Origin of the sequence: Bacillus cereus (assembly GCF_025917685.1) — a bacterium.
In the GTDB taxonomy this organism is placed as follows: Bacteria; Bacillota; Bacilli; order Bacillales; family Bacillaceae_G; genus Bacillus_A; species Bacillus_A cereus_AT.
On record NZ_CP089518.1, the window covers coordinates 4,378,311 to 4,493,033 of the forward strand.

Sequence of the window (114,723 nt, forward strand, 5' to 3'; positions counted from 1 at the left end):
CAGCAAAGTCATAATTCCATACAGCACTTAATAATTGATCACGCGTCAACACGCGACTTTTATTTTTCGCAAGATAAACAAGTAGTTCAAATTCTTTTGGGGTTAATTCAAGCTTTCTTCCTTGGAAATAAGCCTCATAAAACTCCGGTAAAATTTTAAGGTCTACAATTGTGATACTATCTTCATCCGGCGCTTCTGCAGCTTGTTCTTCATGTTGTAATTTCGTACGGCGCAAAATCGCCTTCACACGCGCAACAACTTCCCTTGGACTAAATGGCTTCGTCATATAATCATCTGCCCCAAGTTCAAGACCTAGCACCTTATCAAATTCATCATCTTTTGCTGTTAACATTAAAATCGGCGTCATAACACGCTGCAATCGTAATTCTTTACAAACTTCCATACCATCCATTTTCGGAAGCATTAAATCTAATATAATTAAATCTGGGCGTTCTGTTGTCGCTTTTTGAAGCGCCATTTCTCCATCCATCGCTGTTATAACTTCAAACCCAGCTTGTTGTAAATTAAATTCAATTAAAGTTAAGATAAACTCCTCATCATCAACTACTAAAATACGATTGTTCATTCTTTTCCTCCAAGTTATAGACTTGAAACCTTCTTCATCCTAGTATTTTCCCCGTTATTCTCATCATACTAGAAAACAAGGTCCCCCTCAATATAATTGTCTATTTGTGGAGTTAGATTACAGTAGAGTTACTCTAGAAAATCGAAATAATTACACTTTCGCTATTCATTTGCTATCCATACCCTGTAAATCATCCTACCTTCTTCACAAATCACCCCTGTACAAACTGTGAAGCCTTGATTTTGTGCTAAAAAAAACGCAAGAGCATACGCTATTTTATAATCCGGTGTTTCATACCCGCCAAATACTCTCCCGTACATTTCATTCGCGATTGAATCGGCCCACACTTCAGCTTCTCTTATCGTTTCAAAAATAATGTCTTCCCTTTCCCATTTCACAGTTACATCACCCCTCTAAACAAAAAGTAGCGCTAGCATATCCTTAATAAGAATATGACCAGCGCTACTTTTATATCATTCTAACTTTCATTTTTTAAAAATTATCTAATGCTTTTTCCATAATAGAAACAGATTTAAAAGGTGGCGTTACTGTTAATGAACCTTTTACAACATGCTCTCCTTGTTCATCATAAGCTGATACGAGCATATCAATTGTATGTTCCTCCTCTGAAACAGCCACAACTTCAAAGTGGATTTGTAACGTTTCATAATGGTGAACATGTTTCACGAACGTAAGGTCCTTCCTAGTAATATGACTACCTGGACCTGGTAAATATTTCGTAACCGCCGTTGTAATCAGCCCTGTTAGCATAATGCTTGGTACAATCGGCTTTTCATACGGAGTTTGGGATGCGTAATCATGCTGAATATATAATGGATTGGCATCATTCGTTAACCCTAAGTACAATAACAAATCTTTATCCTCAATTTTTTCAGTGATAGATAATTTCTCTCCTACTGTAATTTCATCCATTCTACGACCAATTTGAACTTTTTTCTTTAACATGTTACATCCCCCTCCGATTTTTTCACCTTATTATCCTACTAAAAGCGATACCTTATCCGAAATTTACTATGATGAGGGCAATATATAGTATAAGTCTATAGTTCCATTATAGGATACACCAAATGATAGCGTTTTCATATTATTTCAAAAAAACATTTCAATAAATAGTAGAAAAAGATTCGGGACCCCGAATCTTTTTCCGCTTATATTTAATTATTAAACAAGAACTTTCATAACGTTACGTACAGATTCTACAGAGCGATCTAACGCTTCTTTTTCATCTTCAAGAAGTTCTAATTCAATAATTTTTTCAATTCCGTTACCACCTAGAATTACTGGTACCCCTAAGTAAAGGTCACTATAACCATATTCACCTTCAAGGTAAGCAATAGCTGGTAATACACGGCGTTGATCTTTTAAGATTGCTTCTGTCATTTCAACTAAAGACGCAGCTGGTGCGTAATATGCACTACCGTTTCCTAATAAGCCTACAATTTCGCCGCCACCTTTACGTGTACGTTCTACTATTTCCTCTAAACGCTCTTTCGGAATTAATGTTTCTAACGGAATGCCACCTGCATAGGAATAACGTACAAGAGGTACCATATCGTCACCGTGTCCACCAAGAACAAATCCTGTAATGTCTTTCACAGAAAGATTTAATTCTTGTGAAATGAATGTACGGAAACGAGCTGTATCTAATACGCCCGATTGACCGATAACACGCTCTTTCGGGAATCCTGCTTCTTTAAATACAGAATATGTCATTGCATCAACCGGATTTGTTAATACAACAATAATCGCATTTGGTGAATGTTTTGCAATGTCGCGCGTAATACTTTTCATAATTTTAGAGTTTGTTGCTACTAAGTCATCACGGCTCATACCAGGCTTACGCGCAATACCAGCTGTAATAACGACAACGTCAGAATCAGCAGTATCTGCGTAATCAGATGTACCAATAATGTTAGCATCAAAACCTTGTACTGGGCTCGCTTCTAACATATCTAACGCTTTCCCTTTTGTTGGATTTTCCAGCTGTGGAATGTCCACTAATACAACATCTGCAAGTTCTTTTTGTGCTAATAAGAATGCTGTTGTTGCTCCTGTAAATCCTGCACCGATGACTGAAACTTTCTTGCGTTTGATTGTCATAATTTACCCCCCGCTTTAATTATGCGTTTTTGATTATCGCTACATCCATGTTTTTAATAAGTTCATTAGCGAACTCAGAACATTTCACTTCTGTTGCACCTTCCATTAAACGTGCGAAATCATATGTTACTACTTTTGAAGCAATTGTTTTCTCAACTGAATCAGTTACTAAATTCGCAGCTTCGTTCCATCCTAAGTGCTCTAATAATAGTACACCTGAAAGAAGAACTGAAGATGGGTTTACTTTATCTAAACCTGCATATTTTGGAGCTGTACCATGTGTAGCTTCAAAGATAGCATGTCCAGTCACATAGTTAATATTTGCACCAGGTGCAATACCAATTCCACCTACTTGTGCAGCAAGTGCATCAGAGATGTAGTCTCCGTTTAAGTTCATTGTTGCAACAACATCAAACTCACGTGGACGAGTTAAAATTTGTTGTAAGAAGATATCTGCAATAGAATCTTTTACGATGATCTTTCCAGCCACTTCTGCGTCTGCCATCGCTTTATTCGCTGCATCTTTTCCATCTTTTTCAACGATACGATCATATTCAGCCCAAGTAAATACTTTGTCGCCGAATTCTTGTTCAGCTACTTCGTAACCCCAGTTCTTGAAAGCACCTTCTGTAAATTTCATAATGTTTCCTTTATGAACTAATGTAACAGAAGAGCGTTTTTCGTTAATTGCATATTGAATTGCAGCACGAACAAGACGCTTTGTCCCTTCTTCTGAGATTGGTTTAATACCAATGCCAGATGTTTCTGGGAAGCGGATTTTATTAACACCCATTGCTTCTTTTAAGAAAGCAAGAACTTTCTCTGCTTCTGGAGAACCTTGTGCATATTCAATTCCAGCATAAATGTCTTCTGTATTTTCACGGAAAATAACCATATCAGTATCTTCCGGACGTTTTACAGGTGAAGGAACACCTTCAAAGTAACGAACTGGACGTAGACATACATATAAATCTAATTCTTGACGAAGCGCTACGTTTAGAGAACGAATACCACCGCCAACTGGAGTTGTAAGTGGACCTTTAATTGCGATTAAATATTCACGGATTAAATTTAAAGTCTCTTCTGGTAACCACTCGCCTGTTTGGTTGAATGCTTTTTCCCCTGCAAGCACTTCTTTCCAAACGATTTTCTTCTCACCATCATAAGCTTTTTCAACTGCTGCTTCTAGTACGCGAGATGCTGCAGCCCAAATATCAGGACCAATTCCATCTCCTTCGATAAATGGAATAATCGGATTGTTTGGTACATTCATAACACCATTAGTTACAGTAATTTTTTCACCTGTCGTCAATGTGATAACCCCCATGTTTGAAATTTCATATGTATGAAACTGAGGGAATAACCCCTCAGTTCAAACCGTTAGTCAAATTTAAATATTCTAATCATTACATCTTCCCGGAAAAATCAGACTTTTGAAAGCGTATTTTCACTATCAAAATAGTGTTTTTCGCTTATCGTTGTGCAATTGGAACATACACTTGATGTGTTGGTCCATTATAATCAGCACGTGGACGGATTAAACGGTTATTTTCATATTGTTCTAGAATATGAGCTAACCAGCCTGACATACGGCTAATTGCAAAAATAGGTGTAAATAAGTCATGGTCAATTCCTAAACAGTGGTATACAGAAGCTGAATAGAAATCAACATTTGGTGGAAGACCTTTTTCTTTTGTTACAATGTCTTCAATTTTGATAGACATATTATACCATTTGTCTTCGCCTAAAAGCACGCATAATCTCTTAGACATTTCGCGTAAGTGTTTCGCGCGTGGATCACCATGCTCATATACGCGATGACCAAATCCCATAATTTTCACTTTATTTTGAAGAGCATTATGAATATATGCTTCTACATTTTCTTCTTCGCCAATTTCAGTTAACATCTTCATTACATTTTCATTTGCCCCACCGTGAAGAGGACCTTTTAATGCACCGATTGCTGCTGTAATACCAGAATACACATCTGAAAGTGTAGCTACGCAAACACGTGCAGTAAATGTAGAAGCGTTTAACTCATGATCTGCATGAAGTACAAGCGCCTTATCAAAAGCTTCAATTTCAACTTCATTTGGCTCACGATCATTTAACATGTACAAGAAGTTTGCAGCTAATGATAAATCTTTTCTCGGCTCAACAATATCTAAACCTTTACGGATTCTTGCATAAGCAGCAATTAGAGTTCCTACTTGAGCCTGTAATTTAACCGCTTTCAAATAATTGGACTTTCCGTCCATTATTTCAGCGCTCTCATCGTATAATGATAGCATGGAAATCGCAGTTCGTAAAACAGACATCGGATGCGCGATTTTTAAATCTACTTGTTTCAAATATGTTAAAATTTCACCTGGTACTTTATAGTATTCAGATACAGTTTCACTAAATTCCGCTAGTTCTTGTTCGTTAGGAAGCTTGCGGTGCCATAATAAGTACACTACTTCTTCAAATGTAGCATTCTCCGCTAAATCATCAATATTATACCCAACATAAGTTAATGTATCATCAATAATAGAGCTCACAGATGATGTTGTTGCTACTACCCCTTCTAAACCTCGAATAACAGTCATGACATTCTCTCCTTTTCCTGAAAATTCTCCCAACCTTGCTCCTTATATCTATTTGCTCCCCTTATAAATTATGAACGCTCGTTCACTCTTTAGGCAAGCAAAATGCACGTTCATGCAAATTTGTTGCGATGTTCCCCTCTTATTGTCCATTGCTACATGGAAAGCATGAGCGTGAATGTCTCCCCGAATCCTCACGCTCAGAACAACAAGTTAGTGAGGAAAATGAATTCCGAAGAGTTTTATGATAAAAACAACATAAAACAATATCATTATAAAATTGTTTTATGTTGTTTTTATTTTATCTGGTGTATAGTCTCTGCTGTTATGTAACTTTTCAAAGTTTCTAATCCTATTATAAACAATTATCTGACTTTTGTGAACAGAAAGAATTCAAAAATTTTATATTACTATAAAATTTCTTATTTAAACATTTGTATAATACTCATAACTGCATAGGCAATTCCAGCCCCAATTAATGGACCTACAGCGACCCCATTAAATAAAGCTACAGCTATAATTGTCCCAAAAACAAGTGCAGTTGTAATATGAGGATCCGTCGTTAATAATTGCACCCCACCTTTCGCCAATAAAGCAACCGCCACTCCTGAGGCTAAAGCAATCCATGCATAATATGATTTCGCCGCTTCTCCGAGTTGTTTAAACCCTATTTCCCCCGTCGCAATTGGGACGAGCACCGCAATTGTAATAACCGTCACACCAAGGTTAATTCCTTTCGTTTGTAAATAAGGAAAGACTTTATCGCCTAAAAACGTAAACTTCAATAAAAATAAAACTCCAATAGCTACAGTAAGCGATTGATTTTTAGCAATTAATCCTATAATAAGTAGTATGAATAAAAATAACGTTGACTGACTAATCATGATTGCACTTCCTTTCTGAAAATAATGAACTTGTTTCCAAATAAAAATACCTTTAAACCTATCGTTATACATGTCATATCGATGTCTATTTGCCAATGAGAATAAGGCAACAATTTCATTTTTGCATGCATTTTTAACTTACAGAATGAAACTGTAACCAAAAAAATCAAAGCATGTATACATTTTTGAAAACGATTGTCTCTCCTTTCTTTTCTAACAAGAAACAGGTAAAATAAAAAGAAGAGAAAATGAAGTTTTTACCATATAGTAGAAGCATCATCAACAAGCTTTTACAGTCGTTCATGTACTGAAAAAGCAGGGAAAATCCATCATTCCACTATAACATAAAAGTGAAACTTTAATCAGTGAATGCTACTCGTTATAAGTTGAACGAATTAGGCTAATACAAATTGGAATGGGAGGTATACATCTTTGAACCGAAACTTACTATATATGATATTGCGACTCATATTTGTCATTGTAGCAACGGTAGCTGGGTTCTATGTATTACTATACATGTCAGGACTTATCTATCCTTTTATTATCGCTTTTGCATTCGCTTATTTGATTAATCCTGTCGTCAATTTCCTTAATCAAAAACTACAATTCCCTCGTGCATTAGCAGTACTCGTTAGCTTAATTCTCGTATTCGGGGCTATCGTCGGACTTGTTACATACCTTGTAACTGAAGCAATATCCGCCACAACATACTTACTTCAAATTGTTACAGTGAAGTTCCCAGATATCGTTGCATTCGCTCAACAATTTGCACTTAATCATATTATGCCTCTCTACGATGATTTAATCTCTAAATTTAATCATCTCGGAGAACCACAACGATATACTATTACACAAAACATTCAAAACTTAGGCACTGAAGCAACCACACAAATGAAAGAACTTTTAACCGCTATTATAAGCGGATTAACAAATTTCATTAGCGCATTACCAACAACTTTAACTGTTCTTGTATTCATTTTATTAGCAACTTTCTTCATTAGTTACGATTGGCACCATCTTGCTCATAAAGTAAGAAAACTTTTACCTAATCGTGTACACGGATACGGAAAAACTATTTTTGTCGATTTAAGAAAAGCTTTGTTTGGTTTTGTTAAAGCGCAACTTACACTCGTATCTATGACAACTGTCATTGTACTAATCGGCCTTTTAATATTACGCGTGCCATACGCAATTACTATCGCGATTATTACAGGAGTTGTAGATTTGCTCCCATACTTAGGAACTGGAGCCGTCTTCGTTCCTTGGGTTATATACGTATTTTTCACAGGCGACACCGCATTCGCCATCGGTCTTCTCATCTTATACATCGTCGTGATTGTCCAAAGACAAATCATGGAGCCGAAAGTACTTTCATCTAATATTGGACTTGATCCATTAGCGACACTCATCGCTTTATTTGTCGGCTTTAAGCTCTTTGGTTTTTTAGGATTAATCATCGGTCCAGTCACATTAGTACTACTTAACACATTACACAAAGCCCACGTTTTCCATGACTTATGGAAATTCATTAAAGGCTCACCATCAAAATGATATTTTCTAATTCACATACAACAAAAAACTTAACTGTAATCAGTGGGAATTTCCCACTGATTATTCACTGTACTCATTTTTATACTAACTACATTTCAAACGAGAGGATTTCCTAAAAAAGGATAATTCTCTTGTTTTTTTCATGAAAATGCATATTTCATGGTATTTTTACATTTTTATTCTATTTTTTTCATAATTATTACTTACATTTATTACTTTTTATGTAAATGAATAAATATACAAATTAGGGCGAAATGCTCCTTTAATCAGTAGTTTTTTCTCTCATCTAACTTTTTCACACTAATCGAACACTAACAACACAAAAAATATTACCCTGACGTAAAACTTCCAATCCGTAACCCCCTGTATTCTACCTAGCATTAACTACCAGAAGTATAAATAGAAAATATAATAAAAAAATAACACTTAGATCGCTATAATCTAAGTGTTATTTCTGAACAATAATAGTAGCCTTCTTTCTCAATTTCCAATCAATCCACTTCATAACAATCGGCTTCAATAAAGCCCTCGTTACAGAGATAACAAAGATAAAACCTATTATATCCGTCACATATCCAGGAAGCACCAAAAGAATACCTCCTATAAAGACAAAAATACCATCTAGGACGGCATTACCCGGCATCTCTCCTCTATTTAACCTAAATTGAATCTCTCTAACTATTTTAAACCCTTGTCGTTTCGCCAAATACACGCCTACAATACCTGTAAATACAATCATAGCAAACGTAGACCATAAACCTATTACATGACTCGATCCAATTAAGACCGTAATTTCGATCGCCGGTATTAAAATAAACAAGAATAGTAACCACTTCATAGCTCGCACTCCTTCATATTTCATTTCAAAGGTTTAAGTATCTTCCTTTCAACTTACCAAGTCCCTTATAAGCCCCTTACAACGCCCGTATAAGCCTCGCAAAAGATAAGTAACCCTCTTCCAACAAACGTTATAACAAACGTTCCCTGAAGTGATTTCAGGTGTTTAAAGCTATCTCTATCTATCCTTTTTTGTGTAAAAAAAAGAGAAGGACTCCGCTCCTTCTCTCCGTATTACTTCTTATAGCACTTCCGCATGTCCATTATAAACAATTCCGCGTGCTGCATCAACTGTTACTTCTTGGCCATTTTTTAAAGTTGTTGTTACGCCGTTTACACCAACGATAACAGGAATACCGATAGATACACCTACAACAGCCGCATGGCTTGTTAAACCGCCTTCTTCAACAACTAAAGCAGCAGCTTTTTCAATTGCAGGAATCATATCTTTATCAGTGCTTGTTGTAACAAGGATATCACCTTTGTTTACGTTCGCTACAGCTTCAGCAGCTGTTTTTGCTACAACTACTTTACCTTTTGCAGCTTTACGACCAATTCCTTGCCCTTTAGCAACTTCTTCACCAACAACGTGGATCTTCATTAAGTTTGTTGTACCAGTTTCAGCAACTGGTACACCAGCAGTGATTACTACAGTGTCTCCAAGTCCGATTAGACCTGCATCCATACCTGTTTGAATCGCAGTATCTAACATTTCGTCAGTAGACGCTGCACGTTTTCCAGCCATAAACGCTTGCACACCCCAAACAAGTGCAAGACGACGTCCTACTTGCTCATCAGTTGTTACAGCTACGATTGGAGATTTCGGACGGTATTTAGAGATCATTTTCGCAGTATATCCACTTTCTGTTGGAGCTACGATTGCAGCTACATCAAGAGCAAGTGCTGTGTGCGCAACAGATTGACTAATTGCATCTGTAATTGTTGGAGTGAACTCTTTAATACGTTTTTTGAACATATCTTCATATTGTAATGATTTTTCAACACGCACTGCAATGTTAGCCATCATTGTTACAGCTTCTACTGGGTATTGACCCGCAGCAGTTTCACCTGAAAGCATAATTGCATCTGTACCATCGAAGATTGCGTTAGCTACGTCACTTGCTTCCGCACGAGTTGGACGTGGGTTACGTTGCATAGAATCTAACATTTGCGTTGCAGTAATAACTGGTTTGCCTAATACGTTACATTTTTTGATTAGACGTTTTTGCACTAACGGTACTTCTTCTGGTGGAATTTCTACACCCATATCACCACGAGCAACCATTAAACCGTCAGAAACTTCTAAGATTGAATCGATATTGTCGATACCTTCTTGGTTTTCGATTTTTGGTACGATTTGGATGTATTGAGCGTCATGTCCTTCTAATAATTCACGAATTTCTAATACGTCAGATGCTTTACGCACGAAAGATGCTGCGATGAAATCAACTTTTTGTTCGATACCGAAAACGATATCTTTTACGTCTTTTTCAGTGATACCAGGAAGCTTAATGCTTACGTTTGGTACGTTAACACCTTTTTTATTTTTTACAGTTCCGCTGTTTAATACTTTTGTACGGATGTTTCCGTCAGCTTTTTCGATTACTTCTAGTTCGATAAGACCGTCATCGATTAGAATGCGAGAACCTGGGTCTACATCGTCATAAAGACCTGCATAAGATACAGAGAATTTCTCTGCAGTACCTAATACTTGCTCAGTAGAAAGAACTACTTCTGCACCTGTTACAAGCTCAGCTTGTCCGTCTACGAAGTCGTGAGTACGGATTTCTGGACCTTTTGTATCAAGTAAGATACCAACTGTTTTACCAGTTTTCTTTGAAGCTTCACGAATGTTTTTAATACGAGCGCCGTGCTCTTCATGGCTACCATGAGAGAAGTTTAAACGAGCAACGTTCATACCTGCTTCGATTAATTGCTCTAATTTCTCAATACTTTCACTAGCAGGACCTATAGTACATACAATTTTAGTTTTACGCATATTGCACCTCCGAAAATTATGAAACCGTTCCCAAATACAAGGCATTAAGCCGATTAGATGGATAATTCTTTAGATAATTGATACATATCTTTATCGATTGTATGCTTTTGAGCTAACGCTTCGATAATGTCATGATCAACAAGTTTATTGTTTTGGATACCTACACAGCGTCCACCTCTGCCATCAATTAGCAATTCAACTGCGCGCGCGCCAAGGCGACTTGCTAATACACGGTCTTGTGCACTTGGTGATCCACCACGTTGTACGTGACCTAATACCGTTACACGAGTGTCAAAGTTTGTTGCTTCTTCAATGTGTTTACCGATGTCAATTGCACTTCCAACACCTTCAGCTACAACAATAATACTGTGCTTTTTACCACGTTCACTACCGCGTTTCAGACGAGCGATAACATCATCCATGTCATACTTCTCTTCTGGAATTAAGATCGTTTCTGCACCATCAGCTAAACCAGCCCATAATGCGATATCTCCAGCGTGACGTCCCATTACTTCAATAACATATGTACGTTCATGAGATGTAGCTGTGTCACGGATTTTATCAATTGCATCAATAACAGTATTTAAAGCTGTATCGAAACCAATTGTGAAGTCTGTTCCAGGAATATCATTGTCGATTGTACCTGGTACACCAACACATGGGAATCCTTGTTCAGTTAATTTTTTAGCACCTTGGTAAGAGCCATCTCCACCAATAACAACAAGTCCTTCGATACCGTGTTTCTTTAATTGCTCGATACCTTTTAGTCGTACTTCTGGGTCTTTAAACTCAGGACATCTTGCTGTATATAATTTCGTACCACCGCGGTGGATAATATCGCCAACAGAACCAAGTTCTAATTTTTCAATGTGACCAGAAATTAAACCAGCGTATCCATGGTAAATACCATATACTTCAATATCATGGAAAATCGCTTTACGAACAACTGCACGAATGGCAGCATTCATACCAGGTGAATCTCCACCACTTGTTAATACACCAATACGTTTCATTTGTACTCACCTCATAAAGATTATTTGCCTTATAATAAAATAACACGAAAAAATATAAAAACACAATGGAGAAGATGTGTCTTTTCATAATAAAAACGTGCATTCGCGAAGAGGAACGCACGCTTTTCTTATTTTATCCCAATGGAAGCGTTTGAAAACGAAACTTGCCCAATTTTCATATATTTTTCATAACGTTTTTCGATTAATTCATCTTTCGAAATTCCGTTTAATTGTTCAAAAGTTTTTCTAATCATTAAGTCTATATTTTCTGACTGTTTCAAAAGATTACGGTGAGCTCCACCTTTTGCCTCTGGAATAATTTCATCAATTACACCTAGTTCTTTCAAATCTGCTGCCGTAATTTTCATTGCTTCTGCAGCTTCCTTCGCTTTTCCTGCATCTTTCCAAAGAATTGCCGCTGCACCCTCTGGTGTAATAACAGAATAAGTGGAATTTTCTAGCATATGAATGTAATCTCCTACTCCAAGACCTAGCGCACCACCGCTACCACCTTCGCCAATAACGATACAAATAACTGGTACCGTTAAACCTGCCATCTCAAATAGATTGCGGGCAATAGCTTCACTTTGTCCACGTTCTTCAGCTGCTTTACCAGGATAAGCTCCCTTCGTATCGATGAAACAAATAATAGGACGATTAAACTTTTCCGCTTGTTTCATGAGACGCAGTGCTTTTCGATATCCTTCTGGATGAGGCATCCCAAAATTACGACGAATATTTTCTTTCGTATCTTTTCCGCGTTGATGCCCAATTACAGTTACAGGCATCCCCTTATATTTCGCAATGCCGCCGACAATCGCTGCATCATCACCAAATAGGCGATCTCCATGACATTCAAAAAAATCAGTAAATAAGTGCTCAATATAATCGAGCGTTGTCGGTCGTTCTGCATGACGAGCAATTTGAACACGGTCCCATACTTTCATATTGCCGTATATATCTTCCTCTAAATTTTCTAGCTTGTCTTCCAAAATACGAATCTCCTCACTGAAGTCCATCTGGCTGTTTTTCGTATAGTCTTTCAGTTCACGAATCTTATTTCTTAGCTCAACAACTGGTTTCTCAAATTCTAGCTCTGCCATACAGCCATTTCCCCTCCTTGATGAACTTCTAAAATCTTACGGAGCGATTCTCTCATATCATCACGATGCACAACCGCATCTAATTGACCATGTTCTAGTAAAAATTCTGCCGTTTGGAAATCCTCTGGTAGCTTCTCACGCACCGTTTGTTCAATTACACGTCTACCAGCAAATCCGATAAGTGCACCTGGCTCTGCAAGATTATAATCACCAAGTGAAGCGAAACTCGCTGAAACCCCGCCCGTCGTCGGGTGAGTCATAACAGAAATAAATAGTCCTCCTGCATTACTATGCTTTTTCAAAGCTACGCTTGTTTTTGCCATTTGCATTAAACTTAATATCCCCTCTTGCATACGGGCACCACCCGAAGCAGTAAAGATAATAAATGGAACTTGTAAGTCGTATGCCTTTTCAACCGCACGGGCAATTTTTTCTCCTACAACAGAGCCCATGCTCCCCATTCGAAAACGAGAATCCATTACTGCAATAACAACAAGCATGTCATCAATTGTTCCTTCACCAGTTACAACCGCTTCATTCAACTCAGTCTTCTTACGATCGTTTTCTAGTTTCTCTTCATACCCTGGAAACTCAAGTGGATTTAATGAAACCATCTCTTTGTCATACTCACGAAATGAGCCTTCGTCCAATATACTATCAAGGCGTTCCCATGCATTCATCGGATGATGATATCCACAATTCACGCATACTTTTAAATTTTTAAGTAACTCTTTCGTATACATGATTTTTTTACATTTCGGACATTTTGTCATAACGCCATCTGGTACATCTTTCCGTACTTGTTCTGAAGGTATTGCAGCGTACTTTTTCTTTTTCACGAATAAATCTCTTAGCACAATTTGACCCCCTTCGTTGAGAGCTAAGGTTAGCGTAAGAAGAAAATGGGGCTAACACCAAAGTTTGATGTTAGCCTTATCTTCTCAATCTGTCTAATAACCTCTCTCTTTACGTTTAACTTTAACCGCTATGCGGTAGAATGTTTGTCATAACGTGTCATGGTCATTTCGACAAATTTTATACATTACGAGTGAAACTGTATATTCTCTACTAATTCATCGTAAATTTTTAACGCATCATTTTCTTGCTTCTCTTTCAAGACAGCATAAAGCTTTCTATACATTTCGATAGAATCTCCTGAAATTTCACAAGAAAGAGTTGCAACATAATCATTTACGATCATCCAAATGCGATAAAGTAAATAATTATCGAATTGTTCAATAAGTGTTTTAAAGAACGTTTGATGAAGCATTGGAATTGAGCCTTCATTTTCTTCAAGCACTTGGTGTAATTTACTTAGCACTTTAGAAAACGTTTCTTTCGGTAAATTACATACAAGTCGAATCATATCTTTCTCAAGCAATCGTTTTGTTTGTAATAAATCACGAATTGTTTTCTCATCTTGCAGCAAGAACGGAGCAATTAATTGTACAAGACCGTTATCGTAAAAGTTTCGAATAAACGTCCCCTCACCACGTCTTGTTTCAATTAACCCTACAAGTTCTAAAGCACGCAATGCTTCTCTTACAGAGGAACGGCCAACGTTTAAGCGTGAACTTAACTCACGCTCAGACGGCAAACGATCCCCCGCTACTAAACCATCCTCTTCCATTATGGAACGGATTTTTTTTACAATTTCGAGATATACTTTTGTATTTGATGATGTCAATGGAAATTCCTCGCTTATTCTTTACCAATCAGCGCTAATTGTTTTGTTTTCTCAGCGACTTCATTTGGATCTACTTGACGGCGAGCTACTCCTGTCTCCATTGCCGCTTTCGCAACGTAAGCCGCTACTTGAGGCGCTACACGCGCGTCAAATGGCGCCGGAATGATATGGTCCGCATTCAACTCATCTTCTGATACAAGCTCTGCAATAGCTTGTACAGCTGCCATCTTCATTTCTTCATTAATTTGTGTCGCATGTACATCAAGTGCACCGCGGAAAATACCAGGGAACGCTAGTACATTATTTACTTGGTTCGGGAAGTCAGAACGACCTGTTCCAACAACAGCTGCGCCCGCTGCTTTTGCCAATTCTGGCATAATTTCTGGAACCGGATTCGCCATTGCAAAAATAATTGCATCGTCATTCATTGTACGAACCATCTCTTCAGTTAATGCACCCGCTGCAGATACACCAATGAATACGTCCGCACCTTGTAAAACGTCAGCTAAAGAACCTTCAATACGATTCTTATTTGTATATTTTGCAACTTCATCTTTCACCGGATTCATACCTGTAGGGCGACCTTCATAGATTGCCCCTTTACGGTCACACATAATAACGTCACGTACACCATAGCGATATAAAAGTTTAATGATTGCAATACCCGCTGCACCTGCGCCATTTGCGACAACTTTAATGTCAGACATTTTCTTTCCAACTAATTTCAGCGCGTTCACAAGGCCCGCTACTGTTACGATAGCTGTTCCGTGTTGATCATCATGGAAGATAGGAATATTTGTTTCTTTTTTCAAACGTTCTTCAATAACGAAGCAGTTTGGTGCTGCAATATCTTCTAAGTTTACACCGCCAAAAGTTGGCTCCATTAATTTTACAGTTTCAACAATTTTATCTACATCGTTTGTATTTAAGGCAATCGGAAATGCATCTACACCAGCAAAGCTCTTGAATAATACAGCTTTACCTTCCATTACTGGAAGAGATGCTTCAGGTCCAATGTTACCAAGACCAAGTACAGCTGTTCCATCCGTCACAACTGCTACCATATTTCCCTTCATTGTATATTCATATACCTTACTTTTATCGTCATAAATTTCTTTACAAGGCTCTGCAACCCCTGGAGAATATGCAAGACTTAAATCTTTTGCATTTTCTACTTTTACTTTTGATACAGTTTCTAATTTTCCTTGATGCACTTTATGCATGTGAAGTGCTTCTTCACGAAGTGTTGACAAACTATCCACTCTCCTCAAATTATTCTTGCTGATATCAATTTCTCCAAGTGGTCTGACCACGAACACTACTACTATAATAATCGAAGTGTAGGGAAATTGTCCATTATATTTTCACAACGACATTTTCGTCGCCGACAATTTCACGAAGTGCTCCTAGACATTCTTCACTCGGATGAATTGATAAACTTCGAGATAATTGTACCATTTTATGTTCCTTTTCATAATAAATTAGTACTTTCGCAAAACCTGAATAGTCAAACAATATTTTCGTAACTTGATTTACAAGCTTTTTTTCATATTGAGACGGCAATTTCACGTAAACAGATGCTTCTTTCATTTCTTCATAAACATCCATTTCTTCTAGCGGATATACTCCATTCACAATCCATTGCAGTTTATGGTTTCTTTGCTCGATCGTACCATCAACTAAAACAATTGCCCCTTCTTGTAACCTGTCCGAAAAATGTATATACGTTTCTGGAAAAATAACGGCTTCCATTTCATCATTTTGATCACAGAATGTAATAAACGCCATCTTTTGTAACTTTTTCGTACGAATCACTTTCACACTTGTTATATATACGATCGCTCTTTGTACTTTTTTCTTATGTCGCATCGCCTGAGCGAGAGATGGGATTTCTAATTCTTTTCCTAACTTCGCATACTGTGCTGTCGGGTAGCTAGATAAATAAAAACCGAGGGCTTCCTTCTCTTTATTTAACTGTTCAATAAAGGATAGCTCTTCTCCTTTTACATATTTTGATTTCGGAACAGCATCACCTAAATCACGTGCAAGGTTCGCGTACTCTAGCGCTCCTTTAAGACTTTTCCATAAATTCGTTCTCGAAACACCAAAATCGTCAAAACAGCCCGACCAAACAAACGCTTCTAAATTTCGCTCCGTTACAAACTTTGATGGCATACGAAGACAAAATTCAAATAAATCTTCGAACATTTTTTCTTCTCGTTCTTCGAGTAACGCTGTCACTGTAGCCATCCCGATATTTCGAATTGAAAGTAAACTGTAACGTATCGCATTCCCTTCTATTTGGAAGTTATAACCACTTCTCTGAAGAGACGGCGGCAAAACATGAAATCCTTTTCGTTTCGTTTCTCGTATATACTGCACAATCTTATCTTCATTTCCAATTGCACTTGATAATAGTGCTGTCATAAATTCTAGCGTATAATTCGCTTTTAAATAGGCAAGCTGGTATCCGATCATACTGTAAGCTACAGCGTGACTTCGGTTAAAACCGTAGTTCGCAAATCTTACAATCAAATCGTAAATTTGTTCTGAAGCTGTCTCATCGTATCCGTTTTTCAAACACCCTTGCACAAAATGCTTACGTTCTTGATCTAAAATATCACGATTCTTTTTACTCACTGCACGGCGCAGTAAATCCGCTTCTCCAAGCGAAAAGCCGGCTAACTTCGATGCGATTTGCATAATTTGTTCTTGATATACAATTACGCCATATGTTCTTTCTAAAATCGGTTTTAAGTCCGGATGTAAATATTCAATTTTTCTTTTTCCGTGCTTTGATTCAATAAAGGTTGGAATTTGTTCCATCGGTCCTGGTCTATATAACGAGTTAACAGCGACAATATCTTCAAATTCATTCGGTTTTAACCCTCGAAGTACATTTCGCATACCACCTGATTCAAGCTGGAATACACCTGTTGTATCCCCTCTTCCTAACAATTGAAACGTCTTTTCATCTTGAAGAGGTAAGCTTCTTATATCAATGTGTTTCCCCGCTTTTTTCACAATAAACTTTATAATATTTTCAAGTAACGTTAAATTACGTAATCCTAAAAAGTCCATCTTGAGCAACCCAAGCTCCTCTAATGCATCAGCTGGATATTGCGTAACATAAACATCGTTATGTCCTTCTTGAATTGCTACACTTCCCGTTAACGGTTCTTGACTCATAATAACGCCGGCTGCATGAATAGACGTATGACGCGGTAATCCCTCTACACGTTTTGCGATTTCAAACACACGTTCATGCAAAAGATTCCCTTGTATAAACTCACGGAGTGATTGCGATTCCTCATATGCATCTTTTAACGTTATACCAAGCTTTGATGGGATAAGTTTTGAAAATATGTCAATATCTCGCGGCGGGAGCCCCATTACACGAGCGATATCTCTAATTGCGGCTTTCGCTGCAAGAGTTCCGAACGTTACAATTTGAGCAACACGAAGCTGACCATATTTATCTTTCACATATCGAATCATCTCATCACGTCTTATATCCGGAAAATCAATATCAATATCTGGAAGTGTCACACGTTCAGGATTTAAAAACCTTTCAAATAGTAAGTCATATTCAATCGGATCCACATCTGTAATTTCTAATACGTAAGAAACGAGTGAACCAGCTGCCGATCCACGTCCTGGTCCTGTTAAAATATGATTTTCATGCGCATACTTCATAAAATCCCAGACGATGAGGAAATAATCACTAAATCCCATACTAGAAATAACGTTTAATTCATGATTCAAACGCTTTATATGTACTTCTTTCGGCGTACCATAACGTTTCTGCAACCCTTCTTCACAAACGCGGCGTAAATACGTATCATTCGTCTCGTTAGATGGAACAGGGAATTTCGGTAATTGATTTACATGAAACGGTATTTCTACTCGGCAACGTTCTGCAATTTCTACTGTATTGTGAATCGCCTCTTCTACGTGAGAAAATAGTGCTTCCATCTCATCCGATGACTTTAAATAGTATTGGTCTGTTTTCATCCTCGGTCTATCTGGATCAGTCATTTTCGTTCCACTTTCAACAGACAATAAGCACTCATGAACAAGTGCGTCGCTTTGATTGATGTAACGTACATCGTTTGTTGCAACAAGTGGGACATTTATCCTACTCATAAATGCAGGTAATTTCTCTTGTAAAAGCAGTTCATCTTGAATCGCATGATGCTGCAAACTCATATAAAAATTGCCGAACATATTTTGATATGTGCGAGCTACTTCTTCAGCCTGACTTTCTTTGTCTTCTAATAATAATTGTTCAATTTCTCCATCTTTACCTGGTGAAATAGCAATTAATCCTTTCGCATAATGCGCAAGCCACTTTTTAGGAATACCTCCTTTTGACTTCGTCATAATGCTACTAGAAATCTTTAATAAATTTTGATAACCCATTTCATTTTCAGCAAGTAAGACAAGTGGATAAGACTTTTCTTCTTCTTCACTAAAAATAGAAGCTGTTAAGCCGATAATAGGCTGTATACCATTTTTCTTACATGCTTTATAAAACGGAATAACTCCATACATAACATTTTCATCTGTAATGGCCAGCGATGAAAATCCAAGCTCTTTCGCCCGAATGACAAGCTCATCAATTTTACAAGCACTTTTTAATAAACTAAAAACGGTTTGACATTGTAAATGCACAAACTTCACTGTTGTACCCTCTCTTTACCTATTTGACTACTTTTATTATAGGTGATGAGGAAAGCGGAAATCAAAACATACTTCTCATACTTTGTCCATATATATGAAGAAGAAAGGGGAATGACGATGGATGTAAGAGAACATACTTTTTTCTCTCTGCTTATTATTAGTTACTTTATTGCCTTTGGAGTTATACTTGGTGGTTCATTAATTGGCGGATTTGGTGCATTTCTCATTGGAAAACCAGCTCTAACTTATATTAATCAATTTGCCCAAAATTTAAGAATTTGGGCACTCGTTGCAGCGATTGGTGGAACGTTCGATACCTTTTATAGCTTTGAAAGAAGCTTCTTTGGCGGAGATATGAAAGATATCGTAAAACAAATTCTCCTTATTTTTTTTGCAACTGGTGGTATGCAAACTGGTCTTATTATTATTAAATGGCTAACGCAGGAACATGTATGAGAGTACCAAGTGCCAATACAGCCAAAAGATGGTATTTAGTTTTAGCAGGTGCTGCTGTTGGCGGCGTTTTGAGCTGGTTTATTTTTTTGTACATATATGGTGTTTTTCAGCAGGAACAAGCTAGTAAAATAGCAGAACAAAGAGAAATTATAGAAAAACAAGAAGCAAAACTCCACGTCCTTCTCGAAGATCAAGAAAAATTGAATACAGAAAATAAGCGGCTCTTAACAATTCAAGAAATTAAAATAAAAATTATAAATCGAGAAAAATATGATTTAGATAACCTTACACTCGAAAACATGACCACTTCTATCCATAATGATCTCCAGCATCTTTTAACGAAAAACATTCAAAGCATCGCAAAAAATAAAGACCTACTCAAAAAAGTAATCGAAAATAAAACGTACAAACATTACGATCGTATATATCGCTTTAAAGTAGACACAGTTTCTTTTGATACCGTACTGGAAATTAGTATCGTTATAGAGAAAGAAAAATAAACGAAAAGAAGGAGGGCTTCTATGCCTCTCCTTCTTTTCGTTTTAACATATAATCTCTTATCTGCACAGCTCACGTAAATCAGCAAAAAGACGATCCGCTTCTTCCCAAGAAGATGCTTTTGCACCAGAAGCCATCGGATGTCCTCCGCCATTATATTGCATTGCTAATTTATTAATAACCGGTCCTTTTGAACGAAGACGAACACGAATCACATCGCCTTCCTCTAAAAATAGAACCCACGCCTTTAATCCGTCAATATTACCAAGCGCTCCGACAACACCAGATGCTTCAGACGGAAGTACATCAAATTCTTCTAGTACCTCTTTCGTTAATTTAATGTACGCTGCGCCTTCTTCTACCATCGTAAAGTTTTGTAAAATATAACCGTTTAAACGAGCAATCTTTTCTTTCGTCTTATACATCTCATTGTATAAATCTGTGAATTTCACACCCATGTCAACAAGCTCACTTACATAACGAAGTGTTTTCGCTGTTGTATTCGGAAATAAGAAACGACCTGTATCCCCAACAATACCCGCTAAAATAAGACGAGCTGCTTCTTTTGTTATCTGTAATCCTTTATCTTTTCCATAACTGTAAAACTCATAAATCATTTCACTTGTAGAACTTGCTGTCGTATCTACCCACGTAATATCTCCGTACGGATCTTCATTCGGATGATGGTCAATTTTAATTAACATCTTCCCTTTTGCGTAGCGTTGATCGTCAACACGTTCTTGGTTCGCAGTATCACATACGATAACAAGTGCATTTTCATATACACTATCTTCAATATCATCCATTACTCGTAAGTATGCTAGTGACGGTTCATTGTACCCAACCGTATAAATATTTTTCTCTGGAAACGATTCTTGTAAAATTGTACTAAGACCGCCCTGTGAACCTAACGCATCTGGATCCGGACGCACATGACGATGAATAATAATTGTATCAAACTCTTTAATTGCTCCTAAAATTTGCTCATGCATATGTATAATCTCCTTTTTATTCAACTTCTTCACTTTAACGTGCAGTAAAAGCCCAATGGATGTGGCTAATCATTAGCGCGTGGAAACATCCTCACACTAATTAAAGTCTCACTTTATCCTCCATTATAACGGAAAGTATTTCATACATGCGAACAATTGCTTTATAATAAAAGTTAGAAAGTTTAGATATTTCTTTTTTCTCCACTATTATTTTTCATAAAGCGATGGGAGTGTGCATTATGCCAGTATTAGTCTTCTGTATTATCGTCTCATTTATGTTGTACCTCTTCTACAAAACAAAATACTTTCGTACAAACCGCCCAATGGAGAAAGGTTGGCTCTCAGGAAAATCCGCAATGGCACTCGGTTCATTCGTCTTGTTCTTTGGGATAAATCAATTCTTTTTAGAACTTTCAACCGCTCGTACTATCGTTGGTATTTTATTTGTTCTATTTGGTAGTGCAAGTGTATTTAATGGATTTCGCCAATACAAACATTTCTTACCATTAGCAGTTGAAGAAGCCGAAGTCTATGAAGCAACGTAAAAAAAGCATCAATATTGTGATGCTTTTTTACGTCCTCTAACTTTTAAAATCATGTATGCGACAAACGCAGAAGGGATATTGAATGGATTGCCTTGCACATGAAAATGTAATTGCTCTTCTTCAAAAGACATCTGTTTGTATAGTTCTTGCTGAGATAATCCTGTCCGTTTCTTTTTTTCATTTAAACCTTGTAAGTATAAATATTGAATCGGTATCATTACAAGAAAGTAAAATAGTGCGATACCAACAAAAAAGAATAATTCTGATGACATATTGCATACCACCTTCCGAAATCCATTATCTTACAATCTAATTATAGCACAGTATACAATCTAATTGAGTTAATATTCTGTTTTATTATTTTACAATTGTCTCTCCGCATAGCTCTTCTTCAGCATACTGAATATATCGCCGAATAAAATTCCCAGGATTTTTTCTAATTGGTTCAATATCAAGTCTTAATGGTATTTTTCCTGCCATATAAAAAATTCTCAAAGCAGTCCCAAGTCGAATGGCTGCTTCCGAAATATTTTCCCCATATCCCATCATGAAGTTCCCCCATACTTCTTTTAACTGTCCCGAAGCAATTAAATGCAATCTCGGAACACCAATATCAAACTCTTTATACCCAAATCCACATTCATCAAAATCGAGTAAATACCAATCCTCTTTGTCTACAAGAACATTGCCAAAGTGCATATCGCCATGAACAAATTGTTTTTCTCCTAGTTGAGTTGAATTTGTAAGCTCTTGTATTCTTTCTGCAATTCTCAAGCATTTATTTTTATCCGCATAAGATAAAAACGAAGTATTTAATAAACGTTGTAAAGGCTCGTGAATTGTCTTTTTCTCGGTATATACAGGCCTTTCATAACCTCTCCAAGTTTGCGGTATTCTTTTGAGCACTCCATTTGCATTTTCATGAAACTTTCGCATTAATGATCCAAGTTTTTCATAATCTTTATCCTTCGGTTCTAAAATTTCGCTTCCGTTTATAAACCTAAAGACAACAAAATACTGGATACTCCTCTCATCTTTCATAACAGGTGTGATCCAGTCACCATTTTTATTTACAACTACTTCTGGTACTAACATTTGTTTTTGTAACGCTATTACCCAATGTATTTCAGCCTCTATTTGCTCGGCTGTATAACGTCCTTCTCTATACTGTCTAACTACAAATTTATTTTTGTCCGATTCAAATATATATGTTTGATTTTCTCCCCCATGCAACAATGAAACTTTCGTAAAATTATTTAAATTATATTGCTTACATAACTGCTCTTTAATGTAAAAATCCATTCTTCTCCCCCTAGTTCGTATAGTGAAGTATAGTTTCTCCATTCAATGACACTATTTTGATCTCTTCCTCATTGATCCTATCGACTAATAACCAATCCTTTAACCTAAAATAGATTAGCTAAAGACTACAGCATATCCTGCTATTTTTTCACTTCTCTACTAAAACTCTCACCGAGCTTAAGTAATAGCTTCAAAATCCAATAAAACAAAATAAAGTTAAAGAAAAAGCCTAATGGATTAAACGAACATTCCCAACCACCATAATAAACAAACGTTTCAGCTGGTACACCAAAATAAAGGAAATCAGGCTCATTTTCTCCTGATATAGGAATAAAGGAACCAATACTTGCGAGAATCAAACTTACAAAATACAACTTCTTTTTAATACCATTCATTCTTCTATGTGTTAACACATGAACAATTATGATACATACAACAACTAAAAAGAAAATTATCCCTCCCATTCAGCACCTCCTTATCACTACGACATTTCCTCCACTTTCAAATTCCCAAGTATTTCTACTATGAATATGAAATAATACGCAATTTATTTTCTTTTTTAATTCTATCCTTTCAACAAAAAAAGATGGAACAAATCAAAACGATTTGTTCCATCTTTTTATTTATCGATTAACTGCACCATAAGTAATGCTTTTCCAACGACATTACCTTCATGGTGTACTTCTACATCAACCTTACCAAATTTACGGCCAATTTCTAATACTTTCGGATGAACGGATACAACATTATCAATCTGAACCGGCTTTACAAAATAAATTGTTAAATTCTCAACAATTGAATCGCTCTTCTTCTGCGCACGAATGACACGGTTTGTTGCTTCTGTCACAATTGTTGCAAATACACCGTAAGATAATGTTCCGATTGAATTCGTCATTTGTGGTGTCACTGAAAATTGATACAAATGCTCATTTTTTGCTTCTTTCGGCGTCATAAATTGATTCGTTACAATATCATCAATCGTTTCACCAACTTGTGGTTGACGCTGAATCATTTGCAGCGCCTGAAGTACATCTTGACGACTAATGATACCTTGCAATTTATTTCCATCTTCCACAACAGGAAGTAATTCAATACCTTCCCACACCATCATACGCGCTGCAGCTGCGACAGACATCTTTCCATTTACCGTAATAGGATGTTTCGTCATTACTTTATCAATTGGTGTATCTTTCGCAACACCAATCATATCTTTCGAAGTTACGATACCTAACACCTTTTTATTTTCATCCACAATTGGATAACGTCCATGCATCGTCTCTTCATTGTACTCATGCCATTTCTGTACGATGTCACTAGGGTTTAAATATAGTGTTTCTTCAATCGGTGTTAAAATATCTTCAACGAGTACAATTTCTTTCTTAATAAGTTGATCATAAATTGCACGGTTAATTAACGTTGCGACCGTAAATGTATCATAGCTACTCGAAATAATTGGCAACTTCAATTCGTCTGCTAACTTTTTCACATGCTCTTCTGTATCAAATCCACCTGTAATTAATACAGCGGCCCCTGTTTCTAATGCTAATTGATGTGCATTCGTACGGTTCCCGATGATAAGCAAGTTCCCGGCTTCTGTATAGCGCATCATCGCTTCTAATTTCATAGCCCCGATTACGAATTTATTTAATGTTTTATGTAGTCCTTCTCTGCCTCCAAGTACTTGACCATCGACAATATTAACGACTTCTGCATATGTCAGCTTTTCAATATTCTCTTTCTTCTTTTGTTCAATTCGAATTGTTCCGACACGCTCAATCGTACTAACATATCCTTTATTTTCTGCATCTTTAATTGCACGGTAAGCTGTCCCTTCACTTACACTCAAATCTTTGGCAATTTGCCTTACAGAAATTTTATGGCCTACTGGCAGACTATTAATATGTTCTAAAATTTGGTTATGCTTGGTAGCCAAATGGTTTCACCATACTTTCTTTTCCCTAAATTCTTCATGTGTTGTATTTTCAGTATACTATATTTTCAAAACTGTTACACTCTCTCTTTATATACCTGTACTATTTTTTTTATAACAAAATACGCCTTACATTACACCACTTCTACCATTACAACAATGTAATGGTATTGTCATCTCGTTCGATAGTTTGTCCAGCCGCTTCAATATACAATGAAGACAAGAAATGAAACAAAGGAGCGAATACATGATGAAAAAATTATTAGAAGTAGTAGGTGCTGTATTTTTAGCTTTCGTAGACGGGAAAAAAGTTGCAATGGAATTGAATGAAACACATGAACAGCCACTTCCAAAAAGAAAAGAATCATCAAAACAAGTACAACCTTTAAAAGCTGTCCTACACACATAAAAAACCCTTCACTTGTCTTTTCAAATGAAGGGTTTCTTTTCTATAGTGTAATACTTTCTCCAGCTTCTAATACTTTCCCTGTACAATTTTGTAGCTTTTCTACAAATTGATATGGATCTTGTTCAATTACTGGGAACGTATTGTAATGCATCGGTACAACAGTTTTCGCCTGAATCCATTTTGCTGCTAAAACCGCATCTTCTGGTCCCATTGTGAAATTATCGCCAATTGGTAAAAATGCTACATCAATGTTATTCAGTTCCCCAATTAATTTCATATCAGAGAATAGAGCGGTATCTCCTGCATGGTACACAGTTTTCTCTTCTGCTGTAAATAAAATACCCGCTGGCATACCTGTATATGTAATCGTCTTATTTTCTTCATCGATATAACTAGAACCGTGGAATGCTTGTGTAAATTTCACTTTTCCGAAATCAAATTCATGTGAGCCTCCAATATGCATCGGATGTGTATTTACACCTTGCCAACTTAAAAATGTCGCTAGTTCAAATGGTGCTACAACAACTGCATTATTTTTCTTCGCAAGCTCTACTGTATCTCCAACGTGATCACCATGTCCATGAGATAAAAGAATTGCATCTACTTTTACATCTTCAGCCTTTAAATCTGTTTTCGGATTTCCCGTTAAAAATGGATCAATTAAAATAACTTTTCCATTCGTTTCAATCTTTACAACTGAATGCCCGTGATAAGATACTTTCATCATTACATTCCTCCCCTATTCACATTCACACTTTTTATTCTACATGATTTCTTAATTCCCTGTCTTTTCTAACATCTATTTACTTGTCATAACGCTTTCATCCGATGTAAAGTTATATTTGTAATTAAATATCTCGGGGGTGCCAATCGATGAATGCTAGATTAGAAAATTTAATGCAATGGCTAAAAGAAAAAAACGTAGAAGCTGCGTTCTTAACTTCTACACCAAACGTTTTCTACATGACGAACTTCCATTGTGAACCACATGAAAGACTACTTGGTATGTTTGTATTCCAAGAAAAAGAGCCTATTTTAATTTGTCCTAAAATGGAAGAAGGCCAAGCACGTAACGCTGGCTGGGCACATGAGATTATCGGATTTACTGATACTGACAAACCATGGGATATGATTGCAAAAGCAATTAAAGACCGCGGTATCAATGCAAATGCAGTTGCAATTGAAAAAGAACATTTAAACGTAGAGCGTTACGAAGAATTAACAAAATTATTCCCAAATGCAGCTTTCAAATCAGCTGAAGAGAAAGTTCGCGAGCTTCGCTTAATTAAAGACGAAAAAGAACTTTCTATTTTACGCGAAGCAGCTAAAATGGCAGACTATGCTGTTGAAGTTGGGGTAAATGCAATTAAAGAAAACCGCAGCGAACTAGAAGTATTAGCAATTATTGAGCACGAATTAAAAACAAAAGGCATCCATAAAATGTCATTCGATACAATGGTATTAGCAGGTGCTAACTCTGCTCTTCCACATGGTATTCCAGGTGCTAACAAAATGAAGCGCGGCGATTTCGTACTATTTGATTTAGGTGTAATCATTGACGGCTATTGCTCTGACATTACACGTACAGTAGCATTTGGTGATATTTCCGAAGAACAAACTCGCATTTACAACACTGTACTTACTGGCCAACTACAAGCAGTTGAAGCGTGTAAACCAGGCGTTACATTTGGTGCAATCGACAACGCTGCTCGCTCTGTCATCGCAGATGCAGGTTACGGAGACTTCTTCCCTCACCGCCTTGGTCACGGACTTGGAATTAGCGTACACGAATATCCAGATGTAAAAGAAGGCAACGAATCTCCATTAAAAGAAGGTATGGTCTTCACAATCGAGCCAGGTATTTACGTACCAAACGTAGGTGGCGTTCGTATTGAAGATGATATTTATATCACAAAAGACGGATCAGAAATTTTAACGAAATTCCCGAAAGAATTACAATTTGTAAAATAATAAAAAAGGCAGCGTGATTGCTGCCTTTTTCTATTTCTCTACTATTTCAAATTTCTCTATAATCATTTTTGATGGATAGCTTTCAAGTATTTGAGAAGGCCATACTTTTATTTTATCCCCTGTTTTTAATTGATTATATGCGTCTTTATTCTTAAAACTCAAGACTATATCTGATGGATGATCTTTATTCATTTGTTGCTCTATATACTTTTGCAACTCTACTTTTGTTTCAAACATTTTATCACCGACAAAAAATACTGTATCATTTCTTAATATGACATACCCTTCTTTAGATACTTTTTTGACCGCTACTCGCTCTACTGTTTTTGTAGTACACGATGGTAATATGATTAGAAATACACTTAAAAATATATACGTAGAAATTTTCATATTCCTATTCATTTTTAATCCCTCACTCTACGCTATTTCCGCTTTAAAACCATCTTCTCTTCATACTTATCATCCCATTTAATCACAACCTCTATCGGTTCATCTTTAGAGAGAGGCGCACAACTTACACAAGAAGACTTCATTTCAACCTTTGCTCCTTTATGACTTTCTGACGTTTGTGTCATTGTACGAAACGCTTCATTAATAGTAATCTCTAAATTTTTAAATTCCGTATTCCCATCTCCGCCCTTATACTGAAACGTAAACATTCCATCTTCACTGTCATCCTTAATATGACCTTTATATTGCCCCGTCCAACTTTTGCTCTCGCTAGAAAAAGTAACATACGAAATCGAACAACTTCCTAAAAAGAAAATACTAATGAAAAAGAATAATGCTCTCTTCATAATACCCTCCATTCAAAAGCACTTATTTATCCCGCATTAACGGGCAGTGAGACCCCCACCTCAAAATTCGGTGAAAGCAAAGAAGTTAGGCGGGAGATCAACTGTCCGTAAAAGCCCGATTGGTTCAACTAATAATCAGTGGGGATGAACCCCCCCCACTGATTAAAGTTTCACTTTATTGTCTATTTCTGCATTTTATTATACTATTAAAATGCAGAATTTTCTAAAATATGAGGTTTATATGTTACAACAACAGTTAGAAGAAATTCGTAATAATAATTACATAATGGATAACACACTTAACTTTGATTCTTTAAGCTCCAATATGCTCGAGCAAATCGGTGTTACTGATAGCTATTTAAGAGACAAACTTATTTACTCTACTTTTTACCATCTCATCAAAAAGGACTACCTTTCACACACACAATTACAGAAACTATTATTAGAAAGCATTAGTGAAAAATATTTATTTTATAAAATTCATTCAGATGACGATGATGCTGTATTTACTCGTGCATTTACCACATTATTAATTGCGCTCATTATTGATGCTGATACAAATCATAATTTCTTATCACAGGCTGATCTTTTACATGTAAAAGATCGATTAATTATATATATGAACAACGAACATGATTTCCGTGGATATGTGCAAGACCACGGCTGGGCACATAGTATCGCTCATGCTTCCGATACATTTGAGGCGCTTGTTCATAGTCCTAAACTGGAAGCTTTACATTACGAAGAAATATTACAAACTTTATTACACAAAGTTTGTGTCCATTCTATTTACTACAAATATGAAGAAGACGAGCGACTCGTTTATCCGATTGTCTCAATGCTACAAAATGACCTAAAGGAAGAAGTACTCATATTAGCCCTTCAGGATTTAGTAGCTCAATTACCCGTCAAAAAACAAACATTACATATTAAATCGTACGAGTTTCTATACGGAAATATAAAATCTTTCTTACGCAGCTTATTTTTCAGACTACGTACACTTTCTATATGTGAAGAAACCGAATGCGAAATTGAAAAATTGCTACAAGAGCTTCCCAAATATTATTAAAAAAAGAAGGCACTTTAAAAAGTACCTTCTTCTATTTCACTAATATTTATTTGAAATTTCACGATCCAAACTGAGAAAAGGTGGACAAGAAACGCAATCACCATACATGCTCCACTCAAAAAGGTTAATACAGGATGCGAATACACATGCCCTAAACCATAAGATGCTCCTACGAAAAACATTGTTATGTAAATATAAATTGCTCCATGTATTTGCCTCATATAAACCTCCTTTTCCCATATTATAACATAAATTTTCTGATTATTCACATTAATTACTTGTAATCAATATTTCTCAACTGTTACACCTCTAACAGCAGCCTTAACATATGGTGCTCCTTGTAAACTTTGTAAATCTTCTGTTTTGCCTGTTACAACTACACCGTACATTGGTAGGTCTTTTGGTTTGATGTTTTTCATCTCATTATAGTTTGTCCTAAAATATTCTTGATATCCCCCTTTATTTTCACTTAAAGATTTCATAGAACCAATAAACTCTATAGAGTTTATTTTAATATCCTCGCACTCATCTTTCTATCAGCATAACCCCCCCTGAAATCCAAACACCGCTTTTGATTTCTCTATCAATAATGATTCAAACATATCATGGCTCATCTAGCTCTCCTTTCTATATACTCAACGTTTAAGAGCGTAAAATGTATACAGCTTTTCTAAAAATATTTTCATAATAAAAAAGCACATCTTCAATGTGCTCTTCTCAAAAATATTATTCTATTATTTCATCGCTTCCTTCACAACATCTTGAATCATAACAACTTCTGTTTTCATATCAACAGATGGTACTTCCTCATCAATACATTCATACCAAAACGCTAAATGCTTTTTATCAATTTCATGATGAGAATTTTCGACAAGAGCCCCATCTTCTCCTTGCACAGAATACCAATATAAGTACTCTTCTCCATCTCTTATTTCCCGGAAAATTGTCTCTACATACATCTTTTCGTCGTTTAATGTCAAAAGTACTTCTTTCATATTGTCATTAAGAAGCTGCATCCATTCATCTACACGATGACTTTTACCTTGTTTCACTTTAAATCTCGTTAATTCCACATTCATTTTCATTCCCCCGTTCTCTTACGTACAAATAAACTATATTCTACTGGATTATGAAAACTTAATTTACTAGCTAATTTTTGCGAAGGTATATTATCTGCATTACAATCCCAGCACGGTATAATATCATTTTGCATGCAATGTTCAATAAACCTTGTTGCAGCAGCTTGAGCTAATCCTTTCCCTTGATATGCTTCATGTGTTGCAATATCAATTTCAGCAAAACCATTCCCGCTAAATATTGAGACGCATTCGGCTACAATCACCCCATCTTGTTCTATACAAAAACCAAAGCCGTTATTTAAAAACACTTCTTTTGATCCCCAATATTCTTTGTAATAATCCTCTGTAAATTCATTACTTCGTTCTATATCACTTTTATCAATACGTTCAATTTCATATGTATTTTTGTTTAATTCTATTTTTCCATATTCAAAAACTTCTCTTTGAAATTGAAATGTCATTCGTGGGATTTTCCGAAATGCATTACTAAAGCACTCTTCAATCATCATTTCCCACTCTTCACTCGAAGTGAACAGTGTAAATCGTTTCTCTGTTTTTTCAATGGCTGTTTTTATATACGAAAATAGATCTTCGTTATGACTTTGGTCTTGAGTGTCACCAAACAAATAATAAATACCATTAGTGGTGACAATTAGTCCTGCTGTTAACTTCTCATTTATAAAAATCTCACCATCTATGGTCTGATCACAAACTGCATACGCAAAAGTTGTTGTTCGTTGATTCCCTTCTAAAAGTGAACTTACTTTATCGTATTCTTCAATCTGTAACCTTCTCATACGACCTCCACAATTACTGTATCTGCCTCTATATTTTCAAAACAAAGATTTACCGTTCTCTTCAACGCTCTCGTTCTATGAATTGTACATGCTGGAATTAAAATTGAATCATTTGGCTTTAAAACTGCTGTCTCTCTATCTTGAAAATCGATAAGTAATTCCCCCTCTAACACAATGAATAATTCATCCGAATTAGAATGGTAGTGCCAATCATATTCACCAGTAAATACGGCGATTCGTAAGCAATGATTATTTATATTTGAAACGACGAAGTTTTTATGTTGATCTTTAATATCTTTTGTTAATTCTAATAGATTTACTGTTTCCATAGTTCTCCACACCCAATCCCCTCTATCGACTTTTATTTTTCGTTTAATTCCAAATTATCACAAAAAACAACATCATAACAAGCTATATTTCACGTAAAGTTTTGTTTACTTTTTGTAAAGTTTTATTTACTTATTACCTAAAAATGGATATAATAAATGTAACAAATTTACAAAAAGGAGACTTTGTATATTTGATTAAAAATAAAGTGAAACAATTCCGCGTCGTTAGAGACATCACCCAAGAACAATTAGCTTCCTCTGTTGAAATCACTAGACAATCCCTCATCGCTATCGAGAAGAATAAATACAACCCAAGTTTAGAATTAGCATTGAAATTATGTGAGTTTTTCAACTGTAAAGTAGAAGATTTATTTCAATTAGATAAAACTGGGGAGGAAAAAGAATGAAAAATACTTTTAATCAAGAGTTCATTTCGCATCTTACCATTTTATTGTTAGGTTCAACTTTTCTTTATTTCAATAGTAATGATGAAGAAAAAGCTAGCTCTATCCTTCTATTCGCTGGCGTATACATACTCTTAGCCTTGATACTATTAGTAGTGAAACGAATATTCTTTAAGAAAAAAAAGAACGATGCAGAGAAATATCCATTACCTGAGATGGATGAAAGAATCGAGAAGATGAGTTTAAAACTTATGGCACAAATTTTCGGTCTCTCTCATTTAATCGGCTCTGCGATACTATTTATTTTATATCTCACTGACAAAAACTCGATGATACGAGTTGAATATGCCTTGTATTACTTGTTCGGCATTCTTTTCTTTACAATGATGTTCGGATTGAGAATTGTAAAGAAATTAGATAATTAGTTTAAACAAAAAGACCCTTCCTACAAAGGAAAGGTCTTTATTTTATTCCTATTATGATAAAGCAGGAGCTTTTTCAAGAAGCTCTTTTGCATCAGCGTATTGTAAGCCGTGAGCTTCTGCAACTGCTTCGAATGTTACATATCCATCTAATGTGTTAATACCTTTTAATAATGCAACATTGCCTAGGCAAGCATCTTTGTAGCCTTTGTTAGCAATTTGTACTGCATATGGTACTGTTACGTTTGTTAATGCAAGAGTTGATGTACGTGGAACCGCACCTGGCATATTTGCAACTGCATAGTGAACAACGCCATGTTTTTCATAAGTTGGGTTGTCGTGAGTTGTAATACGGTCAGTTGTTTCAAAAATACCACCTTGGTCAATCGCGATATCTACAACGACAGAACCTGGTTCCATTGATTGAATCATTTCTTCTGTTACAAGTTTTGGCGCTTTTGCACCTGGGATTAATACTGCACCGATTACAAGATCAGATTCTTTTACAGCTTCTGCAATGTTATACGGGTTAGACATTAACGTTTTTACTTGGTTTCCGAAAATGTCATCTAACTGACGAAGACGTTCTGCACTTAAGTCGATGATTGTTACATCTGCACCTAAACCTACTGCAATCTTCGCTGCGTTTGTACCAGCTTGACCACCGCCGATAATTGTTACTTTGCCGCGTTTCACCCCTGGAACGCCTGCAAGCAAGATACCTTTACCGCCTTTGTTTTTCTCAAGGAATTGTGCACCAATTTGTGCAGACATACGACCAGCTACTTCACTCATTGGTGCAAGTAATGGTAATGAACGATTGTCTAATTGTACTGTTTCGTATGCGATTGATACCACTTTGTTATCAATTAATGCTTTCGTTAATTCTGGTTCTGGAGCTAAGTGTAAGTATGTGAATAAAATTAAACCTTCACGGAAATAGCCGTATTCACTTGCAACTGGCTCTTTTACCTTCATAACCATATCTTGATTCCATGCTTCTTCAGCAGTTTCAACAAGTTTCGCACCAGCTTGTACGTATTCTTCATCTGTAAAGCCTGATCCTATACCTGCTCCTTTTTGAACAAAAACTTCATGACCATTTTGTACTAAATGTACAGCTCCCGCTGGCGTCATTGCCACACGGTTTTCATTGTTTTTAATTTCTGTTGGAATACCGATACGCATTATTAGTTCCCCCTTGAGTTATGAAATGACCCCTGAATCATTTTTTAAAGCGCTTTCTACGCTCTTATATTCTAACATAATATCTCAATATTTGACAAAAAATAATACAAGTTTTCCGATAGATTTAATCTCACATGAAAGGACAGTATTATCCGTACCTCTCAGTATGAAGGATAAACTGTCCAATTATTCGAAACTTCACTTTATTTAATTCTATCGATGTCTATGAATAACATCAACAGCACCTGTTACTTCAATAATCGTGCCAGTAATCATATCAGAATCGTCCTCACATAAAAACGAAATGGTTCTTGCGATATCTTCACCTGTTCCAGATCTACCAATTGGTGTGTTACTACCTTTCAGATTTCGTGCTTCTTCAATCGTTGCCTCTTTCATTTCACCAATTATATCACCAGGACATACCATATTCGCAGTAATACCGTATTCAGCTTCTTCATATGCGACTGTTTTCGTTAATGAAACAAGCCCTACTTTTGCTGCGGCGAAAGCTGAGCGATAAATCCATCCCGGTGCACTATCTGCCCCTTGAAATCCGTAATTGATAATACGGCCAAAGTTCTGTTTTCTCATGACCGGAACGACAAGTTTTAATAAATGAAATACCGCTGTTAAATTGCCCTGGATCATTTCATTCCATTCGTCTTCTTCGTAATCGACTAATTTTTTCCTTTCAAATACGTAAGGACCAGCATTATTAATTAAGAAGTCAATTTTGCCAAAACGGCTCATCGCTTCCTCTACTATTTTATGTAAATCTTCCTTTTTCGTGACATCAGCTTGCACGAACTGTAGACGTTCTTCCATATTTTTATATGTTTCTTTCATTGTTTCCATAGCACTTGTATCGCTATGATACGTTACTGTTACTGAATACCCTTTAGCCAATAACTTTTCTGTTACTTGCTTTCCTAAACCTTTCGTACCGGCTGTAATGAGCGCATGTCTCACAAAACTGCCTCCTTTTAAATTGCTATACTCCATATGTAACAAGTTCTCGCTCCAATTACAACTAAAATGAATTAAAACAAAGTTTTCAAAATTCTGTAACGTTTCCGACAAGCACATTACCAAAATTTGTTTTATAATAAAGTTGTAAACGGTAATAAAAATGATTGGGAGGAATTTACTATGAATAATACATATACAAATATTTTAATTGCGGTGGACGGTTCTAAAGAAGCAGAAAAAGCCTTTAAAAAAGCAATTCAAGTTGCAAAACGAAACAACGCAACATTAACAATTGCTCATATCGTTGATGTAAAAGCATACTCAGCAGTAGAGGCTTATAGCCGTGCAATTGCTGAACGTGCAAATCTATTTGCAGAAGACTTATTAGAAGACTACAAAAAAACTGCGCTTGAAGCTGGTCTTGAAAAAGTGGAAACTGTATTAGAATTTGGTAATCCTAAATCTAAAATTTCAAAAGAAATCGCTCCAAATCATAAAGTGGATTTAATTATGTGTGGTGCAACTGGTTTAAATGCTGTAGAACGTTTCCTAATTGGTAGCGTCTCTGAACATATTATTCGCTATGCGAAATGCGATGTCCTTGTTGTTCGTGGTGACGAGGAGCAAGGTGATCTTTAATTTATAAATAAAACACCAAGTCCACATGGGCTTGGTGTTTTTCATTTCACAAACTTCACTATAAATACAAAACAAGCCACAACAACAACGGTAACTGCCAACACATAGGGCGGAAGGAACTTCAAAGACCATAGCGCCATCATTATCGTCGCAACCGTTAAGTACGTTTGCTTTGCATCTTCTGTCATTTTTTTACGAAGGAAGAAAACATACAAATAACCGATTGGCGGCGTAATGAAGCAAAGAACATATATAATTTTTGATTTTAAATACCACTTTTGTTCTCCAAGTTTCTTTATGTCTTCTTCTATTCTCTTATGCTCTTGTTCTCTCGCTTCTTCTACAAGCGGATCTTCCTCTTCTCCTCGCTTTTCTTTCATATACGGAAGAAAGTGCATGAAAAAATAGTATGCAAATACGAACGCTCCAAATCCAATATTTAATCTTTCTAATGGAATATGCTCACTTAAAAAAGCAGCAGCAATCACTAAAGATAAACAATACGTCGTTACCCAAAATGAACGTTTTCTCTTTTTTCGTTCCATTTCTTTTTTATCTTGTACATGTTTTCTTTTCGAAAGCCATATCGAAATACAACAATCTACTACAAACAGAATAAAGATAAATATCGCAACGTGTACTGTTTCTACATCCTCAAATGAAAATACGCTTGGGAATGCAAAGTGTAATACAATTAGCGTGTACAAAATTAACCCTACAAAATAAATACGCCTCATTTTCCATTCCTTTCTTATTTCCTAACTTTAGGTTAACATACATTTTTTTGGAAATAGATGGACAAAATATATATGTTTAAAAAAGGAGGATGCTACATGGGTGATTCCGAACGCATTATTTTAGATGTGAATGGGAAAGAAATTGAAATGCTAGATACGATTCGTACTCATTTTAAAGAGAAGCATGGCGTGGAACTAAGTAATGGTGCATTACTTAGAGATTTGATGGATATTGAGTATATTCGAATTACGGAAGATCGGCATAAGTATGATTAATCGATACATTTTAAGCCTAGAACAAATTGCTCTAGGCTTACTTACATCCACACGAAAAATGTTATAATTAGGAAAAAGTGTGGAGGATACAAAAATATGAAATCTGAAAATATCACAAAACATTTTCATACATTACATGCACAAAGGAACAAGTTCCTTCCTCATCTCCATTCACTATCACAAGAACAACTATGGTATAGAAAAGAGGACAAAAAATGGTCTATTGGTGAACACTTTTATCACTTATATTTAATTGCAAGGATGCTCAAGGTAGCGATTAAATTCTCTCTCACTCTTATCCCTTATGCAAAACTAAGAAAAAATGCCCCATTTGCAACTGACATACACGACATTTATGCCGAATATAAAGAAAAGCATGATAAAGGAATGAAAGCACCTTGGATTTTAATCCCCCCCAAAAAAGTCTATCACTCTATGAATGTAACTGAATTAGAAGAATTCCTTGCACGTGAAACAGATGAAATAAAAAAGCTCGTTCAAAATATAGAAGAAAATATTGCAGGACATATCGTATTTTTCGATCCAATTGCTCACTATCCTAATTTAATTCAATCTATTCAACTATTGGCGATACATGAGAAACATCATTTTATGATTATGAAAAATAATTATGAAACGATAGATACTCCGCTAAAGGTCTAAATACAAAAAGGTAAGGTGCTTTCTAAAAAAGCACCTTACCTTCTATGCTATGCATCATTTAATTCCAACAAACTCCACAGTTAATCCTTTCGCCTTCTCCAAAGCTTTCTCAATTTGCTCAAATCCTGTCCCACCAGCACTGTTACGGCGCTTTACAGCTGCATATGGTGAAAGAACTTCATATAAATCTTCCTCAAATAACGAGCTCATTTCTTTATACGTTGCAAGTGGTACATCTACTAAGTAAATTCCTTTTTGTGTGCAGTGTAGCACTAGCTTCCCAACAATTTCATGCGCTTGACGGAATGGTAGTCCTTTGCTTGCTAAGTAGTCAGCAATTTCTGTTGCGTTTGAGAAATCTTGCGTTACAGCTTGCCCCATCTTTTCTTTGTTGACAGTCATCGTTTCTAGCATGCCTGCCATAATATGAAGGCATCCTTCTACTGTTTTTACTGTATCAAACATTCCTTCTTTATCTTCTTGTAAGTCTTTATTGTAAGCGAGCGGTAATCCTTTCATTACTGTAAGTAAACTAAATAAATTACCGTATACTCTGCCTGTTTTACCGCGGATTAATTCCGCCATATCCGGATTTTTCTTTTGCGGCATAATGCTGCTTCCCGTTGCGTATTGATCACTCATTTCAATAAATTGAAACTCTTGGCTACTCCATAAAATAAGTTCTTCGCAAAAGCGTGATAAGTGCATCATAAGCATAGATGAGTTACTTAAAAACTCCAATATGAAATCACGATCGCTTACCGCATCTAAACTATTTTCATATATTCCATTAAATCCAAGAAGCTCCGCACTATATTCTCGGTCAATCGGGAATGTTGTACCAGCTAGTGCTCCTGCTCCTAATGGTGAAATGTTAATACGCTTTAACGAATCTTCATAACGATTCACATCGCGCTCTAACATCCAAAAGTAAGCAAGAATATGATGCGCAAATGAAATCGGCTGCGCACGCTGCAGGTGCGTATAGCCGGGCATAATTGTTTCAATGTTATTTTCCGCTTGATGGACAAGAACGGTTTGCAACTGTTTTGTAGCTTTTATAATATGTTCTACTTTTTCCTTTAAATATAAATGCATATCTGTCGCTACTTGATCGTTACGACTTCGGCCTGTATGAAGTTTTCCTCCTACTTCACCGATTTTTTCAATTAACATCTTTTCGATATTTAAATGAATGTCTTCAGCTTCAACCGAAAAATAGAGCTTATTTTCTTTTGCTTCTTCTAATAAATATTGAAGCCCTATCTTTATTTTCTCTGCCTCTTCTTTCGTAACGATGCCTTGCTTTGCCAGCATCGTTACGTGCGCAATACTCCCTTTTATATCTTGATTAACTAATTGTTGATCAAAGGAAATGGATGCTCCAAACTCTTCAACCCACGCTTCCGCTTCTTCTGTAAAACGTCCGCCCCAAAGTTTGCTCACGCTTCCACCTTCTTTTGATTCACTTGGCTGTATACTTTCGTAGGTAAACCAAATAATGAAATGAATCCAACTGCTGCATCATGATTAAATTCATCCTGGGCAGTATATGTTGCTAGCTTCTCATCGTATAGAGAGTATTCAGATTTACGTCCTTCTACAATCGCATGCCCTTTAAATAATTTCACACGCACCGTACCTGTTACATGCTTTTGCGTTTCCTGTAAAAACGCATGGAGCGCTTGTTTTAAAGGTGAGAACCATAAGCCATTATAAATAAGTTCTGTTATTTTCTGTTCAATCACTGGTTTAAAATGCGCTACTTCTTTTACGTGTGTTAAATCTTCTAACTCTTTATGGGCAGTTATTAACGTCATTGCTGCTGGGCATTCGTATACTTCACGAGATTTAATACCGACAAGACGATTTTCTACGTGATCGATACGTCCAACGCCATGTTTTCCAGCAAGTGCATTTAACGTTTTAATTAATTCTGAAAGTGGATATGCAGTGCCATTTAAAGTCGTTGGTACGCCTGCTTCAAATCCAATTTCTACAAATTCTGGTTTATTCGGTGTATCTTCTAATGCCAATGTCATCTCGTATGCATCTTCTGGCGGCGCTGCCCATGGATCTTCTAAAATTCCACATTCGTTGCTGCGTCCCCATAAGTTTTGATCAATTGAAAATGGGCTATCTAAATTAATTGGAATCGGTACATTGTTTTCTTTTGCATATGCAATTTCTTCTTCACGTGACCATTTCCATTCACGTACAGGCGCAATCACTTCTAAGTAAGGATTTAATGCTTGAATAGAGACCTCAAAACGAACTTGATCATTCCCTTTCCCTGTACATCCATGTGCAACTGCAGTTGCGCCTTCTTGTTCTGCGATTTCTACTAATTTTTTCGCAATAAGCGGACGAGATAGTGCAGAGACAAGAGGATATTTCCCTTCATATAATGTGTGTGCTTGCATCGCCATCAATGCATATTCATTCGCGAATTCTTCTTGAACATCAATCATATATGATTTAATTGCACCCACTGAAAGTGCTTTTTCTTTTACAAACGCTAAGTCTTTACCTTCCCCTAGATCTAAGCAAAGTGCGATAATATCATAGTTTTTCTCTTGTAACCATTTAATTGCAACGGAAGTATCAAGACCTCCGGAATATGCTAACACAACTTTTTTCTTCTCCATTTTGCATCCCCCTAAAGAATAAATATTCATTTTCTTTTATAATAATTCATACTTTAACACCTTTTAAAAAATGTATCAAGGGTCATTTTCAAATTTTTTCAAACAATTTCGTCGAACTTCTTTCTTTTTTTATGTAAAATAGAGGCAGGAAAATGGAGGGGTGTCTATGAAAAAGTATTTTATATACAATGAACATCTAGGAATTGAAGTGCCGAACATACAAGAAGCATGGGAAGACATCTCTGAAAAAACGCAGCATGGTATTTTATTAAAGTGGGAGCAAGTTCGCGGAAAAATACCTGATCGTATAAAAGAGCTTGAACATCACATTAATCAAAAACAACATCGTTTAAATAACGAAGAGAATTTTGAAATTTCCTGTAGGCTTAATTCTGAAATAGCTGATCTTGCTTCAATTATTAATGACCTTTGGCTTTGGTATCGTCTTACTCAAAATGTGTCTGAGGGAAAAGCACACCAATGAAAAAAGCATGCCCCTCATTCGCTTTGGGTCATGCTTTTTTGTCGTAACAAGCTTTGCAATATATTTCTTGGGCTGTTTTTGCTAAACATACATCAAAAGGACCTACTAATAAATTCCTTTCTTTCGGTAACTTCACAAAGGCAACAAGCTCTTCTTCATATTGAATCTTTTTCTCGCAAACAGCACATACTAATTCTTTTCGTTTGAACATATCTTTGAACACTTTCCATCCTCCCTTTTCATCTATTTATATTAATATATTCTCACAACAAGGAATTCTTGTAAAAAATGACACATTACTAATCACCTTGTTCATATACTAATGAAAATATGTATGAATGAAAAGAGGCCCAAATGTATGCGTGCTTTCATTATTATCACTTTAACTTTTTTAAGTGTGATTAGCTGGGATACATTTTTTAAAGATAAAAATGATGAGAACAATACAATTGAATAAAAACTCTTCTTTTCTTACTTATTGGACAAACTTCTAAAAACTGTCCAGTTCTACGAAATAACTTAGGCTTTTCTACAAAAATATTTAAACATAACAATTTTTGTAGATTCCCTTCAGTTATTGTCGGTTTCCATCCGCATACATTTTTTGAAAGTATGATATAATAATATAAATCTTGAAGGAAGGGATTTTGATATCATGATCGCTCGAAGGAGCATGTGGCATCGTATTGACGAATCATACACGTAGCGTATTTTTCAGCTCAGATACTTTAGTCTAGCGAAAAAAATACGAGAGTGGGGAAATTATGATTGCCCGAAGGATAATTTGGCAAAAAAAAGACTCTTCTTACACATAGCGTTTTGTTTAGGACTTAATTGTTACTAGCTAAACAAAACAAAGAAGAGCAGGATTGCTAAATGACGAATCCTACTCCACGTTTTGTTTAGTCGTTTTAAGACTTAAACTAAAACGAAGGTAGGGAGAATTGATGGACGAGAGGATTATTCGTTATTTCTTCAGCGACATATAGCGTAGTTAGTTTTACGTAAACTAACTGAAAGCTACATGTGAGCTCGTAGTTAGTTTACAACACCAAAAGGACTACTAACTACGGAAAGAAGGAATAACGATGAGGAACATCCAAAGTCGACAAATTATTAAAGAAATTTTTATGGTTTTAATCGGTTCATTTATTTTAGCAGCAGCGCTATATCACATTCACTTCCAAAACCACTTAACAGAAGGTGGCTTTGTAGGAATTGCACTATTTATCCAAAATTTTTATGATATTTCACCATCTATTTCAACTGTATTAATGGATATCCCTATTATTTTACTATGTGCTTCATTTTTAGGTAGAAAAATGGTTGGCTATTCATTCTTAGGTTCACTTTCATTCGGAGCATTTTATTCCCTTATGGAAAATTATTCTCCTTTTACGGTAGATTTATCAAATAATTTATTTGTAGCTGCAGTAGTTGGCGGTGCGTTAGCTGGTATTGGACTCGGTTTTATATTGCGATTTGGCGGTGCAACCGGTGGAGACGATATTTTAACAATTGTATTAAGTAAACGAACTCGTTTTACAATTGGGCAAATTTTCTTCGTCTTTGACGCGATTGTTCTTGCGCTTTCATTATATTATTTAAATTGGACAGAAATTGCTTTCACTATTCTTTCGATTGCCGTCCAGGCAAAAACATTGGATTTAATTTACTATCCAAAAACAGAAAAGAAAGCAGCAAAGCAACCAGTATCTATTCCAATGTCCAAAAAGCATGCGACAAACTAAAAAGCGAAAGGCTTCGGCCTCTCGCTTTTTTTTATGATCTTTTTTCTTTTTCCATTATGTGGCGTACTTGATAGAATCGATTTGCAAATTCAGTAACATTCCTTGTTAAACGATAATTCACTGTAGATCCGATTGCCATTCCGATTACCGGAATGCCTTGGAATAATTTACGACGAAGAGCATATATCGAAAACGTCTTCAAAATTTGTTTTAACACAACCTCAGTAGAAGCTGGCTTTAACACTTCTTCGTCTCCTTCATAAAAGAATGAATCTTCTTGCTCGAGTTCTCTCAGCAAATTGTACCATGCATATTGCTGAAGTCTCGCCGGCAATAATGCTGCATGGAATACTTTTAACGCAAGCATCATTTCATACGGCTTGTTCACATCATGCCCAAATGATGTAGCAATAAGTTGTACGGCCTTCACATTTAACGCAATCATAACCGGAAAATCAGCCGTTAATAATAATAAACCACCAGCACCTGTTGCTCCGCCTTGTACGAATGAATATAGGCGATGACGTGCTGTTTGCTGCTCTGCTATGTATGTTAATTGATCAATAGATAACGCCTTCAAATCTTCAAGTTGCTCAATCGATTCATCAAATAATCTCGACGTTCCTAAAATACGATTACGTGCATCTAGCTGTGATTGTGAACTTTGAATAAGCGCATGTAAATGAAAGAGCCATCCATCTGCTTTCGTAAAAAAGTCTTTTCGTTTTTTCTCAGGTAGTTTTGCAATCGTAGTATGCAACCACTTATCAAACACCTTTTGAAAATCGGTCGCTTCCTGCTCTACTAATTGCCCTTCCCACTCTTTTATATTGTCTAAAATGGCTTGTTCTCGCTTCGATCGCATCGCAACAACCACCTCGTTCGATTTTTTTCCATTGTAACATATTTCCGCTTGTTCTTTGCAAATATGCTTGTCTATTCTTTATTCACATACCATTTTTTAATGACATAAAATATTAGCAAAAAGGATGAGATGACTCTCATGAATCTATCCAATATAAAGCAAAATTATAATGCAGTATTCAGCTTAGGACAAAACTGTTGGCCTGCTTGGGCATTATTTCAATTCAAATTATCACCATTTTTTGGTGTTATTGATTTTATGCTAAGTCCTTCATTAGAGAAAGTAAATTTATTATTACAAAATCGCTTTCACCGCTTTTTAGAATTAGAAAATTTGTCTTTCATCTCATTTTGGGATGATGATGCTAAGTTACGACTAAGAGACAACCTTTATGAAATCGACTCCTGTCATGACTTTAAAACAGATGTAAATACACCCACTTCTTGGCCTTCCTATACAGATATTAAATTGAATTATGAGCATCGGATTAATCGTTTTCTAACTACAATTGAAATAGAAGAATCAATATTATTTATTCGAACTGGAGGAACATATGAAGAAGCACTTTCTCTTGAACAAATTTTATCTCAAATGGTCAAACATAAATTCTCCGTCCTTTTACTACTTCCTGCCGATGTACCAACTATTGCCCAAGAAGATTGGGGATTACAAAATATTTGTGTTATAAAATGCCCTATTATGGATATATACCAGTACAATGAGGCATTTTGGAAAGAACTATTAGACGGTATTACCATTAGCTCAACATCTTGAATAAAGTGAAACTTTAATCAACCCTCACCAACCAGGCGTTTACGGGCAGCAGGGCTTCCACCTAACTTCTTTGCTCCAGCCGAATTTTGAGGCGGGAGTTTTACTGCCCACAAATAGCAGGATAAAAAGGTGATTTCCTCCATATTTCAAATTATAATTATCCATATACAAATGAATAAGGAGCGATCACATTCATGTACCCACGTGCAAAATCCTTTGGTATTGTTATACATCACGATCGACTTCTCCTACAAGAATATAATATAGCCAATGAAACATATTACCGACCTCTTGGCGGATCAATTGAACTTGGTGAAAAATCAGCACATACTGTTATTCGTGAATTTAAAGAAGAGCTTCATACAGAAGTAGAAATCACCAATTATTTAGGATGCTTAGAAAACATCTTTCATCTAGATGAGGAAATTGGTCATGAAATCATTCAACTATATTCTTTATGCTTATTAGACACGTCACTATATGAAACGGAAATACTCAATATACAAGATGAACAAACAATGTCATATGCAAAATGGGTTCCCATTACTGCATTCATTCAGAAGGAAAAAGTACTATATCCGGATGGAATTTTGAAATATATCCAAAAGAAAAAAGACGAGATCCTATAGGATCTCGTCTTTCTTTTCAAATAGTATATTAACCAATATTTCCAAGACGTAGTACGTCACGAGCGATCATAACTTCTTCGTCAGTTGGAATTACGATAATTTTTACTGGAGAGTGTGGGAAGCTGATGAATGCTTCTTCACCGAATACATTATTACGTTTTACGTCGAAGTATACGCCCATGTACTCAAGGCCTTCTAATACGCGCTCACGAATAATCGCACTGTTTTCACCTACACCAGCTGTGAAGATGATTGCGTCTACACCTTTCATACGAGCAGTGTAAGAACCGATGTATTTGTGGATACGGCTTACGAATACATCAAGTGCTACTTTCGCACGGTGGTCGCCTTCTTCTTCTTTCGCAATGATGTCACGTAGGTCACTAGAGTAACCAGTAAGACCTAACATACCACTCTTCTTGTTTAATACGCTAACTACTTCTTCTACTGTTTGGCCTGTTTTTTCCATGATGTATGGAATTAACGCAGGGTCAATGTTACCAGAACGTGTACCCATTGTTACACCAGCAAGTGGAGTGAAGCCCATAGAAGTATCGATTGATTTTCCGCCTTCTACTGCTGCGATACTTGCACCGTTACCTAAGTGACAAGAAAGTAGGCTTAAGTTTTCAATTGGACGACCTAATAATTCAGCCGCACGCTCAGTTACGTATTTATGAGAAGTTCCGTGGAAACCGTATTTACGGATACCGAATTTTTCATAGTACTCATATGGTAAGCTGTATAGGAATGCAGATTCCGGCATTGTTTGGTGGAATGCTGTATCGAATACTGCTACTGCTGGTACGTTTGGTAATACTTCTTGGAATGCTTTAATACCAACAAGGTTTGCTGGGTTGTGAAGTGGTGCTAAATCGCTTAATTCTTCGATATCAGCTAATACTTCATCAGTAATTAAAACAGAATCAGCAAATTTTTCGCCGCCGTGTACAACACGGTGACCGATACCGCCAATCTCATCAAGAGATTTTACGATTCCGTTTTCAGTTAACTTCTTAAGAAGCATATTAACTGCTACTGCGTGATCTGGGATGTTTGTAATTTCTTTTTGTTTTTCGCCATCTACAGTAATAGTGAAGATACTATCTTCTAAACCGATACGTTCTACTAAACCTTTTGTTAATACTGTTTCACTTGGCATTTCAAATAATTGGAATTTTAAGGAAGAGCTTCCTGCGTTAATCGCGATGATTTTTGACATCTAGTCTTTCGCCCCTTTTTCTCTTGGTAGTTGTGTGGATCATTCCACAAACCGCTCGATTTTATCTAATTAAATTCACTCAATATGAAAACGTTTCATCATCAGTAAATTTTATACTCACGATTTTAATTTAAACATCGTCCGACATATATTTCAAGTGAAAAAATTGTAACACCAAGAAAAAAAATATATTACAGATTTCAAAAAAATTCAGTTAAATCTTGTATATATTAAAAAATATGACAAATCCTATACATCTGTACTACATTAATCACTACCCCTGTTACATATAACTTACCTTATTTATGTGTTGCAAACCAAGTGTTCAATTGATCCATAATGTTCTCCATAGCCTTCATGTTAGAGAATTTAGGTAATTCCACTAGTAGCGCCTGTTTCGGCATTGTTACACCTTGGCCTTTCTTTTGGAGAACAAATATACTTTTTGCATTTTTCTCGTTTTTAAACATGGAAACAGGTAGTTGTAACAATCCTTGAATAAAGCATGTTTCTTTAATAAATGCATGTAGTTTTGGCGCTTGATCACTTTCAAAAATAAAGTTTGGTACTAAGAAGAATAAGTACCCGCCTTCTTTCGTATGTTTCACACTTTGTTCAATAAATAAGTGATGCGCATATGACATTCCTTCATCTGCTTTTAGCGTATATTCACTTGCACCGATTTCGTTTGGATAGTAACCAATTGGTAAATCTGAAACGACTGCATCAACTGGATCAATATAAAGTGGTGCTAGTCCATCTTGATGGAAGAATTCGATTGCATGCTTTTGTAAATTCGCATTTACTAAAGCAAGTTTGATTAGCACTTCATCCACTTCTACTCCAAATCCACTCATTGCTAGTTCTTCTTTGGCGTTATTAAACACTGTAGTCATTAAGTTACCTGTTCCAATTGCAGGGTCTAAAACAGTAATTTCTTTTTGACCTTGCATAAATTTATGGAATAAGTAGCTCATGAACATTCCAACTGCATCAGGCGTCATTTCATGATTCGCTTGCACGCCTTCTTTCATTCCTTTTAAAATGGCTAGCTGAAATGCTTTACGAATTTCTTCCCCTTTATATGTTTCTTCATTAAACGTACTATATTCACGATTCAACCTTTCAATTGTTGATTCGGATAATTCCTCTTGTAAAATCGCTCCCTCAAACAAGTTATCACCTGTTTCTACAAGCGCCTCTAAATATGTTACATCTAATTCTTTACGTAAAACTACCGTAGAAGAATCAAAAATAGAAAATAATGTTTCTACTGCCTGACTCACGTACATTCCTCCTTCTCTCTTTTACACATAACTTATATCATACCACAAAGTGATTTTTTCCAAAAAGAAAAAGCGACCTCTTGTAAAGAGCTCCCCTTCAAGTTGTTTTATGATGTAACGTCTTTTCTCATATATTAGTACCATTGTGCAGCAATATATGAGAAAAAACGACCTCTTTATAAGAGGTCATTTCCTTCACATTACTTCGCAGATTTAGCTGCTTCTAATGCTGCTTCATAGTTTGGATGGCTTGTACCTTCGCCTACGTATTCTGCGTAAACTACTTTGTCATTGCTATCTACTACGAATACTGCACGAGCAAGTAAACGAAGTTCTTTCATTACTAGGCCGTAAGCTTCACCGAATGAAAGGTCACGGTGATCAGAAAGTGTCGCAACGTTTTCTAAACCGTTAGCTGCACACCAGCGTTTTTGAGCGAATGGTAAATCAGCGCTAATTGTTAATACTTTCGCGTTTTCAATACCTGCTGCATCTTGGTTAAAACGACGAGTTTGTGCATCACATACACCTGTGTCGATTGAAGGTATAACACTAATTAATTTCACTTCACCTTTGTATGTTTCTAAACTTACTGGAGATAAGTCATTTGCTAACACTTGGAAGTTAGGCGCTTGATCGCCAACTTTAACTTCTGTTCCAACTAAAGTCATTGGGTTACCTTTAAAAGTTACATTTGCCACTTAAAAATCCTCCCTTATTTAAACAAAATATGTACAATGTAAATGATAGTTTGTCCCTATCGATAATGCAAATAAAATCGCTTTATTTACAAAAAAATAAAGAAGCTAATCCATTGATTAGCTTCTTTACTCGTTAAATTTGAAATTCCGGATCATCTTCTTTTCGTTTATCCATCATTTCTTTCACTTTATCAACAGCTTGTGGTGCTAATTCAATTATTTTGTCAATGACATGTGTTTGTTTATCTAAATGTAAAACTTTCACACCTTCTCCATTTATAACGAGAAAGGCAACAGGATTAATGGAAACTCCACCACCGCTACCTCCTCCAAATGGATGACGGCCTGAATGCTCTACCTTGCCAAATTCACTTCCACCAGCAGCAAAGCCAAAACTTACTTTCGAAACGGTAAGAATTACACTTCCGTCTGCTGCTTTAATCGGGTCACCAACAATTGTATTTACATCAGTCATTTGTTTTAAATGCTGCATTGCGGTTGTCATTAAACCTTGAATTGGATGGTCCATTCTATATCCCCCCTATGCTTGAACAGATTTATCTGTCATACCAGACTTTTGTTTTCTCATAAACATGAGTAGTTTTACCGCTGTTTTCACAGTACGAAATATACGAAAGGAAGCTGTTAATTCACATCTTGATGCAAATCCTTTCCCTTGAAAAACAGGGGTAATTTCAAATTCTGGTATGTCGACAATATGCATATATTGTCCTACAACTCCAGCAGCCATTCCTTTTGTCCCCCATGCATACCCAGTGACAATTCCAGTACTAGCCGCATCGCCTGCTCCAATTTGTGAATGCCACTTCCAACTATTGATTTTCACTCGTTTGAGAAAATCTTTAACAATAGTATGAACTTCTTGAAGCTTTTTTATCAGTTCTCCAATGCTATCAAGTTGTGCCATAATTTTATTATCTATTCCGCCATCTTTCTCAGCTTTTTCGATTTTCTGCCCCGTTTTTTTCTGTTGTTTTTCAATTCTTTCCAATACATCAAACGTATATCGAATCATCCATATTTTTACTTGAAATAAACATTGCTTTTCCATTTCTGAATATAAAAACGTCACCTTAAGCGATATTTTCGATAATAGTATTAGCAAAATAAAAAGTAGAAGAATTATCATTCCAATTACGAGCCATTTCATTCGTACCATCCTTTCACTCCATACCCATTATCGACAAGTTTATTCATCATTAAACAACCTTTTATAAAATTGAATATAAAAATTTTTCTAAAAATAAAAAGGAATTTTGACATTTTATATCGAAATATACTATTTGAGCATATCATTCAGAACACACTCTGATAGTATGCAGCACTAAGACTAGAAAATTTAACTGCAGTGGAGGGATACATAATGGCAAATCGTCGCAATTTATTTTTCTTTTATGGTGATGACAAAGTAACACTCGTTGAAAAAATGAAACCAATATATCGTATTTTAGAGGAGAAGGGATTTACCATATTAGATCATCCAAAAAATGCAAACGCTATCGTCAGCGTTGGAGATGATGGAACTTTCTTACAAGCCGTTCGTAAAACTGGTTTTAGAGAAGATTGCTTATACGCAGGTATTTCTACGAAAGATGAAATTTCTTTCTACTGCGATTTCCACATCGATCACGTTGATACAGCCCTTCAAGAAATTACAAAAAACGAAATTGAAGTGCGAAAGTATCCAACAATTAAAGTTGATGTAGATCACGGTACATCATTCCATTGTTTAAATGAGTTCTCATTACGCTCTAGCATCATTAAAACATTTGTCGTAGATGTACACGTCGACAATTTACATTTTGAAACATTTAGAGGTGATGGATTAGTTATCTCCACACCAACAGGAAGTACCGCTTACAATAAATCATTACATGGTGCAGTTGTCGATCCACTTATCCCATGTTTCCAAGTAAGCGAACTAGCATCTTTAAATAACAACACATACCGTACACTCGGATCACCGTTTCTTTTAAATCACGAGCGCACGTTAACTTTAACACTTAAACCAGATGGCAATGATTACCCTGTCATCGGAATGGATAACGAAGCACTTAGCATTAAGCAAGTGGAGAAAGCCGTTGTTCGTTTAAGCGATAAACAAATTAAAACTGTTAAATTAAAAAACAACTCTTTCTGGGAAAAAGTACAGAGAACATTTTTATAGTATTAAAATAACCGCAGAATTATGGGATTCCATAATTCTGCGGTTATTTATTTAGCACCTGCAACTTAACGCTGTTTCAAATATATCTATCACAACTCACAATATATCAACGATTTCATCCAAAATATCGATTTACCGACAAAAAGTGACTACATCATCAACCTATCTAAAAAGAGGAAGCATCACCAAAATGTATTTTCGGAACCGCTCCTTCAAACTTTTAGACGTCTTTTCTATAAACAATCTTCCCATCAATGACGGTCATTTCTGCCTGTACTTCTTTTATTTCTTCCGCCTCAATTTCAAAAACATCGCGGTCTAATATCGTAAAGTCTGCTTCATATCCTTTTGTAATTTGTCCTCGCTTTGCTTCTTTTCCAATTGCATACGCACTTCCTGTTGTAAATAAAGAAACAGCCTCATATACCGTTAATCTTTCTTCTGGCATATAGCATACACCATCAATAAAGCTTCTACGTGTAACCGCACTATATATACCTAAAAACGGATTCACTTGTTCAATTGGAGCATCAGATCCCCCGTTACAATGTAATCCTGCGTCCAGCAATGTCTTCCAAGCGTATGCGTAACGAAGACGATGCTTTCCTAGTTTTTCAATGACTAACGGAAAATCTGATGAAACAAAGACCGGTTGAATATCAATAATAGCTGGCAAGTGTTTCATTCTTTCAATCAACTCTTCACGAGCTAGCTGACAATGAATAATACGGTCACGTAACCCTTCTGCTGGTGGATATAATTCAAGCGCATCAATGACATATTCTAGTGATAAGTCACCGATTGTATGAATTGCAACTGGCATATGTAAATCACGTGCTTTCTTCACTAACCCTGCAAGCTCTTCACGTGAGAAAATCGCAACTCCATTCGTTTCCTGCGCATCTTCATACGGCTCACTCAATAAAGCTGTTCTTCCGCCAAAAGAACCGTCAGAAAAAATTTTCATCGCACCAAATTCAATATAGTGCTCATCTTCATATTCTTTTCGCTCATTCGCTACTTCATGATGAACGAGCAAATGTGCTTTAAATGGCATTTCTTTTATAACGTGTGAAAACGCATTGTAAGTTTTTTGAAAGCCGCCATAATAATTTAAATCTTCCGTATGTCCACCAACTAACCCGTATTGCCAGCAGTCTGAAATCGCTGTTTGCAACGCTCTTTGCAAATACGCTCCATCTATTTCAGGTTGGACATGTTTAATTAACTCTTGTCCTTGTTCATATAAAAGCCCTGTTAATTTATTTAATGAGTCCCGGCCAATTTTCCCGCCTTTCGGGTCTTGCACCGCTTCTGTTATTTTCGCTTGTTCCAATATGTATGAATTCACCCATGTCACGTGACGACAAACGCGCTTTAATAAAATCGGATGCTCTTTAGAGATTTCATCTAAATCACGTACATGAACTTGTTTTGTATCTGTAAAATTATTTTCATTCCATCCTTCTCCGATAATCCAAGAGCCTTTTGGCGCTTCTTCTACTCGCTTCTGAACAAGGGTAAGCACTTCGCTATAAGATTTGCAATTTGATAAATCTAGACGAAGTAACCTCTCCCCATGGCCAATAAGGTGCATATGGCTATCAACCAGCCCTGGAATCATCGTTTTCCCTTTTAGGTCATATAACTTCACTTCTGAATATCGGTTTTCTAACTCTTCTTTATTCCCCATATCAACAATGACGCCATTTTCAACGTAAATAGCTTCTACTTTTTCATTCTCTTCTCGCATAGTGTAAATGGTGCCGCCATACCAAATTTCTCCCATATACTCATCCCCTTTTTCCTTTAGTCTACGAAATTAGAGCGTATAAAAAAAGCACCATTTCGATTAAAAATGGTGCTTTTCCAAAAATTATTTTTGTTCAGTAGGATTCGTTGTAATTTGCCATTCAATGCTAAATTTATCTTTTACTTGTCCGTATGCTGGGCTCCAGAAAGTTTCTTGAAGTGGCATAATAACTTCTCCACCTTCTTGTAACTTATCGAATACTTCTTTTGCTTTTTCTGCATTACTAATTTGAATTGCGATTGTTACTTGAGATCCGATCGCATGCCCTTGACCTGGGAATGTATCAGAAATCATAAGTTCCGTATTACCAACTTTTAAAGTAGCATGTGCAACGCGCTCTTTCGCTTCAGCTGGAATCGGGTATTCTGGATTTTCAGGCATATCACCAAAAGTTTGCATTACTTCTACTTTTGCATCTAACGCCTCTTTATAAAACTGTACAGCTTCTTGCCCACTACCATCTAAAACTAAGTACGGATTAATACCTAAAATCATACGGACACCTCTTTTTTCAATTTATAAAAATCGAACTTATGTTCGCTTTTTATAATATCATACATGTAACATTTCATTCAACTATTTACTTCACTATTTTCAAAATTATTTTGAAGGTAGTTCCATCTCTTGTTTTCTAAGTTCAATACGGCGAATTTTTCCAGAAATCGTTTTTGGTAGTTCATCTACAAATTCAATTTTTCGAGGGTATTTATATGGTGCAGTCAGTTCTTTGACGTGTTGTTGGAGCACTGGAATTAATGTTTCTTCGTTCTTTTCTATATTCTCTCTTAATACGATAAATGCCTTCACGACACTTCCACGAATTTCATCTGGACTTGCAACAACCGCACATTCTCTTACGTAAGGATGTTTTACGAGTGCATCTTCTACTTCAAACGGCCCGATTGTATAACCAGAGCTAATAATGATATCATCTCCGCGTCCTTCAAACCAGAAATAGCCGTCTTCATCTTTTTTCGCCTTATCACCGGTAATATAATAATCACCACGGAATTGCATCGCTGTGCGCTCATCATCTTTATAATATTGCTTAAAGAGTGCTGGTGTTTCAATGTGAACTGCAATATCACCAACTTCTCCTACCTGTACCGGAATACCTTCTTCATTTACGATATCAACATGGTTTCCTGGCGTTGGTTTTCCCATTGATCCTGGTCTAATATCCATCCCTTTCATTATCCCAACGAGCAATGTGTTTTCCGTTTGCCCATAACCGTCTCTTACCGTAATATCAAAATGCCTTTGGAACGTTTCAATGACTTCTCTGTTTAACGGCTCACCAGCTGATACAGCGCTATGTAACGCTTCTAAATTATACTCATTTAAGTTTTCTACCTTTGCCATTAATCTATACTCAGTCGGCGTACAACAAAGCACATTCACCTTATTATCGCCTAATAAACTCAAATACGTTTTCGGTTCAAATTTACCATGGTATACAAATCCTGTTGCACCTGAACCGAGAGTCGCTACAAACGGGCTCCAAATCCACTTTTGCCAGCCAGGACTAGCTGTTGCCCATACAACATCATTCTCTTCAATTCCGAGCCAATTTGGGGCACTCGTACGTAAATGAGCGTATGCCCACGCATGCGTATGAACGACACCTTTCGGATTTCCTGTCGTCCCTGACGTGTAAGATAAAAAGACCATATCTTCTTTATCTGTCTTCGCCATTTCTAACATGTCACTTTCTGTTTCTAATGCTGTTTTTAAATTCGTCCAACCATCTACTGAACGCTCGCTCAAGACGAATTTTTGAAGAGATTCCACCGCTTCTACGCCGTCAAATTGTCCAATATACGGTTCGTAACTTACGATAGCCTTTACTTCTCCGTGCCCAATACGATACTCAATATCTTTTTTACGCAACATTTCTGAGCTTGGAATAACGACAAATCCTGCTTTAATCGCAGCAATATACGTCATGTAAGCTTCAATTAAGCGCGGCATCATAATAAGGAGCTTGTCCCCTTTTTGTAAGCCACTTTTTATAAAAGCGTTTCCAATTCTATTCGCACCTTGCATTAATTCAAAATATGTAATCTCTCGTCTATTCCCTTTATCATCTTGCCAAATTAAAGCAAGCTTCTCTTTATCATTCGTATATTTCTCTATTTCCGAAACTAAGTTATAAGACGGCGGCGCCAACAATTCCTCTCTCTTCATAAACATCCTCCTTTATTTCTATGCCTCTCTTATATAATAAAGAATTTTCAGTAAATTTTGAACCCTCTTCTTTTGACAATTTTTTTATATTTATGTCGAACCGTTGAATAATTTTATATCGATTTATCGATAAATAATGACAAAAAAAGAAAGAGCGGGAGAACCCGCTCTTTCTAAGCCATCGTATATGGGATTATTTTTGGTAACCGCCTAATTGTTGCTCAGCTAGTGAAACTAGACGTTTAGTGATTTCGCCACCAACAGAACCGTTAGCGCGAGATGTTGCATCAGCTCCAAGTTGAACACCAAACTCTTGAGCGATTTCGTATTTCATTTGATCTAATGCTGCTTGAGCACCAGACACTGCTAATTTATTTGTGCTTGCCATGTTGTATCACCTCCTTGTGAGTATAGAGTGTGATAAACAACATGACTTCATACACATTTGAATGTGGTAATTTATGGGTTTAGAAAAGTTCTTCGAATTTTTCTTCTTCCGCCACTACTTCTACTGTTTGTAATACCATTTGTTCTGTGTTTGCTACAGCTTCTTCGATTAACGGAGTGAAGTCATATTTCGCTTCAAAACGATTTGCTTTCTCTCGCTTCGGTTTCGTCGCTGGGCTTGCTGGTGTGAATACTGTACAGCAATCTTCATATGGACGGATTGAAATATCGTACGTTCCGATTTCTTCTGCAATTTTAATAATCTCTAATTTATCCATCGTAATAAGCGGACGAATAACAGGATAGTTTGTTACTTCGTTAATCGTATGCATACTATCTAACGTTTGGCTCGCTACTTGTCCAAGACTTTCACCAGTTGTAATCGCAAGTGCGTTACGCTCCTCTGCGATACGCTCTGTAATACGCATCATCATACGACGCATAACCGTCATAGAATAGCTAGATGGAATTTCTTTATTAATCGTTTTTTGCACTTCAGTAAATGGAACAAGGTGAAGTGTTACGCGTTTACAGTATTTCGTTAACTCTTGTGCTAAATCGATTACTTTTTGTTTCGCGCGCTCACTTGTGAAAGGTGGGCTATGGAAGTGAACTGCTTCCACAGATACGCCGCGTTTCATCGTTAAGTAAGTTGCTACCGGGCTATCGATACCACCAGAAAGAAGTACCATTACTTTTCCGCCAACGCCAACTGGTAAACCGCCAGCTCCCATGTGCTCACCACACATAATATAGCTGTAACCACTGCGAATTTCTACACGTACATTCACATCTGGATTATGAACATCTACTGTGATATCCTCTGTATTTTCTAAAATGTGCCCACCGATTTCTGGAAGTAATTCCATCGTCTTCATTGGGAAGCGCTTATCAGAACGGTGCACTGTAATTTTAAATGTTTTCACATCGCCTTTTACTTGTAGGAAAGCTGCTAATGCACCTTTTTTAATATCTTCTAATTCTGATGGTACTTTCATCGCTAAGTTAAACTTATGAATACCAAATACATCTTTCAATCTTTCAGAAATTGCTTCATGGTCTTCGCCATTTAATTGGATGTACATACGATCATGTGTTGCATCGATTTTAATATTTGGGAATTTTTTCAGTTTGAACTTCACGTTATCTTTTAATGTGCTTACAAATTTAGAACGGTTCTTACCTTTTGTCGTCATCTCTCCATAACGAACTAAAATATATTCATATGTCATCATATTTCTTTACCTCATCACTTCATATAATTTTGGCATTGTCTCTTTAACAATACCTTCAAATTGTTTTACTTCTTCCATCGTATTTTCCGGTGCTAGACTAATGCGGATTGCGCTTGCAGCTGCGGCATGCGGTATCCCCATTGACACTAGTACTCGGCTCACTTCATTTGCTTTTGAAGAACAAGCAGACTTCGTTGATACATATACACCATGCTCTTCTAAAGCATGAACGACCACTTCTGGTTTTAAACCAACAAATGATACATTTAAAATGTGCGGTGCCGCATATTCAAGTGACGTATTAATCGTTACATCTTCCATCTCTTTAAAGACACGGACAAGCTCTGCTTGTAAATTTTGCAAATGAACTACCTTTTCTTTCACTTGCTCCATCGTCATACGAAGTGCTTTTACCATCGCTACAATACCAGGTAAGTTTTCTGTTCCTGAACGATACTTAAGCTCTTGTTGACCACCTGATAAGATTGGATCTAACCTTACACCATCACGTACGTAAAGAAGACCTGTCCCCTTTACGCTATGAAATTTATGCCCAGATATTGAACAAAGGTCAATATGAGAAGCGTATAAATCAAGCGGTACTTTTCCTATCCCTTGCACATGGTCCACGTGGAATCTTATTTTCGGATAGTTCGATAATAATGTTCCAATTTCAGCAACAGGCTGAATCGCTCCAGTCTCGTTGTTCACGTGAATAATTGACACAAGAATCGTATCTTCACGAAGCACTCGTTTTACATCCTCTACCGATACAACACCGTGCTCGTTAACCGGTAAATATGTTACATCAAAACCGAGATCTTCTAATTGTTTATATGCCTCAAACACAGACGCGTGTTCAATATTTGTTGTAATGATATGTTTACCGCGCGAACGATTCCTCATCGCTATTCCTTTAATCGCAAGGTTATTCCCTTCCGTTCCACCCGATGTGAAAATAATTTCAGAAGGCTTAACGTGAAGGAGCTGTGCTGCAATCGTTCTCGATTGTGTTAATAGACGCTCTGCCTCTCCTCCAAGCGAATGAATAGAAGAAGGATTTCCAAAATATTTCCCTGCAACCGTTACATACGATTGAAGAGCTTCTGGATATGGCTTTGTCGTCGCACTATTATCAAAATAGATCATCGTTCTTCCCCTTTCAGCGCTGTCACATCGTATAATCATATCATAAATACGTGTAATTACGCTAAAACTACTCAAAGGTTCCGTTATATTTTAAAACGAATAACCTTACTGTATTCCGCTATTCATTATAGCAACATCGCCTCCAAAATTACACAAAAAAACAAACCCTTTATGAAAGGGTTTGTTCATTGTCTACATATTCAGCTATTTTTTGAACAACGCCAGGTTCAAGTTGCTCTAGTACAGAAGCCGCTTGTTCTAAAGCTGCATCGTATTGATATTCACGGAATAATTTCTCCGCATAATCTAAGCTTTCTGCAAGATTCTCATCATGACTGCGGTAACGATTACCGTATTGAATTAATTTTTCAACTAAATATGCTTGTCCAATTAACTCTTCCGTCATTTCAGATACACCATTAACAGTTGTGTACGCCTCTTCTAAACTGCTATTTACAGCATTCATATTTAACGGCTTTATTTCTAATTGATCATATACAGCGTGCATTGCCATTTGTCCTCTTTGTAAATCTTCCATAATGCTCTCTGGAAGACCTGGCAAATTCGACTTTTGCATAAAGCGTTTCGTTTCTAAAATTGTATTTCGCATTTCTTGTAATTTCTCACGCGCTTCAAATTCTTCTTTACGCATCGTCTGCAGCATTTCTTTATATTCTGCATGAAGTACTTTTAAAGTTTCACATTGCTCATAAACCTCTTCTAGTTCCTCACGAATAATAGAGAATGCGATATCTTGTTCAGCAACGCGTATTTGCAACACTTCAAAACGTTTCATTAAAATATGCATTTGCTTTTCAATTACTTTTTGCGACTCAATGTCTTTGTCTTGTAATTGATAACTTTGTTTTACAAGTTGTGTTTCTGTTTTCGTTTCAATTGTTTCAGTGCGAATTTCTTCTAAATCTTCATAAACAGAAAATGTTTTTTGCTCCACATAATGTTTCGCATGCACTTCTTGTTCAAGTTGATCATAAAAACTATCTAAACGAGTTTTTAAGTTCTCTACTTTTTCTGCTGCTTCCGTTATATGAAGCTCCTGTATATCCATTAAACATGTGTGTAGTTGTGTCGTCATATCGCGGACTTCTTTAGGAATTTCCAAATACTCTAATACATAGCCTTGTCTTATCATATCATCATGACCTTGTAATAAGTCTTCCAGCTGAACTGGTAATGTCGCTTGACACTCTACTAATAAATCTGGAATTTGATGAATGATGATTTCTAAACTTGCTAAACCTTCTTCTAAACTAATAACAATTTCTCTCGCTTTTAAATAATCACCATTATCTGTTGCCTCTTCAAAAGTTTTGAACTTCTCTGATTCAACGTCTAACATCTCTTCGATCCTTTGCTCAGCTGCTCCATACATGTGTCGATGAGCAAGAACGCTCTTTTTCATACTACGATATGTATCACGTAACCCTTCAATTTCCGAGCTATTTTTCTCATGGCTTTCTAACAGTTGCTGTAATTCATTTAAAATGTCTGTAATACGATTATCAGCGTCATCTAAACCACTTATGGATTCTTTCATCGCATGCTTTGCTTTGCGGAAGGAGAATTGCGAGGCGAATTTTCGCGCTTGCCCTAAATCTTTTTCAGCTTTTGGAAGAGTTGTTGATACAATTTCATCCCACTCTTCACGCCATTTACCAAACAGTTCTTCTGTTTGACCTGTCATATTTAAATCTTTCACCCGCTTTAGTTCATCTGCCACAGGTTTATCTTTTATTTCTTGTTTCCACTGCTCCAGTGCTTCAATATCTTTATATGAACGATTTCTTATCACAAGCTCTATCATGAGCAGCACTAGAATAGAGCTTACTACAATGATAACGATCGTCAGGATAGAATCCATGCAAAAAAGCCTCCTAGTTATATCTCTTTTTTTGTCCGTTCCGTTTATGAAATGGAAGGCATTATGTATAAAAAGGGAATCCCCCTATATTTAACAACTAACAATGTACTAATCATACCATGTAATGACGTGTTTTTGACCTAGTTTTTTTTAAAATTTCATGTTTCTTTAAATGCACTTGTAATCTTTCTTAACATTCCGCTTTTTTTATTCTTCAGCCTCAAATGAATGCAATAAAGAGCACTCTTTCAGATGAGATACGAAATAGATCTTTCGCATTAGTGGCGGTTCTACAGAAATCGCACGCACGTTACCTTGCATTACCGCTTGCTGTACAGCTGTTTCCGGAAGCAACGTTATACCCAGTCCAGCTCCTACCATCGCAATCATCGGTTCTGCATAAGATGTTTCAACTGCGATTATCGGTTTCGTACCCATACATTGAAACACATTCATAATCATTTTCCTTACATCGCATATTTCTGGGTATACGATTAACTTTTCATTTTGCAACTCTTCCATTCGGATTACCGTTTTCTCTTTATACGGATGATTATTTGAAACGGCACAAACGATTTTTTCTTCCCGTATTTCTTTTATATACGTAGCGCCTTCTATTACTGAATCAATAAACATTGCTTCAATTTTTCGCGCTTTAAATAATTCCATTAATACTTTCGTATGCTCAATTTGCCATTCTATTTCATATGTATCCGCTAATAAGTCTTTACACTTTGATATGTAATGAGCCGCTAAACTCGGCAATATACCTATTGAAATTTTCTGCTTCTCTTGATATCCCTTCATTTCCGTTTTCACTTCACTTATTTGTTCCAAAATCGGTAACATTCTTTCTATAAATAATTCTCCAGCCTTTGTTAATTCTACTCCTTGAGCAGAACGCTTGAGTAGAGTAATCTCTAAATCCGCTTCTAATCTTTGAATTTGTTTACTAAGCGCTGGTTGTGAAATATGTAAAAGTTTACTCGCCTTTGATAAACTTCGCGTTTGCTTTACTTCAATAAACGATCGTACTGCCTCCAAATCCATCATACACACCTCTAACAAAAAGTTATAACTGCCATAAAAAATCGATATTTCCTTCTACAAAGAATTACTCTTTATACTTATTTCATCAACTTACTATAACGAAGTAAAAAGGAGAATGATACTCTTGGCCAAAAAACAAATGCTACTCGGATCCCTTCTATGCTTACTTGCTGTAACAGCTTGGGGATTTATGTTTCCTGTAATGGCAAATGCCTTGCAATTTATCGACCCATTCTTCTTCACAACTATCCGATACGGATCAGCAGCTATCATTTTTCTTATTTTGCTATTAATCACTGAGGGGAAAAATTCTCTCCGCTTAGAAAAACGAACACTTTCGTTATTCTTTTATGGAACAGTCGGTTTCGCTGGGTATGGCTTTCTAATTTTTTATGGTCAACAGCTTGCCGGGCCTTCTGGAGCCATCCATGCCGCGATGATTCAGTCTCTTATGCCACTCATCGCTTTATTATTGCAGTGGATAACAAAAAACAAACGCCCACAAAATTACACATTTCTTTGTATGTTCGTTGCATTACTCGGTGTTATGCTCGTCATTTCAAAAGGAAATATTCATTTATTATTTGGAGCAGCAAGCCACTTATCAACAAATATATTTATGTTATGCGGCGTTACTTGCTGGGTAATTTACACGAACGGCGGTGCTCGTTTTCAATCTTGGTCACCACTCAGGTATACGACGTTAACTTGTTTATTCGGCTCAATTTCACTCATCATTATTGTCACTTTCTTTACTTACACAAACGTCGTTAATGTACCATCATTATCTACAGTTATGAGCGTTCGTTTTGAGCTCTTTTATATGTCGATTATCGCCGGCGTTATAGCTGTATTTTGCTGGAACACAGGAAATCGATATATTTCATCTATTAACGGCATATTATTTATGAATTTAGTTCCTGTACTTGCACTTATCGGCTCTATCTTTCGAGGTTACACAGTCGACAAAATTGAAATTGCCGGCGCCTCATTAACAATTATTGCGCTATTATTCAACAATTTATGCCAAAGAAAACAAGACATAAAAATCCCCACCTCAGTTCGTTAGGTGGGGATTTTTCACATATGAACAGCTCTTGGCCATTCATAGTACATATTCGCTTTATATAATGTTTGTTCCATCCATTGCTCAATTTCTTTCGTGTACATTTCTAGGAAAAATGTCTCGGACGGAAAAGAATGCAACACTTCTGATATATATTGCGGATATAAAAACGGCATATTTATCATGCCTTTTAATTGCGTCATAAACATTGTAAAAGATACCTTTTTAAACTCTTGTTTCATTTGTCCCTGTTTAATGATTTGCTCTATATAATATCTTTCTCTAGAAAAATAAACGGTCATCACTTCACGAATTAATGTCGTATCAAGCGAAAGCTCTCTATAAAAAAAACGTGTCAGTTCTCTATTATCAAATTGATATCGTAAAATCCCGCGCACCATTTGCACCATCACATCTTTAGCCGATAAATATTCTCTCTGTTCAAATGACGTTTCAATTACATGAATATATCCTTCTAAAAAATCAGTAATCAGCTGTTCTAATAACCCTTGCTTTCCAGCAAAATAATATGAAATATTCGCTACATTCACATCCGCTCGCTTTGCAATGTCTCGCACCGATGTCCCGTCATAACCTTTCGTATTAAACAACGATATTGCCGCATCAATTACCTTTTGTTTCGTCTGCTTCATGCGCTCACTTCCCCTCACTGAACAGCTATAGTTTAAATTTCTTGACTTTTAAGACAAATTCCTTTAATTTTCTATCGACAAAGTCATGTGAAATACATCGTATTTTGCTATCATTTTACATATCTCGCTAAAAAGGGAGTTGTTTCCATGTTTACAAAAGAAAGTTATGCAGGATCTCGTGAAGAGCAATATGAGACAGTAATTAAACAACTGGATGCATTATTAACTGGCGAACCAAACGTAGTCGCAAACTTATCAAATGCGTCCGCACTATTAAACCAATTTTTAGATCGCGTTAATTGGGTTGGCTTTTATGTAACAGAAGGAAATCAGCTTGTTCTTGGACCATTCCAAGGAATGCCTGCTTGCGTGCGCATTCCATTTGGACGAGGCGTTTGCGGCGCAGCAGCTGAAACGAAAACAACGCAGCTTGTGGCGGACGTCCATCAATTCCCAGGACATATCGCTTGCGATAGTGCTTCTAATTCAGAAATCGTTGTACCGATTCTAAAAGACGGAAATGTCATCGGTGTACTTGATATTGATAGTCCTGAAAAAAATCGTTTTGACGAAGTAGATCAGCACTATTTAGAAAAGTTTGTGGAAACACTCCTAAAACATATTTAAAAAAGAAAAGAGCGAGTTGTCGATTTAGTACGTTATGTACGAAACCGATAACTCACTCTTTTTTATTGATTAACAGTAGATATTTTCTTTAACGCTTGCTCTAAATCCGAAACGATATCTTCCCATGATTCTAAACCGACAGATAAGCGTATTAAATTATCAAAAATACCCATTTCTTTTCTTAGTTCAGCTGGAATCGCAGCGTGCGTCATCGTTGCTGGATGCTGAATTAATGTTTCTGTATCACCTAAACTTACCGCAATCGTAATAAAGTGAAGGTCATTGATAAACGCTTGCGTCTCTTCTTTTCCGCCTTTTATTGAAAAAGAAATAACACCGCCGCCCCGTTTCATTTGACGGGATGCTAACTCCCCTTCTGGATACCAAACACCTTCTACCGCATCATGATTTTTCAGGAACGATACAATTTTTTCTGCATTATCACAATGGCGATCCATTCTTACCGCTAACGTCTTTAACCCGCGTAATAATAACCACGCATCAAACGGCGCCATAATACCACCGATATCTTTTCGCATCGGACGGATTTTTTCAGCTAGTGCTTTCGTTTTACAAATTGTTACACCAGCTACAACATCACCGTGGCCACCAATATATTTTGTTGCACTATGAACAACAGCGTCACAGCCAAGTTCAAGTGGTCTTTGTAAATAAGGTGAACAAAACGTATTATCAACAATAACAAGTAAACCATTTCGCTTCGCAACCCGAATAACCTGTTTTAAATCAATTAATTTCATTGTTGGATTAATTGGTGTTTCAACGAAAATGAGCTTTGTATTTGGGCGGATTTTATTTTCAATATCAGCCTCTGTTTCCATATCACAAAACGAATGCGTAATCATAAATTTCTCTTCTAACACTTCTAAAAAACCGTAAGTACACCCATATAATCCATTTGAACAAATAATATGATCTCCAGCTTTTAGAAAGCCAATTAAAGTTGCTGAAATAGCCGCCATGCCTGATCCGAAAGCAAGCGCTTCTTCTCCTCCTTCTAACACCGCCATACGTTCTTCAAATAATTTCACAGTTGGATTTCCAAGTCTTGAGTAAATATACGATGGATCCACTCCCGCAAAACTCGCCTCTCCTTGCTGTGCAGTTTCAAATGTAAATGTGGAAGTTTGAAATAAAGGCGGTGTTAAACTCCCTTTATTGTCCTTTGATTCATAACCGTGATGAATTAATACTGTCTCCATATGTTTCTTTTTCATAAAAACATCCCCCTTATGTTTTTATTGCCACATATCCACCAGTAAAAAAACTGATGAACGTTTTTACTATATTTTATGTAAGCGTTTTATTTGTGTTTCTATCTCTTCTTTTATATTGTTTTAAATTCCTTCTTGTTAATTTCCAAAATTTATATGCATAAAACAAAAAGGGAGTCGCTTGACGAAACTCTGGGTAAAAGATATAATAGCGTTTGTGTAAAATAAAAAGGCAGCCTTGTAATGTGAGTTTATCGTTTGTATTTTGTTCCTCTACGGAGGTGTATCTCGTAACTCCCTGCTGCTGGAGCGAAGGTACATGAAAACAAAATGCCCGTAAATATCGATTACGTCTGTTTTTATTTTACGTAAATAAAAACATTTTTAAAGGAGGAGTCAACTATGGCTCGTTATACAGGTCCAGCTTGGAAACTGTCTCGTCGTCTTGGAATCTCTCTAAGCGGCACAGGAAAAGAATTAGAAAAACGCCCTTACGCACCAGGTCCTCACGGTCCTAACCAACGTAAGAAACTTTCAGAATACGGTTTACAATTACAAGAGAAACAAAAACTTCGTCACATGTACGGCATGACTGAGCGTCAATTCCGTCGCACATTTGACCAAGCAGGTAAAATGCCTGGTAAGCACGGCGAAAACTTCATGATCCTTCTTGAAGCTCGTCTTGACAACTTAGTTTACCGTATGGGCTTAGCTCGCACTCGTCGCGCAGCTCGCCAATTAGTAAACCACGGTCACATCATGGTTGATGGAGCTCGCGTAGACATCCCATCTTACCGTGTAAAACCTAACCAAACAATCAGCGTTCGCGAAAAATCTAACAGCCTTGTTGTTGTTAAAGAAGCGATCGAAGTTAACAACTTCGTACCAGAATACTTAACTTTCGATGCTGATAAGTTAGAAGCTACTTACACTCGTCACGCTGAGCGTTCTGAGTTAGCAGCTGAAATCAACGAAGCATTAATCGTAGAGTTCTACTCTCGTTAATGACAAAAAGCCAATCCTGTGGATTGGCTTTTTTCGTTTATATATAAGATAAAATTATTTATTTTCGAGGAACCTTTGGGATAAAATAAGCATGAGTAAACGCTATTCCCCTAGATTTTTTAACATACATATATATCCCAAAAATAATAAAAAGCCACACTCTATTGAATGTGACTACATTAATTTTTCAATTGATTTATTTTCTTCTTCAATTTATAATATCTTAACAGCAAAAGTACCCCTAAGGGTACTTTCTGATTCACATTTTCACTCTTCTTGTCTTTCTTGTCTTTCTTGTCTTTCTTGTTTCCTCGATTTCTTCTGTTTCTTCTTCCTGTTCCGTTTTTATTGTTGATACTCTATCGTACAGATCCATTATTTTCTTCGTCACATTAATTCCTCCCACAACAATTCCAAGCAAACCAATATAAATCAACACAGTAGTTTTATTGTCCACTACTGAAACGATTACAGTAATTACACCACCACAACAAGTCAACATACTTCCCATGACATCCATGTATTCTCGGAATTTAACACCTGCTTTCCGATAACGTCCATACCACCACAAAACTAGTACCACTCCAATAACAAATGCTCCTGTCCACATCACCATGTTAAATCCTTCCAATAAATCCCTCATATAATTACTCCCTTTCCATAAATAAATTTTTGCTGCCTTTTTCTATTTACGGAAAATAATTAAACACCTTCTTTTTATTTTTTAAAAAAGACTTTTTTTAATTTACATCTAATAATTACAGTTAAAACTACGCGTATAATAACAACATTTTCTCTTTGATTTATCGACGACGTCCTTAGACAGATTTATTCTTTCTAGCTAAAAAAGACTGTTTAAAGCAACTAAACAGTTACTTCAAACAGCCTTCATTTTTATATATAAAATAAAATTATTTAGTTTCCTCTTTTTGAACATATACATAAGCATCTTTCTGCTCTTTATGTATATCAACCTTCGTGTTCTCTGCAAGCTGACCCGCATTTAGCAAAGAAAAAATAATGAGCGCTTCTAGTGACATTTTGTTTTACCACTCCTTTCTAGTTGTTATACGTTTATCATACCGCTTACATGTGATTTCCGTATGAACTCGAAAAGGAGATTACAACAAAAAGATTACAGGAATGCTAATGCACGCTATAATAACCATAAAATAGGAGGTGGATTCTTTTTGACAATAAACCAAATGGTTCAACTCGGAAGTTCATTTATGCTATTTATTACTTCAGCACTCGCTAGTTGGTATCAGGGGAGTAATTTGATAGATTATCCTGATGAATGGAAATATAGCGCTAAGTTTACGAATTACTTTAAAGGCACCGTTTCAAATTACCAAGATATTTATCAAATCGATTTCTTTATATATGCGGCAAAATTTTATCCAACAGCATTTATTGTTATGCTTATTAGTTTACTTTATATGCTCGTATTAATTCTTCATATTCTATTTACAAGAACTCGTGAGGTAATCTAAATTCATACATAAAAACCCCGAATCATAAACTTTTCAGCCTACAATTCGGGGTACTATTTGTTTATATTCGTTTCTGATTAGTAACGAATTAAGAAATATTTCTTTTTACCGCGGCGAATGATTGTGAATTTGCCTTCGATGCGGTCGTTTTCTGTTACAACGTAGTCTAATGCTTGTGTACGCTCACCGTTTACGTAGATTGCACCGTTCGTCACATCTTCACGTGCTTGACGTTTTGATGGAGAGATTTTACTTTCTACAAGTAAGTCGATTAATACTGTATCTTCTGCCGTACGTTCTACAGATGGTACGTCTTTGAAGCCTTGTTCGATTTCGCTTGCAGTCAGTTCTGCTACAGAACCGCTGAATAGTGCAGCTGAAATTTTAATCGCTTGCTCTAATGCTTCTCCGCCGTGAACAAGTTTTGTCATTTCAGAACCTAATGCTTTTTGTGCTGCACGTTTTTCTGGTGCTTCAGCTACTTGCTTTTCAAGCTCAAGAATTTCTTCATGAGATAAGAATGTGAAGTATTTTAAGTATTTAACTACGTCGCGATCATCTGTGTTAATCCAGAATTGGTAAAACTCGTAAGGAGTTGTTTTCTCTGGGTCTAACCAAATTGCGCCGCCTTCTGTTTTACCAAACTTCGTACCGTCAGATTTTGTAACAAGTGGAATTGTTAAACCGAATGCTTTCGCATCTTCTTCTGATTTACGGATTAATTCAAGACCAGCTGTAATGTTACCCCATTGGTCACTACCACCGATTTGTAGGCGGCAATTATGGTTTTGGTATAAGTTTAAGAAGTCGTATGATTGTAAAATCATATAACTAAACTCAGTGAATGAAATACCAGTATCTAAACGAGAAGCTACTGTATCTTTTGCTAACATATAGTTTAAACCGAAGTTTTTACCGATATCGCGTAAGAATGAAATTACATCTAAGTTACCAAGCCAATCATAGTTGTTAGCCATTGTTGCTGGGTTGTCCACGTTTTCGAACTCTAAGAAGTTTGAAAGTTGGTTTTTAATGCTTTCTGTGTAGTAAGCAACTGTATCTTTCGTATTTAATGTACGCTCTGCTTTTTTACCACTTGGGTCACCGATCATACCAGTACCACCGCCAACAAGTGCGATTGGTTGGTGACCAGCTAATTGGAAACGACGTAACATTAATACTGGTAACATATGACCGATGTGTAAGCTATCCGCTGTCGGGTCGAAACCACAGTATAATTTAACGCTTTCTTTTTCTAATAATTGCTCAAGTCCCTCAGCATCTGTTTGCTGATTAATTAGACCGCGAAATTCAAGATCTTGTAAAATACCCATATCCTACATACTCTCCTTTAAGTTCATTACTGGCGTGAAGGTTGAAAACATAAAAAAATCGCCCCTTCAAATAAGGGACGATTTTGATTATCGCGTTACCACCCTAGTTGCAGGCAAAAAAAAGCCTACCACCTTATTTACATAACGGCTTAGCACCGTCTTTTCCCTTTTGAATATAATTCAATCGAAAAAAGATGCTCTAGGGGCGTAATTCGCGATCATCTATGTGCTGATTTCCACCGACCATCAGCTCTCTAAAACAGGGAAATGATCACTACTTCTCCCTTTCCACGCTCAATTATTCATATACTTTTCTTTATACCATCATTTATATAGGCGTGTCAAATAGAGGTCGAATTTCTATCCTTTACAACGTCGCAAAGAGTATCGTAATAAGAGAAAGAATTGGAACTCCAACTAGTAACGAGACATGAAACACAACTGATAAATCATTCCCAATTGTCGCCTCCACAGGATCTTTCGCTGGAGAACCAAGAAATCCGATTAATCGATCGAAGCGACTTACCGTTTTTGGAAAGTCCGGTATTTCTACATGGTCACTGTCTAAATGCTGCTGTAATTTATATTCACTCTTAAAGGGATTTTCGCTCAATTTCATCCACCTCCAGCAATTGTTTTAATTTCTTTATCCCGTTATGAAGTCTCGATTTCACTGTTCCAATCGGAATGTTTAATATCTCTGCAATCTCTTTTTGCTGCATATCATGATAATAAGAAAGAATGAGGACCGCTCGCTGTTCTTCAGGAACTTTCAAAATTGCTTCTCTTACTGTGAGCCGATCTTCGTGAGAAAATTCTTTTTCCTGAATCGGCACTAAAAATGGCAAAAGTGTACGCCACTTTTTTCTTCTATTTAATTTATTAATCATAAGACGATAACCAATTTGAAATAAATACGTTTTTATTTTTCCTTTTTCAAGTTCATACATATGCTTCTTTCGTTCTAATGTCAAAAACGTATCTTGCACGAGGTCGATACTTAATTGTTCATCTCGGTTAAATCGATATAAAAATGTGTATAGCGCTGGTTTGATTAAAACATATAGTTTTTCCCCAGCCTGCTTATCTCCACTTTGATACGCAAGCATGAGCTCCTCCTCAATCCCAATCTGCGCCATGATTTTTGATCTCCTTTATTCCTTTTAACGTTAATGAAATACGGGAAATTAAATAGCAACTAGCGACAATAATCCATACTTGCGATTGATTCGTAAAAAATTGAACATACGGGTTTTGAATTGTCTGTCCGGTTGAAACTAAAATATTTAATGCTTGCACACATACGCATGCATACACTGCAAGACAAGCCGAAATCGTATCAAATACATTCCAGCGAAAATACACTTTTGTTTTTGTAAAATCAATTTTATATCCATTTTTCCGTACTATATGTTTTCTATCAAATGGAATGATGATTGAAAACATAACAATCATCATGACCCCAGCTGTAATCATTGATACTTTAAATCCAATTGGCATCGGTAATAGCAAACCACAAGAAAATACAACTATAACTCCAATTAAAGCAAAAGTAAGAAGTAATTTATTAGACATATAAAAGCCTCCCTCATCTATTCTTTCATAAATGTATACAGACGAGGAAGGCGCTTCGTTCAAATATTATTTTATTTTTTTAATAATCTTTGCAGGATTCCCGCCAACTACTACATTATCAGGCACATCTTTCGTTACAACGGCGCCAGATGCGATAACCGCATTATCTCCAATTGTTACACCTGGATTAATAATTGCTCTTCCGCCAATCCATACGTTATCGCCGATTGTAACTGGTTTTCCGTATTCTGATCCGCTTATGCGTTCTACTGGATCGAGCGGGTGCGTTGCTGTATAAATGTGAACACCTGGAGCTAACATACAGTTCACTCCGATTGTAACGGGACATACGTCTAAAATCGTACAATCAAAGTTCGCGTAAAAATTTTCGCCAACATTAATGTTATAGCCGTAATCACATCTAAAAGAAGATTCAAGATGAATGTTATCTCCTGTCGTTCCAAATAGTTCTTTTACAATTTCGCTACGCTCTTTTAATTGCACTTCTGGCGTATCATTTAATTTTCTCGTTAATATACGAGCTTGCTCCCTGTCTTGTACTAAAACTGGATCAGCTGGTATGTACATTTCCCCTAGTATCATCTTTTCTTTTTCTGTTTTCATTTTATCACCCCCTTAACTTATATATATAAGTTAATAATAACATAAAAAAAGATCTGAACGTTGTTTCGTTCAGACCTTTCTCTCTTAATCTTCCATCGTTGACAAATCACCTGTTGGTAAGTTTAACTCCCACGCTTTTAATACGCGGCGCATAATTTTACCACTTCTCGTTTTCGGTAATTTATCTCTAAATTCAATTTGTCTTGGCGCTGCATGAGCTGCTAGGCCTTTCTTTACAAATTGACGAATCTCTTCTTTTAGTTCTTCAGATGGCTCGTATCCTGCGCGAAGCGCGATAAATGCTTTAATGATTTCACCGCGAACTGGGTCTGGAATACCAATTACACCAGCTTCTGCAACAGCAGCGTGCTCGATTAATTTGCTTTCTACTTCAAACGGACCAACGCGCTCACCTGACGTCATAATTACATCGTCAATACGTCCTTGGAACCAGAAGTATCCGTCTTCGTCCATATATGCAGAGTCACCTGATACGTACCAATCCCCTGGCATGAAGTAAGACTCATATTTTTGCTGGTTATTCCAGATTCCACGCATCATAGCTGGCCAACCTTTACCAATCGCTAAGTTCCCCATTGTGTATGGAGGTACTTCATTTCCTTCATTATCAACAATTGCTGCTTTCACACCTGGAATTGGTTTACCCATTGAACCTGGACGGATTTCCATACAAGGGTAGTTACAAATAACTTGTCCACCTGTTTCTGTCATCCACCACGTATCATGAATACGAAGTCCAAATGCGTTCATACCCCAGCGAATTACTTCTGGATTTAATGGTTCACCGACGCTTAATACGTGACGAACTTGTGATAAATCATATTTTTTAATTGCGTCTTGTCCAGCTCCCATTAACATACGGAACGCTGTTGGTGCGCTATACCAAACTGTTACACCGTAATCTTGCAGTGCTTCATACCACGCTTCTGGACTAAAGCGGCCACCTAAAATAACATTTGATGCTCCGACTAACCACGGTGCGAAAATACCGTAAGCCGTTCCAGTTACCCAGCCTGGGTCAGCTGTACACCAATATACATCATCTTCTTTTAAATCTAATACCCATTTCGCCGTTTGATAGTGCTGAACCATTGCGTTTTGTGCATGAAGAACACCTTTTGGCTTACCAGTAGAGCCAGATGTGTAATGAAGGATTAAACCATCTTCACGGCCTAACCATTCGATATGTAATTCTTTTGAAGCTTGTTCAAATAAAGGGTTGAACGCTACAAGTTTACCGCCCTCTTCTGCATTGTCTCCAACAAGAAAGACTGTTTTTAAAGCTGGTAAATCATTTAATGGTATGCGCTCTAACAATTCAGGCGTTGTAATTAACACCTTTGCTTCGCTATCTTCTAAACGATCGCGAACTGCGCCTTCCATAAACGCTTCAAATAGTGGCCCAACAATTGCCCCTAATTTTACCGCACCTAAAAGTGCGAAATATAATTCTGGAGAACGCGGCATAAAAATAAAAACGCGATCGCCTTTTTCAACATCGCCATAATTTTTCAGAACATTTCCTGCTTTATTAGAAAAATCCTTCATTTCCTTAAATGTATATTTCTCTTTACGAGATCCATCTTGATAATAAAGGGCTACTTTATTTTTTCGATCGGATTTCGCATGCTTATCAATTGCCTCATACGCCATATTCACTCGGCCTGTTTCATTCCAAGTAAAATTTTTATTAACCTCTTCCCAGTTAAAATTCGCATATGCCTCTTCATAATTCGGCAAATTATTTTTTCCTTTAATGACAGGAAGCGTTTCTATTTTCATACTTTACATCCCCCTCCTATGTATTCTATTATCTATTATAATGATATTATTTAAAATTTTCAGTATATTTGTTGATTTTTAGACAAATTTTTACTGACAAAATTCGATTCACATCGCATATATTATAAAGTACGATATTAATAGATTCACAAACCCTCAAGGTGGTGAGCAATACATTGATTCATAAAAAAATATATAATGCTAGAAACTTAAAAACAGCGAAGGGCACTTTAATTATTGAAGGTCCTGTCTCTACACATAATCTTGAAATGTATGAATTCCATCCAGATTTAGTTGCATTTCGTCCTGCCGAACAGCAATATAAAGCAATTGTCGAAATTTCTAAATTACCAGAAGCTCGTCTCATTATTGCTAGACATGACCAAACGATTGTTGGATATGTTACATACTTGTATCCTGATCCGCTCGAACGATGGTCAGAAGGAAAAATGGAAAACTTAATTGAGCTCGGGGCAATTGAAGTCGTCCCAGCCTTCCGTGGATGCTCTGTCGGAAAGAACTTATTAGAAGTGTCTATGATGGACGATTATATGGAAGATTATATTATATTAACGACTGAATATTATTGGCACTGGGATTTAAAACAAACAGGCTTAAATGTTTGGGAATACCGAAAAGTAATGGAAAAGATGATGAATGCTGGTGGGTTACAATGGATGGCTACAGATGATCCTGAAATTTGTTCACACCCTGCTAACTGTTTAATGGTCCGGATTGGAAAACGTGTTGATACGGATTCCATTCAAGCATTTGATCGTCTACGTTTTCACAATCGCTTTATGTATTAATAAAGGGGGCAACTGGAATGATTGTAGAAGAAATTATGAATCAAAATGTAGTTACACTACATCCAAACGATACAATCGAAACAGCAATCCGAACGATACGCACGAAAGGCATTCGGCACATTCCAATTGTCGATCAAAATAATCATGTCGTAGGCATTATTTCTGATCGGGATGTAAGAGATGCAAGTCCGTCTATTTTAGATGAACAAGTTTCACTCGATATGCTACGGCAACCGCTTGAACTTATTATGAAACATCCTGTTATGACTTGCCATCCTCTCGATTTCGTTGAGGAAATCGCTACGTTATTTTTTGAAAATAAAATTGGCTGTCTTCCTGTTACAAAGGCTGGGAAGTTAGTTGGAATCATTTCTGAATCTACAGTCTTGCACACGTTAGTGAAATTAACAGGAGCACATCAACCAAGTTCACAAATTGAAATTCAAGTAAAAAATGAACCTGGTATTCTCGGAAAAGTCGTTGCTATCTTTAGTGATTTACAAATAAATATCGTGAGCGTTCTCGTCTACCCAGCAAAAGATGAGAATGATAAAGTACTCGTTTTCCGCATTCAAACGATGAATCCGCTAAAAGTGATTGATGCACTTGAAGCAGAAGGCTACCGCGTATTATGGCCGAACATTATGGGGATGCAAGCATGAGTAGCGCGTTTATTTATTCGGATGACTTTCGGGGCTATTCGTTTAGCCCTGATCATCCTTTTAACCAACTGCGCGTCACACTTACGTATGATTTATTACAAAAGAGCGGTTTTATCTCTCCCTCTCAAGTCATCCCGCCACGGATGGCTACAGATGAAGAGATTGCCTACGTTCATACAGAGGAGTACATAAATGCGGTAAAACGTGCTGGAGAAGGTAAGTTAGAAAAATCGATTGCGATGACATATGGACTCGGAACAGAAGATACACCGATGTTTCCAAATATGCACGAAGCAAGTGCGTTACTCGTTGGCGGTACGTTAACAGCTGTTGACGCTGTTCTTTCCGGAAAAGTAAAGCACGCGCTTAATTTAGGCGGCGGCTTACATCACGGCTTTCGCGGCAAGGCATCCGGATTTTGCATTTATAACGATAGTTCCATCGCAATGAAATATATTCAGAAAAAATACGGTTTACGCGTTTTATATATTGATACAGATGCTCATCATGGTGATGGTGTACAGTGGTCTTTTTACGATGATCCTAACGTATGCACCATTTCATTACATGAAACTGGGCGTTATTTATTCCCTGGAACTGGCGCTGTAAATGAACGCGGACAAGGTAATGGCTATAGTTATTCTTTTAACGTTCCACTCGATGCTTTTACAGAAGACGAATCGTTTTTAGAGTCATATCGAACTGTCGTAAAAGAAGTTGCAGCATACTTTAAACCGGATATTATTTTAACGCAAAATGGCGCTGACGCACATTATTATGATCCACTTACACACCTTTGCGCGACGATGAATATTTACCGTGAAATACCGAAGCTCGCTCGCGAAATCGCCAATGAATATTGCAACGGTCGCTGGATCGCTGTCGGCGGCGGTGGCTATGACCACTGGCGCGTGGTCCCAAGAGCTTGGGCACTTATTTGGCTCGAAATGAACAACATCCAAAACATCTCAGGTTATCTCCCTCCAGAATGGATTGACGCTTGGAAAGGACAAGCCGAAACAGAGCTTCCCCTCACATGGGAAGATCCAGACAACATGTATAAACCTATCCCCCGTAAACCAGAAATTGAAGAAAAGAATGCATTAACTGTAGCGAAATCCCTTGAAATTATTCGGAATAATATGACAAAATCTTTGTACTAAACAAAAAGGAGGCTCGTTTTGAATAGCCTCCTTTTATTTATTGTCGTTTTCTGTCGGTAAGTCGATATATTTCGAGAATCGCCGATATATCTTGAGATTCGCTGATATATTTTAATAATCGCTGATATATCTTGAGATTCGCTGATATATTTTAATAATCGCTGATATATTTTAATAATCGCTGATATATCTTGAGATTCGCTGATATATTTTATTTAATAATTAACTGGTCCAACTTTTATGAGAAAAGGGCGTGATATTATGTGGACACAACAAATGATCCCCACAAAACGCGGCACATTTGAACTATTTACAAAAGGAAATGGCGAACCGCTTTGTATTACACATCACTATTCACAATTTAATGAAACTGGCGATTACTTTGCGGATGTTTTCACTTCTACGCATCGTGTATTCCTCATTAATTTACGAGACGCTGGTAACTCTGTAAAAGCCAATTCAGAAAAAGAATTAAGTATGATTGAAACCGTTCACGACTTAGAAGCAATACGAGAAGCTTTACAACTCCCAACATGGCATTTCACTGGTCATTCAACAGGTGGTATGCTTGGACTTTTATATGCGATTACATATCCAAATCCCTTACAATCATTAGTCGTAGCGGGAGCCGCAGCAAGTAACTATACCGAAACACCATTTTGTATTTATAACCCAGCACATCTGCAGTTTCATTATATGCAACAACTCATCGAAAACTTAAAAAGCCCTGACCTTACAAATGAAGAACGAAAGGAACTCTCTACTAAGAGGACAAAATTATCTTTGTATAAACCTGAAAACTACAACTCTTATTTTTGTAAACCAATCAAAAAAACAATGTCTGTTAGCCGGATGAATGCTTTCTCTCACGAATATCCTTCATTTGATTTAAGAAAGTACTTACCTTCTATCAACATAAAAACGCTAATTATTTGCGGAAGGCACGATGTGCAGTGCCCAATTCAATATTCTATCGAAATGCATGAGGGCATTCGTAATTCTATTTTTGTGCCGTTTGAGGACAGTAACCATTATCCTTTTTTAGAAGAAGCCAGTCGGTTTACTTCTATTACTCAAGAATTTTTTGGGATTAAAAAGAAAATTAAGGACTCACAAAGGCAATAAGTCTAGGAAGAGAGAACAAGTTTATTAGTGCTGTTTTGCTAAAGGAGGAAAATAGGGTGAAAGAAAAATTATTAAGAGTTGGAACGACTTATATTCCAGTTACCAACGTAGAACTTTCTTCAAATTGGTATGTGAACAAATTGGGAGCAGAGTTGAACTTTAAAGACGAAGACAAAGCTATTATTAACTTTGCAAATCAAAGCTTTTTTCTAGTTAAATCCCAAGATAATCAAACCTTAAATTTTTTTGATTTTCACGGTGAAGAACGCTTTTCTATAACATTCGAAGTTAACGGATTACATGCTCTAGAATCAATTCATAGTGAATTTATTGAAAAGGAAATTCTAGTTGGAGAGATTGAAAACAGAGGGCATGCTGGGAAGAATTTTGTTTTTTATGATTTAGATGGCAATAAATTTGATGTTTGGAGTGAATTAAGTCCTATTTTCAAAGAAAAATACCTAATATAGAGTGATTTTTTACAATCAAACGTAAGTATTAAATAACATAGAAAGATACGAGGCTTATTCCATTAAAGCCTCGTTAATGAATATATTAACCTTCAAGAAAAATATTTCACTCTAGAAACAACTAAAAGAAGAACAAAAAAAACTACTAAACCTAAATCGATAAATACTGCCTTTTTATCTCCTTCTTTTAAACTTATCATAAAACTAGAAATTATTTTAATTGCAAAAAAGACCATCATAAAGAACCAACCGAAATGATCATTCGTAGAATCTTCATCATAAAACATTTGTATTGCACCAATAATTAATAAAATAAGTACGATATTAGTTCCAATCTTTAAAGCCTTGTTTGATTTATTATCTTTTGATGTATCTCCCAAAATGTAGCACACCCTCCCATGCTTTCCTATGTTTTATCTCTCTTTATATTTTAACACGAATTACCTATTATTCCCTTTTAATTCGAATAACATTAAAAACCTGCCAATAACTCGGCAGGTACATTACACGTTAAAGCGATAACCAGCTCCCCACACCGTTTCAATATATTGCGGGTGAGCAGGATCTCTTTCGATTTTTTCACGTAACTTTCTAATGTGAACAACGACAGTGGCTAAATCGCCAGCTGAGTCTAGTCCCCAAATACGTTCAAATAACTGTTCTTTATTTAATACTTGGTTTGGATGCGTTACAAAGAATGTTAATAAATCAAATTCCTTCGTTGTGAACGCGATTTCTTCATTGTTTATAAAAACTTTCCTCGCTCGTTGATCGATAGAAATTCCGTGAATATATAACGTATCACGTTGCTTACTTACATTTCCTGATAATCTTTCATAACGGGCAATATGTGCTTTTACTCGCGCGACTAATTCGCTTGGGCTAAACGGTTTCGTTATATAATCATCCGCTCCTAATCCGAGTCCGCGAATTTTATCTATATCTTCTTTTTTTGCTGAAACAAGTAAAATCGGAATATCTTTTACAGCACGTATTTGTTTACAAATTTCGAATCCGTTCATTTTCGGGAGCATAATATCTAAAATAATTAAATCATAATCTTCTTGCAGGGCTATTTGTAAACCTGTTTCTCCTGAATGCTCTACATCAACTTGGAAATCATTAATTTCTAAATAATCTCGCTGTAATTCTGCAATACTTACTTCATCTTCTATTAGTAAAATTCTTTTCAATTTACTCACCACATTCCTGTACTTTTTTCAATGTGAAGAAAATGCTCGTGCCTTTCCCAAGCTCGCTTTCCGCCCAAATATTCCCGCCATGCTCTTCAACAATTTGCTTCGCGATCGCTAAGCCAAGTCCACTTCCACCTGTACTAGAATTTCGCGATTGCTCTGCACGATAAAAACGTTCAAAAATGTAGGGAAGTGTATCCGATTCAATACCTGATCCGTTGTCCATCACTTTCACAATCACTTTATTATTATCATTCAATACTGTTACAGTAATTTTCTTCTCTTCTTTATCCATGTATTTCACACTATTATGAATTAAATTTGATATCACTCTATTTATCTTTTCGCAATCAGCCGTTACATATAGTGGTGATGCATGTAATTGTAAGTTAACTTCTATACCTTCCTTACTTAAATCCATCTGCATCTCTTCTATTAATTCTTGCATAAACATATTTAATTCAACCGTTTCAAACTGAAAGGGAACTCGATTCAAATCGAGCTTTGAAAATAAAAATAGTTCGTCAATCAGTGTATCCATATGTCTTGCTTTCGTATGGATAGTTGTTAAGTACTTATCCATTTTTTCTGGCGTATTTGCGACCCCGTCCTTTATTCCTTCTACATATCCAATAATAGATGTAATCGGTGTCTTTAGATCATGAGATATATTGGAAATGAGCTCTTTTCGATTTTCTTCATACTGCGTTTGTACTTCAATCGATTCTTTTAACTTCTTCCTCATTCCCTCAAATCCTTGATTTAATTGCCCGATTTCATCGTGCGATGTAACTGGAATTTGAAAATCTAAATTTCCTTCTTTAATTTTCTCAGTCGCATCTTTCAATACAAAGATTGGTTTTATTACACTTCTTGAGACGAGGTAACTTAATAATCCAATAAGCAAAATGGCTAACAGTAAAAGTGATACGAACAAAATCGGAAATAATTTTTGTGTAAGATCGACAAATGAACTTTGCTTTTTTAATACAAATATACTCCCCTCTTCTTCCTGAGGAAAATAAAAATCAAATTTTACATATCGATAAAAGGTATCGCCTAGTTCCGTTGTACCACGACTATTAATATTTGCTGATTCAAATTTCGGAAGAGCTTCTTTTAAAGGTACACTTTCAAATATTTTTGTAGCATAAGAAATGGTTTCTCCCTTTCTTACAACTATTTTCACACCTTCTTTTTCAAGCGATGAAACGAACGATTCATCTAATAATTGAGATTGATGTTGCTTTGCCGCTAATTTTAATTCAAGATAGGCATTCTCTTCTTCTGGCGTAAGCGGCTTTTGAATATAAGAACTTTTATAGAAATTTTTCACTGATTCCAAGTCTCCTGTTATGGAAAAAACAATTAAAAATCCCGCGACTAATATGAGCGTAATGGAAACGAGAATAACAGCAATATAAGAAAATAAAAACCTTGTTTTAATAGACATCATTTACATCCTCACTTTCCCCCGCTATTTGTGGGCAATAAGACTCCCACCTCAAAATCCGGCGAATGCGAGGGAGCTAGGTGGGAGTCGGACTGCCGGTAAACGCCCGATTGGTGAAGGCTAATAATCAGTGGGGGATGAACCCCTCCCCACTGATTAAAGTTTCACTTTACCCACCCTTCATATTCATAAGCATAAAAATATATGTTCAAATACTCAAGTGATTTTATAGTAATTTTAGCTTCAGTTTATAAAAATTTAATGTTCTTATTTTACAGTTGAAATTAGGAGGTTGAAATTCCATGTTCAAAAAAACATTAAGCATGATCTGTTGCGTAATTTTTTTGCAAGGATGCTCGCAAGAACAAGAAGTTACAAAGGAGATGACAACCATGGAAACAGCGTTACTAACAGCTACTGAGAAACAGGAAACAAACACTGTTATATCGTTACTCAAAAAAGGGGCTGACATAAATATAACGGACAATAAAGGACGTACTCCTCTTATGATTGCTACATACAAAAATGATATAAAAACCGCAAAAACGCTTATCAAAGCCGGCGCTGACGTAAATATCCAAGATGATATGAAAAACAATCCATTTCTATACGCCGGTGCGGAAGGTTACTTAGACATTTTAAAACTAACGATTGATGCTGGTGCGGATCCAGCGCTTACGAATCGGTACGGCGGAACAGCTCTTATTCCCGCATCAGAACACGGATATATTGATGTTATAAAAGAACTCCTTAACCGAACAAATATCGATGTAAACCATGTAAATAACCTCGGATGGACAGCTTTAATGGAAGCCATCGTACTAAGTAACGGAGATGAAACACAGCAACAAGTCATTCGCCTTCTTATCGAGCACGGTGCTGATGTAAATATTCCAGACAACGATGGTGTTATCCCGCTAGAACACGCTCGCGCTCATAACTTTGAAGCGATAGAGAAGATTTTATTAGAAGGACGTAAGTAAAAAGCTATTTTTTGCCTTCCTCCCCCACCCTATGCTACATTTAACCCGTTACATTAATATTAATAGGGTGGGAATAAACATGAACAAACCTAAAATTGGGATGATTGGACTTGGAAGTATTGCACAAAAAGCCTATCTTCCAACACTTACAAAAGAAACAGATTGGGATTTTGTAGGGGCGTTTACACCTAACGCGGAGAAAAGGAAACAAGTTTGCCAGCAATACCGTATTCAAGACTTTCATTCTATGGAAACATTAGCTTCTGAATGTGATGCAATTTTCGTTCATAGTTCAACTGCTACACATTATGAAATCGTTTCTGAACTTCTGAAAAAAGGCATCGATGTTTATGTTGATAAGCCGCTAGCAGCTACAGTGGAACAAGCTGAGAAACTAGTCGAGTTGAGCGAGAAGTATAATCGAAAGTTAATGGTCGGATTTAATCGCCGATTCGTTCCTATGTACGTTGCTGCCAAAGAGCAAGCTAATGATATTTCATGGATTCGAATTGAAAAGCACCGCACAAATAAAGTGGGGCCATATTCGTACGACTTTACTATGTTAGATGATTACTTACATATTGTAGATACTGCTCGCTGGTTAGCTAATGATGACCTTAACGTCGTTCACAATATGATGCAAATCAATGAAAAAAATGAACTTCTTTACGGGCATCATACATATACAACTGCAAATGGACTATTACTTTCTACAGCGATGCATCGCCATGCAGGTACAAATTTAGAACAAATTGAACTTGTAACAACAGGTAAAATCATTCGCGTAAAAAATATGAACACATTTGAAGTTGAGCAGGAAAATTCAGTTTCACAGATTGGTTCACCATCATGGGACACGACGCTAAAACAGCGTGGTTTTGAAGATGCGGTTCACCATTTTATCGAATGTGTACAAGGTAATACAAGGCCGGTTATAGATGGATTAGAAGGGTTAAAAACACAGCAATTGCTCCAATCTCTACTGCAAGCTGTAAGCAAAAATTAAAACGGATACATTTTTCAGAATTTACTTTCATTCCCATTTCCTCTTTATTTCTATCACAAATTTCTATAGAATATGTTGATAGGAATTATAAATTTCATAATGAATCGTGGAAAGGATGGGATTGACACATGTGGAACGAGTTTAAAAAATTCGCGTTCAAAGGGAATGTAATCGATTTAGCTGTCGGGGTTGTAATCGGTGCTGCATTCGGTAAAATCGTTAGTTCTTTAGTAAAAGATATCATCACACCATTACTTGGTATGGTATTAGGTGGCGTTGACTTTACAGATTTAAAAATTTCATTCGGTAAATCATCTATTATGTATGGTAACTTCATCCAAACTATTTTTGATTTCTTAATTATTGCAGCTGCTATCTTTATGTTTGTTAAAGTTTTCAACAAACTAACATCTAAAAGAGAAGAAGAGGAAGAAAAGACAGAAGAAATTCCAGAACCAACAAAAGAAGAAGTTCTTCTTGGCGAAATTCGCGACTTACTAAAACAACAAAACTCTTCTAAAGATAGAGCATAATTGAACGGATAAAAGGCATGCCCCTTAGGGACATGCCTTTTTTTATGCTATAACGTTTCCGAATTCATATGAATAAATATAATAATACCTGCAACCATAAGTACCATAATGCTACCTGCAAATAGTGTAATACCGATAAACATTAAACTCGTACTTACATCTATCGAAATACTTTCAGTAAAAATTGAAATTACATACGTGATAAGGGCGATTCCTGCAAGAATACTTCCTGGAACAAATCGCTTTAAGCCATTTTGTTTTAACGTCATATATGCAAAAATAGCGGTCATACAAAGCGTAATTATCCAAAGAACGATCATCTCTTTTCCCCCCTCACAAGCCTTTTCTTTCTATTATACATGACATTGCCCTATAATAGGTGAATTTGCACTTATGTGACATATAACAAGGAATCTCCCCCACTGTAGCGAAAGCATTACAACATACACTTACACAATAAGGAGGCTTTCATTTGGAATACACTACCACATGCAATTTGGAACTAGCCGAACGATTCGATTATGTTACGATTGACTTAGAAAAACAGTTTTTTTGCATCGAAGTTGTAAATTTACAAAGCAATACAGCTGTACTAAAAATATCAATTAACTTGAAAAAAAATGAAACAATGATAAAGGGAAATATAGTTCAGTACGATACTTTGTACATAGACGCATTATTACAAGGATTAAAATGTATTGCTCAAACATGTATTGATCGCAAGTTAAAAAACCAAGAGGAACTGTTCGCATTTTTAGAAGAAAATTAGTTCCAACAAAAAAAGTTTTTTTCTTTTTATTGATATATACAAATTCTATTTATAAGGCGTGTTCATAATGATTTGGATTTCACTAATTGTATTAGCCTATTTCATCATTCTCGTCCCAACACAGTATAACTACATTAAAATGCTCAAAGAAAAACAGAAAAAAATGAACGTCTCACAAAATGAACTATACGATAAAATGTCTTATGAAGGATCTCAAGTACATTACCATTATCAAAGTTACGTATTTACCCTACCTGCTTCACTTGTCGCAAATATTGTTTACAAATTAAAACATTCAGCATAAGGAGGTTCTCACATATGTACGCTGTAAAATTATTGTTTGAATCTGTTCATTCAGGTGAGCCTGATCCTAGTAAAATGGATGAGCATTATGAAGAGAATCACGATACGCTTTTTGAAGAAAGTATTATTCTCGTTAAAGCAAACAGTTTAGAAGAAGCTCATGAGCTAGGAGAAAAGGTAGCTATACAATCTGTAGATACGTACGATAATATGTACGATCAGCAAGTAACGTGGAAATTTCGAAAAGTGCTTCATGTTTTCGAGTTAGACGATACGCCATTTGATACAGGAAAAGAATTGTACGCAAGATTTTTACATGTTAAGAAAAATGAAACTGTAGATACAGTAGTAAAAAAATACTACCCTGAATATGAATAAAAGCTCACAGCAATCGCTGTGAGCTTTTTTATTCTTACTTCGTTGAATCTCTAAATTGGATACGGTGAGGTAAGATAACAGTGTGATCTTCCACTTTTTCTTTGTTCATATACTTTGTTAATAGACGCATTGCTACTGCACCGATATCATACATTGGTTGTACAACTGTTGAAAGCTGTGGACGTACCATTAATGCAAGGCGTGTGTTATCAAAGCCAAGCACTTCTACATCAGTTGGTACGTTTAATCCAGCGTCTTGTGCTGCATGGATTACACCTAGTGCCATTTCATCAGAAGATACGAAGATTGCTGTTGGCTTTTCATCACTGCTCCAAAGCTTTTCAAATGCTTCGATACCTGAATCATATGTGTAATCTCCATCGATTACAAGATTTTCATCATATGAAATACTTGCTTCTTCTAAAGCTTTTTTATAACCTTGTAACTTCTTCGCGCTTCCTGCTTTATCAATGAAAGGACCAGAGACGAAACCGATACGTTTATGTCCTTGCTCAATAAAGTGCTTCATTGCATCGTAAGCTGCTTGTGTATAATCAATATTTACTGATGGCGTTTCATTTTGCTCATCAAATGATGCTGCTAATACAATCGGTACTGGAGATTTTTTGAATTCTTCAATGTGAACATCTGTAATATCTTCACCCATGAAAACAATCCCGTCCACTTGTTTCCCAAGCATCGTATTTAATAAGTGGAACTCTTTCTCTTTGTTTTGATCAGAGTTACTTAAAATGATGTTATATTTGTACATTGTTGCGATATCTTCAATTCCACGAGCAAGTTCTGCATAAAACGTATTTGAGATATCAGGAATAATAACACCCACTGTAGTTGTTTTCTTACTTGCTAGTCCACGTGCTACCGCATTTGGGCGGTATCCTAAACGATCAATTGCTTCTAATACTTTCTTTCTTGTTGTAGGCTTTACATTTGGGTTACCGTTCACAACACGTGATACGGTAGCCATTGAAACATTTGCTTCACGAGCTACATCATAGATTGTTACGTTCATCTCTTCGCACACTCCTTCTATTTATGTTATCTATTTTTATGTATCGGTTCACTTGAATGAAAAAAAGACATCAACTCTATTTGCAGATGCCAACAATCGTCCCGAGTTCTTCCTTTTACTAATGATACGATAAAAACGCAGGCTCATACAATATTTTCCCGCAAAAGTTTCGAAAAAATTCGCTTCTTTTCTCGTATTTTCGTATTTTTTATGCAAAAAAGGGCAATTTTTGTAAAAAGTCTATGTAACAAAGCCTACATAGACTAAAAAATCTTTTTATAATTTACTTCCGAATGCTTTTAATTCTTTCATAAACTCATTGAATTCTGGAATATCCATTTGTTGTGCTGCATCTGATAATGCAACTGCTGGGTCCGGATGTACTTCAGCCATAATAGCATCAGCACCAATTGCCATAGCAGCTTTTGCAGCTGGTAATAGAAGGTCACGTCGCCCTGTAGAATGCGTTACATCGACAACGACAGGTAAATGTGTTTCTTTCTTTAAAATTGGCACAGCGGAAATATCAAGCGTATTACGCGTTGCTGTTTCATATGTGCGAATACCTCGTTCACATAAAATGATATTACCGTTCCCCTCTGCCATAATATATTCTGCCGCATTAATAAATTCTTCAATTGTTGCGGATAAACCACGCTTTAATAATATCGGCTTATTTACAGCACCAGCTGCTTTTAATAGCTCGAAGTTTTGCATGTTGCGAGCGCCAATTTGAATAACATCAACATAATCTAATGCCATTTCAATATCATTCGGATTTAAAATTTCACTAATAACAGCTAAATCATATTCATCTGCAACTTGGTGTAAAATTTGCAATCCTTCTAATCCAAGACCTTGAAAATCATATGGAGATGTACGAGGCTTGAAAGCACCACCACGCATTAGTTTCAGACCTTGCTCTTTCATTGCTTCTGCAACTTGGCGTACTTGTTCATAACTTTCTACAGCACATGGTCCCATAATAAAATGTTGGTTTCCATCGCCAATTTTCTCTCCATTAATCTCCACAATCGTATCTTCTGCTTTTTTCTTACGAGAAACAAGTAGCGCTTTGCGATGATCGTCTTCTTGTAGTTCTAAACCAGCTTGAAAAATTTGTTTAAAAATATGTTGTAAGGTCGATGTTTCAAATGGACCATTATTATTCTCCGCAAGTAAATTCAACATTTCTCTTTCACGTACAGGGTCAAAACGTTTCACACCTTGTACTTCTTTTAAGTTTCCAACCTCTTGTACGAGACGGCCTCTTTCATTCAATAACTCTAATAATTGTAGGTTGATTTGATCGATGCTAGAACGTAATCGATCTAACTCTTGTGATGCCATAAGAAAGCCACCTCCTTTAAATTTCTTCATTAACTTTTTTAAGATAACTTATTATAGCTGATACATACGAGGTTGTCACACGATATACAACATAGAATAATGTATGAAAAAGATAGAAAAAAGACGTGGAAATAGCATAATAAGAAAGCAGAAAATCCGTAGTATAAATTAAAATTACTGTATTCCGGAAAATTTATAAAATAAAAAAGACAGCTTAAAAACTGTCTTTTTTATTTTATAGGAAAGAAACGAACGGTTTATCGCTGTTCTTCTCTTTTATAATAACAGCCTCGATTTTACTCTCAGACTTTATCTGTAATTGAACTTTAGCATCTTTAGGGAATTTTTCTACCATACTTTGAGCAGCCATTTGAGAAAGCGCCATTAATTCTGACTTACCATTATATTTAACGACAATATCCATCTTTAATTTATCCATCTTATTTTGCTTATAAGAAATCTTAGCATTAACAGGGATATAATCTCCTGGAGAGAATTTCTTTATTGCTTCTGAAAAATCATCTAACTTTTTATTGTCTTCTCCTTGTGCTCCCGCAAATTCTTGAGAAGGATACGAATACGATTTTTCATCAATAGTATCCCAATTTCCAAGGTTAGTCTCATTCTTTTGAACAGTAGCGTTTGAAATATAAGTACCATTCTTTAAAGAGCTTGTGCTTTCTTGCTTAAATATAGCAAACGTAATTGGAGATTTGTTATATTTATCATTTTTATTAATAGCTTCTATAAGTTGCTTGGCAACTTCAGTACCTTTAGAAATAGCTTCCTCATTAGATACACTTGAAGACATAGATAAACCAATAACTACACCAGATAAGCTTAGTTCATTTGAATTCTGTTTGCCGAAGTAGTCTTGTTCTATAATATTAGTCAAAACTGGTACTTCTTGTTTCGTAACTAATTCATCAATTGTTTTCTCTGGAATATATTGATTTAATTGTAATACGTAATTTTCTGTATCAAATTGTTTTGAAGCAATATTCATTAAACCATTTTCATATTCTGCTAAATCTAGTTTAGAATTAGTTTTAACATTAACTGTATTAATTACCTTTTGGTCTTTTAAAGGAATAACAGTTCTATAGTAATCCTTAGAAACAGCAGTTCTCGGAATCATACTTTTTTCTTTCGTATCTTTCTGCACAACTTCATCTTTCTTCTCAATAGTATTATTGCTGCAAGCCCCCAGTAATAAACTTAAGCTTGCGATGAATAACGCCATTTTCTTCATTGCTTAAAACCCACTTTCAAAAGTCAATTTACTTAGTTTTAATGTATCTATAGTGTACCATAAATATATTGCAACAAAATAAAAAAGAAGCAAGCCCTTCGCTTGCCTCCCCTATTTTACATTCTCTTCTAAAGCTTCTTTTTTAATATTCCAATGCGATGTATGCCATACTACCATTCCATCTTTTATGTATAGCACTTGCGGAGATTCATGTTTAATGCTGTACTGCTCTGCAACATGGTTCGAAACATCTCTCGCATCTTGTACGTATAAGTAATATGCTGGCACTTCTCTTTCTTCACGGCAATACGCTTGAAACTCAGTATATGCACCGTGACTAATTGGGCATGTCGTACTATGCTTAAAAAGAACGTAAGGCTCGTTCTTTTCTACTAACGCTTCAAGTTCTTCAATCGTTTCAATCTTCATCATACTCATCGTTACTCACCTCTCATGTGAAGTCTAGAGCGTTTTTCTCTCTTTTCAGCCTTCTGCTCAGCTCTCTCAAGTTTACGCTCTTCTTTTTCAACCTTTTTATCTTGTCTCGTAGCACGGTAATGATTGTATACTTCGATTGCTGCGCTGCTCCATTGTACAACTTGTGCTACTTTATCTGCGTTATTTTCAATTTCGTCCGTAACAGACTCTGATACATTGCGAAGCTTCGTATTTAAAGAGTGAATCGTCGTTCCGATTCCATCTACACCTTCTACTACTTTATTTAGCGACTGTGACTTCTGTTGAATATCATCAGCTAACGCATTTGTCTTATGTAATAATTGCTCCGTCTCTACGCTTATTCCTTGCATTTGCTTTTCTAAACCTTCTAATGTGCTCGCAACGTTTTCTAACGTTTTCTGAACCGATAACAACGTTCTGCATACATACACTACTAATACAGCGAAAGCAACCGCGATAACAGCCGCACTTACATATAAAAGAACTTGCATTTCATCACTTCCTTTATCTTTTTCATACTTTCTCCCATTATACAATCATTTTCCGTTTCGTTCTAATCCCTATCTTTTCATTAGAATTTTCATACTTATTCGTTAACTTTAACATAAATCATTCAACAAATTCCACTAAGTAGGTTACAATAGGAAGGGATACATAATTAGTAGGGAGGCTTTACATATGAAAGATCCACGCATTGAAAAGTTAGCATACAATTTAATTAACTACTCTATCCGCTTACAAAAAGGCGAAAAAGTATTAATTGAAAACTTTGGCTTACAAAAAGAACTTGTAACTGCACTTGTAAAAGAAGCATATGCAGCTGGTGGTTTCCCATTCGTTTCTTTAAAAGATCATCAAGTAGATCGCTCTTTATTAATGGGTGCTACTGAAGAACATTTCGAACAAATCGCTGCATATGAAGCGAGCGTAATGAAAGATATGGACGCTTATATCGGTCTTCGCTCTGGTGATAACATTAACGAACAAGCTGACGTTCCAAGTGAACGTATGAAAGTTCACGGCCAAACAGTTGGTAAAAAAGTTCATAGAGACATCCGCGTTCCGAAAACGCGCTGGGTTGTTCTTCGCTACCCAAATGCTTCTATGGCGCAGCTTGCTAAAATGAGCACAGAAGCTTTCGAAGACTTCTACTTCGAAGTTTGTAACTTAGACTACGGTAAAATGGATAAGGCGATGGATAGCCTTGTTACATTAATGAATAAAACAGATAAAGTTCGCCTAACTGGTCCTGGAACTGACTTAACATTCTCTATTAAAGACATTCCAGCTATTAAATGCTCAGGTCATTTAAACATTCCAGACGGTGAAGTATATTCTGCACCAGTTCGTGATTCTGTTAACGGTACAGTTTCTTACAATACACCATCACCTTACAACGGTTATACATTTGAAAATGTACAACTTAAGTTTGAAAACGGCCAAATCGTTGAAGCAACTGCAAACGATTCAGAGCGCATTAACAAAATCTTCGATACAGACGAAGGCGCACGCTACGTTGGTGAGTTCGCGATTGGCGTAAACCCATACATCTTACATCCAATGGGAGACATCCTATTCGATGAAAAAATTGATGGCAGCTTCCACTTCACACCTGGACAAGCTTATGACGATGCATGGAACGGCAACAACTCTAACATCCACTGGGATTTAGTATGCATTCAGCGCCCTGAATACGGCGGCGGCGAAATTTACTTCGACGACGTATTAATCCGTAAAGACGGACGCTTCGTTGTATCTGAACTAGAAGCTTTAAACCCAGAGAACTTAAAATAATAATAAAAACGCTCGGAAGACACTCCGAGCGTTTTTTTATTAATACTTTAATAAATCTTTCGCCACATCTTCTGGCACTTTAAAACTCATTTTCTTATTTTTCATTTCAACCTCAACATAAGGGACATCTTTATAGACTGTCATAGTACCAATTTCATGCAACTCTTTTTTATCTTTACTCGAATCCAATAATTTCGGTGTATCCTCTTGATACATTTTAAACGTTTTCCCTTGCGGAGTATCTAAAGGAGCCGATTCCATTTCCCACTTATCCATTTTCATTCCTTCAAACAACTTTTTAATTTCTTTCTTATCAGTAATTGTTTTTTTATCACTCGAATCAGTAAGCGATTCAATTTCAATTTTTTGTGCTTTTTCTAAGTTCATATCTGCCTTTTCCTTCTTCGTACTACATCCTATTAAAAGAATAGATGTGGTTAGCAGAAATAAAAACAACATACAGATTTTTTTCATTTCTAATCCCCCTGCTTCTTTAGTCCATAAAAATGGAAGTAGTGAGTACCATCAATAGCCATTACTTCCCTACCATTTCTATTTTTACATATGGATTTTCTTTCTCAATAAGCGCCAAGAATTCATCCGTATCTTGCGGCATTGCAATCATATGTACTTTATATGCATTCGTCGTAATTTCAAGAGACTTCCCAACTTGGCGAATAATTCTAATATCTTTCAATACAACATCTTCATTTAAAACGCCGTATTTTAGCACACCATTTTCGATTTTATGTTTTTTAATAAATATTTCCCAAACGAGAGGGCCATTTACAATGAAGCATAACCCCACCCCAATTAGAGCTGAAACCCAATCCCCTTTTCTTGTAAAGAACATTACAATCGGATATACCACCAGGAAAGCTAACGTTAGACTAACGAAAATTATTGCAGACTTACTTCTTTGAATTGGAAAGTTCATACCTACACCACCCAACCTAAATTATACCATTATTTCCATTTTAGTTCATAAAAAAAGATCATTTATAAATGACCTTTTTAAACGATATATCTATAAAATTTCTTATCTACCTCTAACACCGGAAAACTTTTTGGTAACCCTTCTATACTCACGCTTTGAAAACCATTCTTTTCGTAAAAACGGTGTGCTGCTAGAAATTTAACTGTTGTTCCTAAATAAATGTCTTCCAAGTTCTTTTCCTTCGCCCAAGAAATTGCCGTTTGAAGTAACATATGTGATGCACCCCATTCTTTTCCGCGGAACTCTTTCTTCACGAACATTTTTCTTAATGCTACTTGATCATTCCCAATATCTAATAAAGCTACCGTTCCAACTACTTTACCATCATAAGTTGCTACCCAAAAATTTCCGTTGTCCCTTTGATAGAACGTTTCTATTTCTAGTAAGTCCGGCTGCTCTTCTTTCGTAATTGGGACATTGTACTCTTTTTGCTGAATATGAACAATGAGATCTACTACTTCATCTTGAAACTTATTTTCATAAGAAATAATACAAATCTTCTCGTTCATCGAATCTTCTTCCATTCTGAAGCTAGTAAACTATACACAGCGATATCTTGAAAATGATCATATACCCATTCTTCATCTCTTAAAACCCCATCTAACTTAAACCCTAAACGTTCTGGGATTGCACGACTTTTCACATTTTCAACACCGCACCTGATTTCAATTTTATTCAGCTTTAAATTTTCAAATGCATAGTGAAGCACAGTTTTCACACTTCGCGTCATAATACCTTTTCCACCAGCATCTTCTGCAAGATAATATCCAAGGCTCGTCGCTTTTTTACCCCAGCTCACCGGATGAATCCCCACCATCCCAACGAGCTTTCCTTTATAACGTATACCAGTTTCAAACCCATCTCCTTCTGCAAATTTCTTTAACCACATCGGAAAAATCTCATTATACGCATCAGCAGATTTCGTCCCATCTACCCATGGAAGCCATCTTCTTAAATGGGTACGATTCTGATCTATTAATTCATATAGTTCCTCTTTATGATGTTTTTCTAATAGTTGTAGTTCAATTTCATCATCTACTCGAAGTGTGAACATGTTTTTTATCCCCTTTTAGTTTTCTTATTATTCTAACACTTAAAGGTGCAAAATGTTAAATATTCATACTTTTTTTGGTTTTATTTGTATAAAACCAGAAGAATACAATACACCCGTAACAACTAATATCATTCCTACGGATTGTGCGGGCGTTATATTCACTCCTTCAATAAAAGAAATAAACATTGTAACAACAGGTACTAGATTAAAAAATAAGGATGTTCTTGCTGTCCCAATTTGAGCAATTCCATTATTCCACCATAAGTAACCGAGCACACTCATTCCAATTGCCATAAAAAGAATCGCTCCCCAAGCTAACAAAGGAATTTCCAAAACTGGTACTATACTTTTTTGAGTGAAAGATATCACAATAAAAGCAAGGGCACCAATAGTCATCGTATATGTCGTAGTTTGTATTGGGCTACCAGTTTTAATAAACCTTCTGCCTAGCACACCGTATAACGCCCAGCAAATATTCCCTAACAAAATATAAAAATCTCCTTTTGAAAATGATAAATTTTGTAGTATTGCAAACGAACCTTGTGTAAGTACAAAGACAACACCTAGTAATGCAAGTAACATTCCGATACCTTGGCGCTTTATGATTTTCTCTCGTAAAATGACACTTGCTAACAGCGTCGTAACGAACGGGTTCGTCGCCATAATCAGTGCACCATTAATAGCTTCTGTATGTTTCATACCTAAAAAGAAAAAGAAGTTAAAACCGAATACACCAACAATACCTAGCAAAAGGTAATAAGTCCTATTCTCCCTCCATACCGCTACCTCAAAATCTTTTCGTATTTTTAACAAACATAACATCACAAATGCAGCAATTCCAAAGCGCCATGCTGCTATATGAATCGCTTCAAAATACTGCACGGCATATTTCGAAGCATTAAATGTCCCACCAGTGAAAATTGCAAATCCAAGTAACTGAGCGTATACTTTATTCTTCATTGTCAGCCTCCGATTTTTCCCCTTCTAAAAAACCGTAATAAATTTCTAGCTTCTCCTCCGTTAACTGAACAACTTTTTGCAATTGTTCCTGCTGTTCTTTTAATCGCTCCAAGTGAGTTGTTAAAATTGAAATTCTCTTTTTTACTTTCGCTGGTACTTCCTCTTTTCTCTGCCTAATCTCCTCTATAATACATCCATCACTTGCAAACTCAGCCATCTCTTCTAATGACATTCCAGTTTGTTTTAACGAATATAAAAATTTTAATAGACGCACATCACCTTCTGTATATTGACGAATCCCGCTATTTCGCGTTGGTGGTGGTAATAATCCTAATTTCTCATAGTAACGCAAAGTATGAATGCCCATCCCTGTTAATTCTGCTACTTCACCGATTTTATACATGTTCTCTCCCCCTTATTTTATATTTTCATCTTACAACCTAGAGTTAACTCTAGGTCAATACGTAAATAAAAAACCAACTATATATGATTGATATCTAGATATGAATCATACATAGTTAAAGTATGGAAAAAAATGATAATTTTATAATTCAATTAAGAAAAGGTGTTTTTGATCTCGCTATTTTGTCTTTAATAAGTAAACAACCTATGTACGGATATGAAATCACAAGCGCATTACAAGAAATCCCTGTATTCCATATTCCAAATGGTTCGATTTACCCTATATTAAATCGAATCACAAAAAACAATTGGGCTGTTTCCTATTGGGAAGAGTCTGGTGATGGCCCAAAAAGAAAATACTATCGAATTACAGACGAAGGGAGAGAAATTTTATATAGTCGCTTACATGATTATGATGCAGTGTATCAAGCTCTAATGTTACTAGCTAAAGGAGAGGATAAAAAATGAACAAAGAACAATTCTTTGCAAATGAACTCATTACTTCTTTCTTACAGGATTTCCACAAAGGTTTAATGAACTTACCTACGTCAGCAAGAGAACAACATGTGCTCGAAATCAAATCCGATTTATATGAAAATGCATTAAGTAAAGAAAGTGAAGGGATACCATCAGCAAGCATTCCTTCACAAGTGATTGAAGAATTTCTTCCTCCAAAAGAATTAGCACAGGAAATTGCAGTAGAATATACAGATGTTATTCAACATGCACAGCAATCTACAAATACATTTATCAAATACTTTACTGGGTTCTCAGTTGCTCCACTCGGTGCTCTATCAACGCCTATCGCACTAGGTTTTATAAATATTTCAGCTAACTTACCATTTTTGTTAGCCTTTATTGCAAGCAACATTTGGTTCATCTATAGGGAAAATCATTGGAATACAGATTTATTAAAGTTTTTTAAAACAGTTATTACCTTTAGTTCTAGCGTTTTAATTGCTCTTCCATTTGCATTTTTCGCGATTCGAATTATGATAACAAAACAATTCGATATGTTTTCATTCTATTATTTAATTGGATATGTACTTTTTAGTTCACTATATATGGTTTTATTAAAACAACTATACAAAAAGAATAAACAATACCAACATATCAACGCTTTTTAAAATATATCAAACACAATAAAAAAAGACGCACAGCTAAGCTATGCGTCTTTTTTATTACTTCTCTGCAACTTGAACTTCTTTTACGTAAGCTGCTTCGAATTTTTGGATGTCTCCTGCGCCCATGAAAATTAAAACGCCGTTTTTATGTTTCTTTAATACATCCGTTGTTGTATCTGTAATTAGTTCTGCACCGTCAATACGCTTTTGCAGATCTTCAATTGTTAATTCACCTTTGTTTTCGCGCGCTGATCCGAAAATATCACATAAGTATACTTGGTCAGCTTTGCTTAGGCTTTCAGCAAACTCATCTAAGAACTTTTCTGTACGTGAGAATGTGTGCGGCTGGAATACAGCGACAACTTCACGCTCTGGATGTTTTTGACGAGCTGCTTCAATCGTTGCATTAATTTCTGTCGGATGGTGTGCATAGTCATCGATGATAACTTGCTCTCCCATTGGCTTTTCATTAAAGCGACGTTTTACGCCTTCAAAAGTTGTTAGCTGATGCTTAACTGCTTCTACATCAACGTTTTCATAATGGCAAAGCGCAATTACTGCTAATGCATTTAATACGCTGTGATCGCCATATCCTGTGATTTTGAACGTATCATAATACGTATTACGAACAAATACATCGAATATAGTACCATCAGTTCTCTTTTGGATGTTACGTGCTTGGAAATCATTATCTTCTCCAAATCCATAGAAAATAACAGGTACTTTCGCTTGAATTTTTTGAAGTTCTTCATCATCACCACATGCAATAATGCCCTTTTTCACTTGCAATGCCATCTCTTGGAATGCACTGAATACATCATTGATGTCTGAAAAATAATCCGGGTGATCGAAATCAATATTTGTCATGATTGCATAGTCTGGATAGTAAGACAAGAAATGACGACGATACTCACAAGCTTCAAATACAAAATACTTACTATTTTCTACCCCATGCCCAGTTCCATCTCCAATAAGGTAAGATGTTGGGTGTGCGCCTTGCATTACATGGGCTAACAAACCTGTAGTTGATGTTTTTCCATGTGCACCAGTTACAGCAACACTTGTGTACTGATTCATAAGATCACCTAAGAAGTGATGGTAACGATGTACTGGGATATTTAATTCTTTTGCTGCTACGATTTCTTCATGCGTATCAGGAAATGCATTTCCTGCGATAATCACTTGTCCTTCTTTAATATTATTTTTATCAAAAGGAAGGATGGAAATACCACGCTTTTCCAATGCTGTTTGTGTAAAGAAACGCTTTTCATAATCAGACCCTTGAACAGTATGCTTCATGTCATGAAGAATTTGCGCTAATGAACTCATTCCTGTTCCTTTAATTCCTACAAAATGGTAAACTGTCATCTTAAAGAACCTCCAACATTTCGAACTAATACAACGGCCTATCTATAAGACAGTATATGAATCTTTTCTTATTTTGGTAATCATCATACATTTCTGATAAGCGAAGTTTTCTTTAATCTTCACTTATCAGGATAACCACGTACGTACTTCTTTTTATGTCCATAACAAACTTATTATAGCAAAAAATCAGCTGTTATACTATGATAACAGAAAAACTGATAGGGTCAATCACCTATCAGTTTTTCTCATTTTTACATATCTTCTTTTGTTTCTAATTGAACACGCTCTAGACGTGGATTTGGACGGTATTTACGACCAGCTTTTGCTTCTGGTTTTCCATTTAATTCTACGTTATCACCAGTAAAGCCAATATTCATTTTTAATAAGCTACTTCCTACTCCGTATATATCGACAGGAACATTTTGAGCTTCAAATTCACGAATACGCTTCTCATCAAAACCACCAGTTACAACGATATCTACATGTTGGAACCCTTCCTCATCAAGAGCCTTACGAAGTGCAAATACAAGCGATGGATTTACACCACGTGGATCAAATGTTCCAAGTACTTCTGGGTGACGAATGAAGTATTGATCAATCATTGTACGAGACGTATCGACACGCACACCTTTTAATGTTGATCCAAATTCACGCGCTACGCGAAGTGCATCTGTAATGACATCATTATTGTAATCAATTAATACAACTAATTCATCTTCTGGGAATTTTTTATGATACGCTTTTGCAGCTTCAACAACATCACCATTAAACATTTGAATTAATGCGTGAGGCATCGTCCCCATACCACTTCTGCCCCACCACTCATTCATTGCATGCGTCGCTTGTGCGCTCATACCTCCGATGTATGCCGCATAACCGTCACCAGCTTGTTGCGTATAATGATCATCACGATCTCCCATGAAAATAACTGGTTTTTCTTTATCTACACTACGTGCAGCTTGGACAACGTTATATACGTTTGTCGCAACTGATGTACGACGAGCTAAAATCCCATCAATTACACCTTCTAAAAATCCGAAATTTTCATAAGGACCATGAATTGTTAAAACAGTTTCAAACGGACTAATATTATCGCCATCCTTTAAAGAATAAATTTCTAATTCCTCAGGATTTTTGGCAAATGTTTGTAGCAATGCGATTACCTCATCTGTTCCGCAAAGAACCGCATGTTCTTTTTGGAAAAACTGCATCGTTACAACACTTTTCGGGCGAAATTCTTCAATGATTTCTCTAGTTTTTAAAAAGTAAACGGCAGAGAACCAACCTTCTCCAACACGTTCATCAAATTTAAATGTTTTATTTGTTAGTCGATTTATTTCACCTTTTAATTTTAATTCAATTTCTTTCATGTCGCTTTACTCCCTACTTTACTATCCAACATTTTCTCTTAGTATACAGCAAAACCGTTTCCTATACATTTGTTTCCTGCATAGCAGCAAATTCATCCTCAGAAATAAGGACATCTCTCGGTTTCGTTCCTCTTCCTTCAGAAATAATCCCTTGCGATTCCATCTCTTCAATGAGACGTGCCGCGCGATTATAACCGATGCGGAATTTTCGCTGTACAGAAGATGTGGACGCTCCCCCTTGTTCTACAACAAATTGACATGCATCAAAGAACAATTCGTCTTCCGACTCAGCTTGTTCTGTTTTCGCTAATAAATCCTCTTGCTTAAATAAGTAGTTCGGCTTCATTTGCTTTCTCACATGATCAACTGTTTTCTCAATCTCATCATCCGATACATATACACCTTGTACACGAACCGGTTTAGACGTACCGTTTCCTAAGAATAACATATCACCACGACCAAGTAATTTCTCCGCGCCCCCAATATCGATAATCGTACGCGAATCAACTTGAGATGATACTGTAAACGCAATACGCGTTGGAATGTTTGATTTAATTAAACCTGTAATAACGTCTACAGATGGTCTCTGCGTCGCAACTAATAAGTGAATACCACAAGCACGAGCTTTTTGTGCAATACGACAAATCGCTTCCTCAACATCACCAGGAGCAACCATCATTAAGTCAGCTAACTCGTCAATGACGATTACAATATAAGGTAATGTCTCACCTGGGATTTCTCTCCCACTTACAATCGTATTGTAACGAGTTAAATCACGAGCACCAGCATGCGCAAATAATTCATAACGGCGTTCCATCTCTTCGACTGCCCACTTTAAAGCCGCTGTTGCTGCTTTTACATCTGTAATAACAGGCGCTACAAGATGTGGAACAGAATTGTATGGTGCAAGCTCAACCATCTTCGGATCGATTAACATTAACTTCACTTCATGCGGTTTCGCTTTATATAAAATGCTCGTTAAAATTGCGTTAATACACACACTTTTCCCAGAACCTGTTGCACCCGCAATAAGTCCGTGTGGCATTTTCCGAATATCAGTTACAATTGGATCGCCTGAAATATCAAGCCCGAGCGCAACTGTAAGCGGTGATTCGCTCTTTGTAAACACAGGACTTCTTAAAATTTCACGAAGAAACACTGGCTTACTTTCTTTATTTGGAACTTCGATTCCAATCGCACTCTTCCCTGGAATTGGCGCTTCAATACGAATATCTTTCGCAGCTAAGCTTAACTTAATATCATCACTTAAATTTGTAATTTTATTTACTTTCACACCTGGGTCTGGCTGTACTTCAAAACGAGTTACTGCTGGACCTTGCGATACGTTAATAACATGTGCACCAACATGGAAATTATTAAATGTCGTATTTAATAATTCTTTCTGTTCATCCAACCATTCCGTATTATCTAACGCTGCTTGCTGCGGAATTGACAACAATGTTAATGGCGGAATTGCATATGTCGGTGGTGTTTGCAATACATTTCGCATATCGTTCTCTCTTTGATTTACAACATATGCTTTCTCTTGTACTTGCTCTACTACCATTTGCTGCACTGGCTTTTCTTCCACTTGCGGTTCTACTACCATTTGCTGCATTGGCTTTTCTTCCGCTTCTGGTTCTACTACCACTTGCTGCACTAGCTTTTCTTCCGCTTCTGGTTCTACTACCACTTGCTGCACTGGCTTTTCTTCCACTTGCGGTTCTACTACCACTTGCTGCATTGGCTTTTCTTCCACTTGCGGTTCTACTACCACTTGCTGCATTGGCTTTTCTTCCACTTGCGGTTCTACTACCACTTGCTGCACTGGCTTTTCTTCCACTTGCGGTTCTACTACCACTTGCTGCATTGGCTTTTCTTCCACTTGCGGTTCTACTACCACTTGCTGCATTGGCTTTTCTTCCACTCGTTTACTGGCAGTTGATTGCATTACGTTCGTTCTTGCCGCATGTCTTTCCATTAATTTCTTTCTGTCTTGCTTTAACATGACAACATTAAATGGGACATGACGTTTTTTCTCACGTTTCGGTTCTTCTATTTGTAAAGCAGGCTGTTCTTCAGCAACTTGCTTCTTTTCTTCCGCTTCTTCAATTAAAACGTTCGCAAAGTTTTGAACATCTTTCTTTGTTTGCTCATCCGTTTCTGAAACTGGTACGAATACTTCACTTTCTTCCTTGAATGTAATTGTTTCTTGTTGAGAAATCACTGGTTGCCCTGCAACTGGTGTATTTCCCACTAAATCTGTATTCATCGTTTCTTCAATTACTGTTTCTTGAGAAATTGGTTCTTCTTCCTTAGTTTCTTCTAACTCCGCAACTTCTTCTGCCACTTCCTTAGTTTCCTCTAATTCCACAACTTCTTCTGCCACTTCCTTAGTTTCTTCTAATTCCGCAACTTCTTCTGCCACTTCCTTAGTTTCTTCTAATTCCACAACTTCTTCTGCCACTTCCTTAGTTTCTCCTAACTCCGCAACTTCTTCTGCCACTTCCTTAGTTTCTCCTAACTCCGCAACTTCTTCTGCCACTTCCTTAGTTTCTTCTAACTCCGCAACTTCTTCTGCCACTTCCTTAGTTTCTTCTAACTCCGCAACTTCTTCTGCCACTTCCTTAGTTTCTTCTAACTCCGCAACTTCTTCTGCCACTTCCTTAGTTTCTTCTAACTCCGCAACTTCTTCTGCCACTTCCTTAGTTTCTTCTAACTCCGCAACTTCTTCTGCCACTTCCTTAGTTTCTTCTAACTCCGCAACTTCTTCTGCCACTTCCTTAGTTTCTTCTAATTCTGCAACTTCTTCTGCCACTTCCTTAGTTTCTTCTAATTCTGCAACTTCTTCTGCCACTTCCTTAGTTTCTTCTAATTCTGCAACTTCTTCTGCCACTTCCTTAGTTTCTTCTAATTCTGCAACTTCTTCTGCCACTTCCTTAGTTTCTTCTAATTCTGCAACTTCTTCTGCCACTTCCTTAGTTTCTTCTAATTCTGCAACTTCTTCTGTTGCTCCCTTAGCTTCCTCTAATTCTTCTTCAAAAGCATCTGGTATTTCTATAGTGATTGTTTCTTGAAGCTTTTCATCTGTTTTTACAATTACTACATCTTCTGAAGATTCCTCTTCAATTTGATTTGCTACAACTTCAGCAATAGTTTCTTCTATTTCTGTACTACATTCGATTTCTTCTCTTAATATCGTTTCCACGTTCTCTACTTTAGAATCTATTGACTCTTCTTGTAGAGTTTCTTCGTTATCTTCTATATGCGATAACTCCACTACATCTTGTTCTTGCTGCAAGGCTTGTACAGTTGTATGAAGCAACTGATCACTCTGGCTTTCTTCTAATGAAGGAACTTGACTCTCAATCTCGTAACCATTTTTCTCTAACCATGTATCCACAACCGATTTTTCTTTTACTTTACTATTTTTTTGTGTTTGTTCGTTCAGTCCTTCCTTATTAGACGAACCTTCTTTTTTGCCTTCTGAAAAATCGGATAATGTGTAGCCCTTTTTCTCTAACCATGCGTCCACAACTGATTTTCCTTCAATGGATATTTCAAGATCTTCTCTTTCTTTTTCTTCCTCCTGTACAACCTTCTTTTCTACTGAAGGACGATTATATCCATAAATCGGTGAAATCATCTCTGTTGGACGAAATGGTCTACGGTTACTTTCTTGTGATTGGACGGATGCTTTTTTTACGATAGGCTCTTGTTCCTGTTCATATTGCAATTCCGGCTCTTCATATGTAGGAACTGCTTTTTCCACATATAGTCGTCTGCTTCTTTCCACTTTTATTCCGCTTTGAGCAGACGGCTCTTCGTATGTTACTACTTGAACAGGTCGTTCTTCAAAGTGCTCTATTTCTCTTACATCCTCTTCATCGAACCCATTATCCGGTATTAATGGAAAACGGCATTTCCCTGCATTTCGACTTGCCATTTGTGCTTCTCTTGCTTCAGTGTAGTGGTTTACACGAGGAATTTTCGGCTGACTTTCAATTTGTGCCGACACTTCTTTATTCATCACTGTTTTTTCTTCCTCTTTGTTAAACAGCTTTTTCATCCAATCTAACATGCTTACCACTCTTTCTACTAAATAGTAACATCCTTTATTGTATCAGCATTCGGCAAAAAGTGCAGGTAAAATTAAGCATGTCATATTTATCCATAATATTCTAATTTACGAGTGTTTTCACATGGAAAAACGCAGCCTCTCATGTAAGACTGCGTTTAAGCTTTACTCTTCCGATATTCATCTACACTATCCGTTACGCTTTGTAATAAAGAATTCACATACTGCGGATCAGATAATTTTTTATCTTCTTCAGGATTTGACATAAATCCAAGTTCTAATAGAACGCCAGGAACTTTTGCCCAATTAAACCCAGAAAGATCATCTCGATATTTAATTCCATTTACTTTCACTTGATGATTCTCTCTCATTTTATTTACTATCGTTTGAGAGATTTGAAGACTTTCCGCATAAATCTCTTTCGTATACGGACTTCCTTCTGCCGGCGTCAATACAGCAAATCCACTTTGGTTTGGATTTTCCGAACCATCTGCATGAAGACGTAAAAACAAATTCGCCTTATGATCATTTGCGAATGTCGCACGTTCTTTATTGCTTATATCAACATCTTGTGACGTTCTCGTCATTAATACTTGCATACCTTTTGCTTCCAACTTTTCTTTTAATATAAAAGCCATTTCTAACACAAGGACAGACTCTCTCTTTTTTGTTACAACACCTGTTGTCCCATCTGTCACTTTATATTTTTGAGTAGTTGCTCCTGGACCAATCGGCTCTAAATTTAAATTCGCTTTTTGTTGATGCCCTGGATCAATGACAACGAGAAACTTTTCTTGCTTCTCCTTACTCTCTATTTTTTGTTCATTATTTTGTGCTGGTTGCTCTGGTGGCTGCACCGGCGTAGTTTCCTCTTTCTTTTCCTCTGCCGACGCTTCCTCCTGCTTAGGTTCTACTTGCTCATTCGTTTGAATTGCTTGTGGTTCTTCTTTCTTTTCTTGTTCTTCTTGCTGTTTTTCTACCGGTGCGTCTTCCTTTTTCTCTTTGCTTGTTTCTCTTACAGAAGATGATGCTTCTTTTTTCGGCTGCTCCTGTGAGCAACCTCCCATATATATGCCAATAAATGCAATCATGCCCATTATTTTTATATACTTCATGCTTCTCTCCCATCACTTTGCACCGGACTCAAAGTTTTACTTATAATTGGTTTATAATCTCATCCATATTTCCAATATAAACAGGCTGCCACGTTTCCGTACCACGCTCTGCAGTATACACTGGATACATATTATCATCCACATTCACGAAAACTGGATCGCCCATATCCGTTTCATATCCAATCACAATCCATCCTTCTTGCCACTTTCCATTCTCTTCACTTACTAATGAATTTTTATGTTTATCATATCGATAACCGATTTGTCCTTTTTCTAATTCATTTTCACTAAATACATATATTTCATAGGAACCTAACTCGATATCTTGCTGTTTTGAAGTTTCAATTCGTTTCAGAAGTTCTGCGATTTTTAGTTGTTGTTTCATACGTCTATCCCCTTCTATTTTTCTAAATTTTACCTAATTTATTTTTAAAATACAATATAGTTTTTAAAGAGAAACGTTACAATCCTAGGAATTTCACACACAAAAAAATAGCCCCACATATGCGAGGCTATTTTCTCTTACATCAATTAAAATTTGAACTCTTGTCCAACTTCAAAGCTATCTTCTAATACAAGAATACCTTTTTCTTGTGGAGCATCTGGAAGCTCTAATTCACGTGCAGAGCAAATCATTCCAGAAGAAGGAACACCGCGAAGCTCAGCAGGTTTAATTAACATACCGCTTGGCATTACAGCGCCGATTTTTGCAACAACAACTTTTTGTCCTGCATCAACGTTTGGTGCACCACATACGATTTGTAATGTTTCTGTACCGATTTCTACTGTACAAATGTTTAATTTATCAGCATTTGGATGCTTCTCTTTTTCAGCTACATAGCCTACAACAAATTTCGGCGTGAGATCAGCTTCTACTTTTTCTTCAAAGCCATTCTTCGCTAAAATTTCGTTAATTTTTTCAACAAACTCTTTTGTTAATGTAACGTTTCCGTTATCTGTTACTTCTACATAAGAAGATGCATTAAAGATGTTGAATCCTGCTGTTACGTTGCTTTCACGATCGTATACGCGAGCAACATCTCCTTTGCGGTCAAATGTACGGTTTTCTAAAGTAATATCTTGTAAGGTAACAATTAAAGTGTCACCAATTCCTTCAAGGTTGTAAAAAACGTTCACTTCGTTCATCCTTTCTCTTTTCCATCTGTCTTCTTCCGATTCTTCGCTAAAATAAAGATTGGTTCGAAGTCCCCATCTTCATATACGAATGAAAGTGATGTAATCGGAACATGCCCTTCGGCAAAAAATTTCATTGTCATTTGTGCAATAATATCATAACCGATTTCGTTGACGATATCAGCAATAATTAATACATCTTGGTGAGGAACTGCCACAACCATGTCACCAGAGATCTTTTCACGCATCGATTGTAGTAACGATTCGTTTAAAATACGAGTCGCATCATACCCATCATTTGTGTTTAAAAAGTAGAATGTATTACCTGCTACTGTGTCCTGCTTAAATTCATAACCTAATGAGCGAGCATTAAATAATGCCATTTCACGTACTTGTTGCTCTGTAAGCTCTAATTTTTGCAATAAGCGCTCATCAATTAATCGATACGTTTTATTAGAATCTAGCGCATAGTAAATACGTGTTTCCGCCGTGTGGTCCGTCATAATAAACGGATTTCCTTCTTCTGATTGTTTCGGGAAAGAAGTAGAGCGAATAACAGGTAAAATTTTCGCCGTGCTATTTTCTTCTTTATGCATTGCAATTAGCGCTTCTTGTACGTAATAAGCGACCTCTTCAATCGCTTTTTCTTTGTTCACTTCCCATTTTGCTACTACTCCTGGAAGTGATACGTTAATACCTTTTTTCGAGTCTGTTTGTTCAATACGAAGAACTTCTTTCTCGCTATCATAATGAAAATCCCATTCTGGTCGAGATAATTTCTTCATTAACTCGTCTTTCATCTTTTTACTTGTCATTTTCATCTCTTTTTCCTCCCTTCCAAAAAAACAACCTCCCCCGCGAAGGTAGAGGTTGTTTTTACAATTCAATTGGCTAATTGTCTTATTTTAAACCTTCAATAAACTCTTCGATTTGCTCTTGTGTTTTACGATCTTTGTTTACATAGCGTCCAGTTTCTTCACCTTTATTGTACGCTACAAAGCTCGGAATGCCAAATACGTCTAATTTCACGCATAGATCAATAAATTCATCACGATCTACATAGTAAAATGAGAAATCACTATACTTCTCTTCTACTTCTGGCATAAATGGATCAACGAAACGGCAATCTGGGCACCATTCTGCTGAGAACATGAAGACTACATTCTCTTCATTTTTTAATTCTTGGAATTGTTCCATGCTTTCTAATGATTTCATCTATATTTCCTCCTCTAACGAGTGCACTTTTTCACACTATAATCTTTTCTTTATACTACCATACATCGCGCATGGTGCAAGGTTTATGCTTGCTTTTCATCATACTTATATTGCCCAACAAGTAACTTAACAACGTGTACAAATAATTCAGTTCGGTCGACATAATCATCTGTAAAAATACCGATAGCACCTTCGTGACTACGAATATCTTTCCGCTCTACAAACTCTTCCATCACTTCACTTAACTCTTTGCCATCTTCAAGAGGCGCTAAAAAATCGTCTGGTAACTTAATACGCGCTCCTCCTGCAACGAATATCTTATCGTCACTCGTTGCGAGTGCACCCCAGTTACACATAAATAAACCGTGCTCCGTTTTCATTACACCGCCTTCTAGCCCAATACCGATTTGAGCTTCTCCTTCTTGCAGCGCTCGCTTCGCTCTATTTACCGCTCCTTGCATCGTCTCTTCATCTGAGAAAGGCTGGTTTGCTACTCCTGACGGAACAGAAAGAGATGTAACTTCAGCATCATTCCAAACCTTCTCCACAGCTCCAACCTTCGTTTTATTCTTCGATCCAACTACTACTTTCATTTTGTTCACCTCTATATAAATTCATCATTTTGTTCTAATATCCGCTTCGGCACAAATTAAGTACCAACCACATATCACCTAGGAATCCCTGCCATTTATAAAAGAAGCTTGCTTTCCACAATATGACCGATTTCGAACTCAAAACCAGCCTTCCTACCCGCGGTCTTAATACATCGCTCGAGCACCAACTAGGTACTGACCGCTCCCACTCATCGCTGGGTCATCTATTCAACCTAAAAAAAGAAGGGTTTTCCACCCTTCCTCCTTACGCGTTATTCTTAATCGTTTCTAACGTCGTTTTGTCCGTTGCTCTTACAAGCTTTGTAATAAGTTCTTTTGCTGCTGCATAATCATCAACATGTAAAATAGAAGCATGCGTATGAATGTAGCGAGCACAAACACCAATTACTGCTGATGGGATACCTGAGTTACTTGTATGTACACGGCCCGCATCTGTACCCCCCTGTGAAATAAAGTATTGGTACGGAATATTGTGTGTTTCTGCTGTATCTAAAATGAATTCACGCATTCCTCTATGAGTTACCATCGTGCGGTCGTAAATACGAAGAAGCGCACCTTTTCCTAATTGACCGAACTGCGTTTTATCACCAGATGCATCGTTTGCTGGGCTTGCATCAAGCGCATAGAAAATGTCTGGTTGAATCATATTTGCAGCTGTTTGTGCTCCGCGAAGACCTACTTCTTCTTGTACAGTAGCACCAGAGTATAATGTGTTTGGTAATGTTTCATCTTTTAATTCTTTTAATAACTCAATAGCAAGGCCACATCCATAACGGTTGTCCCAAGCTTTCGCCATAATTTTCTTCTCATTTGCCATCGGCGTGAACGGACAGATTGGCACGATTTGTTGTCCTGGTTTTACGCCAATTTCAATCGCATCTTCATAGCTATCTGCACCTATATCAATTAACATATTTTTCATATCCATCGGTTTTGCACGTTGCGCATCACTTAATAAATGAGGAGGGATAGAACCAACAACCCCAATAACAGGACCGTTCTTCGTCATAACTTGTACGCGCTGCGCTAATAGTACTTGGCTCCACCAACCGCCTAACGTTTGAAAACGAAGCATCCCATTTTTCGTAATTTGCGTAACCATGAAACCTACTTCATCCATATGACCTGCTACAAGAACGCGTGGGCCAGTTTCGTCCCCTTTTTTCAGACCAAATACGCTACCTAAACCGTCTTGCACAATTTCATCAGCATATTTGCTTAATTCTTGCTTCATAAAACGGCGCACATCATGTTCAAAACCTGATGCACCTTGTAATTCTGTTAACGTACGAAATAATTGTAATGTCTCTTTATTCACGAAGTCCCCTTCTTTCAAACCTTAGTAGAATACCTCTTTTATTGTAACGAAATTTTCGAAATGTTTCTAGTTTCTTCTTTTTTAGTTGCGTTTGCATTATAATTATTATCGGTACACTATTTTTATTTTACAGAATTGAGGTGAATATATGAGCTGGAAAGGTTTAGTAGCAGGTCTTGGCGTTGGGTTCGCAGCTGGTTATTTCGTTGCAAACAAAGTACAAGAACAATCCCATATTTCTTCAGAAAAAGCATTGAAAATGGTGAAACAAGCATTAAGTCATAAAGGTGAAATTACTGGCTCTTGGGTACATATGGTTCCAGAGACATTTGAAAAATATGATGTCGCATATGAAGTTTATCGCGGCGGTCTTACAACAATGTTAGATGATATACAAGAACGATTTGAATTTTTAGTTGATGCAAAAACAGGCACTGTTTTAGAGGTTATAGCAGCATAAAAAAGAGGGTTCCCATTAGGTGAACCTCTTTTTTTTTTTGAAATTGTGGGTATTGATTAAAATTATATCAGCGATTTTTCGAATATATCAGCGCAACCCAAATTATATCGGCGATTTTTTAAATATATCGGCGCAACTCGATTTATATCAGCGATTATTGAGATATATCGACTTATCGACAAAATCCGACAATAAAAAAGAGGCTGCTCCAATAAATATGATGGAACAACCTCCTATTTTTATGCTTCTATACTCGTTTTCCGTTCTATTTTTTCTATGATATGCCCTTCCTCATTCCACTTCACAGCACGATAATATGCGTCATGATAAAACGTAAACCATGCTTCTTTCTCAGCACCATACTTCATCCACTTTTGTTTATGTTCAATCGATGTCATTGGATAGTCATCGTAGGCCATTACCCATAATACATTTTGATGTGCATGCGTCGGTAAAATATCCGCTAAATGAAGCATCGTTTCACCCTGACTTTCAAGGACGACAACGGCATGTCCATCACTATGACCACCCGTATGCTCCATTTTTATTTCATCCGTAATTTCTATTTCTTGCTGGAAGGTAACAACTTTATCTACAATCGGCTCCCAATTTTCCGTCCAGTATGTATTACGCGATCTAATATTTGGATTCCTCATTTCATTCCATTCCGTTTCACTTACATAAACTTTCGCATTCGGAAACGTCGGCACAAGGTGATCTCCTTCCCGCCTTGTTAAACCAGATGCATGATCGAAATGAAGATGCGTCATTAAGACGTAATGAACATCTTCAGGCTTTAGACCCAGTTTTTCTAACGATTCATAAACCGATGATTCTTCTGTTACACCTTGATTTCGCTTCATTTTCTCATTCAACTTACCGTTTCCTATTCCAGAATCAATAAGCATGTTTCCTTCTTTCGTTTGCAAAAGTAACGGATCTGTTCGTAAATAAATATGGTTTGTATCATTATGTTGATATTTGCGTGACCAAAGTACTTTCGGCACAACTCCAAACATTGCACCTCCATCTAAATGTGTATTCCCACCTTTTAGCCATGTCACTTTTATATTTCCAACTTGTAACTGTTCCATCTTTCATCCCCCTTTCTTTTTAATATTAACATAAAATTCTGATTGTTTTAGCTACAAAAAAACCTATGCATTACTGCATAGGCTCTGTGCGATATTTCGCTTCAACTCGGTAAATACGATGACCTTTACTAGAGAACTTCTCTTCGTACTCTGTCATAATGTTTCCTTCATAATCACTATTATGAAGATCTAAGCTAAGGTAAGTTAATAACATACCATACTCAGCCATACTCATAAGAGAATATTCAAATAAACCTTGGTTATCAGTTTTGAAATGAATTTCTCCGCCATCTACTAACACTTCTTCGTAATTGCGTAAAAATGTTTTATACGTTAAACGACGCTTCGTATGACGGTTCTTCGGCCATGGATCTGAGAAGTTTAAATAAACGCGGTCAATTTCACCTTGTGCAAAGAAAACTTTTAAATCTTCAGCATCTTTATTAATTAACTTTAAGTTCGGTAATTCTTCTTCAATTAATTTATCAAGTGCATCTACAACAACACTTGTGAATTTTTCAATTCCAATATAATTAATATGTGGATTCGCTTTTGCCATATCATACATAAAGCGGCCACGTCCTGTACCTACTTCAATATGAATTGGTTGTTCATTTCCAAATACTTCTTTCCAGTTACCAGCGCGCTCTTCTGGGTTTCCGATTACGATATGTGAATATTCATTAATTCGATCCATTGCATAAGGTTTATGTCTTAAACGCATAGATGTCTCCCTCTCTTTACAAAACTATTTTAAAGGAAAAATTCCTTCTTTCTGTTTTAATCAATCTATCAAACAAAAAACCAAGCACGTACGAGCACTCGGTCCGTTTCTTTCAAGTATAAGATGTACCATTTTGATAAAAACTACATAAAGCATTAAACATTCCATGACGAAACAGCTTTTTCTCTTACATTTCCAGTGAGAGAAAAACACTCGAAAGGATGATCCGTTCATGCCAATTAATCAACAGCATCAATTAGAAGTGTTAAAAGATATTTTAGTCAACCATCAAAGTGATTGCTGTGGGACAGTTTCTGAATGCGAGCAATTAGAGCGCCTCATTCAATCGTTACTCGCAAACGATAGTATAAGTAGTGACGCTAAAGCAATGCTAAACGATGTATATTCTTATAGTCAATCGGGTAAATCTTCCTCTAATTTGGACAACCATATTTCCAATAATCAAGAACAACTTACTCAGTGGATTGCTGGAATGGACAATTTTTCTTAAGTATTATTCTGAAGCAAGTAGTTGCTGTAAATATTGATGCCAATATTTAGCTTCTGCTTGCTGCTTTTTTGTTGTGTGCCATTGAATAGATAAAATCGTTTGTGCTATAACATACCATCTCATACGCCTAAGTAATGATTCATCTAGTTCAACATCATAATATCCGAGCCACTCACTCCATTCATGACGCGGAACATACCAATATAATAACATCCCAAGGTCTAAAGCTGGGTCAGCAATCACAGCTCCATCCCAATCAATTAAAAACAATTCATCTTCATCCGACAATATCCAATTGTTATGGTTTACATCACAATGGCATACAACGAATTCATCGTACTCAATATCTTTTAATGACTCTGTTAAATATTGAAGACCTTGCTGAATTGTTTCATCAACTCTTATATCTCCTCTTAAAACAAGTTGTAATTGTTGTAATAACTCTTGCGCATGAAGCGGCTGCTTTCCTAGCCTTTGAATCATCTGCACAAGCGCTTTAGAGGAGTGTATTTTCTTCAAAAGTTTCGCAACACGTTCTAGTTTCATATCCTCTTGCTCTAACTTCTGTCCCGGAAGCCATTTTTGAGCAGAAATTACATCACCGTTCGTTACCCTTCTTGTCCAAAGTAATTTTGGAACAATTCCTTCAGCTGACAATACCGCTAAAAAGGGCGATGTATTCCGCTTTAAAAATAACTTTTGTTGTCCGTTTTGCGCAATATACGCATCGCCCGTTACTCCACCAGCCGGTATAAGACTCCACTCTTTTCCTAATAATTGTTCCAACCATTCCATATTCATTACCCGTTAACAAATCCTTATCTTTTATAGTTATGAAAAGAAAAACCGCAACATTTCTACACATGTTGTGGATTCATATATTTTACTTTAGTTGAATGAAAAGAAAACTTGGCATAAGCCGAAAACAGGATAAATCCCCTGCTCTTCTAGTTTATTTTACAAAATCACTCATAGAATGACAACTTATCAAAATCGTCACCTTTGTCAATTCTACATTTATTACATTCTCATCGTCAAGTAGCGATTTGTCACATTATCGCCAATATATACATGCTAGTTGGAGCCATTTGAAGTTCCTTTCCTCTAAATGAAGAAATTGGCTGTATTTTCGCTTGCTTTTCGTTTACTATCACATGCCACGTTTCTTCTTTTGGAAGCTCGACTATTTCATTTTGCAAACCGCTATTGAATAACACAACAATCTCTTTCCACGGTCCGAAAGATTCTACATTTTGCAAATGGTATGCAAGTACTTCTTTTGATGTTTGCAAAAAAGTCATATGCTTTTTTATAAGATCAGCGCTTTTTAATCGAAATGCCCCATGCTCCTTCCGAATCGCGATTAAACCTTTTATATAATTAACTGTCTCCATCTCTGTTTCTTTTTGCTCCCAATCTAATCGATTGATTTCATCATTTGCATTATAACTATTTTCGTTTCCTTGCTTCGTACGATAAAACTCTTGCCCTGCATGTAAGAAAGGAATCCCTTGCGAAAGAATAACTATTGCGGTTGCTAGTCGATGACGTCTTTTCAAAATTTCTTCTGATTCTGGATTACTTTGCACTAGTTTATCCCACATCGTCATATTATCATGACATTCTACATAGTTAATGCTTTGCATTGGTTCTAGGAACAATCCTGTTTCTTTCATACTTAAAAGGCTACCAGCTACTATATACTGCAAATGATTACAGTCTACATGCCCACCAAATGCAAAGCCACGTCTATTTATATTAAAAGTACTTCCTTTTATTCCATCACGAAATTGATCATTAAACTGTGCGATACATGGCATTTTATTCGCGTTATTTAACGTCGCCTTCTCCTTAAGAGGAAGGGGTGTTTGTAAATCCCATCCTTCACCTAATAACAGCGCATCATGCTTTATTTTTCGCACTTCTTTTTCTAACACATTCATCGTTTCAACATCTAAAATTCCCATTAAATCAAATCGGAATCCATCAACATTGTATTCAGTAAGCCAATATAGGACAGATTCTACAATAAATTTCCTCATCATTTTCCGTTCAGATGCTATATCATTTCCAACTCCCGTCCCATTAGAAGGCATACCATCTTCACCATGACGAAAATAATATCCCGGAACAAGCTTCTCAAATGATGATAGCTCTCTCTCATAAACATGATTATATACAACATCGATAATTACCCTGATGCCGCACGCATGAAATGTTTCAATCAGTTGTTTACACTCTACTATCCTGTTGTACGGGTCAGAGGGGTTTGTAGCATAAAATCCTGTTGGCGTATTGTAATATAGTGGATTGTAGCCCCAATTATATGCAGAAGCAGGATTCGCCTCATCTACACCTCCGAAACAATATAAAGGTAATAGTTCAACATGTGTAACACCTAAATCTTTTATATGAGACAATCCCGTTAACGTCCCATTTCGTCCCGTTGTCCCCTCTTCTATCAATCCTTTATATGTTCCCTTATTATTCACTCCACTGTTTGGATGAATAGTAGCATCACGAATATGCAGTTCATACAATATTGCATCTGTCATTGACTGTAATGGTGGTAATTCCTCTCGTTTTGTTACATTCGTCTTTTCCAAATCGATAACAATGCCGTATTTCCCATTTACAGTCACTGACTTTGCGTAAGGATCCACTGCTTCATTCCATATTAAATTAATACATACGAGAAATGTATATTTTACTCCGGCTAAATCACCTTGTAATGTATGAGTCCAAACTCCGTTTTCTCCTCTGTACATTTCATAATCGATATATTCTTTATCACTTTTATAAATTCTTACTTTCGCAAGCCTTGCAGTTGGAGCCCATACTTTAAATATCGTCACTTCTTTTTGATACACAGCACCTAAATCTGTACCTTCGTAATAATACTTTTCATCGAAAATTGCTGTTCGAATAACAGCGCCTATTTGTAAATCTGTTTCTTCGTTCCGTTCATCTCGTACTGTATAATATTTCCCCACATCTAGCGGCTCTTCTATAAAGCACTCATACTTCGTTGCATCCGGAAGAGCAATAGTATGAGCAATCGGCAATTCTTTCAAATTGCTTCCTTCTTGTAAACGAAATGTCCGGCTTGTTCCATACGCATGCGGGAGCAAAATTGTAATTTTATTCATTTCATCTAAATAGGCATCAAATGGACGTTTTACTTTCAACATAAAAAAATCACCATCATTCTTAAAGTTAAAATAAAGTGAAACTTTAATCAGTGGGAAAGCTTTACCCCACTGATTATTAGTTGAACCAATCGGGCCTTTATGGGCAGTTGATCTCCCACCTAACTTCTTTGCTTTATCCTAATTTTGAGGTGGGAGTCTTACTGCCCGCAAATAGAGGGGCGAAACGAGCTGCAAATGATAAGGCTTTTCTTATCAGCAAGACTCTATACAGTAACACATTATTCTCTATAGTATATTCACCTGTATAAAAAACGTTTTCATACATTCTATTTTTGTAATTTTATTTCAGCAACCGGTCTATACTTTGGCGTTTCCTTCACGTGAGATTCATACAAAGTAATCGTATCTGCTTGAAATGACGTTACAGGTAAGCCTTTTACATTTGTCAGATCAAATACTTTTTCTCCTACCCATTTACGTGCAACAGTAATATGCGGATGATAAGGGCGCGTCTCTAGGGAGAAGCCATTTTCTTCACAAATTGTATGCACTTGTTTTTGCAACTGAACCAAATCATTATTCTCACTTACCTTCGCCCAAAAAATACGCGGCTCGTCTTCCAGGCCAAACGTTGAAAATCCTTGTAATGTGAAAGTTAGTTCTTTGATTTCTGTAAGTGTTTGTAATCCATTCTTTATTCCTTCTAATTGTTCCTCTGTCGCACTTCCTAAAAATGAAAGGGTAATATGATAGTCTTCTTCATGTACCCACGAGCGAAATGGTAATTCATCCTTCATTTCCATTTTGTAATTAGAAAGAATTTCTTTTATATGACGTGGTAAAGTTACTGCGACAAAATAATGCTGCACCATCTACATCGTCTCCTTTATGTTATTGTTGCTTTTCTTTCTTATCTCATTCAGTTAAAAAGAAGGGAACCTTCCTAAAAAGTCTAACCAAGTTAAGATTGCAATAGTAATTGAAATATATCGAACATAACTCTTATTATATCGACGTTTCGACAAGGAATATCTACTTAACAACAAAATACGACAAGAGAAGCAACCTACCCCTAACAGAAAACCGTCCCAAAAAAACTTTTGGGACGGCCTCTCATTATTTACATATCCATTACTTTGCTAATTCATAAATCGCCTGAGCATAAATCGCTGTTGCTTTTAATAAATCTTCAATTTCAATGTACTCATCTTTTTGATGCGCAAGTTCTTCTTTTCCAGGGAATAGCGGGCCAAATGCAACGCCAGCTTTCAATGAACGAGCATAAGTACCACCGCCGATTGCTAATAGTTCTGCCTTTTCACCTGTTTGTTCTTCATATACGCGTTGCAAAGTACGAATTAATACATGATCTTTATCAACGTGATGCGGGCGAGAGTTAGAGTAATCCCCTACTTCAAACCCATGAGTACCAACATATTCTTTTAACTTTGCAATCATTTCTTCAAAGTTAGTCGTAACTGGATAGCGTACATTTAATCCTAAATTACCACCGTTTTCTTGCGAATAAGACAGGCGACCAACATTAACTGTTAACGGGCCGCTAATATCGTCTTTATAAGAAATACCAGCTTTCTCTCCAATAATATCTCCTGTAAATGTTTCTGTTACAAACGATGCAAACGAAGCCCCTTTTCCATCAAGAGAAACTTTCGTTAAGCAGTTTGCCAATAATAAACCTGCATTTTCTCCCTTTTCCGGAGTAGATCCGTGAGCTGAAATCCCTTTGATTTGTAACGTCACCGTATTTCCTTCTACAATTGCTTTACCCATTTTTTTAGCAGTTTGTAAATACTCTTCATATGCTACCGTAAGTGCATTTACATCTTCTCCTGTAATAATCGCTTCTGCATAATCAGGAACCATATTCAAACGACGACCTGATTCAAATGAAATCAGCTTAAATGCGCCTTCTTTCTCTTCGCTACCATTTTGAACAACTTGTATGTCAGAAATTCCTTTTTCCGCATTAATAATTGGAAAATCTGCATCTGGTGCAAAACCGATTGTTGGCATTTCTTCATTTTTAAAGTAATGATCTACACACTTCCAATTACTTTCCTCATCTGTTCCTAAAATCATACGAACACGTTTAGAAAGAGGTAAGCCTAATTCTTTTACAATTTTCATTGCATAATAAGCTGACATTGTCGGCCCTTTATCATCAATCGCACCGCGTGCAAAAATCTTCCCATCGCGAATATCCGCACTATACGCAGGAGTTGTCCAGCCATCTCCTTCTGGTACAACATCAACGTGACAAAGGATACCTACTAATTCTTCTCCTTGTCCCATTTCAAGATGACCTGCATACCCTTCTAAATTTTTAGAAGCGAAACCATCTGCGTCTCCTTTATGTAACATGAAAGATAAAGCTTTTTCTACACCGTCACCAAATGGTGCGCCCTCTTTCGCAGATTCTTCTTCCCATACACTTTTAATTTGTAAAAATTGTTGTGTATCACGAATTAAATCATCTTTTCGTTTTGCAACTTCTTCTGTCCAATTAATCGTTGACATCACGCATCCATCCTTCACTATATTGTCTCTTTCATCATAGCAAACCGAAATCTCTTATGCCATACATGAAAATCTAATAACGAACAATTGTAATATTTCAGATATTTCGCATTAGTTTTTCTTTTATTTTCTCAAAAAAATTTGCAGGAATTTGGCGTTTTACGTAGAAATTTATGAGTTAGTTGACTGACAAAATATACAATGTCAACTACCAATATTTTTCTATATGAATATTTGTTAAACTTTTGTAAAATTTAAGTAGATTAAAGCATGAATTTTATCATGTAGAGTACAATGGTAGTAACGACCTTCTTTCCTGAATGGGGTCAAAAAAACTAGTAGAGGAGTGGTTTTCTCTTGAAACCTACAACTACTCGTATGCTAACACGCATTAAATCGATTTATATGTACATCAATGAAAACGGTACGGTAACAACGAAAGACCTTGTAGATGAGTTCGGGATCACACCGCGAACGATACAACGTGATCTAAATGTGTTGCAGTTTAATGAACTCGTGTATAGCCCTTGCCGCGGCAAGTGGACAACGACAGGAAAGAAAGTGAGAATGACCTCATAACAAAAAATAATTGTATGTAAATAAATACATACCCCTTTCTAACTCATTAGAAAGGGGTCTTTTCTATGCTTTGAAATTGACGTTATTTTTCGTTATCTACTTGATATGCTTTTAACATTTCTACTTCTTCATCTGTTAATTCACGATATTGCCCAAGTTCTAACTCTTCATCTAACACTAAAGGTCCCATCTCTGTTCTCTTTAAATACACTACTTTTTTACCTACCGCTTCAAACATACGCTTCACTTGATGGAATTTTCCTTCTGTAATCACGAGCTCAATTTCAGAAATATCATCACTTTTTAGAATTGTAAGTTCGCCTGGCTTCGTTTCATAGCCATCTTCTAAAATAACACCTTTAGCGAATTCTTTTACATCCTCTTCCGTTACAACTCCTGAAACGTGTGCATAGTATTTTTTCGGCACATGCTTTTTCGGAGATAATAGTTGATGCGTTAACTTCCCGTCATTTGTAATCAATAAGAAACCTTCTGTATCAATATCGAGTCTCCCAACAGGGAATGGATCAAAAATCGCATCTTCTAATTCTAATAAATCTATTACCGTTTCGTGGTTATCGTCTTCTGTCGCTGAAATAACACCTTGTGGTTTATGCATCATTAAATAAACAAACTCTTTATATTCCACAACTTCACCGTGAATCATAACCTCTTGTTCTTCTACATTCACATGAAACTTCGGATCTTTCACTGGCGTTCCATCAATTTTCACAACGCCGTCTTTCAGTAATTTCTTTACTTCTTTTCTACTTCCGTGTCCCATGTTCGCTAATAATTTATCTAATCTCATGTTCTTCACCTTCTTTATTTATCATAAGAAAAGGGGACGTATTTACGCCCCTTTTGATTTCAACTTTATTTTGAATCGACTACCAAGTTTACGCTGGATTTTCTCTAAAGCTTCTCCGCCAAATACTCTTTCTAGTACTCCTGTGCGAATCGCTAATACTACGTAAACAAGTCCACCAATACCTGCACAAATCGCAACTGTAATAAGAGCACCAATACGGCCATCAGGCGAAATCATGAAGGATAGAAGCCATTGTGATAGTTTTACAGCAATAACCATTACAAGTGTTAATATTGCAATTTGGAATGTTCTCTTATATACAACACCAAATGAATAGTTTGCATGTTTTTTGATTTGTCTATTCGTATACCATACAGAAACTAAGAAGCCGACTGCAGTAGCCAAAATCGCCCCAACTGTACCGAAATAGCGAATAAAGATTACGTTACATACAAATTTCAAAATAACACCCATAGCAAGCGCGACAATCGCATGTTTTTGCTGATTAATCCCTTGCAGAATCGCCGCTGTTACTGTGAATAAAGCGAATAACAACGCAACTGGTGCATACCACATTAATACTTGTCCACCTAGTGGATCTGAGTCGTAGAAAGCAGTGTAAATTGGATATGCAAGTGTAGAAATACCGATAACTGCTGGCAATGTTAAAAACATATTTGCCTGGAATGTTTGTGTAATTTGTAATTTTAAATAGCGGTATTGTTTTTCAGTAAATGACTTTGTAATCGCTGGCACGAGCGTTAAACTAAAGGCTGTTGCAAGTGATACCGGAATCATAATTAATTTATGCGTCCACATCGTGAAAATACCAAGTGCTCGCTCTGCGATATCTCCTTGACCAATCGCCTGCATAATAGAGTTAAATGTCAATGTATCAATTTGTTGATATAAAGGAATTGTTAATCCAATTACAACGTAAGGAATTGCATATGCAAACAACTCTTTAAACAATTGAGCGGTACTTACTGTCGATTCTGGTACAGTTTGCTCAATTAAATATTGATCCAAATATTTTTTACGTTTTAACCAGTACCAAATTAATACGCCAAGTGCTCCAACTGCTGAAACAAATGCAGCAAATGTCGCAACCCCAACT

128 protein-coding genes, 1 pseudogene and 1 other annotated feature (2 of these 130 running past the window's edge) are annotated in these 114,723 nt (G+C 36.5%); of the genes and pseudogenes, 38 read left to right on the top strand and 91 right to left on the bottom strand.

The annotated features are described in order from the left end of the window. The 7 genes from phoP to LUS72_RS22765 form a co-directional block, all read right to left on the bottom strand. Positions 1–586, bottom strand: partial view of a two-component system response regulator PhoP gene (gene phoP, locus LUS72_RS22735; protein ID WP_097832094.1) — the 5' portion only. It extends 134 nt beyond the left edge of the window; 586 of the gene's 720 nt are visible here — the first part of the coding sequence; its start codon is at positions 584–586; the stop codon falls past the left edge of the window. A 161-nt stretch (positions 587–747) separates the two neighbouring features. Then, entirely contained in the window at positions 748–984 is a 237-nt protein-coding gene (locus LUS72_RS22740; RefSeq protein WP_264448298.1) for a hypothetical protein, read from the bottom strand. A gap of 94 nt (positions 985–1,078) precedes the next feature. After that, complete coding sequence (locus tag LUS72_RS22745; RefSeq protein WP_000914188.1) at positions 1,079–1,552, bottom strand: MaoC family dehydratase; 474 nt, start codon at positions 1,550–1,552, stop codon at positions 1,079–1,081. Between the two features lie 216 nt (positions 1,553–1,768). Beyond that, complete coding sequence (gene mdh, locus LUS72_RS22750) at positions 1,769–2,707, bottom strand: malate dehydrogenase (protein WP_128856672.1); 939 nt, start codon at positions 2,705–2,707, stop codon at positions 1,769–1,771. Between the two features lie 19 nt (positions 2,708–2,726). Next, positions 2,727–4,019 carry an NADP-dependent isocitrate dehydrogenase gene (gene icd, locus LUS72_RS22755; RefSeq protein WP_000206900.1) on the bottom strand — a complete coding sequence of 431 codons (1,293 nt, stop codon included), beginning with the start codon at positions 4,017–4,019 and terminating at the stop codon, positions 2,727–2,729. Between the two features lie 160 nt (positions 4,020–4,179). Next, complete coding sequence (gene citZ, locus LUS72_RS22760) at positions 4,180–5,328, bottom strand: citrate synthase (RefSeq protein ID WP_141533472.1); 1,149 nt, start codon at positions 5,326–5,328, stop codon at positions 4,180–4,182. Positions 5,329–5,714: 386 nt separating this feature from the next. Continuing rightward, complete coding sequence (locus LUS72_RS22765) at positions 5,715–6,176, bottom strand: DUF441 domain-containing protein (RefSeq protein WP_000625507.1); 462 nt, start codon at positions 6,174–6,176, stop codon at positions 5,715–5,717. Positions 6,177–6,608: 432 nt separating this feature from the next. Between LUS72_RS22765 and ytvI the strand changes: the two genes are divergently transcribed. Further along, on the top strand, positions 6,609–7,727 hold the full coding sequence (gene ytvI, locus LUS72_RS22770; RefSeq protein WP_097832098.1) for a sporulation integral membrane protein YtvI: 1,119 nt from the start codon (positions 6,609–6,611) through the stop codon (positions 7,725–7,727). Between the two features lie 448 nt (positions 7,728–8,175). On the opposite strand, the gene LUS72_RS22775 is transcribed toward ytvI, so the two are convergent. The 8 genes from LUS72_RS22775 to dnaE form a co-directional block, all read right to left on the bottom strand. Next, on the bottom strand, positions 8,176–8,565 hold the full coding sequence (locus LUS72_RS22775) for an FxsA family protein (RefSeq protein WP_264448299.1): 390 nt from the start codon (positions 8,563–8,565) through the stop codon (positions 8,176–8,178). A 240-nt stretch (positions 8,566–8,805) separates the two neighbouring features. Next, the gene (pyk, locus tag LUS72_RS22780) at positions 8,806–10,563 is read right to left on the bottom strand and encodes a pyruvate kinase (protein ID WP_199638662.1); all 1,758 of its coding nucleotides are present in this window, start codon (positions 10,561–10,563) and stop codon (positions 8,806–8,808) included. Between the two features lie 53 nt (positions 10,564–10,616). Beyond that, positions 10,617–11,576 carry a 6-phosphofructokinase gene (pfkA, locus tag LUS72_RS22785; RefSeq protein WP_097832101.1) on the bottom strand — a complete coding sequence of 320 codons (960 nt, stop codon included), beginning with the start codon at positions 11,574–11,576 and terminating at the stop codon, positions 10,617–10,619. A gap of 128 nt (positions 11,577–11,704) precedes the next feature. After that, the gene (gene accA / locus LUS72_RS22790) at positions 11,705–12,679 is read right to left on the bottom strand and encodes an acetyl-CoA carboxylase carboxyl transferase subunit alpha (RefSeq protein ID WP_000818790.1); all 975 of its coding nucleotides are present in this window, start codon (positions 12,677–12,679) and stop codon (positions 11,705–11,707) included. Next, a complete protein-coding gene (gene accD, locus LUS72_RS22795) occupies positions 12,667–13,536 on the bottom strand; it encodes an acetyl-CoA carboxylase, carboxyltransferase subunit beta (protein WP_000942863.1) in 870 nt (289 codons plus the stop codon). Before accD ends, accA begins: the two co-directional genes overlap by 13 nt. Positions 13,537–13,721: 185 nt before the next feature. After that, on the bottom strand, positions 13,722–14,366 hold the full coding sequence (locus tag LUS72_RS22800) for a FadR/GntR family transcriptional regulator (protein ID WP_097832102.1): 645 nt from the start codon (positions 14,364–14,366) through the stop codon (positions 13,722–13,724). 14 nt (positions 14,367–14,380) lie between these two features. Further along, positions 14,381–15,589 carry an NADP-dependent malic enzyme gene (locus tag LUS72_RS22805; protein WP_165444500.1) on the bottom strand — a complete coding sequence of 403 codons (1,209 nt, stop codon included), beginning with the start codon at positions 15,587–15,589 and terminating at the stop codon, positions 14,381–14,383. A 133-nt stretch (positions 15,590–15,722) separates the two neighbouring features. Beyond that, entirely contained in the window at positions 15,723–19,049 is a 3,327-nt protein-coding gene (gene dnaE, locus LUS72_RS22810; protein WP_264448300.1) for a DNA polymerase III subunit alpha, read from the bottom strand. Between the two features lie 42 nt (positions 19,050–19,091). Between dnaE and LUS72_RS22815 the strand changes: the two genes are divergently transcribed. Both LUS72_RS22815 and ytrI read left to right on the top strand, forming a co-directional pair. Beyond that, positions 19,092–19,505, top strand: a complete 414-nt coding sequence (locus tag LUS72_RS22815; RefSeq protein WP_002034291.1) for a YtrH family sporulation protein — start codon at positions 19,092–19,094, stop codon at positions 19,503–19,505. Further along, complete coding sequence (gene ytrI, locus LUS72_RS22820; RefSeq protein WP_071748289.1) at positions 19,502–20,005, top strand: sporulation membrane protein YtrI; 504 nt, start codon at positions 19,502–19,504, stop codon at positions 20,003–20,005. Before LUS72_RS22815 ends, ytrI begins: the two co-directional genes overlap by 4 nt. Before the next feature lie 57 nt (positions 20,006–20,062). Here the strand turns inward: ytrI and LUS72_RS22825 are convergent, their stop codons facing one another. Continuing rightward, a complete protein-coding gene (locus LUS72_RS22825) occupies positions 20,063–20,995 on the bottom strand; it encodes a DHH family phosphoesterase (protein ID WP_097832104.1) in 933 nt (310 codons plus the stop codon). 239 nt (positions 20,996–21,234) lie between these two features. Between LUS72_RS22825 and LUS72_RS22830 the strand changes: the two genes are divergently transcribed. Then, complete coding sequence (locus tag LUS72_RS22830) at positions 21,235–21,540, top strand: YtpI family protein (protein WP_264448301.1); 306 nt, start codon at positions 21,235–21,237, stop codon at positions 21,538–21,540. An 8-nt stretch (positions 21,541–21,548) separates the two neighbouring features. Here the strand turns inward: LUS72_RS22830 and LUS72_RS22835 are convergent, their stop codons facing one another. From LUS72_RS22835 to LUS72_RS22850, 4 genes are all read right to left on the bottom strand, one after another. Beyond that, on the bottom strand, positions 21,549–21,812 hold the full coding sequence (locus tag LUS72_RS22835) for a DUF3949 domain-containing protein (RefSeq protein WP_097832107.1): 264 nt from the start codon (positions 21,810–21,812) through the stop codon (positions 21,549–21,551). An 85-nt stretch (positions 21,813–21,897) separates the two neighbouring features. Beyond that, positions 21,898–22,842 carry a phosphotransferase enzyme family protein gene (locus LUS72_RS22840; RefSeq protein ID WP_097832108.1) on the bottom strand — a complete coding sequence of 315 codons (945 nt, stop codon included), beginning with the start codon at positions 22,840–22,842 and terminating at the stop codon, positions 21,898–21,900. 140 nt (positions 22,843–22,982) lie between these two features. Further along, on the bottom strand, positions 22,983–23,306 hold the full coding sequence (locus tag LUS72_RS22845) for a hypothetical protein (protein WP_128856665.1): 324 nt from the start codon (positions 23,304–23,306) through the stop codon (positions 22,983–22,985). Between the two features lie 155 nt (positions 23,307–23,461). After that, the gene (locus tag LUS72_RS22850; RefSeq protein ID WP_097832110.1) at positions 23,462–24,775 is read right to left on the bottom strand and encodes a DRTGG domain-containing protein; all 1,314 of its coding nucleotides are present in this window, start codon (positions 24,773–24,775) and stop codon (positions 23,462–23,464) included. Positions 24,776–25,019: 244 nt separating this feature from the next. Between LUS72_RS22850 and LUS72_RS22855 the strand changes: the two genes are divergently transcribed. Beyond that, positions 25,020–25,181, top strand: coding sequence for a hypothetical protein (locus LUS72_RS22855; RefSeq protein WP_264448302.1), 162 nt, complete (start codon positions 25,020–25,022; stop codon positions 25,179–25,181). 40 nt (positions 25,182–25,221) lie between these two features. On the opposite strand, the gene LUS72_RS22860 is transcribed toward LUS72_RS22855, so the two are convergent. Next, the gene (locus LUS72_RS22860) at positions 25,222–25,905 is read right to left on the bottom strand and encodes a metal-dependent hydrolase (RefSeq protein ID WP_097832120.1); all 684 of its coding nucleotides are present in this window, start codon (positions 25,903–25,905) and stop codon (positions 25,222–25,224) included. A 149-nt stretch (positions 25,906–26,054) separates the two neighbouring features. Here LUS72_RS22860 and pepQ point away from each other — a divergent pair, with 149 nt between their 5' ends. Then, a complete protein-coding gene (gene pepQ / locus LUS72_RS22865) occupies positions 26,055–27,152 on the top strand; it encodes a Xaa-Pro dipeptidase (RefSeq protein WP_264448303.1) in 1,098 nt (365 codons plus the stop codon). Between the two features lie 30 nt (positions 27,153–27,182). On the opposite strand, the gene LUS72_RS22870 is transcribed toward pepQ, so the two are convergent. Together LUS72_RS22870 and LUS72_RS22875 are read right to left on the bottom strand one after the other, a co-directional pair. Then, positions 27,183–27,554 (bottom strand): DUF3221 domain-containing protein, encoded by a 372-nt coding sequence (locus LUS72_RS22870; RefSeq protein WP_097832112.1) that lies wholly within the window; start codon positions 27,552–27,554, stop codon positions 27,183–27,185. Positions 27,555–27,574: 20 nt separating this feature from the next. Next, positions 27,575–27,949, bottom strand: coding sequence for a hypothetical protein (locus LUS72_RS22875; RefSeq protein WP_141533470.1), 375 nt, complete (start codon positions 27,947–27,949; stop codon positions 27,575–27,577). A 241-nt stretch (positions 27,950–28,190) separates the two neighbouring features. On the opposite strand from LUS72_RS22875, the gene LUS72_RS22880 reads away from it, so the two are divergent. After that, positions 28,191–29,018, top strand: a complete 828-nt coding sequence (locus tag LUS72_RS22880; protein WP_264448304.1) for a DUF2785 domain-containing protein — start codon at positions 28,191–28,193, stop codon at positions 29,016–29,018. Between the two features lie 14 nt (positions 29,019–29,032). On the opposite strand, the gene LUS72_RS22885 is transcribed toward LUS72_RS22880, so the two are convergent. The 5 genes and pseudogenes from LUS72_RS22885 to LUS72_RS22905 all read right to left on the bottom strand — a co-directional run bounded on the left by LUS72_RS22885 (position 29,033) and on the right by LUS72_RS22905 (position 31,223). Then, positions 29,033–29,239, bottom strand: coding sequence for a hypothetical protein (locus tag LUS72_RS22885; protein WP_001248910.1), 207 nt, complete (start codon positions 29,237–29,239; stop codon positions 29,033–29,035). 63 nt (positions 29,240–29,302) lie between these two features. After that, positions 29,303–29,551, bottom strand: a pseudogene (locus tag LUS72_RS22890) (anti sigma factor C-terminal domain-containing protein); the annotation flags it as partial. 201 nt (positions 29,552–29,752) lie between these two features. Next, positions 29,753–30,097, bottom strand: a complete 345-nt coding sequence (locus tag LUS72_RS22895) for a DUF6176 family protein (RefSeq protein WP_264448305.1) — start codon at positions 30,095–30,097, stop codon at positions 29,753–29,755. 2 nt (positions 30,098–30,099) lie between these two features. Further along, entirely contained in the window at positions 30,100–30,894 is a 795-nt protein-coding gene (locus tag LUS72_RS22900; RefSeq protein WP_128856662.1) for a GNAT family N-acetyltransferase, read from the bottom strand. Next, a complete protein-coding gene (locus LUS72_RS22905) occupies positions 30,891–31,223 on the bottom strand; it encodes a cupin domain-containing protein (RefSeq protein WP_264448306.1) in 333 nt (110 codons plus the stop codon). Before LUS72_RS22905 ends, LUS72_RS22900 begins: the two co-directional genes overlap by 4 nt. Positions 31,224–31,366: 143 nt before the next feature. Here LUS72_RS22905 and LUS72_RS22910 point away from each other — a divergent pair, with 143 nt between their 5' ends. Both LUS72_RS22910 and LUS72_RS22915 read left to right on the top strand, forming a co-directional pair. After that, the gene (locus LUS72_RS22910) at positions 31,367–31,630 is read left to right on the top strand and encodes a helix-turn-helix transcriptional regulator (RefSeq protein ID WP_264448307.1); all 264 of its coding nucleotides are present in this window, start codon (positions 31,367–31,369) and stop codon (positions 31,628–31,630) included. Continuing rightward, positions 31,627–32,052 carry a hypothetical protein gene (locus LUS72_RS22915; RefSeq protein ID WP_264448308.1) on the top strand — a complete coding sequence of 142 codons (426 nt, stop codon included), beginning with the start codon at positions 31,627–31,629 and terminating at the stop codon, positions 32,050–32,052. The genes LUS72_RS22910 and LUS72_RS22915 overlap by 4 nt, the downstream gene beginning before the upstream one ends. Before the next feature lie 51 nt (positions 32,053–32,103). On the opposite strand, the gene ald is transcribed toward LUS72_RS22915, so the two are convergent. After that, positions 32,104–33,237: an alanine dehydrogenase gene (gene ald, locus LUS72_RS22920; protein WP_264448309.1), complete on the bottom strand. Its 1,134-nt coding sequence runs from the start codon at positions 33,235–33,237 to the stop codon at positions 32,104–32,106. A gap of 213 nt (positions 33,238–33,450) precedes the next feature. Continuing rightward, positions 33,451–34,242 carry an SDR family oxidoreductase gene (locus tag LUS72_RS22925; protein WP_097833122.1) on the bottom strand — a complete coding sequence of 264 codons (792 nt, stop codon included), beginning with the start codon at positions 34,240–34,242 and terminating at the stop codon, positions 33,451–33,453. A gap of 147 nt (positions 34,243–34,389) precedes the next feature. Between LUS72_RS22925 and LUS72_RS22930 the strand changes: the two genes are divergently transcribed. Then, the gene (locus LUS72_RS22930; protein WP_001066676.1) at positions 34,390–34,848 is read left to right on the top strand and encodes a universal stress protein; all 459 of its coding nucleotides are present in this window, start codon (positions 34,390–34,392) and stop codon (positions 34,846–34,848) included. 41 nt (positions 34,849–34,889) lie between these two features. Here LUS72_RS22930 and LUS72_RS22935 read toward each other — a convergent pair whose 3' ends face one another. Further along, positions 34,890–35,585, bottom strand: coding sequence for a hypothetical protein (locus LUS72_RS22935; protein WP_097833064.1), 696 nt, complete (start codon positions 35,583–35,585; stop codon positions 34,890–34,892). Positions 35,586–35,681: 96 nt separating this feature from the next. Here LUS72_RS22935 and LUS72_RS22940 point away from each other — a divergent pair, with 96 nt between their 5' ends. Together LUS72_RS22940 and LUS72_RS22945 are read left to right on the top strand one after the other, a co-directional pair. Beyond that, positions 35,682–35,861, top strand: coding sequence for a ProA domain protein (locus LUS72_RS22940; protein WP_128856656.1), 180 nt, complete (start codon positions 35,682–35,684; stop codon positions 35,859–35,861). A 96-nt stretch (positions 35,862–35,957) separates the two neighbouring features. Continuing rightward, a complete protein-coding gene (locus LUS72_RS22945) occupies positions 35,958–36,524 on the top strand; it encodes a DinB family protein (protein WP_097833066.1) in 567 nt (188 codons plus the stop codon). Positions 36,525–36,578: 54 nt separating this feature from the next. On the opposite strand, the gene argH is transcribed toward LUS72_RS22945, so the two are convergent. Together argH and LUS72_RS22955 are read right to left on the bottom strand one after the other, a co-directional pair. Next, positions 36,579–37,970, bottom strand: coding sequence for an argininosuccinate lyase (gene argH, locus LUS72_RS22950; RefSeq protein WP_264448310.1), 1,392 nt, complete (start codon positions 37,968–37,970; stop codon positions 36,579–36,581). Beyond that, entirely contained in the window at positions 37,967–39,172 is a 1,206-nt protein-coding gene (locus LUS72_RS22955) for an argininosuccinate synthase (protein ID WP_097833068.1), read from the bottom strand. The genes argH and LUS72_RS22955 overlap by 4 nt, the downstream gene beginning before the upstream one ends. A 166-nt stretch (positions 39,173–39,338) precedes the next feature. Between LUS72_RS22955 and LUS72_RS22960 the strand changes: the two genes are divergently transcribed. Further along, the gene (locus LUS72_RS22960) at positions 39,339–39,656 is read left to right on the top strand and encodes a radical SAM protein (protein WP_128856699.1); all 318 of its coding nucleotides are present in this window, start codon (positions 39,339–39,341) and stop codon (positions 39,654–39,656) included. Between the two features lie 28 nt (positions 39,657–39,684). Here LUS72_RS22960 and LUS72_RS22965 read toward each other — a convergent pair whose 3' ends face one another. Continuing rightward, entirely contained in the window at positions 39,685–39,879 is a 195-nt protein-coding gene (locus tag LUS72_RS22965) for a hypothetical protein (protein WP_097833069.1), read from the bottom strand. An 865-nt stretch (positions 39,880–40,744) separates the two neighbouring features. On the opposite strand from LUS72_RS22965, the gene LUS72_RS22970 reads away from it, so the two are divergent. Further along, a complete protein-coding gene (locus LUS72_RS22970; RefSeq protein WP_097833071.1) occupies positions 40,745–41,407 on the top strand; it encodes a YitT family protein in 663 nt (220 codons plus the stop codon). A 31-nt stretch (positions 41,408–41,438) separates the two neighbouring features. Here the strand turns inward: LUS72_RS22970 and LUS72_RS22975 are convergent, their stop codons facing one another. Continuing rightward, positions 41,439–42,272: an EcsC family protein gene (locus LUS72_RS22975; protein WP_097833072.1), complete on the bottom strand. Its 834-nt coding sequence runs from the start codon at positions 42,270–42,272 to the stop codon at positions 41,439–41,441. A gap of 138 nt (positions 42,273–42,410) precedes the next feature. Between LUS72_RS22975 and LUS72_RS22980 the strand changes: the two genes are divergently transcribed. Both LUS72_RS22980 and LUS72_RS22985 read left to right on the top strand, forming a co-directional pair. Beyond that, complete coding sequence (locus tag LUS72_RS22980; RefSeq protein WP_097833073.1) at positions 42,411–43,046, top strand: DUF1796 family putative cysteine peptidase; 636 nt, start codon at positions 42,411–42,413, stop codon at positions 43,044–43,046. 194 nt (positions 43,047–43,240) lie between these two features. Beyond that, entirely contained in the window at positions 43,241–43,675 is a 435-nt protein-coding gene (locus LUS72_RS22985) for an NUDIX hydrolase (RefSeq protein ID WP_097833074.1), read from the top strand. 28 nt (positions 43,676–43,703) lie between these two features. Here the strand turns inward: LUS72_RS22985 and ackA are convergent, their stop codons facing one another. The 5 genes from ackA to LUS72_RS23010 form a co-directional block, all read right to left on the bottom strand. Continuing rightward, positions 43,704–44,897: an acetate kinase gene (gene ackA / locus LUS72_RS22990; RefSeq protein WP_097833075.1), complete on the bottom strand. Its 1,194-nt coding sequence runs from the start codon at positions 44,895–44,897 to the stop codon at positions 43,704–43,706. Positions 44,898–45,196: 299 nt separating this feature from the next. Further along, on the bottom strand, positions 45,197–46,183 hold the full coding sequence (locus LUS72_RS22995; RefSeq protein ID WP_128856649.1) for a class I SAM-dependent methyltransferase: 987 nt from the start codon (positions 46,181–46,183) through the stop codon (positions 45,197–45,199). A 200-nt stretch (positions 46,184–46,383) separates the two neighbouring features. Next, positions 46,384–46,884 carry a thiol peroxidase gene (gene tpx / locus LUS72_RS23000; protein ID WP_071748319.1) on the bottom strand — a complete coding sequence of 167 codons (501 nt, stop codon included), beginning with the start codon at positions 46,882–46,884 and terminating at the stop codon, positions 46,384–46,386. A 133-nt stretch (positions 46,885–47,017) separates the two neighbouring features. Further along, the gene (ytfJ, locus tag LUS72_RS23005) at positions 47,018–47,413 is read right to left on the bottom strand and encodes a GerW family sporulation protein (protein WP_000350005.1); all 396 of its coding nucleotides are present in this window, start codon (positions 47,411–47,413) and stop codon (positions 47,018–47,020) included. Positions 47,414–47,425: 12 nt separating this feature from the next. After that, positions 47,426–48,064 (bottom strand): DUF2953 domain-containing protein, encoded by a 639-nt coding sequence (locus LUS72_RS23010; protein ID WP_097833077.1) that lies wholly within the window; start codon positions 48,062–48,064, stop codon positions 47,426–47,428. Between the two features lie 204 nt (positions 48,065–48,268). Between LUS72_RS23010 and LUS72_RS23015 the strand changes: the two genes are divergently transcribed. After that, entirely contained in the window at positions 48,269–49,072 is an 804-nt protein-coding gene (locus LUS72_RS23015) for an NAD kinase (RefSeq protein WP_264448311.1), read from the top strand. 220 nt (positions 49,073–49,292) lie between these two features. Here the strand turns inward: LUS72_RS23015 and LUS72_RS23020 are convergent, their stop codons facing one another. From LUS72_RS23020 to LUS72_RS23055, 8 genes are all read right to left on the bottom strand, one after another. Then, positions 49,293–50,861 (bottom strand): amidohydrolase, encoded by a 1,569-nt coding sequence (locus tag LUS72_RS23020; RefSeq protein ID WP_264448312.1) that lies wholly within the window; start codon positions 50,859–50,861, stop codon positions 49,293–49,295. A gap of 87 nt (positions 50,862–50,948) precedes the next feature. After that, positions 50,949–51,380 (bottom strand): VOC family protein, encoded by a 432-nt coding sequence (locus LUS72_RS23025; RefSeq protein ID WP_071748323.1) that lies wholly within the window; start codon positions 51,378–51,380, stop codon positions 50,949–50,951. A 105-nt stretch (positions 51,381–51,485) separates the two neighbouring features. Next, the gene (gene mbcS / locus LUS72_RS23030; protein ID WP_097833079.1) at positions 51,486–53,072 is read right to left on the bottom strand and encodes an acyl-CoA synthetase MbcS; all 1,587 of its coding nucleotides are present in this window, start codon (positions 53,070–53,072) and stop codon (positions 51,486–51,488) included. 193 nt (positions 53,073–53,265) lie between these two features. Then, positions 53,266–53,460 (bottom strand): alpha/beta-type small acid-soluble spore protein, encoded by a 195-nt coding sequence (locus tag LUS72_RS23035; RefSeq protein ID WP_000168891.1) that lies wholly within the window; start codon positions 53,458–53,460, stop codon positions 53,266–53,268. Positions 53,461–53,539: 79 nt separating this feature from the next. Beyond that, positions 53,540–54,754 carry a tRNA uracil 4-sulfurtransferase ThiI gene (thiI, locus tag LUS72_RS23040; protein ID WP_097833080.1) on the bottom strand — a complete coding sequence of 405 codons (1,215 nt, stop codon included), beginning with the start codon at positions 54,752–54,754 and terminating at the stop codon, positions 53,540–53,542. A 6-nt stretch (positions 54,755–54,760) separates the two neighbouring features. Then, a complete protein-coding gene (locus LUS72_RS23045) occupies positions 54,761–55,903 on the bottom strand; it encodes a cysteine desulfurase family protein (protein WP_098361712.1) in 1,143 nt (380 codons plus the stop codon). A 169-nt stretch (positions 55,904–56,072) separates the two neighbouring features. Continuing rightward, positions 56,073–57,785 (bottom strand): septation ring formation regulator EzrA, encoded by a 1,713-nt coding sequence (gene ezrA / locus LUS72_RS23050; RefSeq protein ID WP_264448313.1) that lies wholly within the window; start codon positions 57,783–57,785, stop codon positions 56,073–56,075. Between the two features lie 207 nt (positions 57,786–57,992). Continuing rightward, complete coding sequence (locus tag LUS72_RS23055) at positions 57,993–58,838, bottom strand: LysR family transcriptional regulator (RefSeq protein WP_141533383.1); 846 nt, start codon at positions 58,836–58,838, stop codon at positions 57,993–57,995. 121 nt (positions 58,839–58,959) lie between these two features. Between LUS72_RS23055 and LUS72_RS23060 the strand changes: the two genes are divergently transcribed. After that, a complete protein-coding gene (locus LUS72_RS23060; protein ID WP_097833084.1) occupies positions 58,960–59,904 on the top strand; it encodes a DMT family transporter in 945 nt (314 codons plus the stop codon). Between the two features lie 11 nt (positions 59,905–59,915). Here LUS72_RS23060 and refZ read toward each other — a convergent pair whose 3' ends face one another. Further along, positions 59,916–60,554, bottom strand: a complete 639-nt coding sequence (gene refZ / locus LUS72_RS23065; RefSeq protein ID WP_071748330.1) for a forespore capture DNA-binding protein RefZ — start codon at positions 60,552–60,554, stop codon at positions 59,916–59,918. A 147-nt stretch (positions 60,555–60,701) separates the two neighbouring features. Between refZ and LUS72_RS23070 the strand changes: the two genes are divergently transcribed. Next, a complete protein-coding gene (locus LUS72_RS23070; protein WP_097833085.1) occupies positions 60,702–61,181 on the top strand; it encodes a GAF domain-containing protein in 480 nt (159 codons plus the stop codon). A 62-nt stretch (positions 61,182–61,243) separates the two neighbouring features. Here LUS72_RS23070 and megL read toward each other — a convergent pair whose 3' ends face one another. Continuing rightward, positions 61,244–62,419: a methionine gamma-lyase gene (gene megL / locus LUS72_RS23075; protein WP_097833086.1), complete on the bottom strand. Its 1,176-nt coding sequence runs from the start codon at positions 62,417–62,419 to the stop codon at positions 61,244–61,246. 399 nt (positions 62,420–62,818) lie between these two features. Here megL and rpsD point away from each other — a divergent pair, with 399 nt between their 5' ends. After that, a complete protein-coding gene (gene rpsD, locus LUS72_RS23080) occupies positions 62,819–63,421 on the top strand; it encodes a 30S ribosomal protein S4 (protein WP_097833087.1) in 603 nt (200 codons plus the stop codon). 259 nt (positions 63,422–63,680) lie between these two features. Here rpsD and LUS72_RS23085 read toward each other — a convergent pair whose 3' ends face one another. Both LUS72_RS23085 and LUS72_RS23090 read right to left on the bottom strand, forming a co-directional pair. Next, on the bottom strand, positions 63,681–64,064 hold the full coding sequence (locus tag LUS72_RS23085; protein ID WP_264448314.1) for a hypothetical protein: 384 nt from the start codon (positions 64,062–64,064) through the stop codon (positions 63,681–63,683). A 268-nt stretch (positions 64,065–64,332) separates the two neighbouring features. Next, entirely contained in the window at positions 64,333–64,461 is a 129-nt protein-coding gene (locus LUS72_RS23090; protein WP_097833089.1) for a transporter, read from the bottom strand. Between the two features lie 150 nt (positions 64,462–64,611). Here LUS72_RS23090 and LUS72_RS23095 point away from each other — a divergent pair, with 150 nt between their 5' ends. Next, entirely contained in the window at positions 64,612–64,914 is a 303-nt protein-coding gene (locus LUS72_RS23095) for a YjdJ family protein (RefSeq protein WP_141533382.1), read from the top strand. A gap of 77 nt (positions 64,915–64,991) precedes the next feature. On the opposite strand, the gene tyrS is transcribed toward LUS72_RS23095, so the two are convergent. From tyrS to acsA, 6 genes are all read right to left on the bottom strand, one after another. After that, a complete protein-coding gene (gene tyrS / locus LUS72_RS23100; RefSeq protein ID WP_097833091.1) occupies positions 64,992–66,248 on the bottom strand; it encodes a tyrosine--tRNA ligase in 1,257 nt (418 codons plus the stop codon). A 70-nt stretch (positions 66,249–66,318) separates the two neighbouring features. After that, positions 66,319–66,548 (bottom strand) — a binding site (T-box leader). Between the two features lie 67 nt (positions 66,549–66,615). Next, complete coding sequence (locus LUS72_RS23105) at positions 66,616–66,861, bottom strand: hypothetical protein (RefSeq protein WP_016130335.1); 246 nt, start codon at positions 66,859–66,861, stop codon at positions 66,616–66,618. Next, positions 66,842–67,387: an RNA polymerase sigma factor gene (locus tag LUS72_RS23110; protein ID WP_000057187.1), complete on the bottom strand. Its 546-nt coding sequence runs from the start codon at positions 67,385–67,387 to the stop codon at positions 66,842–66,844. The genes LUS72_RS23105 and LUS72_RS23110 overlap by 20 nt, the downstream gene beginning before the upstream one ends. Then, positions 67,368–67,823: a hypothetical protein gene (locus tag LUS72_RS23115; RefSeq protein WP_097833094.1), complete on the bottom strand. Its 456-nt coding sequence runs from the start codon at positions 67,821–67,823 to the stop codon at positions 67,368–67,370. The genes LUS72_RS23110 and LUS72_RS23115 overlap by 20 nt, the downstream gene beginning before the upstream one ends. A 66-nt stretch (positions 67,824–67,889) precedes the next feature. Next, on the bottom strand, positions 67,890–68,447 hold the full coding sequence (locus LUS72_RS23120; RefSeq protein ID WP_264448315.1) for a maltose acetyltransferase domain-containing protein: 558 nt from the start codon (positions 68,445–68,447) through the stop codon (positions 67,890–67,892). An 84-nt stretch (positions 68,448–68,531) separates the two neighbouring features. Then, the gene (acsA, locus tag LUS72_RS23125; protein WP_097833096.1) at positions 68,532–70,250 is read right to left on the bottom strand and encodes an acetate--CoA ligase; all 1,719 of its coding nucleotides are present in this window, start codon (positions 70,248–70,250) and stop codon (positions 68,532–68,534) included. 176 nt (positions 70,251–70,426) lie between these two features. On the opposite strand from acsA, the gene acuA reads away from it, so the two are divergent. The 5 genes from acuA (at position 70,427) to LUS72_RS23150 (ending at position 74,479) form a co-directional block, all read left to right on the top strand. Then, positions 70,427–71,059: an acetoin utilization protein acetyltransferase AcuA gene (acuA, locus tag LUS72_RS23130; protein WP_000581397.1), complete on the top strand. Its 633-nt coding sequence runs from the start codon at positions 70,427–70,429 to the stop codon at positions 71,057–71,059. A 17-nt stretch (positions 71,060–71,076) separates the two neighbouring features. Then, positions 71,077–71,721, top strand: coding sequence for an acetoin utilization AcuB family protein (locus LUS72_RS23135; RefSeq protein WP_002145365.1), 645 nt, complete (start codon positions 71,077–71,079; stop codon positions 71,719–71,721). Further along, positions 71,718–72,884, top strand: coding sequence for an acetoin utilization protein AcuC (gene acuC / locus LUS72_RS23140; protein ID WP_097833097.1), 1,167 nt, complete (start codon positions 71,718–71,720; stop codon positions 72,882–72,884). The genes LUS72_RS23135 and acuC overlap by 4 nt, the downstream gene beginning before the upstream one ends. A 240-nt stretch (positions 72,885–73,124) precedes the next feature. After that, positions 73,125–74,009, top strand: a complete 885-nt coding sequence (locus LUS72_RS23145) for an alpha/beta fold hydrolase (RefSeq protein WP_170961011.1) — start codon at positions 73,125–73,127, stop codon at positions 74,007–74,009. Positions 74,010–74,065: 56 nt separating this feature from the next. Continuing rightward, complete coding sequence (locus tag LUS72_RS23150; RefSeq protein WP_097833099.1) at positions 74,066–74,479, top strand: VOC family protein; 414 nt, start codon at positions 74,066–74,068, stop codon at positions 74,477–74,479. 92 nt (positions 74,480–74,571) lie between these two features. Here LUS72_RS23150 and LUS72_RS23155 read toward each other — a convergent pair whose 3' ends face one another. The 3 genes from LUS72_RS23155 to LUS72_RS23165 all read right to left on the bottom strand — a co-directional run bounded on the left by LUS72_RS23155 (position 74,572) and on the right by LUS72_RS23165 (position 77,128). Continuing rightward, positions 74,572–74,859, bottom strand: a complete 288-nt coding sequence (locus LUS72_RS23155) for a hypothetical protein (protein WP_097833100.1) — start codon at positions 74,857–74,859, stop codon at positions 74,572–74,574. Positions 74,860–74,982: 123 nt separating this feature from the next. Beyond that, positions 74,983–75,672: a response regulator transcription factor gene (locus LUS72_RS23160; RefSeq protein ID WP_097833101.1), complete on the bottom strand. Its 690-nt coding sequence runs from the start codon at positions 75,670–75,672 to the stop codon at positions 74,983–74,985. Between the two features lies 1 nt (position 75,673). Continuing rightward, the gene (locus tag LUS72_RS23165) at positions 75,674–77,128 is read right to left on the bottom strand and encodes a sensor histidine kinase (RefSeq protein WP_264448316.1); all 1,455 of its coding nucleotides are present in this window, start codon (positions 77,126–77,128) and stop codon (positions 75,674–75,676) included. A gap of 302 nt (positions 77,129–77,430) precedes the next feature. Here LUS72_RS23165 and LUS72_RS23170 point away from each other — a divergent pair, with 302 nt between their 5' ends. The 3 genes from LUS72_RS23170 to mscL all read left to right on the top strand — a co-directional run bounded on the left by LUS72_RS23170 (position 77,431) and on the right by mscL (position 79,650). Continuing rightward, a complete protein-coding gene (locus LUS72_RS23170; RefSeq protein WP_097833103.1) occupies positions 77,431–78,111 on the top strand; it encodes an ankyrin repeat domain-containing protein in 681 nt (226 codons plus the stop codon). 79 nt (positions 78,112–78,190) lie between these two features. Next, a complete protein-coding gene (locus LUS72_RS23175) occupies positions 78,191–79,117 on the top strand; it encodes a Gfo/Idh/MocA family protein (protein ID WP_097833104.1) in 927 nt (308 codons plus the stop codon). Positions 79,118–79,245: 128 nt separating this feature from the next. Then, the gene (gene mscL, locus LUS72_RS23180; RefSeq protein WP_097833105.1) at positions 79,246–79,650 is read left to right on the top strand and encodes a large-conductance mechanosensitive channel protein MscL; all 405 of its coding nucleotides are present in this window, start codon (positions 79,246–79,248) and stop codon (positions 79,648–79,650) included. Between the two features lie 47 nt (positions 79,651–79,697). Here the strand turns inward: mscL and LUS72_RS23185 are convergent, their stop codons facing one another. After that, positions 79,698–79,970 (bottom strand): DUF3917 domain-containing protein, encoded by a 273-nt coding sequence (locus LUS72_RS23185; RefSeq protein WP_071748348.1) that lies wholly within the window; start codon positions 79,968–79,970, stop codon positions 79,698–79,700. A gap of 152 nt (positions 79,971–80,122) precedes the next feature. Here LUS72_RS23185 and LUS72_RS23190 point away from each other — a divergent pair, with 152 nt between their 5' ends. From LUS72_RS23190 to LUS72_RS23200, 3 genes are all read left to right on the top strand, one after another. Next, positions 80,123–80,419, top strand: coding sequence for a protein Dhp61 (locus LUS72_RS23190; protein WP_264448317.1), 297 nt, complete (start codon positions 80,123–80,125; stop codon positions 80,417–80,419). A 67-nt stretch (positions 80,420–80,486) separates the two neighbouring features. Then, positions 80,487–80,723: a DUF3949 domain-containing protein gene (locus LUS72_RS23195; RefSeq protein ID WP_097833106.1), complete on the top strand. Its 237-nt coding sequence runs from the start codon at positions 80,487–80,489 to the stop codon at positions 80,721–80,723. Positions 80,724–80,737: 14 nt separating this feature from the next. Continuing rightward, positions 80,738–81,100, top strand: coding sequence for a DUF4288 domain-containing protein (locus LUS72_RS23200; RefSeq protein ID WP_097833107.1), 363 nt, complete (start codon positions 80,738–80,740; stop codon positions 81,098–81,100). 34 nt (positions 81,101–81,134) lie between these two features. Here the strand turns inward: LUS72_RS23200 and ccpA are convergent, their stop codons facing one another. The 5 genes from ccpA to LUS72_RS23225 form a co-directional block, all read right to left on the bottom strand. Continuing rightward, the gene (gene ccpA / locus LUS72_RS23205; RefSeq protein WP_097833108.1) at positions 81,135–82,133 is read right to left on the bottom strand and encodes a catabolite control protein A; all 999 of its coding nucleotides are present in this window, start codon (positions 82,131–82,133) and stop codon (positions 81,135–81,137) included. 276 nt (positions 82,134–82,409) lie between these two features. Next, positions 82,410–83,483, bottom strand: a complete 1,074-nt coding sequence (locus LUS72_RS23210; protein ID WP_097833109.1) for a bifunctional 3-deoxy-7-phosphoheptulonate synthase/chorismate mutase — start codon at positions 83,481–83,483, stop codon at positions 82,410–82,412. Positions 83,484–83,718: 235 nt separating this feature from the next. After that, entirely contained in the window at positions 83,719–84,735 is a 1,017-nt protein-coding gene (locus LUS72_RS23215; RefSeq protein WP_097833110.1) for a CamS family sex pheromone protein, read from the bottom strand. A 111-nt stretch (positions 84,736–84,846) separates the two neighbouring features. Continuing rightward, a complete protein-coding gene (ytxJ, locus tag LUS72_RS23220) occupies positions 84,847–85,173 on the bottom strand; it encodes a bacillithiol system redox-active protein YtxJ (protein WP_097833111.1) in 327 nt (108 codons plus the stop codon). Between the two features lie 2 nt (positions 85,174–85,175). Then, positions 85,176–85,685: a DUF948 domain-containing protein gene (locus LUS72_RS23225; RefSeq protein ID WP_264448318.1), complete on the bottom strand. Its 510-nt coding sequence runs from the start codon at positions 85,683–85,685 to the stop codon at positions 85,176–85,178. A gap of 187 nt (positions 85,686–85,872) precedes the next feature. Between LUS72_RS23225 and LUS72_RS23230 the strand changes: the two genes are divergently transcribed. Next, on the top strand, positions 85,873–86,988 hold the full coding sequence (locus LUS72_RS23230) for an aminopeptidase (RefSeq protein WP_000654730.1): 1,116 nt from the start codon (positions 85,873–85,875) through the stop codon (positions 86,986–86,988). Between the two features lie 39 nt (positions 86,989–87,027). Here the strand turns inward: LUS72_RS23230 and LUS72_RS23235 are convergent, their stop codons facing one another. From LUS72_RS23235 to LUS72_RS23260, 6 genes are all read right to left on the bottom strand, one after another. After that, positions 87,028–87,462 (bottom strand): hypothetical protein, encoded by a 435-nt coding sequence (locus LUS72_RS23235; RefSeq protein WP_264448319.1) that lies wholly within the window; start codon positions 87,460–87,462, stop codon positions 87,028–87,030. A gap of 61 nt (positions 87,463–87,523) precedes the next feature. Then, a complete protein-coding gene (locus LUS72_RS23240) occupies positions 87,524–87,925 on the bottom strand; it encodes a PH domain-containing protein (protein ID WP_264448320.1) in 402 nt (133 codons plus the stop codon). A 77-nt stretch (positions 87,926–88,002) separates the two neighbouring features. Continuing rightward, positions 88,003–88,494, bottom strand: coding sequence for a GNAT family N-acetyltransferase (locus LUS72_RS23245; RefSeq protein WP_097833114.1), 492 nt, complete (start codon positions 88,492–88,494; stop codon positions 88,003–88,005). Then, positions 88,491–89,039: a GNAT family N-acetyltransferase gene (locus LUS72_RS23250; RefSeq protein WP_097833115.1), complete on the bottom strand. Its 549-nt coding sequence runs from the start codon at positions 89,037–89,039 to the stop codon at positions 88,491–88,493. Before LUS72_RS23250 ends, LUS72_RS23245 begins: the two co-directional genes overlap by 4 nt. A 63-nt stretch (positions 89,040–89,102) precedes the next feature. Continuing rightward, the gene (locus LUS72_RS23255; protein ID WP_097833116.1) at positions 89,103–89,999 is read right to left on the bottom strand and encodes a DMT family transporter; all 897 of its coding nucleotides are present in this window, start codon (positions 89,997–89,999) and stop codon (positions 89,103–89,105) included. Continuing rightward, the gene (locus tag LUS72_RS23260) at positions 89,989–90,402 is read right to left on the bottom strand and encodes a MerR family transcriptional regulator (RefSeq protein ID WP_097833117.1); all 414 of its coding nucleotides are present in this window, start codon (positions 90,400–90,402) and stop codon (positions 89,989–89,991) included. The genes LUS72_RS23255 and LUS72_RS23260 overlap by 11 nt, the downstream gene beginning before the upstream one ends. Positions 90,403–90,524: 122 nt before the next feature. Here LUS72_RS23260 and LUS72_RS23265 point away from each other — a divergent pair, with 122 nt between their 5' ends. Next, positions 90,525–90,869, top strand: a complete 345-nt coding sequence (locus tag LUS72_RS23265) for a PadR family transcriptional regulator (protein WP_097833118.1) — start codon at positions 90,525–90,527, stop codon at positions 90,867–90,869. Then, a complete protein-coding gene (locus LUS72_RS23270; RefSeq protein ID WP_097833119.1) occupies positions 90,866–91,528 on the top strand; it encodes an HAAS signaling domain-containing protein in 663 nt (220 codons plus the stop codon). The genes LUS72_RS23265 and LUS72_RS23270 overlap by 4 nt, the downstream gene beginning before the upstream one ends. A 54-nt stretch (positions 91,529–91,582) precedes the next feature. Here LUS72_RS23270 and murC read toward each other — a convergent pair whose 3' ends face one another. The 10 genes from murC to LUS72_RS23320 all read right to left on the bottom strand — a co-directional run bounded on the left by murC (position 91,583) and on the right by LUS72_RS23320 (position 103,737). Further along, entirely contained in the window at positions 91,583–92,893 is a 1,311-nt protein-coding gene (gene murC, locus LUS72_RS23275) for a UDP-N-acetylmuramate--L-alanine ligase (protein WP_097833120.1), read from the bottom strand. Between the two features lie 251 nt (positions 92,894–93,144). Beyond that, complete coding sequence (locus tag LUS72_RS23280; protein WP_097833121.1) at positions 93,145–94,263, bottom strand: nicotinate phosphoribosyltransferase; 1,119 nt, start codon at positions 94,261–94,263, stop codon at positions 93,145–93,147. 61 nt (positions 94,264–94,324) lie between these two features. Beyond that, positions 94,325–98,344: a DNA translocase FtsK gene (locus LUS72_RS23285; protein ID WP_264448321.1), complete on the bottom strand. Its 4,020-nt coding sequence runs from the start codon at positions 98,342–98,344 to the stop codon at positions 94,325–94,327. Positions 98,345–98,499: 155 nt separating this feature from the next. Next, the gene (locus LUS72_RS23290) at positions 98,500–99,456 is read right to left on the bottom strand and encodes an N-acetylmuramoyl-L-alanine amidase (RefSeq protein ID WP_141533565.1); all 957 of its coding nucleotides are present in this window, start codon (positions 99,454–99,456) and stop codon (positions 98,500–98,502) included. Positions 99,457–99,496: 40 nt separating this feature from the next. Continuing rightward, positions 99,497–99,841: a thiamine transporter gene (locus tag LUS72_RS23295; protein WP_097829042.1), complete on the bottom strand. Its 345-nt coding sequence runs from the start codon at positions 99,839–99,841 to the stop codon at positions 99,497–99,499. Positions 99,842–99,987: 146 nt separating this feature from the next. Beyond that, complete coding sequence (ytpR, locus tag LUS72_RS23300) at positions 99,988–100,602, bottom strand: YtpR family tRNA-binding protein (protein WP_264448324.1); 615 nt, start codon at positions 100,600–100,602, stop codon at positions 99,988–99,990. Next, positions 100,599–101,411 (bottom strand): DUF1444 domain-containing protein, encoded by an 813-nt coding sequence (locus LUS72_RS23305; protein ID WP_097829041.1) that lies wholly within the window; start codon positions 101,409–101,411, stop codon positions 100,599–100,601. The genes ytpR and LUS72_RS23305 overlap by 4 nt, the downstream gene beginning before the upstream one ends. 79 nt (positions 101,412–101,490) lie before the next feature. After that, on the bottom strand, positions 101,491–101,805 hold the full coding sequence (locus LUS72_RS23310; RefSeq protein WP_000838192.1) for a thioredoxin family protein: 315 nt from the start codon (positions 101,803–101,805) through the stop codon (positions 101,491–101,493). Positions 101,806–101,888: 83 nt separating this feature from the next. Beyond that, on the bottom strand, positions 101,889–102,398 hold the full coding sequence (locus LUS72_RS23315; RefSeq protein WP_097829040.1) for a DUF84 family protein: 510 nt from the start codon (positions 102,396–102,398) through the stop codon (positions 101,889–101,891). Between the two features lie 265 nt (positions 102,399–102,663). Then, entirely contained in the window at positions 102,664–103,737 is a 1,074-nt protein-coding gene (locus LUS72_RS23320; RefSeq protein ID WP_097829044.1) for a M42 family metallopeptidase, read from the bottom strand. A gap of 148 nt (positions 103,738–103,885) precedes the next feature. Here LUS72_RS23320 and LUS72_RS23325 point away from each other — a divergent pair, with 148 nt between their 5' ends. Beyond that, positions 103,886–104,197 (top strand): PepSY domain-containing protein, encoded by a 312-nt coding sequence (locus tag LUS72_RS23325; protein ID WP_000118537.1) that lies wholly within the window; start codon positions 103,886–103,888, stop codon positions 104,195–104,197. Positions 104,198–104,436: 239 nt separating this feature from the next. Here LUS72_RS23325 and LUS72_RS23330 read toward each other — a convergent pair whose 3' ends face one another. After that, positions 104,437–105,291: a YtnP family quorum-quenching lactonase gene (locus LUS72_RS23330; protein WP_097829038.1), complete on the bottom strand. Its 855-nt coding sequence runs from the start codon at positions 105,289–105,291 to the stop codon at positions 104,437–104,439. A 70-nt stretch (positions 105,292–105,361) separates the two neighbouring features. Then, the gene (gene trmB / locus LUS72_RS23335) at positions 105,362–106,015 is read right to left on the bottom strand and encodes a tRNA (guanosine(46)-N7)-methyltransferase TrmB (RefSeq protein WP_097829037.1); all 654 of its coding nucleotides are present in this window, start codon (positions 106,013–106,015) and stop codon (positions 105,362–105,364) included. A gap of 232 nt (positions 106,016–106,247) precedes the next feature. Between trmB and LUS72_RS23340 the strand changes: the two genes are divergently transcribed. Next, positions 106,248–106,526, top strand: coding sequence for a YtzH-like family protein (locus LUS72_RS23340; protein WP_001122236.1), 279 nt, complete (start codon positions 106,248–106,250; stop codon positions 106,524–106,526). Positions 106,527–106,529: 3 nt separating this feature from the next. Here the strand turns inward: LUS72_RS23340 and LUS72_RS23345 are convergent, their stop codons facing one another. The 4 genes from LUS72_RS23345 to pepV form a co-directional block, all read right to left on the bottom strand. Beyond that, entirely contained in the window at positions 106,530–107,327 is a 798-nt protein-coding gene (locus tag LUS72_RS23345) for a phosphotransferase family protein (protein WP_070145165.1), read from the bottom strand. Between the two features lie 248 nt (positions 107,328–107,575). Then, a complete protein-coding gene (gene pulA, locus LUS72_RS23350) occupies positions 107,576–109,717 on the bottom strand; it encodes a type I pullulanase (protein ID WP_264448329.1) in 2,142 nt (713 codons plus the stop codon). Positions 109,718–110,004: 287 nt separating this feature from the next. Continuing rightward, positions 110,005–110,550, bottom strand: a complete 546-nt coding sequence (thpR, locus tag LUS72_RS23355; RefSeq protein ID WP_264448330.1) for an RNA 2',3'-cyclic phosphodiesterase — start codon at positions 110,548–110,550, stop codon at positions 110,005–110,007. A gap of 259 nt (positions 110,551–110,809) precedes the next feature. Continuing rightward, positions 110,810–112,216 carry a dipeptidase PepV gene (gene pepV, locus LUS72_RS23360; RefSeq protein ID WP_097829035.1) on the bottom strand — a complete coding sequence of 469 codons (1,407 nt, stop codon included), beginning with the start codon at positions 112,214–112,216 and terminating at the stop codon, positions 110,810–110,812. Between the two features lie 357 nt (positions 112,217–112,573). On the opposite strand from pepV, the gene LUS72_RS23365 reads away from it, so the two are divergent. After that, a complete protein-coding gene (locus LUS72_RS23365; protein WP_000805512.1) occupies positions 112,574–112,795 on the top strand; it encodes a DeoR family transcriptional regulator in 222 nt (73 codons plus the stop codon). An 82-nt stretch (positions 112,796–112,877) separates the two neighbouring features. On the opposite strand, the gene LUS72_RS23370 is transcribed toward LUS72_RS23365, so the two are convergent. Continuing rightward, the gene (locus LUS72_RS23370; RefSeq protein WP_264448333.1) at positions 112,878–113,606 is read right to left on the bottom strand and encodes a pseudouridine synthase; all 729 of its coding nucleotides are present in this window, start codon (positions 113,604–113,606) and stop codon (positions 112,878–112,880) included. A 42-nt stretch (positions 113,607–113,648) separates the two neighbouring features. After that, positions 113,649–114,723, bottom strand: partial view of a putative polysaccharide biosynthesis protein gene (locus LUS72_RS23375; protein ID WP_097829034.1) — the 3' portion only. The gene runs 578 nt beyond the window's last position; 1,075 of the gene's 1,653 nt are visible here — the last part of the coding sequence; its start codon lies beyond the right edge, outside the window — the gene reads right to left on this strand; it ends in the stop codon at positions 113,649–113,651.

What these genes read in the sequence shown, in the direction of transcription:
- LUS72_RS22925 (WP_097833122.1), bottom strand. Translation starts at nt 34,242, where the DNA reads ATGGAGTATAGCAATTTAAAAGGAGGCAGTTTTGTGAGACATGCGCTC.
- trmB (WP_097829037.1), bottom strand. Translation starts at nt 106,015, where the DNA reads ATGCGTTTAAGACATAAACCTTATGCAATGGATCGAATTAATGAATAT.
- LUS72_RS22940 (WP_128856656.1), top strand. Translation starts at nt 35,682, where the DNA reads ATGGGTGATTCCGAACGCATTATTTTAGATGTGAATGGGAAAGAAATT.
- LUS72_RS22900 (WP_128856662.1), bottom strand. Translation starts at nt 30,894, where the DNA reads ATGAGAAGGTTACAGATTGAAGAATACGATAAAGTAAGTTCACTTTTA.
- LUS72_RS22840 (WP_097832108.1), bottom strand. Translation starts at nt 22,842, where the DNA reads ATGGATTTTTACATTAAAGAGCAGTTATGTAAGCAATATAATTTAAAT.
- LUS72_RS22875 (WP_141533470.1), bottom strand. Translation starts at nt 27,949, where the DNA reads ATGAAGAGAGCATTATTCTTTTTCATTAGTATTTTCTTTTTAGGAAGT.
- tyrS (WP_097833091.1), bottom strand. Translation starts at nt 66,248, where the DNA reads ATGGGTATTTTACAAGATCTTGAATTTCGCGGTCTAATTAATCAGCAA.
- LUS72_RS22830 (WP_264448301.1), top strand. Translation starts at nt 21,235, where the DNA reads ATGCCAGTATTAGTCTTCTGTATTATCGTCTCATTTATGTTGTACCTC.
- accA (WP_000818790.1), bottom strand. Translation starts at nt 12,679, where the DNA reads ATGGCAGAGCTAGAATTTGAGAAACCAGTTGTTGAGCTAAGAAATAAG.
- acuC (WP_097833097.1), top strand. Translation starts at nt 71,718, where the DNA reads ATGAGTAGCGCGTTTATTTATTCGGATGACTTTCGGGGCTATTCGTTT.
- acsA (WP_097833096.1), bottom strand. Translation starts at nt 70,250, where the DNA reads ATGAAAATAGAAACGCTTCCTGTCATTAAAGGAAAAAATAATTTGCCG.
- LUS72_RS23165 (WP_264448316.1), bottom strand. Translation starts at nt 77,128, where the DNA reads ATGTCTATTAAAACAAGGTTTTTATTTTCTTATATTGCTGTTATTCTC.
- ytfJ (WP_000350005.1), bottom strand. Translation starts at nt 47,413, where the DNA reads ATGGACCATCCAATTCAAGGTTTAATGACAACCGCAATGCAGCATTTA.
- pepQ (WP_264448303.1), top strand. Translation starts at nt 26,055, where the DNA reads ATGAATGCTAGATTAGAAAATTTAATGCAATGGCTAAAAGAAAAAAAC.
- pfkA (WP_097832101.1), bottom strand. Translation starts at nt 11,576, where the DNA reads ATGAAACGTATTGGTGTATTAACAAGTGGTGGAGATTCACCTGGTATG.
- LUS72_RS23070 (WP_097833085.1), top strand. Translation starts at nt 60,702, where the DNA reads ATGTTTACAAAAGAAAGTTATGCAGGATCTCGTGAAGAGCAATATGAG.
- LUS72_RS23285 (WP_264448321.1), bottom strand. Translation starts at nt 98,344, where the DNA reads ATGTTAGATTGGATGAAAAAGCTGTTTAACAAAGAGGAAGAAAAAACA.
- LUS72_RS23270 (WP_097833119.1), top strand. Translation starts at nt 90,866, where the DNA reads ATGAACAAAGAACAATTCTTTGCAAATGAACTCATTACTTCTTTCTTA.
- LUS72_RS23035 (WP_000168891.1), bottom strand. Translation starts at nt 53,460, where the DNA reads ATGGCAAGCACAAATAAATTAGCAGTGTCTGGTGCTCAAGCAGCATTA.
- LUS72_RS22880 (WP_264448304.1), top strand. Translation starts at nt 28,191, where the DNA reads ATGTTACAACAACAGTTAGAAGAAATTCGTAATAATAATTACATAATG.
- refZ (WP_071748330.1), bottom strand. Translation starts at nt 60,554, where the DNA reads ATGAAGCAGACGAAACAAAAGGTAATTGATGCGGCAATATCGTTGTTT.
- LUS72_RS23025 (WP_071748323.1), bottom strand. Translation starts at nt 51,380, where the DNA reads ATGATTTTAGGTATTAATCCGTACTTAGTTTTAGATGGTAGTGGGCAA.
- LUS72_RS22955 (WP_097833068.1), bottom strand. Translation starts at nt 39,172, where the DNA reads ATGGAGAAGAAAAAAGTTGTGTTAGCATATTCCGGAGGTCTTGATACT.
- LUS72_RS23210 (WP_097833109.1), bottom strand. Translation starts at nt 83,483, where the DNA reads ATGGCATCACAAGAGTTAGATCGATTACGTTCTAGCATCGATCAAATC.
- LUS72_RS22855 (WP_264448302.1), top strand. Translation starts at nt 25,020, where the DNA reads ATGATGAAAAAATTATTAGAAGTAGTAGGTGCTGTATTTTTAGCTTTC.
- LUS72_RS23240 (WP_264448320.1), bottom strand. Translation starts at nt 87,925, where the DNA reads ATGAACTTTCCAATTCAAAGAAGTAAGTCTGCAATAATTTTCGTTAGT.
- LUS72_RS23175 (WP_097833104.1), top strand. Translation starts at nt 78,191, where the DNA reads ATGAACAAACCTAAAATTGGGATGATTGGACTTGGAAGTATTGCACAA.
- LUS72_RS22845 (WP_128856665.1), bottom strand. Translation starts at nt 23,306, where the DNA reads ATGGGAGGGATAATTTTCTTTTTAGTTGTTGTATGTATCATAATTGTT.
- LUS72_RS22825 (WP_097832104.1), bottom strand. Translation starts at nt 20,995, where the DNA reads ATGCATGAGCAAATTTTAGGAGCAATTAAAGAGTTTGATACAATTATT.
- mdh (WP_128856672.1), bottom strand. Translation starts at nt 2,707, where the DNA reads ATGACAATCAAACGCAAGAAAGTTTCAGTCATCGGTGCAGGATTTACA.
- LUS72_RS23265 (WP_097833118.1), top strand. Translation starts at nt 90,525, where the DNA reads ATGGAAAAAAATGATAATTTTATAATTCAATTAAGAAAAGGTGTTTTT.
- LUS72_RS22895 (WP_264448305.1), bottom strand. Translation starts at nt 30,097, where the DNA reads ATGAATGTGGAATTAACGAGATTTAAAGTGAAACAAGGTAAAAGTCAT.
- LUS72_RS23250 (WP_097833115.1), bottom strand. Translation starts at nt 89,039, where the DNA reads ATGTTCACACTTCGAGTAGATGATGAAATTGAACTACAACTATTAGAA.
- LUS72_RS23090 (WP_097833089.1), bottom strand. Translation starts at nt 64,461, where the DNA reads ATGTCACTAGAAGCGCTCATTATTTTTTCTTTGCTAAATGCGGGTCAG.
- LUS72_RS23045 (WP_098361712.1), bottom strand. Translation starts at nt 55,903, where the DNA reads ATGATCTATTTTGATAATAGTGCGACGACAAAGCCATATCCAGAAGCT.
- LUS72_RS22765 (WP_000625507.1), bottom strand. Translation starts at nt 6,176, where the DNA reads ATGATTAGTCAGTCAACGTTATTTTTATTCATACTACTTATTATAGGA.
- LUS72_RS22935 (WP_097833064.1), bottom strand. Translation starts at nt 35,585, where the DNA reads ATGAGGCGTATTTATTTTGTAGGGTTAATTTTGTACACGCTAATTGTA.
- LUS72_RS23305 (WP_097829041.1), bottom strand. Translation starts at nt 101,411, where the DNA reads ATGAAAATGACAAGTAAAAAGATGAAAGACGAGTTAATGAAGAAATTA.
- mbcS (WP_097833079.1), bottom strand. Translation starts at nt 53,072, where the DNA reads ATGAAGAGAGAGGAATTGTTGGCGCCGCCGTCTTATAACTTAGTTTCG.
- LUS72_RS22905 (WP_264448306.1), bottom strand. Translation starts at nt 31,223, where the DNA reads ATGGAAACAGTAAATCTATTAGAATTAACAAAAGATATTAAAGATCAA.
- ytrI (WP_071748289.1), top strand. Translation starts at nt 19,502, where the DNA reads ATGAGAGTACCAAGTGCCAATACAGCCAAAAGATGGTATTTAGTTTTA.
- LUS72_RS23245 (WP_097833114.1), bottom strand. Translation starts at nt 88,494, where the DNA reads ATGAACGAGAAGATTTGTATTATTTCTTATGAAAATAAGTTTCAAGAT.
- LUS72_RS22835 (WP_097832107.1), bottom strand. Translation starts at nt 21,812, where the DNA reads ATGTCATCAGAATTATTCTTTTTTGTTGGTATCGCACTATTTTACTTT.
- LUS72_RS23310 (WP_000838192.1), bottom strand. Translation starts at nt 101,805, where the DNA reads ATGAAATCATTAGAAAGCATGGAACAATTCCAAGAATTAAAAAATGAA.
- LUS72_RS23235 (WP_264448319.1), bottom strand. Translation starts at nt 87,462, where the DNA reads ATGAAAAAAATCTGTATGTTGTTTTTATTTCTGCTAACCACATCTATT.
- LUS72_RS23330 (WP_097829038.1), bottom strand. Translation starts at nt 105,291, where the DNA reads ATGGAACAGTTACAAGTTGGAAATATAAAAGTGACATGGCTAAAAGGT.
- LUS72_RS23055 (WP_141533383.1), bottom strand. Translation starts at nt 58,838, where the DNA reads ATGATGGATTTGGAGGCAGTACGATCGTTTATTGAAGTAAAGCAAACG.
- LUS72_RS23115 (WP_097833094.1), bottom strand. Translation starts at nt 67,823, where the DNA reads ATGTCTAATAAATTACTTCTTACTTTTGCTTTAATTGGAGTTATAGTT.
- LUS72_RS23015 (WP_264448311.1), top strand. Translation starts at nt 48,269, where the DNA reads ATGGCAAATCGTCGCAATTTATTTTTCTTTTATGGTGATGACAAAGTA.
- LUS72_RS22930 (WP_001066676.1), top strand. Translation starts at nt 34,390, where the DNA reads ATGAATAATACATATACAAATATTTTAATTGCGGTGGACGGTTCTAAA.
- pepV (WP_097829035.1), bottom strand. Translation starts at nt 112,216, where the DNA reads ATGTCAACGATTAATTGGACAGAAGAAGTTGCAAAACGAAAAGATGAT.
- ezrA (WP_264448313.1), bottom strand. Translation starts at nt 57,785, where the DNA reads ATGGATTCTATCCTGACGATCGTTATCATTGTAGTAAGCTCTATTCTA.
- thpR (WP_264448330.1), bottom strand. Translation starts at nt 110,550, where the DNA reads ATGGTGCAGCATTATTTTGTCGCAGTAACTTTACCACGTCATATAAAA.
- ytpR (WP_264448324.1), bottom strand. Translation starts at nt 100,602, where the DNA reads ATGAACGAAGTGAACGTTTTTTACAACCTTGAAGGAATTGGTGACACT.
- LUS72_RS23120 (WP_264448315.1), bottom strand. Translation starts at nt 68,447, where the DNA reads ATGAAAACAGAAAAAGAAAAGATGATACTAGGGGAAATGTACATACCA.
- pyk (WP_199638662.1), bottom strand. Translation starts at nt 10,563, where the DNA reads ATGCGTAAAACTAAAATTGTATGTACTATAGGTCCTGCTAGTGAAAGT.
- ytxJ (WP_097833111.1), bottom strand. Translation starts at nt 85,173, where the DNA reads ATGAGTATGATGAAGATTGAAACGATTGAAGAACTTGAAGCGTTAGTA.
- LUS72_RS22745 (WP_000914188.1), bottom strand. Translation starts at nt 1,552, where the DNA reads ATGTTAAAGAAAAAAGTTCAAATTGGTCGTAGAATGGATGAAATTACA.
- LUS72_RS22870 (WP_097832112.1), bottom strand. Translation starts at nt 27,554, where the DNA reads ATGAATAGGAATATGAAAATTTCTACGTATATATTTTTAAGTGTATTT.
- LUS72_RS22980 (WP_097833073.1), top strand. Translation starts at nt 42,411, where the DNA reads ATGAATCTATCCAATATAAAGCAAAATTATAATGCAGTATTCAGCTTA.
- LUS72_RS23170 (WP_097833103.1), top strand. Translation starts at nt 77,431, where the DNA reads ATGTTCAAAAAAACATTAAGCATGATCTGTTGCGTAATTTTTTTGCAA.
- LUS72_RS23280 (WP_097833121.1), bottom strand. Translation starts at nt 94,263, where the DNA reads ATGAAAGAAATTGAATTAAAATTAAAAGGTGAAATAAATCGACTAACA.
- LUS72_RS23010 (WP_097833077.1), bottom strand. Translation starts at nt 48,064, where the DNA reads ATGGTACGAATGAAATGGCTCGTAATTGGAATGATAATTCTTCTACTT.
- LUS72_RS23255 (WP_097833116.1), bottom strand. Translation starts at nt 89,999, where the DNA reads ATGAAGAATAAAGTATACGCTCAGTTACTTGGATTTGCAATTTTCACT.
- LUS72_RS23290 (WP_141533565.1), bottom strand. Translation starts at nt 99,456, where the DNA reads ATGAAGTATATAAAAATAATGGGCATGATTGCATTTATTGGCATATAT.
- LUS72_RS22805 (WP_165444500.1), bottom strand. Translation starts at nt 15,589, where the DNA reads ATGCATAAAGTGCATCAAGGAAAATTAGAAACTGTATCAAAAGTAAAA.
- murC (WP_097833120.1), bottom strand. Translation starts at nt 92,893, where the DNA reads ATGACAGTTTACCATTTTGTAGGAATTAAAGGAACAGGAATGAGTTCA.
- LUS72_RS23370 (WP_264448333.1), bottom strand. Translation starts at nt 113,606, where the DNA reads ATGAGATTAGATAAATTATTAGCGAACATGGGACACGGAAGTAGAAAA.
- LUS72_RS23225 (WP_264448318.1), bottom strand. Translation starts at nt 85,685, where the DNA reads ATGCAAGTTCTTTTATATGTAAGTGCGGCTGTTATCGCGGTTGCTTTC.
- LUS72_RS22860 (WP_097832120.1), bottom strand. Translation starts at nt 25,905, where the DNA reads ATGAAAGTATCTTATCACGGGCATTCAGTTGTAAAGATTGAAACGAAT.
- ackA (WP_097833075.1), bottom strand. Translation starts at nt 44,897, where the DNA reads ATGTCAAAAATCATCGCGATTAACGCAGGAAGCTCTTCCTTAAAATTC.
- LUS72_RS22915 (WP_264448308.1), top strand. Translation starts at nt 31,627, where the DNA reads ATGAAAAATACTTTTAATCAAGAGTTCATTTCGCATCTTACCATTTTA.
- rpsD (WP_097833087.1), top strand. Translation starts at nt 62,819, where the DNA reads ATGGCTCGTTATACAGGTCCAGCTTGGAAACTGTCTCGTCGTCTTGGA.
- LUS72_RS23230 (WP_000654730.1), top strand. Translation starts at nt 85,873, where the DNA reads ATGAAAGATCCACGCATTGAAAAGTTAGCATACAATTTAATTAACTAC.
- LUS72_RS23315 (WP_097829040.1), bottom strand. Translation starts at nt 102,398, where the DNA reads ATGAAAGTAGTAGTTGGATCGAAGAATAAAACGAAGGTTGGAGCTGTG.
- LUS72_RS23020 (WP_264448312.1), bottom strand. Translation starts at nt 50,861, where the DNA reads ATGGGAGAAATTTGGTATGGCGGCACCATTTACACTATGCGAGAAGAG.
- LUS72_RS23145 (WP_170961011.1), top strand. Translation starts at nt 73,125, where the DNA reads ATGAGAAAAGGGCGTGATATTATGTGGACACAACAAATGATCCCCACA.
- LUS72_RS23295 (WP_097829042.1), bottom strand. Translation starts at nt 99,841, where the DNA reads ATGAAACAACAACTAAAAATCGCAGAACTTCTGAAACGAATTGAAACT.
- LUS72_RS23195 (WP_097833106.1), top strand. Translation starts at nt 80,487, where the DNA reads ATGATTTGGATTTCACTAATTGTATTAGCCTATTTCATCATTCTCGTC.
- ccpA (WP_097833108.1), bottom strand. Translation starts at nt 82,133, where the DNA reads ATGAACGTAACAATCTATGATGTAGCTCGTGAAGCAAATGTTTCAATG.
- LUS72_RS23340 (WP_001122236.1), top strand. Translation starts at nt 106,248, where the DNA reads ATGCCAATTAATCAACAGCATCAATTAGAAGTGTTAAAAGATATTTTA.
- LUS72_RS23325 (WP_000118537.1), top strand. Translation starts at nt 103,886, where the DNA reads ATGAGCTGGAAAGGTTTAGTAGCAGGTCTTGGCGTTGGGTTCGCAGCT.
- LUS72_RS22975 (WP_097833072.1), bottom strand. Translation starts at nt 42,272, where the DNA reads ATGCGATCGAAGCGAGAACAAGCCATTTTAGACAATATAAAAGAGTGG.
- LUS72_RS22960 (WP_128856699.1), top strand. Translation starts at nt 39,339, where the DNA reads ATGAAAAAGTATTTTATATACAATGAACATCTAGGAATTGAAGTGCCG.
- LUS72_RS23260 (WP_097833117.1), bottom strand. Translation starts at nt 90,402, where the DNA reads ATGTATAAAATCGGTGAAGTAGCAGAATTAACAGGGATGGGCATTCAT.
- mscL (WP_097833105.1), top strand. Translation starts at nt 79,246, where the DNA reads ATGTGGAACGAGTTTAAAAAATTCGCGTTCAAAGGGAATGTAATCGAT.
- LUS72_RS22985 (WP_097833074.1), top strand. Translation starts at nt 43,241, where the DNA reads ATGTACCCACGTGCAAAATCCTTTGGTATTGTTATACATCACGATCGA.
- LUS72_RS22885 (WP_001248910.1), bottom strand. Translation starts at nt 29,239, where the DNA reads ATGAGGCAAATACATGGAGCAATTTATATTTACATAACAATGTTTTTC.
- LUS72_RS23345 (WP_070145165.1), bottom strand. Translation starts at nt 107,327, where the DNA reads ATGAATATGGAATGGTTGGAACAATTATTAGGAAAAGAGTGGAGTCTT.
- LUS72_RS22970 (WP_097833071.1), top strand. Translation starts at nt 40,745, where the DNA reads ATGAGGAACATCCAAAGTCGACAAATTATTAAAGAAATTTTTATGGTT.
- LUS72_RS23085 (WP_264448314.1), bottom strand. Translation starts at nt 64,064, where the DNA reads ATGAGGGATTTATTGGAAGGATTTAACATGGTGATGTGGACAGGAGCA.
- pulA (WP_264448329.1), bottom strand. Translation starts at nt 109,717, where the DNA reads ATGTTGAAAGTAAAACGTCCATTTGATGCCTATTTAGATGAAATGAAT.
- ald (WP_264448309.1), bottom strand. Translation starts at nt 33,237, where the DNA reads ATGCGTATCGGTATTCCAACAGAAATTAAAAACAATGAAAACCGTGTG.
- megL (WP_097833086.1), bottom strand. Translation starts at nt 62,419, where the DNA reads ATGAAAAAGAAACATATGGAGACAGTATTAATTCATCACGGTTATGAA.
- LUS72_RS23110 (WP_000057187.1), bottom strand. Translation starts at nt 67,387, where the DNA reads ATGGCGCAGATTGGGATTGAGGAGGAGCTCATGCTTGCGTATCAAAGT.
- LUS72_RS22775 (WP_264448299.1), bottom strand. Translation starts at nt 8,565, where the DNA reads ATGAAGTGGTTACTATTCTTGTTTATTTTAATACCGGCGATCGAAATT.
- LUS72_RS23200 (WP_097833107.1), top strand. Translation starts at nt 80,738, where the DNA reads ATGTACGCTGTAAAATTATTGTTTGAATCTGTTCATTCAGGTGAGCCT.
- thiI (WP_097833080.1), bottom strand. Translation starts at nt 54,754, where the DNA reads ATGATGACATATGAATATATTTTAGTTCGTTATGGAGAGATGACGACA.
- LUS72_RS23215 (WP_097833110.1), bottom strand. Translation starts at nt 84,735, where the DNA reads ATGAAGAAAATGGCGTTATTCATCGCAAGCTTAAGTTTATTACTGGGG.
- LUS72_RS22910 (WP_264448307.1), top strand. Translation starts at nt 31,367, where the DNA reads ATGGATATAATAAATGTAACAAATTTACAAAAAGGAGACTTTGTATAT.
- LUS72_RS22945 (WP_097833066.1), top strand. Translation starts at nt 35,958, where the DNA reads ATGAAATCTGAAAATATCACAAAACATTTTCATACATTACATGCACAA.
- LUS72_RS23185 (WP_071748348.1), bottom strand. Translation starts at nt 79,970, where the DNA reads ATGATCGTTCTTTGGATAATTACGCTTTGTATGACCGCTATTTTTGCA.
- LUS72_RS23135 (WP_002145365.1), top strand. Translation starts at nt 71,077, where the DNA reads ATGATTGTAGAAGAAATTATGAATCAAAATGTAGTTACACTACATCCA.